General features: G+C 61.7%; 105 protein-coding genes (2 of these 105 only partly in view). 48 read left to right on the forward strand and 57 right to left on the reverse strand.

Features of this window, described 5'->3' with window-relative positions; all coding sequences use genetic code 11:
- Window positions 1-590, reverse strand: the 5' portion of a protein-coding gene (locus tag BMZ46_RS26065) for a ferredoxin--NADP reductase (RefSeq protein WP_039771754.1). It extends 187 nt beyond the left edge of the window; the window shows 590 of its 777 coding nt (coding positions 1-590); it begins with the start codon at window positions 588-590; its stop codon lies off the left edge, out of view.
- Between the two features lie 317 nt (window positions 591-907).
- Between BMZ46_RS26065 and BMZ46_RS26070 the strand changes: the two genes are divergently transcribed.
- Together BMZ46_RS26070 and BMZ46_RS26075 are read left to right on the forward strand one after the other, a co-directional pair.
- The gene (locus BMZ46_RS26070) at window positions 908-1,630 is read left to right on the forward strand and encodes a LuxR C-terminal-related transcriptional regulator (RefSeq protein WP_039771756.1); all 723 of its coding nucleotides are present in this window, start codon (window positions 908-910) and stop codon (window positions 1,628-1,630) included.
- A gap of 151 nt (window positions 1,631-1,781) precedes the next feature.
- Window positions 1,782-2,906, forward strand: coding sequence for a methyltransferase (locus BMZ46_RS26075; RefSeq protein WP_039771758.1), 1,125 nt, complete (start codon window positions 1,782-1,784; stop codon window positions 2,904-2,906).
- 68 nt (window positions 2,907-2,974) lie between these two features.
- On the opposite strand, the gene BMZ46_RS26080 is transcribed toward BMZ46_RS26075, so the two are convergent.
- From BMZ46_RS26080 to BMZ46_RS26090, 3 genes are read right to left on the reverse strand one after another with little or no spacing between them, the layout of a single operon-like run.
- Window positions 2,975-3,142 carry a DUF2474 domain-containing protein gene (locus tag BMZ46_RS26080; protein ID WP_007950992.1) on the reverse strand — a complete coding sequence of 56 codons (168 nt, stop codon included), beginning with the start codon at window positions 3,140-3,142 and terminating at the stop codon, window positions 2,975-2,977.
- A 56-nt stretch (window positions 3,143-3,198) separates the two neighbouring features.
- Window positions 3,199-4,206, reverse strand: a complete 1,008-nt coding sequence (gene cydB, locus BMZ46_RS26085) for a cytochrome d ubiquinol oxidase subunit II (protein ID WP_039771762.1) — start codon at window positions 4,204-4,206, stop codon at window positions 3,199-3,201.
- Between the two features lie 3 nt (window positions 4,207-4,209).
- Window positions 4,210-5,646: a cytochrome ubiquinol oxidase subunit I gene (locus tag BMZ46_RS26090; protein ID WP_039771763.1), complete on the reverse strand. Its 1,437-nt coding sequence runs from the start codon at window positions 5,644-5,646 to the stop codon at window positions 4,210-4,212.
- Between the two features lie 400 nt (window positions 5,647-6,046).
- Here BMZ46_RS26090 and BMZ46_RS26095 point away from each other — a divergent pair, with 400 nt between their 5' ends.
- Entirely contained in the window at window positions 6,047-7,285 is a 1,239-nt protein-coding gene (locus BMZ46_RS26095; protein ID WP_039771764.1) for an MFS transporter, read from the forward strand.
- 5 nt (window positions 7,286-7,290) lie between these two features.
- On the opposite strand, the gene BMZ46_RS26100 is transcribed toward BMZ46_RS26095, so the two are convergent.
- Entirely contained in the window at window positions 7,291-7,842 is a 552-nt protein-coding gene (locus tag BMZ46_RS26100; RefSeq protein WP_039771994.1) for a DJ-1 family glyoxalase III, read from the reverse strand.
- Window positions 7,843-7,909: 67 nt separating this feature from the next.
- Window positions 7,910-8,359, reverse strand: a complete 450-nt coding sequence (locus BMZ46_RS26105; RefSeq protein WP_039771765.1) for a DUF4879 domain-containing protein — start codon at window positions 8,357-8,359, stop codon at window positions 7,910-7,912.
- A 220-nt stretch (window positions 8,360-8,579) separates the two neighbouring features.
- On the opposite strand from BMZ46_RS26105, the gene BMZ46_RS26110 reads away from it, so the two are divergent.
- Both BMZ46_RS26110 and trmA read left to right on the forward strand, forming a co-directional pair.
- Complete coding sequence (locus BMZ46_RS26110) at window positions 8,580-9,875, forward strand: NCS2 family permease (RefSeq protein WP_074691509.1); 1,296 nt, start codon at window positions 8,580-8,582, stop codon at window positions 9,873-9,875.
- Complete coding sequence (gene trmA, locus BMZ46_RS26115; protein WP_074691511.1) at window positions 9,872-10,951, forward strand: tRNA (uridine(54)-C5)-methyltransferase TrmA; 1,080 nt, start codon at window positions 9,872-9,874, stop codon at window positions 10,949-10,951. The genes BMZ46_RS26110 and trmA overlap by 4 nt, the downstream gene beginning before the upstream one ends.
- Window positions 10,952-11,005: 54 nt before the next feature.
- Here trmA and BMZ46_RS26120 read toward each other — a convergent pair whose 3' ends face one another.
- Together BMZ46_RS26120 and BMZ46_RS26125 are read right to left on the reverse strand one after the other, a co-directional pair.
- Window positions 11,006-11,452: a hypothetical protein gene (locus tag BMZ46_RS26120; RefSeq protein WP_039771767.1), complete on the reverse strand. Its 447-nt coding sequence runs from the start codon at window positions 11,450-11,452 to the stop codon at window positions 11,006-11,008.
- Window positions 11,449-11,877: a DUF4160 domain-containing protein gene (locus BMZ46_RS26125; RefSeq protein WP_074691513.1), complete on the reverse strand. Its 429-nt coding sequence runs from the start codon at window positions 11,875-11,877 to the stop codon at window positions 11,449-11,451. The genes BMZ46_RS26120 and BMZ46_RS26125 overlap by 4 nt, the downstream gene beginning before the upstream one ends.
- Before the next feature lie 204 nt (window positions 11,878-12,081).
- On the opposite strand from BMZ46_RS26125, the gene BMZ46_RS26130 reads away from it, so the two are divergent.
- From BMZ46_RS26130 to BMZ46_RS26140, 3 genes are all read left to right on the forward strand, one after another.
- A complete protein-coding gene (locus BMZ46_RS26130) occupies window positions 12,082-12,993 on the forward strand; it encodes a LysR family transcriptional regulator (protein ID WP_039771770.1) in 912 nt (303 codons plus the stop codon).
- Between the two features lie 140 nt (window positions 12,994-13,133).
- On the forward strand, window positions 13,134-13,583 hold the full coding sequence (aroQ, locus tag BMZ46_RS26135) for a type II 3-dehydroquinate dehydratase (protein ID WP_039771771.1): 450 nt from the start codon (window positions 13,134-13,136) through the stop codon (window positions 13,581-13,583).
- On the forward strand, window positions 13,580-14,434 hold the full coding sequence (locus tag BMZ46_RS26140) for a shikimate dehydrogenase (protein ID WP_074691515.1): 855 nt from the start codon (window positions 13,580-13,582) through the stop codon (window positions 14,432-14,434). The genes aroQ and BMZ46_RS26140 overlap by 4 nt, the downstream gene beginning before the upstream one ends.
- A gap of 33 nt (window positions 14,435-14,467) precedes the next feature.
- Here BMZ46_RS26140 and BMZ46_RS26145 read toward each other — a convergent pair whose 3' ends face one another.
- The gene (locus BMZ46_RS26145; protein ID WP_074691517.1) at window positions 14,468-15,145 is read right to left on the reverse strand and encodes a TetR/AcrR family transcriptional regulator; all 678 of its coding nucleotides are present in this window, start codon (window positions 15,143-15,145) and stop codon (window positions 14,468-14,470) included.
- Between the two features lie 102 nt (window positions 15,146-15,247).
- Window positions 15,248-17,149, reverse strand: a complete 1,902-nt coding sequence (gene quiC, locus BMZ46_RS26150; RefSeq protein ID WP_039771774.1) for a 3-dehydroshikimate dehydratase QuiC — start codon at window positions 17,147-17,149, stop codon at window positions 15,248-15,250.
- Window positions 17,150-17,422: 273 nt separating this feature from the next.
- On the opposite strand from quiC, the gene BMZ46_RS26155 reads away from it, so the two are divergent.
- On the forward strand, window positions 17,423-18,760 hold the full coding sequence (locus BMZ46_RS26155; RefSeq protein ID WP_064599596.1) for an MFS transporter: 1,338 nt from the start codon (window positions 17,423-17,425) through the stop codon (window positions 18,758-18,760).
- 59 nt (window positions 18,761-18,819) lie between these two features.
- Here the strand turns inward: BMZ46_RS26155 and BMZ46_RS26160 are convergent, their stop codons facing one another.
- The 4 genes from BMZ46_RS26160 to BMZ46_RS26175 all read right to left on the reverse strand — a co-directional run bounded on the left by BMZ46_RS26160 (window position 18,820) and on the right by BMZ46_RS26175 (window position 22,537).
- Window positions 18,820-19,698 carry a DMT family transporter gene (locus BMZ46_RS26160; protein WP_039771776.1) on the reverse strand — a complete coding sequence of 293 codons (879 nt, stop codon included), beginning with the start codon at window positions 19,696-19,698 and terminating at the stop codon, window positions 18,820-18,822.
- Window positions 19,699-19,764: 66 nt separating this feature from the next.
- A complete protein-coding gene (locus BMZ46_RS26165; protein ID WP_074691519.1) occupies window positions 19,765-20,580 on the reverse strand; it encodes a sugar phosphate isomerase/epimerase family protein in 816 nt (271 codons plus the stop codon).
- A gap of 2 nt (window positions 20,581-20,582) precedes the next feature.
- On the reverse strand, window positions 20,583-21,644 hold the full coding sequence (locus BMZ46_RS26170) for a Gfo/Idh/MocA family protein (protein WP_074691521.1): 1,062 nt from the start codon (window positions 21,642-21,644) through the stop codon (window positions 20,583-20,585).
- A gap of 116 nt (window positions 21,645-21,760) precedes the next feature.
- Entirely contained in the window at window positions 21,761-22,537 is a 777-nt protein-coding gene (locus BMZ46_RS26175) for an IclR family transcriptional regulator (RefSeq protein WP_039771781.1), read from the reverse strand.
- Window positions 22,538-22,714: 177 nt separating this feature from the next.
- On the opposite strand from BMZ46_RS26175, the gene BMZ46_RS26180 reads away from it, so the two are divergent.
- From BMZ46_RS26180 to BMZ46_RS26195, 4 genes are all read left to right on the forward strand, one after another.
- Window positions 22,715-24,451, forward strand: a complete 1,737-nt coding sequence (locus tag BMZ46_RS26180; protein WP_074691523.1) for an FAD-dependent oxidoreductase — start codon at window positions 22,715-22,717, stop codon at window positions 24,449-24,451.
- The gene (locus BMZ46_RS26185; protein WP_074691525.1) at window positions 24,435-25,268 is read left to right on the forward strand and encodes an aldo/keto reductase; all 834 of its coding nucleotides are present in this window, start codon (window positions 24,435-24,437) and stop codon (window positions 25,266-25,268) included. The genes BMZ46_RS26180 and BMZ46_RS26185 overlap by 17 nt, the downstream gene beginning before the upstream one ends.
- Before the next feature lie 190 nt (window positions 25,269-25,458).
- Window positions 25,459-26,346 carry a KPN_02809 family neutral zinc metallopeptidase gene (locus BMZ46_RS26190; protein ID WP_074691527.1) on the forward strand — a complete coding sequence of 296 codons (888 nt, stop codon included), beginning with the start codon at window positions 25,459-25,461 and terminating at the stop codon, window positions 26,344-26,346.
- Window positions 26,347-27,300 (forward strand): alpha/beta fold hydrolase, encoded by a 954-nt coding sequence (locus BMZ46_RS26195; RefSeq protein ID WP_074691529.1) that lies wholly within the window; start codon window positions 26,347-26,349, stop codon window positions 27,298-27,300.
- A 27-nt stretch (window positions 27,301-27,327) separates the two neighbouring features.
- On the opposite strand, the gene BMZ46_RS26200 is transcribed toward BMZ46_RS26195, so the two are convergent.
- From BMZ46_RS26200 to BMZ46_RS26210, 3 genes are all read right to left on the reverse strand, one after another.
- The gene (locus BMZ46_RS26200; RefSeq protein WP_074691531.1) at window positions 27,328-27,921 is read right to left on the reverse strand and encodes an HAD family hydrolase; all 594 of its coding nucleotides are present in this window, start codon (window positions 27,919-27,921) and stop codon (window positions 27,328-27,330) included.
- On the reverse strand, window positions 27,918-28,787 hold the full coding sequence (tesB, locus tag BMZ46_RS26205) for an acyl-CoA thioesterase II (protein ID WP_039771793.1): 870 nt from the start codon (window positions 28,785-28,787) through the stop codon (window positions 27,918-27,920). Before tesB ends, BMZ46_RS26200 begins: the two co-directional genes overlap by 4 nt.
- Before the next feature lie 106 nt (window positions 28,788-28,893).
- Window positions 28,894-29,463: a GNAT family N-acetyltransferase gene (locus BMZ46_RS26210; protein ID WP_074691533.1), complete on the reverse strand. Its 570-nt coding sequence runs from the start codon at window positions 29,461-29,463 to the stop codon at window positions 28,894-28,896.
- 82 nt (window positions 29,464-29,545) lie between these two features.
- On the opposite strand from BMZ46_RS26210, the gene BMZ46_RS26215 reads away from it, so the two are divergent.
- The gene (locus BMZ46_RS26215) at window positions 29,546-30,466 is read left to right on the forward strand and encodes a histone deacetylase family protein (protein ID WP_074691535.1); all 921 of its coding nucleotides are present in this window, start codon (window positions 29,546-29,548) and stop codon (window positions 30,464-30,466) included.
- Window positions 30,467-30,641: 175 nt separating this feature from the next.
- Window positions 30,642-31,901, forward strand: coding sequence for a TIGR03862 family flavoprotein (locus BMZ46_RS26220; RefSeq protein WP_074691537.1), 1,260 nt, complete (start codon window positions 30,642-30,644; stop codon window positions 31,899-31,901).
- Between the two features lie 51 nt (window positions 31,902-31,952).
- Here BMZ46_RS26220 and BMZ46_RS26225 read toward each other — a convergent pair whose 3' ends face one another.
- Both BMZ46_RS26225 and yedA read right to left on the reverse strand, forming a co-directional pair.
- The gene (locus tag BMZ46_RS26225; RefSeq protein ID WP_007958742.1) at window positions 31,953-33,293 is read right to left on the reverse strand and encodes an RNA helicase RhlE1; all 1,341 of its coding nucleotides are present in this window, start codon (window positions 33,291-33,293) and stop codon (window positions 31,953-31,955) included.
- A 53-nt stretch (window positions 33,294-33,346) separates the two neighbouring features.
- A complete protein-coding gene (yedA, locus tag BMZ46_RS26230) occupies window positions 33,347-34,285 on the reverse strand; it encodes a drug/metabolite exporter YedA (RefSeq protein WP_074691539.1) in 939 nt (312 codons plus the stop codon).
- Between the two features lie 163 nt (window positions 34,286-34,448).
- Between yedA and BMZ46_RS26235 the strand changes: the two genes are divergently transcribed.
- Window positions 34,449-34,901: an Lrp/AsnC family transcriptional regulator gene (locus BMZ46_RS26235; protein WP_039771800.1), complete on the forward strand. Its 453-nt coding sequence runs from the start codon at window positions 34,449-34,451 to the stop codon at window positions 34,899-34,901.
- Between the two features lie 97 nt (window positions 34,902-34,998).
- Here the strand turns inward: BMZ46_RS26235 and BMZ46_RS26240 are convergent, their stop codons facing one another.
- The 3 genes from BMZ46_RS26240 to BMZ46_RS26250 form a co-directional block, all read right to left on the reverse strand.
- The gene (locus BMZ46_RS26240; RefSeq protein ID WP_074691541.1) at window positions 34,999-35,604 is read right to left on the reverse strand and encodes a 3'-5' exonuclease; all 606 of its coding nucleotides are present in this window, start codon (window positions 35,602-35,604) and stop codon (window positions 34,999-35,001) included.
- 17 nt (window positions 35,605-35,621) lie between these two features.
- Window positions 35,622-36,101: an NYN domain-containing protein gene (locus tag BMZ46_RS26245; RefSeq protein WP_007958730.1), complete on the reverse strand. Its 480-nt coding sequence runs from the start codon at window positions 36,099-36,101 to the stop codon at window positions 35,622-35,624.
- Window positions 36,102-36,238: 137 nt separating this feature from the next.
- Window positions 36,239-36,997, reverse strand: coding sequence for a DUF2076 domain-containing protein (locus BMZ46_RS26250; RefSeq protein ID WP_074691543.1), 759 nt, complete (start codon window positions 36,995-36,997; stop codon window positions 36,239-36,241).
- 178 nt (window positions 36,998-37,175) lie between these two features.
- Here BMZ46_RS26250 and BMZ46_RS26255 point away from each other — a divergent pair, with 178 nt between their 5' ends.
- Together BMZ46_RS26255 and BMZ46_RS26260 are read left to right on the forward strand one after the other, a co-directional pair.
- Window positions 37,176-37,850, forward strand: a complete 675-nt coding sequence (locus BMZ46_RS26255; protein WP_074691686.1) for a YciC family protein — start codon at window positions 37,176-37,178, stop codon at window positions 37,848-37,850.
- 74 nt (window positions 37,851-37,924) lie between these two features.
- Window positions 37,925-39,001 carry an endonuclease/exonuclease/phosphatase family protein gene (locus tag BMZ46_RS26260; protein ID WP_074691544.1) on the forward strand — a complete coding sequence of 359 codons (1,077 nt, stop codon included), beginning with the start codon at window positions 37,925-37,927 and terminating at the stop codon, window positions 38,999-39,001.
- Window positions 39,002-39,003: 2 nt separating this feature from the next.
- On the opposite strand, the gene BMZ46_RS26265 is transcribed toward BMZ46_RS26260, so the two are convergent.
- The 5 genes from BMZ46_RS26265 to BMZ46_RS26285 form a co-directional block, all read right to left on the reverse strand.
- On the reverse strand, window positions 39,004-39,840 hold the full coding sequence (locus BMZ46_RS26265) for an ABC transporter ATP-binding protein (RefSeq protein WP_074691545.1): 837 nt from the start codon (window positions 39,838-39,840) through the stop codon (window positions 39,004-39,006).
- Window positions 39,828-40,631, reverse strand: coding sequence for an ABC transporter permease (locus BMZ46_RS26270; RefSeq protein WP_007958721.1), 804 nt, complete (start codon window positions 40,629-40,631; stop codon window positions 39,828-39,830). The genes BMZ46_RS26265 and BMZ46_RS26270 overlap by 13 nt, the downstream gene beginning before the upstream one ends.
- Before the next feature lie 10 nt (window positions 40,632-40,641).
- Entirely contained in the window at window positions 40,642-41,619 is a 978-nt protein-coding gene (locus BMZ46_RS26275) for an ABC transporter substrate-binding protein (protein WP_074691547.1), read from the reverse strand.
- Between the two features lie 416 nt (window positions 41,620-42,035).
- A complete protein-coding gene (locus BMZ46_RS26280; protein ID WP_074691549.1) occupies window positions 42,036-43,406 on the reverse strand; it encodes an aspartate aminotransferase family protein in 1,371 nt (456 codons plus the stop codon).
- Window positions 43,407-43,438: 32 nt separating this feature from the next.
- Window positions 43,439-44,932: an aldehyde dehydrogenase gene (locus tag BMZ46_RS26285; protein WP_074691551.1), complete on the reverse strand. Its 1,494-nt coding sequence runs from the start codon at window positions 44,930-44,932 to the stop codon at window positions 43,439-43,441.
- A 239-nt stretch (window positions 44,933-45,171) separates the two neighbouring features.
- On the opposite strand from BMZ46_RS26285, the gene BMZ46_RS26290 reads away from it, so the two are divergent.
- Entirely contained in the window at window positions 45,172-46,086 is a 915-nt protein-coding gene (locus BMZ46_RS26290; RefSeq protein WP_007958716.1) for a LysR family transcriptional regulator, read from the forward strand.
- 90 nt (window positions 46,087-46,176) lie between these two features.
- On the opposite strand, the gene BMZ46_RS26295 is transcribed toward BMZ46_RS26290, so the two are convergent.
- Window positions 46,177-47,325: an ATP-binding protein gene (locus BMZ46_RS26295; protein WP_074691554.1), complete on the reverse strand. Its 1,149-nt coding sequence runs from the start codon at window positions 47,323-47,325 to the stop codon at window positions 46,177-46,179.
- Between the two features lie 92 nt (window positions 47,326-47,417).
- Window positions 47,418-49,937 (reverse strand): ATP-dependent helicase HrpB, encoded by a 2,520-nt coding sequence (gene hrpB, locus BMZ46_RS26300; RefSeq protein WP_074691555.1) that lies wholly within the window; start codon window positions 49,935-49,937, stop codon window positions 47,418-47,420.
- Between the two features lie 108 nt (window positions 49,938-50,045).
- On the opposite strand from hrpB, the gene BMZ46_RS26305 reads away from it, so the two are divergent.
- Together BMZ46_RS26305 and BMZ46_RS26310 are read left to right on the forward strand one after the other, a co-directional pair.
- Window positions 50,046-50,465 (forward strand): hypothetical protein, encoded by a 420-nt coding sequence (locus BMZ46_RS26305; protein ID WP_039771823.1) that lies wholly within the window; start codon window positions 50,046-50,048, stop codon window positions 50,463-50,465.
- Window positions 50,466-50,480: 15 nt separating this feature from the next.
- A complete protein-coding gene (locus tag BMZ46_RS26310; RefSeq protein ID WP_074691557.1) occupies window positions 50,481-51,377 on the forward strand; it encodes a cation diffusion facilitator family transporter in 897 nt (298 codons plus the stop codon).
- Here the strand turns inward: BMZ46_RS26310 and BMZ46_RS26315 are convergent.
- Window positions 51,371-52,420 carry a DUF6515 family protein gene (locus BMZ46_RS26315; protein WP_074691559.1) on the reverse strand — a complete coding sequence of 350 codons (1,050 nt, stop codon included), beginning with the start codon at window positions 52,418-52,420 and terminating at the stop codon, window positions 51,371-51,373. The two genes, BMZ46_RS26310 and BMZ46_RS26315, sit on opposite strands and share 7 nt — an antisense overlap.
- A 455-nt stretch (window positions 52,421-52,875) precedes the next feature.
- Here BMZ46_RS26315 and BMZ46_RS26320 point away from each other — a divergent pair, with 455 nt between their 5' ends.
- Both BMZ46_RS26320 and BMZ46_RS26325 read left to right on the forward strand, forming a co-directional pair.
- On the forward strand, window positions 52,876-53,355 hold the full coding sequence (locus tag BMZ46_RS26320; protein ID WP_074691561.1) for an Lrp/AsnC family transcriptional regulator: 480 nt from the start codon (window positions 52,876-52,878) through the stop codon (window positions 53,353-53,355).
- A 106-nt stretch (window positions 53,356-53,461) separates the two neighbouring features.
- On the forward strand, window positions 53,462-53,671 hold the full coding sequence (locus BMZ46_RS26325; protein ID WP_003228500.1) for a DUF2788 domain-containing protein: 210 nt from the start codon (window positions 53,462-53,464) through the stop codon (window positions 53,669-53,671).
- Here BMZ46_RS26325 and BMZ46_RS26330 read toward each other — a convergent pair.
- From BMZ46_RS26330 to BMZ46_RS26345, 4 genes are all read right to left on the reverse strand, one after another.
- On the reverse strand, window positions 53,666-54,301 hold the full coding sequence (locus BMZ46_RS26330; RefSeq protein WP_039771829.1) for a pseudouridine synthase: 636 nt from the start codon (window positions 54,299-54,301) through the stop codon (window positions 53,666-53,668). The two genes, BMZ46_RS26325 and BMZ46_RS26330, sit on opposite strands and share 6 nt — an antisense overlap.
- A gap of 72 nt (window positions 54,302-54,373) precedes the next feature.
- Entirely contained in the window at window positions 54,374-55,873 is a 1,500-nt protein-coding gene (gene amn / locus BMZ46_RS26335; RefSeq protein WP_011336076.1) for an AMP nucleosidase, read from the reverse strand.
- A 59-nt stretch (window positions 55,874-55,932) separates the two neighbouring features.
- Complete coding sequence (locus tag BMZ46_RS26340) at window positions 55,933-57,582, reverse strand: acyl-CoA dehydrogenase family protein (RefSeq protein ID WP_039771830.1); 1,650 nt, start codon at window positions 57,580-57,582, stop codon at window positions 55,933-55,935.
- 95 nt (window positions 57,583-57,677) lie between these two features.
- Window positions 57,678-60,026, reverse strand: coding sequence for a hybrid sensor histidine kinase/response regulator (locus BMZ46_RS26345; protein ID WP_074691563.1), 2,349 nt, complete (start codon window positions 60,024-60,026; stop codon window positions 57,678-57,680).
- 304 nt (window positions 60,027-60,330) lie between these two features.
- Here BMZ46_RS26345 and BMZ46_RS26350 point away from each other — a divergent pair, with 304 nt between their 5' ends.
- The 4 genes from BMZ46_RS26350 to BMZ46_RS26365 all read left to right on the forward strand — a co-directional run bounded on the left by BMZ46_RS26350 (window position 60,331) and on the right by BMZ46_RS26365 (window position 63,851).
- The gene (locus BMZ46_RS26350; protein WP_074691689.1) at window positions 60,331-61,128 is read left to right on the forward strand and encodes a hydroxymethylpyrimidine/phosphomethylpyrimidine kinase; all 798 of its coding nucleotides are present in this window, start codon (window positions 60,331-60,333) and stop codon (window positions 61,126-61,128) included.
- 24 nt (window positions 61,129-61,152) lie between these two features.
- The gene (gene thiE / locus BMZ46_RS26355; RefSeq protein WP_074691565.1) at window positions 61,153-61,776 is read left to right on the forward strand and encodes a thiamine phosphate synthase; all 624 of its coding nucleotides are present in this window, start codon (window positions 61,153-61,155) and stop codon (window positions 61,774-61,776) included.
- 10 nt (window positions 61,777-61,786) lie between these two features.
- Entirely contained in the window at window positions 61,787-63,070 is a 1,284-nt protein-coding gene (gene hemL / locus BMZ46_RS26360; protein WP_007958695.1) for a glutamate-1-semialdehyde 2,1-aminomutase, read from the forward strand.
- 226 nt (window positions 63,071-63,296) lie between these two features.
- Window positions 63,297-63,851 (forward strand): tetratricopeptide repeat protein, encoded by a 555-nt coding sequence (locus tag BMZ46_RS26365; RefSeq protein ID WP_039771834.1) that lies wholly within the window; start codon window positions 63,297-63,299, stop codon window positions 63,849-63,851.
- Between the two features lie 98 nt (window positions 63,852-63,949).
- Here BMZ46_RS26365 and BMZ46_RS26370 read toward each other — a convergent pair whose 3' ends face one another.
- Window positions 63,950-64,279, reverse strand: coding sequence for a DUF1820 family protein (locus BMZ46_RS26370; RefSeq protein WP_007958692.1), 330 nt, complete (start codon window positions 64,277-64,279; stop codon window positions 63,950-63,952).
- A gap of 132 nt (window positions 64,280-64,411) precedes the next feature.
- Between BMZ46_RS26370 and miaB the strand changes: the two genes are divergently transcribed.
- From miaB to lnt, 5 genes are all read left to right on the forward strand, one after another.
- Window positions 64,412-65,740: a tRNA (N6-isopentenyl adenosine(37)-C2)-methylthiotransferase MiaB gene (gene miaB, locus BMZ46_RS26375; protein WP_074691567.1), complete on the forward strand. Its 1,329-nt coding sequence runs from the start codon at window positions 64,412-64,414 to the stop codon at window positions 65,738-65,740.
- A 123-nt stretch (window positions 65,741-65,863) separates the two neighbouring features.
- Window positions 65,864-66,868, forward strand: a complete 1,005-nt coding sequence (locus BMZ46_RS26380) for a PhoH family protein (protein WP_011336084.1) — start codon at window positions 65,864-65,866, stop codon at window positions 66,866-66,868.
- Window positions 66,861-67,355: an rRNA maturation RNase YbeY gene (ybeY, locus tag BMZ46_RS26385; RefSeq protein WP_074691569.1), complete on the forward strand. Its 495-nt coding sequence runs from the start codon at window positions 66,861-66,863 to the stop codon at window positions 67,353-67,355. Before BMZ46_RS26380 ends, ybeY begins: the two co-directional genes overlap by 8 nt.
- A 5-nt stretch (window positions 67,356-67,360) precedes the next feature.
- Window positions 67,361-68,200 (forward strand): HlyC/CorC family transporter, encoded by an 840-nt coding sequence (locus BMZ46_RS26390; protein ID WP_007909641.1) that lies wholly within the window; start codon window positions 67,361-67,363, stop codon window positions 68,198-68,200.
- Between the two features lie 14 nt (window positions 68,201-68,214).
- Entirely contained in the window at window positions 68,215-69,738 is a 1,524-nt protein-coding gene (lnt, locus tag BMZ46_RS26395; RefSeq protein ID WP_074691571.1) for an apolipoprotein N-acyltransferase, read from the forward strand.
- A 35-nt stretch (window positions 69,739-69,773) separates the two neighbouring features.
- Here lnt and BMZ46_RS26400 read toward each other — a convergent pair whose 3' ends face one another.
- On the reverse strand, window positions 69,774-70,553 hold the full coding sequence (locus BMZ46_RS26400) for a YdcF family protein (protein WP_074691573.1): 780 nt from the start codon (window positions 70,551-70,553) through the stop codon (window positions 69,774-69,776).
- 105 nt (window positions 70,554-70,658) lie between these two features.
- Complete coding sequence (locus tag BMZ46_RS26405) at window positions 70,659-70,982, reverse strand: hypothetical protein (RefSeq protein ID WP_039771843.1); 324 nt, start codon at window positions 70,980-70,982, stop codon at window positions 70,659-70,661.
- A gap of 254 nt (window positions 70,983-71,236) precedes the next feature.
- Here BMZ46_RS26405 and leuS point away from each other — a divergent pair, with 254 nt between their 5' ends.
- The 5 genes from leuS to BMZ46_RS26430 all read left to right on the forward strand — a co-directional run bounded on the left by leuS (window position 71,237) and on the right by BMZ46_RS26430 (window position 77,304).
- Window positions 71,237-73,843, forward strand: coding sequence for a leucine--tRNA ligase (gene leuS / locus BMZ46_RS26410; protein WP_039771845.1), 2,607 nt, complete (start codon window positions 71,237-71,239; stop codon window positions 73,841-73,843).
- A gap of 87 nt (window positions 73,844-73,930) precedes the next feature.
- Entirely contained in the window at window positions 73,931-74,536 is a 606-nt protein-coding gene (gene lptE / locus BMZ46_RS26415; RefSeq protein WP_074691575.1) for an LPS-assembly lipoprotein LptE, read from the forward strand.
- Window positions 74,537-74,575: 39 nt separating this feature from the next.
- Window positions 74,576-75,613, forward strand: a complete 1,038-nt coding sequence (holA, locus tag BMZ46_RS26420) for a DNA polymerase III subunit delta (protein WP_039771848.1) — start codon at window positions 74,576-74,578, stop codon at window positions 75,611-75,613.
- 142 nt (window positions 75,614-75,755) lie between these two features.
- Entirely contained in the window at window positions 75,756-75,920 is a 165-nt protein-coding gene (gene arfA, locus BMZ46_RS26425; RefSeq protein WP_007958672.1) for an alternative ribosome rescue factor ArfA, read from the forward strand.
- Window positions 75,921-75,981: 61 nt separating this feature from the next.
- Window positions 75,982-77,304 (forward strand): lytic murein transglycosylase, encoded by a 1,323-nt coding sequence (locus BMZ46_RS26430; RefSeq protein WP_074691577.1) that lies wholly within the window; start codon window positions 75,982-75,984, stop codon window positions 77,302-77,304.
- Window positions 77,305-77,355: 51 nt separating this feature from the next.
- Here BMZ46_RS26430 and BMZ46_RS26435 read toward each other — a convergent pair whose 3' ends face one another.
- The 13 genes from BMZ46_RS26435 to BMZ46_RS26495 form a co-directional block, all read right to left on the reverse strand.
- A complete protein-coding gene (locus tag BMZ46_RS26435) occupies window positions 77,356-78,303 on the reverse strand; it encodes a S66 peptidase family protein (RefSeq protein ID WP_074691579.1) in 948 nt (315 codons plus the stop codon).
- 174 nt (window positions 78,304-78,477) lie between these two features.
- Window positions 78,478-79,476: a lipoyl synthase gene (gene lipA, locus BMZ46_RS26440; protein ID WP_162130488.1), complete on the reverse strand. Its 999-nt coding sequence runs from the start codon at window positions 79,474-79,476 to the stop codon at window positions 78,478-78,480.
- Window positions 79,477-79,501: 25 nt separating this feature from the next.
- Window positions 79,502-80,149, reverse strand: a complete 648-nt coding sequence (lipB, locus tag BMZ46_RS26445) for a lipoyl(octanoyl) transferase LipB (RefSeq protein ID WP_039771855.1) — start codon at window positions 80,147-80,149, stop codon at window positions 79,502-79,504.
- A complete protein-coding gene (locus tag BMZ46_RS26450; protein ID WP_011336094.1) occupies window positions 80,149-80,424 on the reverse strand; it encodes a DUF493 domain-containing protein in 276 nt (91 codons plus the stop codon). Before BMZ46_RS26450 ends, lipB begins: the two co-directional genes overlap by 1 nt.
- Window positions 80,425-80,508: 84 nt before the next feature.
- Window positions 80,509-81,666 carry a D-alanyl-D-alanine carboxypeptidase family protein gene (locus tag BMZ46_RS26455; RefSeq protein WP_074691581.1) on the reverse strand — a complete coding sequence of 386 codons (1,158 nt, stop codon included), beginning with the start codon at window positions 81,664-81,666 and terminating at the stop codon, window positions 80,509-80,511.
- Window positions 81,667-81,991: 325 nt separating this feature from the next.
- Window positions 81,992-82,999, reverse strand: a complete 1,008-nt coding sequence (locus BMZ46_RS26460) for a septal ring lytic transglycosylase RlpA family protein (RefSeq protein WP_011336096.1) — start codon at window positions 82,997-82,999, stop codon at window positions 81,992-81,994.
- Window positions 82,999-84,009, reverse strand: a complete 1,011-nt coding sequence (gene mltB, locus BMZ46_RS26465) for a lytic murein transglycosylase B (protein ID WP_007958658.1) — start codon at window positions 84,007-84,009, stop codon at window positions 82,999-83,001. Before mltB ends, BMZ46_RS26460 begins: the two co-directional genes overlap by 1 nt.
- A gap of 17 nt (window positions 84,010-84,026) precedes the next feature.
- Window positions 84,027-85,130, reverse strand: coding sequence for a rod shape-determining protein RodA (gene rodA, locus BMZ46_RS26470; RefSeq protein ID WP_050761190.1), 1,104 nt, complete (start codon window positions 85,128-85,130; stop codon window positions 84,027-84,029).
- A gap of 31 nt (window positions 85,131-85,161) precedes the next feature.
- Window positions 85,162-87,057, reverse strand: coding sequence for a penicillin-binding protein 2 (mrdA, locus tag BMZ46_RS26475; protein ID WP_074691583.1), 1,896 nt, complete (start codon window positions 87,055-87,057; stop codon window positions 85,162-85,164).
- Between the two features lie 9 nt (window positions 87,058-87,066).
- Entirely contained in the window at window positions 87,067-87,534 is a 468-nt protein-coding gene (gene rlmH, locus BMZ46_RS26480; RefSeq protein WP_009051038.1) for a 23S rRNA (pseudouridine(1915)-N(3))-methyltransferase RlmH, read from the reverse strand.
- A 9-nt stretch (window positions 87,535-87,543) separates the two neighbouring features.
- Window positions 87,544-88,038 (reverse strand): ribosome silencing factor, encoded by a 495-nt coding sequence (gene rsfS / locus BMZ46_RS26485; RefSeq protein WP_064382180.1) that lies wholly within the window; start codon window positions 88,036-88,038, stop codon window positions 87,544-87,546.
- Between the two features lie 72 nt (window positions 88,039-88,110).
- Window positions 88,111-88,833 carry a nicotinate-nucleotide adenylyltransferase gene (gene nadD / locus BMZ46_RS26490; RefSeq protein WP_039771865.1) on the reverse strand — a complete coding sequence of 241 codons (723 nt, stop codon included), beginning with the start codon at window positions 88,831-88,833 and terminating at the stop codon, window positions 88,111-88,113.
- Window positions 88,802-90,073, reverse strand: a complete 1,272-nt coding sequence (locus BMZ46_RS26495) for a glutamate-5-semialdehyde dehydrogenase (RefSeq protein WP_074691585.1) — start codon at window positions 90,071-90,073, stop codon at window positions 88,802-88,804. The genes nadD and BMZ46_RS26495 overlap by 32 nt, the downstream gene beginning before the upstream one ends.
- Window positions 90,074-90,250: 177 nt before the next feature.
- On the opposite strand from BMZ46_RS26495, the gene BMZ46_RS26500 reads away from it, so the two are divergent.
- From BMZ46_RS26500 to BMZ46_RS29435, 4 genes are all read left to right on the forward strand, one after another.
- Entirely contained in the window at window positions 90,251-90,946 is a 696-nt protein-coding gene (locus tag BMZ46_RS26500; protein ID WP_074691587.1) for a DNA-3-methyladenine glycosylase, read from the forward strand.
- A gap of 54 nt (window positions 90,947-91,000) precedes the next feature.
- The gene (locus BMZ46_RS26505; protein ID WP_074691589.1) at window positions 91,001-92,317 is read left to right on the forward strand and encodes a bifunctional DedA family/phosphatase PAP2 family protein; all 1,317 of its coding nucleotides are present in this window, start codon (window positions 91,001-91,003) and stop codon (window positions 92,315-92,317) included.
- A gap of 248 nt (window positions 92,318-92,565) precedes the next feature.
- Window positions 92,566-96,039, forward strand: coding sequence for a calcium-binding protein (locus BMZ46_RS26510; protein WP_134333478.1), 3,474 nt, complete (start codon window positions 92,566-92,568; stop codon window positions 96,037-96,039).
- A 291-nt stretch (window positions 96,040-96,330) separates the two neighbouring features.
- Window positions 96,331-98,094 (forward strand): hypothetical protein, encoded by a 1,764-nt coding sequence (locus tag BMZ46_RS29435; protein WP_175493526.1) that lies wholly within the window; start codon window positions 96,331-96,333, stop codon window positions 98,092-98,094.
- A 19-nt stretch (window positions 98,095-98,113) separates the two neighbouring features.
- Here BMZ46_RS29435 and BMZ46_RS26520 read toward each other — a convergent pair whose 3' ends face one another.
- The 3 genes from BMZ46_RS26520 to BMZ46_RS26530 are packed head-to-tail and all read right to left on the reverse strand — an operon-like array spanning window position 98,114 to window position 99,793.
- A complete protein-coding gene (locus BMZ46_RS26520; RefSeq protein ID WP_074691591.1) occupies window positions 98,114-98,704 on the reverse strand; it encodes an LON peptidase substrate-binding domain-containing protein in 591 nt (196 codons plus the stop codon).
- A 10-nt stretch (window positions 98,705-98,714) separates the two neighbouring features.
- Entirely contained in the window at window positions 98,715-99,431 is a 717-nt protein-coding gene (locus BMZ46_RS26525) for an LrgB family protein (RefSeq protein WP_007958637.1), read from the reverse strand.
- Window positions 99,431-99,793: a CidA/LrgA family protein gene (locus BMZ46_RS26530; protein ID WP_039771873.1), complete on the reverse strand. Its 363-nt coding sequence runs from the start codon at window positions 99,791-99,793 to the stop codon at window positions 99,431-99,433. The genes BMZ46_RS26525 and BMZ46_RS26530 overlap by 1 nt, the downstream gene beginning before the upstream one ends.
- Before the next feature lie 193 nt (window positions 99,794-99,986).
- Here BMZ46_RS26530 and BMZ46_RS26535 point away from each other — a divergent pair, with 193 nt between their 5' ends.
- The 3 genes from BMZ46_RS26535 to BMZ46_RS26545 all read left to right on the forward strand — a co-directional run bounded on the left by BMZ46_RS26535 (window position 99,987) and on the right by BMZ46_RS26545 (window position 102,949).
- Complete coding sequence (locus tag BMZ46_RS26535; RefSeq protein WP_007909575.1) at window positions 99,987-100,442, forward strand: MaoC family dehydratase; 456 nt, start codon at window positions 99,987-99,989, stop codon at window positions 100,440-100,442.
- A 110-nt stretch (window positions 100,443-100,552) separates the two neighbouring features.
- Entirely contained in the window at window positions 100,553-102,280 is a 1,728-nt protein-coding gene (locus BMZ46_RS26540) for a C13 family peptidase (protein ID WP_074691593.1), read from the forward strand.
- A gap of 27 nt (window positions 102,281-102,307) precedes the next feature.
- Window positions 102,308-102,949 carry an oxidoreductase gene (locus BMZ46_RS26545; RefSeq protein ID WP_007958634.1) on the forward strand — a complete coding sequence of 214 codons (642 nt, stop codon included), beginning with the start codon at window positions 102,308-102,310 and terminating at the stop codon, window positions 102,947-102,949.
- A gap of 34 nt (window positions 102,950-102,983) precedes the next feature.
- Here BMZ46_RS26545 and BMZ46_RS26550 read toward each other — a convergent pair whose 3' ends face one another.
- From BMZ46_RS26550 to BMZ46_RS26565, 4 genes are all read right to left on the reverse strand, one after another.
- Window positions 102,984-103,268 (reverse strand): YceK/YidQ family lipoprotein, encoded by a 285-nt coding sequence (locus BMZ46_RS26550; protein ID WP_074691595.1) that lies wholly within the window; start codon window positions 103,266-103,268, stop codon window positions 102,984-102,986.
- The gene (ubiX, locus tag BMZ46_RS26555; protein ID WP_039771880.1) at window positions 103,261-103,908 is read right to left on the reverse strand and encodes a flavin prenyltransferase UbiX; all 648 of its coding nucleotides are present in this window, start codon (window positions 103,906-103,908) and stop codon (window positions 103,261-103,263) included. The genes BMZ46_RS26550 and ubiX overlap by 8 nt, the downstream gene beginning before the upstream one ends.
- A complete protein-coding gene (gene mpl, locus BMZ46_RS26560; protein ID WP_007958628.1) occupies window positions 103,905-105,254 on the reverse strand; it encodes a UDP-N-acetylmuramate:L-alanyl-gamma-D-glutamyl-meso-diaminopimelate ligase in 1,350 nt (449 codons plus the stop codon). The genes ubiX and mpl overlap by 4 nt, the downstream gene beginning before the upstream one ends.
- Before the next feature lie 194 nt (window positions 105,255-105,448).
- Complete coding sequence (locus BMZ46_RS26565) at window positions 105,449-107,365, reverse strand: sigma-54-dependent Fis family transcriptional regulator (protein WP_074691597.1); 1,917 nt, start codon at window positions 107,363-107,365, stop codon at window positions 105,449-105,451.
- 301 nt (window positions 107,366-107,666) lie between these two features.
- Here BMZ46_RS26565 and BMZ46_RS26570 point away from each other — a divergent pair, with 301 nt between their 5' ends.
- The 4 genes from BMZ46_RS26570 to eutC all read left to right on the forward strand — a co-directional run.
- Window positions 107,667-109,187: an acetaldehyde dehydrogenase ExaC gene (locus BMZ46_RS26570; protein WP_039771883.1), complete on the forward strand. Its 1,521-nt coding sequence runs from the start codon at window positions 107,667-107,669 to the stop codon at window positions 109,185-109,187.
- Window positions 109,188-109,465: 278 nt separating this feature from the next.
- Window positions 109,466-110,836, forward strand: a complete 1,371-nt coding sequence (eat, locus tag BMZ46_RS26575; protein ID WP_039771884.1) for an ethanolamine permease — start codon at window positions 109,466-109,468, stop codon at window positions 110,834-110,836.
- 81 nt (window positions 110,837-110,917) lie between these two features.
- Window positions 110,918-112,312 carry an ethanolamine ammonia-lyase subunit EutB gene (locus BMZ46_RS26580; protein ID WP_039771886.1) on the forward strand — a complete coding sequence of 465 codons (1,395 nt, stop codon included), beginning with the start codon at window positions 110,918-110,920 and terminating at the stop codon, window positions 112,310-112,312.
- Window positions 112,309-112,977, forward strand: the 5' portion of a protein-coding gene (eutC, locus tag BMZ46_RS26585; protein ID WP_371855620.1) for an ethanolamine ammonia-lyase subunit EutC. It continues 165 nt past the right edge of the window; the window shows 669 of its 834 coding nt (coding positions 1-669); its start codon is at window positions 112,309-112,311; the stop codon falls past the right edge of the window. The genes BMZ46_RS26580 and eutC overlap by 4 nt, the downstream gene beginning before the upstream one ends.

Genomic DNA, 112,977 nt, shown 5'->3' on the forward strand with positions numbered 1-112,977 from the left:
GTGATGCGACCGTTGAGGGCGCCGGCATACGGCTCACGCGTGACCACCGGAATAAACTGGAACTTGTGGGCGTATTCCGCGAGGTAGTCGCGCTGTGTCAGTTCCGCGATCAGTTGTTGATAAGCCAGTTCCCGGGCCTCTCGCACGCTGTAGACCAATATGATTCGCTCAAATTTCTCCCAGACTTCGAAGTCCTGCAGGATCGACAGAAACGGCGCCACGCCCGTGCCTGTGGATAACAGCCAGAGATCGCGGCCATCAATGAATCGGTCCAGCGTCAGATAGCCAAAGGCCTGGCGCTCTATCAGCAAGGTATCCCCCGCCTTCAGCCGGCTCAGTTCGCTGGTGAACTCGCCGCCCGGCACCACGATGGAAAAAAACTCGAGAAATTCGTCGAACGGCGAAGATACCATCGAATACGCACGCCACACCGTACTGCCGTCCTCACGCGTAACGCCAAGCCGTGCGAATTGCCCGGCGCGGAAGCGGAAACCGGCATCCCGGGTGGTACGCAGGGTGAACAGTCCAGGGGTCAGCGGTTGCACATCGAGCAATATCTGGCGGCTGAATTTTTCACTGCTGGCAGTCATTGGGTTACTCCATCAACAATGACTCAAGTGTTACCCATTAATCTTCAGTGGAACACCGACAATTTGTAATGACATTTCAAAGTGCCATCATCTAAAAGCCAGCAGCGGACATCGATTATAGAGGCCGAAGCGATGCAACCCTTTAAATGATTCCCTGCATATAAAAACTCATTATTCATATTCCAGTTTCTGCCACCGTCCAAGAACAAAAAAATCCAACAGCTTTGTAGGAACCCTCCTACACTTCCACCCGTGCTGGTTCCTTGGATCCAATTTGCCCCCCCCCGCGGAAATGAAACACTGGAGAACAACCTAAAATGGAAAGGTGGAAGGAGTATCAAATAGAACAGCTTACGCGCGCGAAGAATATTGAAAACGCATTCCCGATCTTGAAAAACTTTGCCAACAACATCGGTTTCCAATTCTGCGGTATTACCGTCTCGCGGCCTGACTCCCAGTCATTCAAACCGTTTTATATCAATAACTTCACAGAGGCGTGGAACGACGAATACGAAAAACATTGCTGTGAAAACGACCCGATTACAGCTTTTTGCCATCATTCAATGTTGCCGTTTCTCTGGAACAGGAAAGCATTTTCCGAGGCACCGACAATGTGGAGTGCGCTTCAGAATCACGGGATGGAACATGGCTGGTCACAGTCGTATCTCGACGAAGAGAACGACCTGTGCTGCACCATCAGTCTGGCACGACCCCATTGCGAAATCTCTGCATTGGAGCTCTACGAACAATACGGTGTGATGCACTTCATCACGCAGCACTTGAGTGGAATGATCGTCCACGCCCTCCCGCCGGCACAGGCCAAATCACCGCCCGTACGACTGTCTACCCGGGAGCTCGAAATCGTAAGGCTGTGCGCCTTGGGCAAGACAGCCTGGGAAATCGGCCAGATTCTGAATGTGGCCGAACGAACCGTGAACTATCACATCAAAAACCTGATCGTTAAGTTCAACGCCTGCAACAAGGTGTCAGCCGTCATCGCCGCCACCAGGGCCGGGTTTATTCCCACTCACCCGTACTGAAATCAGGCGAGTATTGCCAACAAAAAAAACGTACCATTTGCAACCTTCCTGAGTGATGACGCGATCCTTCTCGCCGCTGTTCACTCGGACGGTTCCGCCGCACTCCCCCTGGGCCGCGGGACACCCGTCGATTTCCCAGAGTTCCCGCACCATGCCTTTGCTCGATACGCCCTTCGCCCAGCTCGATCTGATCCGCCAGCCCGAACAGCAGAACGAACCGCTGCAAGCCTTCGATGCGGCCGACGAATACCTGCTCAATCATCTGGCCGAACAGAATCTGCCGGCGAATACCCGAGTATTGGTGCTAAACGACAGTTTCGGCGCATTGGCCATCAGCCTCTCGGGCAAGGTGCAGGTCAGCACCAGCGGTGATTCGTTCCTGGCGTTTCAGGGGCTGGAAAAGAACCTGCTGCGTAACGATCAGGCATTCGATGCGCTGCGCGGTATTCCCGCCAGCGAGCCCTTGGTCGGGCCGTTCGACCGGGTGCTGATCCGCATCCCGAAAACCCTGGCACTCCTGGAAGAGCAACTGATTCGCTTGCAGGGTCAATTGGCACCCGGCGCTCAGGTGGTAGCAGCGGCGATGGTCAAGCATTTGCCTCGCGCCGCCGGTGATCTGCTGGAACGCTACATCGGGCCGGTTCAGGCTTCGCTGGCGGTGAAGAAGGCCCGACTGCTGATCGCCACGCCCGAGGCCAAGGCACCGACCGTCTCGCCCTACCCGACCCGCTATCACCTCGACGAGCCGGCCATCGAACTGCTCAACCACGCCAACGTGTTCTGCCGTGAAGGGCTGGACATCGGCACCCGTGCCTTCCTTCCGCACCTGCCGAAAAACCTCGGCTCGGCACGAGTCGCCGACCTTGGCTGCGGTAACGGCGTACTGGCCATCGCCAGCGCCCTGCAAAATCCTGAAGCGCATTACACGCTGGTGGACGAATCGTTCATGGCCGTGCAATCGGCAGCCGAGAACTGGCGCGCGGCGTTCGGTGAACGTGACGTGATCGTACGCGCCGGTGACGGTCTGGCCGGCCAGGAGGCGCAATCGCTGGACGTAGTCCTGTGCAACCCGCCATTCCACCAGCAACAGGTGGTCGGCGATTTCCTTGCCTGGCGCATGTTCCAGCAGACCCGCGAAGCGCTGGTCGTTGGCGGTGCGCTGTACATCGTCGGCAACCGTCACCTGGGTTATCACAGCAAACTGGCGCGACTGTTTCGGGGTGTCGAGCAAGTCGCCGCGACTCCGAAATTCGTGATCCTCAAGGCGCGCAAATAATCCGGGCAAAAAAACCCTCCGGTCGGAGGGTCGAAAATCCGTGCCGCAAGGCAGCGGGATGGGAAGTCTCAGTGCGTGGTCAGGCCTGCTGCATTCATGAACATACGCATCAGGCTGGCGACGATGAACAGAGCACCGACGCTGCCGACCCAGATCATGGCCAACCAGCCGAGCCGCTGCCACAGCGGCTTTTTTTCGGCTTCTTCAATATCGTGCAGGGAATGTTTGCCGGTCATGCTTGCATCCTCCGGTGCGGGAAATGGCGCCGCGCTCGGCGCCATCGTGATCACCATTAGTGATAACCGTCTTCGTGGGTGACCTTGCCGCGGAACACGTAATAGCTCCAGAAGGTGTAACCCAGGATGAACGGGATGATGAACAGCGTGCCCACCAGCATGAAGCCCTGGCTTTGCGGCGGCGCGGCGGCGTCCCAGATCGAGATCGACGGCGGCACGATGTTCGGCCACAGGCTGATGCCCAGACCGCTGTAGCCGAGGAAGATCAGCACCAGGGTCAGCAGGAACGGCATGTAGTTGGCGTTTCGCGCCACCGCACGGATCAGTGCGTACAGCGTCACCAACACCAGAATCGGCACCGGCAGGAACCAGAACAGATTGGGCAGGCTGAACCAGCGCTCGGCGATTTCCGGGTGAGAGAGCGGCGTCCACAGGCTGACGATGCCGATCACCGCCAGCAACACGAAGGCCAGCGGGCGCGCCAGGTCATGCATCTGCTCCTGAAGCTTGCCTTCGGTCTTCATGATCAGCCAGGTGCAACCGAGCAGCGCATACGCCACAACAAGCGCGGCGCCGCAGAACAGCGTGAACGGCGTCAGCCAGTCCAGTGAACCGCCGGCATATTGCCGGTTGACCACCGGCAGACCATCGATGAACGCGCCAAGCGCCACGCCCTGAAAGAACGTCGCCGCCACCGAACCACCGATGAACGCCTTGTCCCACAGGTGACGCTTGTCGTCCTTGGCCTTGAAGCGGAACTCAAACGCCACGCCACGGAAGATCAGCCCGATCAGCATGAAGATCAGCGGCAGATACAGCGCCGACAGCACCACCGAATAGGCCAGCGGGAATGCGCCGAACAACGCAGCGCCCCCCAGTACCAGCCAGGTTTCATTGCCGTCCCACACCGGGGCGACGGTGTTCATCATCACGTCGCGGTCGGTCTTGCCGGGGATGAACGGGAAGAGAATCCCGATCCCCAGGTCGAAACCGTCCATCACCACGTACATCATGATCCCGAAGATGATGATCACGGCCCAGATCAGCGGAAGATCAATACCCATGACTCAAATCTCCTTGGTCAGGCTGCGGTCGTGTTCGGCGCCGTCGTCGTCGGCAGCGGACAACGGACGTGCCGGTGTGCGTTTCTGGCCAGGACCACCGTCGTTGGTTTCCTTGCCTTCGTCGGTCTTCGGCCCTTTGCGCACCAGGCGCATCATGTAGCCCAGCCCCGCACCGAACAGCGCGAAATACACCACCACGAACATGATCAGCGTGATGCTCATCTGCATGAAACTGTGGTTTGAAGACGCATCGGCCGTGCGCATCAGCCCGTAGACCACCCATGGCTGACGACCGATTTCAGTGGTGAACCAGCCCGCCAGGATCGCGATCAGGCCGGACGGCCCCATCCACAGCGCCAGGTACAGGAACGGCCGCGAGGTGTAGAGCGAGTCACGCTTGCGCAGCCACAAACTCCACAGACCGGTGAAGATCATCAGGAAGCCGAGACCGACCATGATCCGGAAAGACCAGAACACGATGGTCGAATTCGGCCGGTCTTCTGGCGGGAACTCCTTGAGCGCCGGGACTTGCTTGTCCAGCGAGTGGGTCAGGATCAGGCTGCCGAGGTATGGAATCTCGACAGCAAACTTGGTCTTTTCTTCCTTCATGTCCGGCCAGCCGAACAGGATCAGCGGTGTCGCTTCGTCGCCGACGTTTTCCCAGTGACCCTCGATCGCGGCGATCTTCGCCGGTTGGTGTTCAAGGGTATTGAGGCCATGGAAGTCGCCGATGACTGCCTGGATCGGCGCAACAATCAGCGCCATCCACATCGCCATCGACAGCATGGTGCGGATCGCCGGGTTGTCCTTGCCGCGCAGCAGGTGCCAGGCCGCCGACGAGCCGACGAAGAAGGCCGTTGCGACGAACGCTGCCGTCGCCATGTGCATCAGGCGATAGGGGAATGACGGGTTGAAGATGATTGCCAGCCAGTCGGTTGGAATGACCTGACCGTTGACGATCTCGAAGCCCTGCGGGGTCTGCATCCAACTGTTGGAGGCGAGAATCCAGAACGTGGAAATCAGTGTGCCGATGGCCACCATCACCGTGGAGAAAAAGTGCAGGCCGCGCCCGACCTTGTTCCAGCCGAACAGCATCACCCCCAGGAAACCGGCTTCGAGGAAGAACGCCGTGAGCACTTCATACGTCAGCAACGGGCCGGTGACTGAACCGGCGAAGTCCGAGAAGCGGCTCCAGTTGGTGCCGAACTGGTAGGCCATGACCAGCCCCGAGACCACGCCCATGCCGAAGTTGACGGCAAAGATCTTCGACCAGAAATGGTAGAGGTCACGGTAAGTGTCATTGCCGGTTTTCAGCCACAGGCCTTCCAGCACCGCGAGATAGCTCGCAAGACCGATGGTGATCGCCGGGAACAGGATGTGGAACGAGATGGTGAACGCGAACTGAATTCGGGCGAGATCCAGGGCCTCTAAACCGAACATAAGCTTTCCTCTATCAGATAACGGTTCCAGGACTGGCGGCCTTGAACCACTGCCCCCACGGGTATGGAGTGCGGCGAACTCGAATTCGTTCTTCTTTTTACAGGCATCGCGACGCAGGGAGTCTGCCGACGGGTCCGGGATCAGTTCCGCGATGGGTCTTGATCTGGATCAATCAACGTTGAAAGAGTAGTCCCATTTCCGACGGAGAACCGCGTGGTCTTTTGCCGCGTGACAAGTTGCCTCACAGACCTGGCAACGCTCTGAAATACGTCCGTGGCCGGAGCTCGCGCCACGACGGGGAAAAATCGATGTCTGGCTAACTAAATTTTCTGTCATAGCAACTTCCTGTTACAGACTGGTGATAATCTCGCGGTTCCCCTCGATCAAGACCGGCCCGCAAATGCCCAGCCAAGAGCCCTTGCTGTTACGTCACCACCGTCCCTTCGTTGCGTTCTGGTTGGCCCGGATCTTCACCGCCAGCGGTTTTCAGATGCTCACCGTGGCGATCGGCTGGAACCTCTATCAACTGACCGGCAATGTGCTCGACCTGGGTCTGGTCGGGTTGGTGGAATTCGCGCCACGTGTATTGTTCATGCTGCACACCGGGCACGTTGCCGATCGCTACGACCGGCGCAAGGTCGCGGCGATCTGCCAGTCGTTGCAGGCCCTGATTGCCCTGGCACTGGCCATCGGCAGCGCCACCGACCATGTCACCCGGGAAATGATCTTTATCCTGGCGTTCCTGCTGGGCGCCGCACGATCGTTCGAAATGCCGACCACCCAGGCGCTGCTGCCGAGCATCGTGCCCAGCACGCTGTTCCCACGGGCGGTTGCCGCTGCGCAATCGGCGCAGCAATCGGCCACCATCGTCGCCCCGGCGCTCGGCGGTCTGCTCTATGCCTTCGGTAGCGTGTGGGTCTATGGCCCGACGGTCATTCTGTATGTCATCGCCTGCACGCTGATGCTCAACCTGCCCGCGCGGCAAACACCGCTGAACAAAGGCAAGGCGACGCTGGATTCGTTGCTGGCCGGAATTCGCTTCATTCGCAGCCGTCCAGACATTCTCGGGGCGATTTCGCTGGATCTGTTCGCCGTGCTGCTCGGCGGCGCCACCGCGTTGCTGCCGGTGTTCGCCAGGGACATTCTGCTGACCGGGCCGTGGGGGCTCGGGTTGCTGCGCTCGGCGCCGGCGGTCGGGGCGTTGATGATGTCGCTGTTCCTGGCGCGGTTTGCCGTTGAGCGAAACGTCGGTCGGGTGATGTTCACTGCCGTCGGCGTGTTCGGTGTTGCCACTATCGCCTTCGGTCTGTCGACCTCGTTCTGGTTCTCCCTGGCGGTGCTGGTGGTGCTCGGCGCGGCGGACATGATCAGCATGGTGATCCGCGCCTCGTTCGTGCAACTGGAAACCCCGGACGAAATGCGCGGCCGGGTCAGCGCGGTGAACGGCCTGTTTATCGGTGCCTCCAACCAGCTGGGCGAATTCGAATCCGGCCTCACCGCCCACTGGTTCGGCACCGTGCCGGCGGTGGTGATGGGCGGGGTCGGCACGCTGGTGGTGACCGGAACCTGGATCAAACTGTTCCCGACCCTGGCCAACCGCGACCGGATGCATGTGCCGGTGGAAGAGGTGAAGGCCTGAACTTCTCAGGCCAGCAACTCCCCCGCCACCTTCGCTCTGACGGCCTTGCCCGCCAGTTGCTCGACCAGTGTCAGGGCAAATGCCAGCGCGGCGCCGGAGCCTTGGGCGGTGATGCAATTACCGTCGACCACTACGGGTTGATCGACAAAGGTGCAACCGGAAAGGTTATGACTGCTGACGGGCAGGCAGGTCATCCGGCGTTGACGTAATACACCGAAGCTTTGCAGGGCGACGGCCGGGGCTTCGGCGATGGCGGCGAACAGTCGTCCGGCACTGGCCTGATCCTTGAGCAGTTGTTGCAAGGGCTGGTGCGCGGCCAGGTGTTGTGCGCCGACCGCCCCGCCCGGCAAGACGATCAGGTCGAAGGTCTGGGCCAGCACATCAATGAGCATGCCGTCGGCGGTCAGTCGAGTGCCTCGGGCGCAGGTCAGCATGCGCCGGCCCTCGATGCTGGCCGCCACCACTTCGACGCCGGCGCGACGCAGCACGTCGATCAGGGTCACGCATTGCAGATCATCGATGCCCTCGGCGAGGGTAATCAGGGCTCTAAAGGTCATGGGCGCCATCCGCTGGGTGATCCTTAAAGCGTAGTCAGCTTTGCCCTGCCCTGTTCGGCGACAGCCGTTACTTGATGTAAAGCTGGGTGGACAGCGTATTGCGCGGGGCGTTGATCGACGTGTTGCTGAAGGTAAAGGTGCCTTCCTGTCGGGTCGCCAGATCGAAGGTGTACAGCGAACCGACGGTTTTCGCGCCTGGCGTGCATTCGGTCAGGTTGCCGTTATCGAAAGCACAGACCGGGCTTCGGGTGCCGTTCACTTCAAAGCCGTCCAGCGCTGCCTGAGGCTGGCTCTGGCCGTAACCGATTTCCAGCACATAGACCTTGATGCCCGGCGCGCTGTGATCGCAACGGGTTTGCACCTGGCCATCGGTAATGTCTTCGAGCCCGCAGGACGACGACTGAACCTTGATGACTTTCACCTCGCTCAATGGCGGTGCCGACGCCGCAAGTGCCGTCGGTACACCGGCCAGCAGCAAGGCCATCAGTCCAGCGGTCTTCATCCAACCCTTGTTCATGCGATCCATCCCCGAAAAAACAGCGCGCAGTATGGCGTACTTGGCCGTGGTGCAAAACTTCGCCGACGATCGACACCAACATCCGCCATCTTCCTCACGCTGCTGGTATGATGCGCGGCTTTTTCCGGCCCACCACAATTTTCCAGGCGCTTGCGACGGTCTGTGCTTTGCTGTTGAGGTCGATACATTCACGGCGCCACGCGCGCCACGGGGAGCAGACATGCTGGAAAGGCTGTTTCAACTCAAGGCACACAACACCAACGTGCGAACCGAGATTCTGGCGGGCGTCACGACCTTCCTGGCCATGGCCTACATTCTGTTCGTCAACCCGAGCATCCTCGGCGAGACCGGCATGGACAAAGGTGCGGTGTTCGTCGCCACGTGCCTGGCAGCCGCCATCGGCTCCACGGTCATGGGCCTGATCGCCAACTACCCGATCGCCCTCGCGCCGGGCATGGGGCTGAACGCCTTTTTTACCTACACCGTCGTGCTGCACATGGGCCACACCTGGCAAGTGGCGCTGGGCGCGGTGTTCATCTCGGCGGTGTGCTTCTTCCTGCTGTCGATCTTCCGCATCCGTGAATGGATCATCAACAGCATCCCGCTGCCACTGCGCTCGGCGATTGCCGCCGGTATCGGCCTGTTCCTGGCGCTGATCGCCCTGCACAACGCCGGCATCGTGGTCAGTAACCAGGCGACCATGGTCGGCCTCGGCGACCTGAAACAACCGGCTCCGATCCTCGCCACCCTCGGTTTCGCGCTGATCGTCGCCCTTGAGGCCCTGAAAGTACGCGGCGCGGTGCTGATTGGCATTCTCGCGGTGACCATCGTTTCCATCGTGATGGGCTTCACCCCGTTCGGCGGCGTGACCTCGATGCCACCTTCGCTGGCCCCGACCTTCCTGCAACTGGACATCAAGGGCGCACTGGACATCGGTCTGGTCAGCGTGATCTTCGCCTTCCTGTTCGTCGACCTGTTCGACAACTCCGGCACCCTGATCGGCGTCGCCAAGCGCGCCGGCCTGATGGGCAAGGACGGCCACATGCCGAAAATGGGCCGTGCACTGATCGCTGACAGCACCGCGGCCATGGCCGGTTCGCTGCTGGGCACCTCGACCACCACCAGCTACATCGAATCTGCCGCAGGCGTGAGCGCCGGCGGCCGCACCGGCCTGACCGCCATCGTCGTCGCGATCCTGTTCCTGCTGGCGTTGTTCTTCTCGCCACTGGCCTCCAGCGTACCGGCCTTCGCCACCGCACCAGCGCTGCTGTTCGTCGCCGTGCTGATGACTTCCGGTCTGGCGGAAATAGACTGGGACGACATCACCGTCGCCGCGCCGGTCGTAGTTACCGCCCTGGCGATGCCTTTCACCTATTCCATCGCCAACGGCATCGCCTTCGGCTTCATCGCCTGGACTGCGATCAAACTGCTGTCCGGCCGCGCCCGCGAGCTGAATCCGGCGCTGGTGATCCTGTCGATTCTGTTCGTGATCAAGCTGGGTTGGTTCAACGCATGACTTTTGATTCCCAGGCCTACGCCGCACAACTCGAAGACAAGGTCACGCGCTTGCGTGACCTGCTGGCCCCGTTCGATGCACCGGAGCCAACGGTGTTCGACTCGCCGTTGCAGAACTTCCGCCTGCGCGCCGAATTCCGCCTGTGGCGCGAGGCCGGTGAGCGGCATTACGCGATGTTTTCCCAGGACGACAAACGCACGCCGATCCTGATCGAAGAGTTCCCGATCGCCAGCCTGCGCATCAACCAGTTGATGCCGCAATTGAAAGCGGCCTGGCAGGCCAGCGCGGCGCTGAGCCACAAGCTGTTTCAGGTGGAGTTTCTGACCACCCTGGCCGGCGACGCGATGATCACCCTGTGCTATCACCGCCCGCTGGACGAGCACTGGCATACAGCGGCCACCAAACTGGCGGCTGATCTGGGCGTCAGCATCATCGGCCGTTCCAAGGGCAAGCGCGAAGTACTCGGCCTCGATTACGTGGTCGAGAAACTCGACGTCGGTGGTCGCACGTTCAGCTACCGCCAGCCGGAAGGCGCGTTCACCCAGCCTAACGGCACCGTGAACCAGAAGATGCTCAACTGGGCATACGAAGCACTGGGTGATCGCAGCGACGATCTGCTGGAGCTGTATTGCGGCAACGGCAACTTCACCCTGCCGCTGGCGACCCGCGTGCGCAAAGTGCTGGCCACCGAAATCAGCAAGACTTCGGTCAACGCCGCACTGAGCAACCTGGCCGAAAATGCTGTGGATAACGTCACGCTGGTGCGCCTGTCCGCCGAAGAGCTGACTGAAGCACTGAACGAAGTTCGCCCGTTCCGTCGCCTGCACGGTATCGACCTGAAAAGCTACGAGTTCGGCAGCGTGTTCGTCGACCCGCCACGGGCCGGCATGGACCCGGACACCTGCGAACTGACCCGGCGCTTCGACAACATCCTGTACATCTCCTGCAACCCGGAAACGCTGGCAGCCAACATCGCCCAACTGCACGACACGCACCGCATCACCCGCTGCGCGCTGTTCGACCAGTTCCCGTGGACTCACCACATGGAATCCGGCGTGCTATTGACCCGGCGTTGATCGCACTGCCAGATACAAGAAAGCCGTCCTGAGCGACGGCTTTTTTGTGCCTGTTCATGGCACGGGATCGATCTTGCGCGGGCGCCCGCCCTTCCTGCCGTTGGCCCGGGCAGCTTCGGCTTTCGCGGTGCTGCTCTGGCGGCCATTGCGAGAGGCGATCACCGAGGCAGCCATGGCCATCAAAGGTTGACTGGCCGAGATCATGCCGGCGATGGAAACCTGCAGATCCTTGCCGTCGTGGCAGAGCGCTGTGCCGGCAAAGCCAACGTTCAATCCAGTGAAGTCTTCCGGTTCGAAATCATCGAATTCGCGGTAGAGATTCACTGGGAGCAGCACGCCGCTGTCGTCCTCGAAGTGAATCACCAGGCAGGGTTTCTGAAAGGCCACCGACACGGCTTGAAGGCTGCTGCGTCGGCGCAGCCCTCCCCGCTCAACAGCTTCATCGAGACGCTTTTCTGTTACCGGTCGATCAGCATGCAAACCGGCTTTTACTGTTTTCATAGTTCGATCTCCACACCTTCCCGAGCACCAACCAGGGCCAGCAGGGTTTTGTTTTCTTCTGGTTCGTAATACGCCGATCCGATTCTGAAGGTTGCTCCGGTGACTGCGCGCATGACGGCCACTTCGTTCGAGTCCCCGTCCCACCATTGATTATCGAGACACGCCGTCTGCAAACGAGTCCACCAGATTCGACGGGCCCGCCGCAGATGAACAGTTTCACGCAGCGATTGACGCAGCCCCTCAAGCACTGCAATCGGTGGCCGACGCGACAGGGGCACCACATCCCATAACTCCACGCCGTTGTGCCAGAAGCTGAATTTGAAACGGGCACTCCATGCACCTGAATCAACGTGCGCATGGGGCGGACAATGTTCGTCTCGCAGCATGATCACCACCGACAATCCCTTGTAACTGCACACTTTCATGCTAACCCATCCGTTAGGTTAAAGAATTTCGAAAACTGCCATTCCTTGACAATTCCGACCATCGGCATTGCTGCCTCAAATGGTCATTACGTTTTCGAGCCTAGTGCGGGATTCAGGAAAGCCCCGCGCAAAATGGTAAGCAGTTCTTTCGCAGCGGCCACGCATTTGCTACATACGAAGACTCCTTCCCCGGCGTAATCAATCATGCAGAGACACTTCGACGATCTTCAGCTGGGCAGCATCGAGCTGTTTTGCCTGGCCGCCGAGTGCGGCAGTTTCACCGGCGCGGCGCAGGCGGCTTCGGTGACGCCGGCAGCGGTGAGCCGCTCGGTATCCCGCATGGAGGAACGGCTGGGCGTACGGTTGTTTGCGCGCACTACCCGCAGCGTGAAACTGACCGACAGCGGCCGTCGCTACTACGAAGAATGCAGCCAGGCGCTGGCGCAACTGGTCGAGGCGCAACGGGAAGTCATGGGCCAGCAGCAGGAACCGTCCGGCACCCTGCGTATCAGTATTCCTACAACCTACGCCCATCACCGGATCCTGCCGCTGTTGCCCGCGTTTCGTGCGCGCTTCCCGCAGGTGAAGGTCGACATGCACATCAGCAACCGCAACATCGACTTCGTCGGCGAGGGTTACGACATGGCGATCCGCGTGCGGGCAATCCCCGACTCCGGCCTGATCGCCCGCCATCTGGAGGACGCAGCGCTGGTGATGGTCGCCAGCCCCGACTACCTCAAACGCGCCGGCACGCCGCAGACCCTCGAAGACCTCGAACAACACGAGTGTATTCAGTACGAATTGCCCAGCAGCGGGCGGCGGATCACTTGGCTGTTCTATGAGGAAGACGCGCCACGGGAAATCCTCGCCGAGGGCAACTTCTGCTGCTCCGATGACGTGCTCGGTGGCGTGACCCTGGCCAAACATGGCGCCGGGTTGTTCCAGACCTATCGCTTCATTGTCGAAAAGGAACTGGCCGACGGCTCGTTGGTGGAAGTGCTCCAGCCCTACAGCGGACGCTCGCGACCGTTCACCTTGTTGTACCCGCAGAATCGCCACATGCCGCTGCGCGTCAGGGCTTTCATCGATTTTCTGGTCGAGCAGTTGCCGCAGTGATTTCACCTGTGTGCGATCACCGCACACAAAACCGGGCTGCCGATGCAGAGCAATTGATTAAAGTAACCATCTAGTACAATTTAACTCCACAGGTCGAAACCCTCGGCCCAAGCCAAAAACAATAAGTGGAGTTTGCCCCCATGCCCCCTATCGTTCTGGTGCTCAACGGCCCGAACCTGAACCTGCTCGGCACCCGTGAACCGGCGACCTACGGTCACGAAACCCTGGCCGACATCTCTGCCCTGTGCGGGCGCGCCGCCGAAGAATTCGGCCTGGCCGTGGAGTTTCGCCAGACTAACCACGAGGGCGAATTGCTCGACTGGATTCACGGCGCCCGTCAGCGCTGCGCCGGCATCGTGATCAATCCGGCCGCCTGGACTCACACGTCGGTCGCGATCCGCGACGCTCTGGTCGCCAGCGAATTGCCGGTGATCGAAGTACACCTGTCCAACGTCCACGCCCGCGAGCCGTTCCGTCATCACTCGTTCGTCTCGGCCATCGCCACCGCCGTGATGTGCGGCTTCGGCAGCCACGGCTATCGCCTGGCCCTGGAACATTTCAGCCAGCGGCTGAAGGGGCGAACCGCATGAACCGCAACAACGTGATACTCGCCGGGCTGATCGGCGCCGGCATTCAGGCTTCCCGCACTCCGGCGCTGCATGAACACGAAGGCGACGAACAGGGCCTGCGCTACTTGTACCGGCTGATCGACCTCGATCAACTGCAACTGGACAGCAGCGCCCTGCCCGATCTGTTGCAGGCCGCCGAACGCATGAATTACACCGGCCTGAACATCACCTTCCCGTGCAAGCAGGCAATCATCCCGCTGCTCGATGAATTGTCCCCGGAAGCCCGAGGCATCGGCGCCGTGAACACGGTAGTACTGAAAGACGGTAAACGCGTCGGCCACAACACCGATTGCCTGGGTTTTGCCGAAGGTTTTCGTCGCGGCCTGCCAGACGTCGCCCGCGAACGTGTGGTCCAGATGGGCGCTGGTGGCGCCGGTGCGGCAGTCGCCCACGCCTTGTTGAGCGAAGGCGTACGGCAACTGAGCATTTTTGATGTGGACGTGGAGCGCGCCGAAAGCCTGGCCAACAACCTCAATCAGCATTTCGGTGCCGGTCGGGCCGTGGCCGGACATGATCTGGGGAGCACGCTGAGTCAGGCCGATGGTCTGGTAAACACTACGCCGATGGGTATGGCCAAATTGCCCGGCATGCCCGTGCCGGCGGCGCTGCTGCGGCCCGAGTTGTGGGTGGCGGAGATTGTGTATTTCCCGCTGGAAACCGAACTCCTGCGCAACGCCCGCGCCCTGGGTTGCCGAACCCTGGATGGCGGCAACATGGCGGTGTTTCAGGCAGTGAAGGCGTTTGAGCTGTTCAGCGGCAAGGTGCCGGATGCGCAGCGAATGCTCGCGCATTTTCAAAGCATGAACGGATAAAACCGTGAGGGGGCCTGGCCCCCTCGACTTCGGTCACGCCTGCAAGTAGCGCAGCACCGACTCGCAAATCATCTCGCGATGACGTTGCTTGATGCTTTCGTCCGGCAGGTCGATCTGGAAGATCTCTCCGAAGGTATGGCGGTTCGATACACGGTAGAAGCAGAACGAACTGATCAACAGATGCACGTCCAGCGCGTCGAGCCCGGCGCGGAACACCCCTTCTTCAGCACCCCGACGCAGAATCTCGCCCAGGGAATCGAGGATGGTGTTGTTCATCGCCTTGATCGCGTCGGAACGCTTCACATACTCGGCGTTGTGGATGTTTTCGATGCTGACGATCCGCACGAAATCGACGTTGCGATCGTGGTGATCGAAAGTGAATTCCACCAGACGCCGGATCGCTTCCACTGGCGGCAATTCAGCCAGGTGCAGGCGGTTCTCGGTGTTGCGGATATCGCCGTAGAGCTTCTCCAGCACCTCGACGTACAACTGCTCCTTGCTGCCGAAGTAGTAATAGATCATGCGCTTGGAGGTGTGGATGCGCTCGGCGATCGCATCGACGCGGGCGCCGGACAGCCCCTGCTGGACGAACTCGACGATCGCCTCCTGCAGGATATTCTCGCGGGTCTTTTCCGGGTTGTTCTTGCGACTTTTGCGCGGCTCTACCGCGGGTAGAACGGGAGCTGCGGGAAGTTCTGAAGTCATTGTCATTGCGGGCTCACGGCCATCACTGCACAGGCTGGCGATTATGGGCCGCGCGATCCAGTGAAGGAAGCCGCGCGACCGGTGTTTAATCCCGCGTTTACGAATTTCCTACAACTTGGCCTGGCGAACGGCGCCACTGCGTGATTTGGCCATCGCCGCCAGCCGCACCGCGACGTTGGCCGCGCCATAACCGGCGTAACCGTTCTTGCGCTGGATGATCTCGAAGAAGAAGCGCCCCTCGAATGGCTCGGTATAGACGTGAAACAACTCGCCGCCCTGCGCATCGCGGTCGTACAGCACGTTGTAGTACGCCAGTTCGCTGAGGAATTCGTCATCGAAATCGAAACGCGCCGCCAGGTCGTCGTAATAGTTCAGCGGGATGTCCAGCAGCGGCACGCCCGCCTCTTTCGCCCGGCTGACTTCGGCGAAGATATCGTCGCAATCGAAGGCGATGTGATGCACCCCGGAACCGCGATAACTCGACAGCGCGTGTGAGATCGCGGTGTTGCGGTTCTCGGAAATGTTCAGCGGCAGACGGATCGAGCTGTCGCGACTGCGCAGGGCGCGGCTCTTCACCAGCCCGTACGGATCCGGCAGCACCACTTCGTCATCAGCCTCGAAATCCAGCAGGCTCTTGTAGAACAACACCCAACTGTCGAGGCTGTCCGCCGGCAACGCCATAGCCATGTGATCGATGCGCTTGAGACCACCGCCCGCCACTGCATTTGGCAGCAGATTGAAGTCGGTGCCGTAGACATCCGCCTCCTGATCCACCAGATAAATCAGGCTGCCGTCCGGCGCACGCACCGCCGCCAGTTCCAGTTCATTGGGGCCGACCAGTCCGCGATACGGCTGACCTTTATAGGCGACGGCGCGGGCCAGCGCACTGGCGCTGTCCTTGACCCGCACGGCGGTGGCGCACAGCGACGGGCCGTGGGCCTCGAAAAAACTGTGGCCGAACGAATAGGGTTCAGAGTTGAGGATCAGGTTGATATCACCCTGACGCAACAGGCTGACACTCTTGGAGCGATGCTGTCCGGCCTTGACGAAACCCAGCCGCTCCAGCCAGTTCGACAGCTTGGCGCCGAGGCTTTCATCCACAGCGAACTCAAGAAACTCGATGCCGTTGTATTCGCTGGCCTTCGGCGTTTCGAAGAGGATGTCGCGGTTATCCACAGGACGGATTTCCTGCTCCAGACGCTGGCGGGTTTTCTCCTCCAGATACAGCAGCGAACGCAGACCGTCGGCGGCATTGGCCCGAGGCGGCGCGGCGCGGAAGCCGTCGTTGAAGATTTCCAGCGACAGCGGCCCGGTGTAGCCGCTCTGGATGATCGGCGCGAGGAAGCCCGGCAGATCGAATTCGCCCTGCCCCGGGAAGCAGCGGAAATGCCGGCTCCACTCCAGCACGTCCATCGCCAGGATCGGCGCGTCGGCCATCTGCACGAAGAAAATCTTGTCGCCGGGAATCTCGGCAATCGCCCGTGGATCGCCCTTGAGCGACAAGGTGTGGAAGCTGTCGAGCAACACGCCGAGGGCCGGGTGATCGGCCTGACGCACGATGTCCCAGACCTGTTGATAAGTGTTCACATGACGGCCCCAGGCCAGCGCCTCATAACCGATGCGCAGGCCACGGGCACCAGCGCGCTCGGCCAGCAGGCGCAGGTCGTCGATGAGGATCTGTTGATCGCCGAGGCTGTCGGGGGAGGCGTTGCTGCAGACCAGCACCAGGTCGGTGCCCAGTTCCTGCATCAGGTCGAACTTGCGCTCGGCCCGCTCCAGATTGCGCTCCAAGCGATCGCGGCGGCAGCCTTCGAAATCGCGGAACGGCTGGAACAGGGTGATGGCAATCCCGAGGTCGGCGCACATCTGCCGGATTTCCCGGGGGCTGCCGTCGTAATACAGAAGATCGTTCTCGAAAATCTCCACCCCGTCGAACCCGGCGGCGGCAATGGCTTCGAGTTTTTCCGGCAGGGTTCCGCTCAAGGAGACGGTGGCAATGGATCGCTGCATGTTTCAACTCCCGGTGGAGACGTCGGCTACGGAAATTGCGCCGCTTTTATAGGGTGAGCGAATTATTGGTCCCGGTTTTTCATTGAGCAATTTAAACTGTACTACCCGGTTAGTTTTGCGTGCGATTATCGAACAGAATGCCGGTTTGGCGAATTGACGATTTTTCGTCCACTGCCCAACATCCGTCTCACCTTGAGTCCGGAACTGAACCACCGGTCGCAGCGTGCACAAGAAAAGCACACCAAATAACAAATCCAAAAACGGGTGGAACACATGATTCCTTCACAGACTTCCCGCATGGCTCCGGCCATGAGCACTGCCACGGGTGGCATCGGCGACAAGATCCGCGGCGCCATGGCCGTCGGCAAGACCCGTTGGGGCATGCTGGCGCTGGTGTTTTTCGCCACCACCCTCAATTACATCGACCGCGCCGCCCTCGGCGTCATGCAGCCGATCCTCGCCAAGGAAATGAGCTGGACGGCGATGGACTACGCCAACATCAACTTCTGGTTTCAGGTCGGCTACGCGATCGGTTTCGTGCTGCAAGGACGGCTGATCGATCGGGTCGGCGTCAAGCGCGTGTTCTTCTGCGCGGTCCTGCTCTGGAGCCTGGCCACCGGCGCCCACGGTCTGGCGACCTCGGCGGTGGGCTTCATGGTCTGCCGATTCATCCTCGGTCTGACTGAAGCGGCCAACTACCCGGCCTGCGTGAAGACCACGCGCCTGTGGTTCCCGGCCGGCGAGCGCGCCGTGGCCACCGGCATCTTCAACGCCGGCACCAACGTCGGCGCGATGTTCACCCCGATGCTGCTGCCGCTGATCCTTCACGTGTGGGGCTGGCAGGCTGCGTTCCTGTGCATGTCGGCACTGGGCGGGATCTGGCTGCTGTTCTGGGGCCTGAAGTATTTCAACCCGGAAGATCACCCAAACGTTAAGCAGTCGGAGCTGGAATACATCCAGAAAGAAGTCGAACCGGAACAGGCCCGCGTGCCGTTCTCGAAAATCCTGCGGATGCGCGGCACCTGGGCCTTCGCCCTCGCCTACTCGCTGACCGCGCCGGTGTTCTGGTTCTACCTGTACTGGCTGCCGCCGTTTCTCAATCAGCAATACAACCTGGGCATCAACGTCACCCAGATGGGCATTCCGCTGATCATCATCTACGTCACCGCTGACTTCGGCAGCGTGGGCGGCGGGATTCTGTCTTCGTTCCTGATCGGTCGCGGCATGAACTCGATCAAGGCACGGCTGCTGTCGATGTTCCTGTTCGCCTGCTGCATCATCGGCGTGGTCATGGCCGCCGGCTCCGCCAACCTGTGGATCGCGGTTGCCGCCATCTCTCTGGCCATCGGCGCGCATCAGGCCTGGACAGCGAACATCTGGAGCCTGGTGATGGACTACACGCCCAAGCACATGATGAGCACGGTGTTCGGTTTCGGCGGCATGTGCGCGGCGATCGGCGGGATGTTCATGACCCAGATCGTCGGCCACATCCTGACCGTCACCAACAACAACTACACCGTGCTGTTCACCCTGATCCCGGCGATGTACTTCATCGCGCTGACCTGGATGTACTTCATGGCACCGCGCAAGATTCCTACCGTCACTGAGTAACCTTTCAATACTGAATAACCTTCCTGCACCGACCGGCCTGATTTCAGGCCGGTTTGCTTTCAGCGCCGGCTCTGCTGCCACGCTGCCGCCAGCCCGCTGCAACAGATCACTGCAATCCCGATCACCGTCATCAGGGTCGGTGTGTGAGCAAACAGCAACCAGCCCAACAACCCCGCGAACACGATCTGGCAATAGCCGAACGGCGCCAGCAGTGCTGGTGCGGCATGGCGGAAAGCCTGGGTCAGAAACAGGTGCGCGGTCATTCCGCAACTGCCCAGCGCCAGCATCAACAACGCATGCCCCAGGCTCGGCACCTGCCAGAAGAACGGCACCAGCGCACTCATCACCAGCGTGTTGCACAGCCCGGCGAAAAAGTTGCTGGTGGTCGGGCTGTCGACTTCCGCGAGCTTGCGGGTGAGCAGCTGATAGAAGCAGAAAAACAGCGCCGAACAGAATGGCAGGAGAATCGCCGGGGTGAACAGGTCACCGCCCGGATGGACGATGATCAGCACCCCGATGAACCCGCACACCACCGCGATCCACTGACCGCGCGTCACCCGCTCCTTGAGCAGCGGCACCGACAGCGCCGTCACCAGCACCGGCGCAAGAAAGTTGACCGCCGTGGCCTCGGCCAGCGGGATGTACAGCAACGCCGTGGTGAAAAACAGGCTGGTCCCCAACAGGCACAACGCCCGCGCCAACTGCCACAACGGGCGTTTGGTGCGCAGCACCCGCAGCCCGGACTGCGGCAGGAAAATCCCGGCCATCAGCAGCGTGTGCACCAGATACCGCGCCCACACCACCATGACGATCGGATAAAAACCCGAGAGGTATTTCGACAGCGCGTCGTGACTGGAGAAAAGGAAGGTTGCCACGACAATCAGCAAGATCCCCTTGAAGGGTTGGTTGACGCCGGAAAGCGGAGTGCTGACGGTCATGGGCTCTCTCTGAATGAAAAATAAACGGTGACGAGGTCGCGTGCGCCCTCGCCCCTTGAAGCAGACTTAAAGCCGGGCCAACAATTCCCGTGTCCGGTCGATCGCCATTTGCGCCCGCTGCAAGCCACTCACGCCCTGCTCCAGCAATTTGACCGTGGGAATTTCCAGACTCAGGGGAAGGTTAGCCGGAAGACTGTGCAACAAGCCGATCAGGTCACAATCGCCCTCGCCGGGAAACCGTCGCTCATTGCGGGCCTGACGCAAGATCTCGGCCATGTCCGTCGGCCTCGGCCCGGCAACATCGCACAACTGTGCGTAGCGCAGCCGCGAGGCCGGCACGCCGGCCAGCTCCTCCAGCCGCGACCCGGAACGGTCGAAGTGAAACGCATCGACGAGCACCGCACCGTTTTCGCGCCCGGCCTTGGCGACGATGCGCAACGCCTGCTCAAGATTGCGTGCATCGGTCCAGGGCATGAACTCCAGATGCGGATGCAAACCGTAGGGCGCCGCCAGATCGCACAGTGCCGCGAAATTATCGGTGAGCCGCTGTTCGTCGGGATCGTTACCGGCGACCAGCAATTCACTGGCACCGAACTCCGCGCCAACGCTGAGCAGTGGCTCGAAATCCGCCACCACTGTCTGCGGCTTCAATCGCAGGATTTCCACGTCGAGCACGCCGATTCCGGTGTCACGCAAACGCGCCAGTGTCTGACGCCGCAAATCGCCATCGGCTACCAGCGGAAAGTGATATTCCTCGGGCGTCGCCGGCTCCAGACGCAGGCCGACATGGCTGTAACCGGCACGGGCCGCGACCTCGACCATCTCGGGTGGCGACAACTCCAGCACGGTCAGGCTGGCCAGGGACAGAATTCGTTCGTTCATGTTCAGGCCTCGATCTGCGCGGGTTCGGTGGCGCGACCGCTGGCCGCCGCTTCACGGATGGCCTCGACCAGCGCCAGCGTGCGGGCGGCGTCGGCGGCACTCACCAATGGTTCGACTTCCCGCTGTACCACGCGGACGAAATGCTGCAACTGCAACCGCAGGGCTTCGTCAGGCGTGAACGGTTCATCGACCGCCAGCAACGGCTCATGCCAACCGGCGTCCATCTGATCGGCGCGGTAATGCCAGCGCTTGAGTTGCGGAATACTCAAGGCCCCGGCTGTTCCCGCCAGCAAGTAACAAGGTTGATCGGCCTGACGTGGATAGACCGGGTTCTCACCAGAGTTCAACTCCCAGCTCCATGGAGCCGCCACCGCATCGGAACCGGTCAGCGTGCCCAGCGCTCCACCGGCAAATTGCAGCAGGATCGCCGCGCTGTCTTCATTGGCGAAACCGCGCACCGAATGGTCGGTGATCGCCTGCACCGAACGCACTTCACCACACAGGTGACGCAGCAGATCGAGGTCGTGAATCAGATTGGTCAACAGCATTCCGGCACCTGCCTCGCGCCGCCACACCGTTTCGAAATACTGGTCGGGCTTGCGCAGCTGGAACAACGCAGTCACCAGCGTCAGCCGTCCCAACGCCCCACCCTTGACCAGCTCATGGGCTCGCACGACCAACGGATTGTGCCGCCGATGATGGCCGACCAGCACCGGCACACCGCTGCGCTTCACCGCTACCGCCAGTTCCCGCGCCTCATCCAGATGCACGCCCACCGGTTTTTCCAGCAACACCGGAACGCCAGCGGCCAGGCAATCCAGCGCGGTGCTGACGTGCTGATCATTCGGATTGGCGACGATCACTGCATCAGGCCGATTCTGCTCCAGCATCTGACGGTGATCGGCGAAATGCGCCACACCCCACTCCGCCGCCAGGGCCCGTGCCTGAGGGCCGGGATCGGCCACGGCGCATACCGTGGCCTCAGTGAGATTCTTCAGGTGCCGGTAATGTTGCTGGCCCATGTTGCCGGCGCCGATCAGGGCGATTCGAAGGGGCGGGTTCAAGGTGCGATCCTCTTGTGATTGTTGTAGGAAAACTCACTCCATCAACAATTTAGAACCCGGTTCCAGATTCTCACACCCACTCGGTTGAAAAGTGGGCGAACAGCGCACAGCTTTGCTTAAACGAACAACTCCGAGGCCAGGCTGGCCGCCGACAGCTCCTCGGTAAACGTCAGCAGTAACGGCGCCAGTTCATGCAAGCGCGCCGCCGACATCCGTGCGCTTGGCCCAGCAATGCTGAGCACGCCAATCACCCGACCATCGGCGGGATGTTTCACCACGGCAGCAATCGCCGAAGTGCCGACCGCCGAGCTTTCTTCCACACAGGCATAGCCCTGTTCCCGGGCCACGCGCAGGCGTTCGAGCAGTTCAATATTGGAGCGCGGCGCATTGGGCCCGATATCCGCCGGCACCTCCGCGCCCTGGCGCTCGACCAGCGACAACGCCTCGGCGTCGCTCATGCACGCCAGCCACGCATGGCCCGACGCGGTGTAGAACAGCGGCGCGTCGCGGCCCATGTCCGGGTCGTAACGCAGACCGCTACGAGCGCCCTGGGCCTTGGCGATCCAGGTCTGGCGCTCGCCGTCGATCACCCCGAGGCGTACCAACTCACCGGTTTCCTGGGCCAGGCGATCAAGCACCGGCTGCACGATGTCGGCACCGCTGCTCGACAGGTATTGAAAGCCCATCGCCACCAGTTTGGTCGACAGGTGATAACGCAACGTCTCCGGGTTCTGCCGCACATAACCCAAGCGGATCAGCTCGGCGAGCAGGCGATGCGTCGCGCTCTTCGGAATGTCCAGTTGCTCGGCCAGGGTCTGCATCGGCAGCCCGCGCGGATCACTGGTGAGGCTTTCCAGCACGCTGAAAACCCGTTCGATTTGACTGCCGGCCATGGTGCGCTCTCGGTGAAATTTCGCCGATTCTAGAAGACATCCCGAGGAATGCGAAATCTGGAACCTGGCGTCCGATAACCGCCCACTTTGCGCGTCAGTCGGTTGATCTGCTTCGCCAGCACTGGTTATTTTCTGGAACCTGATTCTAAAAATAATTGATTGCTGGAGCGTTTCCTGATGCCTGCCCTTCCCGATATCCACTGCGACGTTCTGGTGGTCGGCTCCGGCGCCGCCGGTTTGTCGGCCGCCGTCACCGCCGCCTGGCATGGCTTGAAGGTCATCGTGGTGGAAAAGGATCCGGTGTTCGGCGGCGCCACCGCGTGGTCCGGCGGCTGGGCGTGGGTGCCGTGCAATCCGCTGGCCCGGCGCGCCGGGATCGTGGAAGACGTGGAATTGCCGCGCACCTATCTGCGCCACGAACTCGGCGAGCACTACGACCCGGCCATGATCGACGCCTTCCTTGAAGCCGGCCCGCGCATGGTGGCGTTCTTCGAACAACACACCGCCCTGCAATTCGCCGACGGCAACGCCATCGCCGACATCCACGGCGAAACACCGGGCGCCGGCACCGGCGGACGCTCGGTGATTGCCGCTCCCTACGACGGACGAAAGGTCGGGCGCCTGCTCAAGCGTCTTCGCACAACGATGCGGGAAACATCGTTCATGGGCATGCCGATCATGGCCGGCGCGGACCTGTCGGCGTTTCTCAATCTGACTCGCTCGTTGTCGGCGGCCTGGCACGTGACCCGGCGTTTCACTCGCCACCTGCTGGACCTGGTGCTGCACGGCCGAGCGATGCAACTGGTCAACGGCGTGGCGCTGGTGGCGCGGCTGGCGAAATCCGCCGAAGACCTCGGCGTGCTGCTGTGGGAATCGGCGCCAGTGACGGAACTGCTGCGCGACGAATCACGCATCACCGGCGCTCGCGTGAACACCACAAAAGGCCCGATCACTGTCCATGCCCGCAAAGCCGTGGTGCTCGCCGCTGGCGGGTTTGCCAACGACATCGAGCGACGCAAGGCCTTGTTCCCTCGCACGCCCAGCGGTCATGAACATTGGGCACTGCCTCCGCTGGCAGTCAATGGCGACGGTCTGCGACTGGGCGAAACCGCTGGGGGCCGGGTCAACACCGATGTGGCCTCGCCCGTGGCGTGGGCGCCGGTCTCGCAGGTGCCACATTCCGACGGCAGCATCGGCCATTTCCCACACATCATCGAGCGCGGCAAACCGGGCGTCATCGGCGTGCTGCGCAACGGCCAGCGCTTCGTCAACGAAGCCAACGGCTATTACGACTATGTCAGCGCCATGGTCGCCGCGGCCCCTGAAGGCGAAGAAGTCGCGTCCTGGCTGATCTGCACCCGCGCGTTCCAGCGGCGTTACGGGCTAGGCATGTCTCGGCCGTTTCCGGTGCCGGTGTCAGGTTTTATCCGCAGCGGCTATCTGAAAACCGGCGATACCCTTGAGGAATTGGCCACTGCATGCGGCATCGATCCGAACGGATTACGCGCCACTCTCCATGAATACAACGACCATGCCCGGCACGGCGAAGACCCGCTGTTCGGTCGCGGCTCGACCCCGTACAACCGCAAACAGGGCGATCCCGCGCAACAGCCCAACCCGTGCGTGGCGCCCATCGAACAAGGCCCGTTCTACGCGGTGAAGGTGCAGCCGGGCTGCTTCGGCACCTTCGCCGGGCTCAAGGTCAACCCGCATGCGCAAGTGCTCGACGCCGAAGACAGGCCCATCGCCGGGCTCTACGCCGCCGGTGGCGACATGGCCAGCATCATGGGCGGGCATTATCCGGCGGGCGGGATCAACCTCGGCCCGGCCCTGACTTTCGGTTACATCGCAGCCCGGCACATGGCGGGCGTCACGGCTTTCGAACAGGAGATCGACCATGCAGCACATCGTTAACAGACAAGGACTGAACCTGCCAAAACTCGGCCTCGGCACCTGGCCGATGCTCGGCGACGAATGCACCCGCGCCGTGGAGCAAGCCCTGGAACTCGGTTACCGCCACATCGACACGGCAGCGGCCTACAACAACGAAGACGCAGTCGGACAGGCGCTGGCAAATACGCCGACACCCCGCGAGCAGATTCACGTCACCACCAAGGTCTGGTGGGACCAGTTGCAACCGAACGCCATGCGTCAATCGCTGGATCGCAGCCTCAAGGCCTTGCGCAGCGAGTACGTCGACCTGTTCATGATCCATTGGCCGAGCACTGACTGGGACCTGCCGCGCACCCTTGAAACCCTCGCATCCTTCAAGGAACAGGGGCTGGCTCGCAACATCGGCGTGGCGAATTTTCCGCTGCCGCTGCTGCGCAAAGTCGTCGAGGAATACGGTATTCCTCTGTCAGCCATTCAGGTCGAGTACCACGTCCTGCTCGGACAAAACGCCCTGCTCGACTACGCCCGTCAACACGATCTGGCGCTGACAGCCTACACGCCGCTGGCACGCAACAAGGTCTCGGAGATTCCTCAGATTCAGCAGATCGCCGAAAAGCACGGCGTGCTGCCCACTCAAGTGGCGCTGAAGTGGCTGCTGGATCAGGACAACGTCGCGGCGATTCCCAAGGCCAGCAGCAAGACCAATCAACTGGCCAACCTGGCCTCGCTGAATGTCAAACTGGATGACGACGACCGGGCGCTGATCGCCGCGCTGCCCAAGCGCGAACGTCAGGTCAGCCCGGACTTCGCGCCGGTGTGGGATGCCTTCGACCGCTGATACCTGACCCGGCGAAAGAAATCCTTCGGCGGATTGAATTCCCGGCGCTCGCGCTCGTCAATAACAGGCCCGACCTCGTCACCCCGAGGCCGGGCCTTTGTGCGTGTGTGCGAATAGACGGACGACCGGACTGGCGCCACACTCACACACCAGCAACACTCATCACCACCTACAGATAGAGGATTCCCACATGCTATGGAAAAAAGGCCGACGCAGTGACAACGTCGTCGATGCCCGTGGCGATGATATGGGCGGTGGTGGCGGCATGCGCTTCGGCGGTGGCAAGGGGCTGAGCCTCGGGGCGATCCTGCTGATCGTCGGCATCGGCTGGATCACCGGACAGGACCCGCTGCAGATCCTGGGCCAGCTCACCGGGCAGATGACCGAACAATCGGCCCCCACTTCGCAAACCCGTCAGGCACCGCCGGCCAACGATGAACAGGCCGAATTCGTGCGTTCGATCCTCGGTGACACCGAAGACACCTGGGGCGCGATCTTCCAGCAGGCCGGCCGGCAATATAAGGACCCGACCCTGGTGCTGTTCAGCAACCGGGTCAACTCCGCCTGCGGTCTGGCGACCTCGGCCACCGGCCCGTTCTATTGCCCGGCAGACCAGAAGGTCTATCTGGACATGGCGTTCTTCCAGGAAATGGCCCAGCGTTTCAAGGCCGCCGGCGACTTCGCCCAGGCCTACGTGATCGCTCACGAAGTCGGACACCATGTACAGACGCTTCTCGGCGTCTCGGCGAAAATTCAGACAGCCCGTCAGCAAGGCCGGCAGATGGAAGGCGACGGCGGTCTGCTGGTGCGTCAGGAACTGCAAGCCGACTGCCTGGCCGGCGTCTGGGCCTACAACGCCCAGAAGCGCCTGAACTGGCTGGAACCGGGCGACATCGAAGAAGCCTTGAACGCGGCGAACGCCATCGGTGATGATCGCCTGCAACAACAGGGTCAGGGCCGTGTGGTGCCGGACTCGTTTACCCACGGTACGTCGGCGCAAAGGGTGCGCTGGTTCAAAACCGGATTCGTCCAGGGCCAGGTCGGCCAGTGCGATACCTTTGCGGCGAAAAACCTGTAAATGCATAAATGGCTGTTGGCTTTACTGTTCATCGGCGGCACCGCCCAAGCGGCCGGCGTCGACGCAATCAGTCCCGGGCGCCTGCAATTGCAGGCCGGCGAAATGGCGGTGGGCATCGGCCCGGCGCCGGCGAAAATCGAGCGCGTGCTGATCGTCATTCATGGCCGTCTGCGCAACGCCGAGACCTATCGAAAAAGCGGCGAAGTCGCGGCGGAACTGGCCGGGCAAACCGCCAACACCCTGGTGATCGCCCCGCAGTTTCTCAACGAAAGCGATGTGGCGCTCTACTCGTTACCCGCCAGCGTGCTGCGCTGGCAAGGCAACGACTGGATGGGCGGCGGGTTGTCCACAGGGCCGAACCCGCTGAGTTCCTACGCCGCACTGGACGAAATCGTCGGGCGGCTGAGCGATCGCAAGCAGTTTCCAGACGTGAAGCAGATCGTGATCTTCGGCCACTCCGGCGGCGCGCAGGTGGTGCAGCGTTACGCGCTGCTGGCCCAGGAACAACCGGCGCTCAAGACCGAAGGCATTCGCTTGCGTTATGTGGTGGCCAACCCGTCGTCGTACGCCTATTTCAATGAGCAACGCCCGGTGGCCTTCGATCATGCCAAGTGTCCGGGTTTCAACCGCTGGAAGTACGGTCTGGTGGACCCGCCGATCTACGCGGGTGGGCAAACGCCCGCGCAGCTCGAAGGCCGTTACGTCAAACGCGAGGTGATTTATCTGCTGGGCCAGCAGGACACCGACCCGCAACACCCGGCGCTGGACAAGAGCTGCGCCGCCAAAGCCCAGGGGGCTTATCGACTGGAACGCGGGAAGCTTTTTTTCGGGTACTTGCTGCGTCGTCACCCTGAAGGGATCAATCAGCGCCTGATCGAAGTGCCCGGGGTCGGTCATAACGGCGACGGCATGCTGACCTCGCCGGAAGGCCAGAAAGCACTGTTCGAGCAATAAAAAACGGGGGTCCAAGCCCCCGTTTTTTTAGGCGAACAGCATTCGCCGCAACTCCACACAATCCTTCGCATGCCAGTCGGTCAGCTCCGGCCACGGATTATCCGGCAGGTTCACCAGCACCGTGTGCGTGCCCGCCGCCCGGCCGCAATCAAGATCAAACCGGTAATCACCGACCATCACCATCTCGCTCGCCGGCACTTGCCAGGCCTCGGCCAGTTTCAGCAAACCGCCCGGATGCGGTTTTGGCTGTGCTTCATCGCGGCCCAGCACATCCTCCACCGCGAAGCAGTCAGCCAGGCCGATGGCCTCCAGCGTCACGTGGGCCAGCTCCCGCGCATTGCGGGTCAGGATGCCGAGGCGATAGCCCCGGGCGTGCAGGTCGCGCACCAGCTCCACCGCGCCGACTGCCGGGGTCGAGCCGAGCGCCAGATCTCGCTCATGCTCCAGCAGCCACGCATGTTTCGCCGCCGCTTCCTCGGCGGGCAATGCCGCGAGGTGGGTGAGGATGTCGTCCTCCGGTGGGATCGACAGCGCCACGCGAATCGCCGCGAAGTCATGCACGGCGACGGTCAGGGTGCCGTCCATGTCGAACACCCAGTGCCGCACTTCCGCCAGACTCATGCCCAGTCCTTGCGATGACGGATCAGGCCTTCCTGGGTCACCGACGCCACCAGTTGACCGGCGCGGTTGAACACGCTGCCACGGGAGAATCCGCGAGAGTTGCCGGCCCACGGACTGTCCATGGCGTAAAGCAACCAGTCATCGGCGCGCAAGTCATTGTGGAACCACAGCGCGTGGTCGAGGCTGGCGACCTGCATGTCTTTCTGCCAGACCGATTTGCCGTGCGGCAGCATCGAGGTAGTCAGCAGACCGAAGTCCGAGGCGTAGGCCAGCAGGTATTTGTGCAGTGCCGGGATATCGGCCAACGCACCGTCGGCGCGGAACCACACGTACTTGATCGGGTCCGCCGGTTGCGGGTTGTACGGGTCTTTTTCAGTGACCGGGCGCACTTCGATCGGCTTCGGGCACAGCAGCTTTTCGCGCATGTGTTCCGGGATCAGGTGCGCGCGTTGCTGGGTCAGTTCCAGCTCCGACGGCAGGTTTTCCGGGCCGACAACCTGCGGCATCTGGCTCTGGTGTTCGAAGCCTTCTTCGTCGTACTGAAACGACGCGCTGCAAGTGAAAATCGGGTGGCCCTTCTGGATCGCGGTCACGCGGCGGGTGCTGAAACTGCCGCCGTCGCGCACGCGGTCAACCGAGTAGACCACCGGCAACTTGGCATCGCCCGGACGCAGGAAATAACCGTGCATCGAATGCACATGGCGCGCTTCTTCAACGGTCTGACTGGCCGCCGACAGCGACTGGCCGAGCACCTGGCCGCCGAACAACTGGCGAAAGCCCAGATCCTGACTGCGACCACGGAACAGGTTTTCCTCGATCGGTTCGAGGGTCAGCAGATCCACCAGATCTTCCAACACTTGGCTCATTCAGACTCTCCTCACACAACGCTATGCCGCGCAGTCCTGGCTGCGACGGCCAATTCAGATTCTGGCGCGAGCCACTGATCGCGCCATTGTAAACGTCCGTGTCGGCTTAGCCATGCAGGGTCTGCAGCCATTGCTCCCGGGTGATGCGGTACAACACATGTCGACGCAACGGATGGTCGACCGCCAGTTTCGGGTGATCAAAATCGTCGGCTGGATCGTGATGCATGCCGATCGCCTGCATCACTTTTTCCGACGGCAGATTGCTCTGCGCGGTGAAGGACACGATCTCCTTCAGGGACAAACGGTCAAAGCCGCAGCGCAGTGCAGTCCACGCCGCTTCGCTGGCATAACCCAGGCCCCAATGTTCCTTGGCCAGCCGCCAGCCGATTTCCACCGCCGGGGTGAACGGCGCATCGAAGCCGACTACGCCGAGCCCGGTAAAACCGATGAACTCGCCACTGTCCTTGCGCTCCAGCGCCCACAGGCCGTAACCGTGCTCGGCAAAATGCCCGCGCACCCGACCGATCAGCGCGGCGCTTTCCAGCCGGCTCAAGGGCGCGGGGAAGTAGCGCATCACCTGCGGATCGGCGCACATCGCCGCGAACGCCGGCAAATCCTCGTCCTGCCATTGGCGCATCAGCAGCCTTGCGCTTTGCAGCTCCAGTATCGGTTCCATCCCGCCCCTCCGCTTGATGCCGTCAGTCTACATCGCTGTTAGGCTTTGCACTCTTTCCTGCAGCCTTTATGAATAGTCCACCATGCCGTTGCCGCTGATCTACCACGAAGACTACAGCCCGGAATTTCCGGCGGATCACCGCTTCCCCATGGACAAGTTCCGCCTGCTGCGCGATCACCTGGTGGACAGCGGCCTGACCCGCGACGAAGACCTGCTGCGCCCCGAGCTGTGCCCTGCCGACATTCTCGCCCTGGCCCATGACCGCGGTTATATCGAACGCTACATGAGCGGCGAGTTGTCCCGCGAAGACCAGCGGCGCCTCGGTCTGCCGTGGAACGAAGCGCTGGCGCGACGCACCGTGCGGGCGGTCGGCGGTTCGATTCTGGCAGCGGAAAAAGCGCTGGAACATGGCCTGGCCTGTCACCTGGCCGGCGGCACCCATCACGCCCACTACGACTACCCCGCCGGCTTCTGCATCTTCAATGACCTGGCGATCATCAGCCACTACCTGCTGCAAAGCGGCCGAGTGAACCGGGTGCTGATCTTCGACTGCGACGTGCATCAGGGCGACGGCACTGCGCGGATTCTGCACAACACCCCGGAAGCGATCACCGTTTCCCTGCACTGCGAAAAGAACTTTCCTGCACGCAAGGCCGAAAGCGACTGGGACATTCCGCTGCCCAACGGCATGGGCGACGCCGACTACTTGAAGGTTGTCGATGACGCGCTCAACTATCTGCTGCCGCTGTATCAGCCGGATCTGGTGCTGTACGACGCCGGCGTCGACGTGCACAAGGACGACGCCCTCGGTTATCTGCAACTGACCGACGAAGGCCTCGCCGCCCGCGACGAAAGCGTGATGCGCCACTGCCTGGGCCGCGACATCCCGGTGGTCGGGGTGATCGGCGGCGGTTACAGCAAGGATCGCCACGCCCTCGCCCGCCGCCACGGCATCCTGCATCACAGTGCGCAGCGCGTCTGGCAGTCATCGGGTTGTCATTGAGTTGTGCTGCGTTACCCACAATGGCTGTGGAACGGCCTGTGGATAACCTGAGCGAAAGGGACTACAGCTCATGCTGAACATGGCCTGCAGCGCGCTGGTTGTTTTTTGATCAGGTCTGACGATGGCCGCTGCTGCTAGAATGCGCGGCTTATTCCGCCACGCTATTGCCGCTGCCATGACCCAGACTTCCGCCGCCCTTCCCGCTCACGTCGCCATCATCGGCGGTGGCCCCGCCGGCCTGATGGCCGCCGAAGTGCTGAGCCAGGCCGGAGTCCGGGTCGATCTGTACGACGGAATGCCCTCGGTAGGCCGCAAGTTCCTGCTGGCCGGGGTCGGCGGCATGAACATCACCCATTCCGAAGCCTGGCCGGCCTTCCTCTCGCGCTACGCCGAACGCGCCCCGAACATCGCCCCGCTGCTGCGCGCGTTCGACGCCGACGCACTGTGCCGCTGGATTCACGAGTTGGGCATCGAAACCTTTATCGGCAGCTCCGGCCGGGTGTTCCCCACCGACATGAAAGCCGCGCCATTGCTGCGCGCCTGGCTCAAGCGCCTGCGCGACAGCGGCGTGGTTATCCACACCCGCCACCGCTGGCTCGGCTGGGACGAAAACGGCGCGCTGCGCATCGACAGCCCCGATGGCGAGAAAACCCTTTCCCCCGACGCCACCCTGCTCGCCCTCGGCGGCGGCAGTTGGTCGCGACTGGGCTCCGACGGCGCGTGGATGCTGCCGCTGGAACAACGCGGTGTAGGACTGGCGCCGTTGCAGCCGAGCAATTGCGGCTTCGAGGTGCAGGCCTGGAGCGAATTGATGGTCAGCAAATTCGCCGGCGCGCCGCTGAAAAATATCGCCATTGGTTTGAATGACGACGTTCCGCGTTTGGGTGAATGCGTGATTACCGCAACCGGCATCGAGGGCAGTTTGATCTACGCGCTGTCGGCGCCGATTCGTGAGGCGATCAATGTGCACGGTGCGGCGACCATTCACATCGACCTGCTGCCCGGCCGTCCTGTGGATAAATTGCAGGCGGCACTGAGCAAACCACGGGGTTCGCGCTCGATGGCCAAGCATCTGCACAGTCAGGTCGGGATTGATGGGTTGAAAGCGGCGCTATTGCGAGAGCTCACTGATGCGACGACGTTTGCTGATCCGGCACTGTTGGCTGGAGCGATCAAGGCCTTGCCGCTGACGCTGGTGAAAACCCGACCACTGGATGAAGCGATCAGCAGTGCCGGTGGCGTGACGTTTGAGGCGATGGATGAGCGGATGATGCTCAAGGCGTTGCCGGGGGTGTTTTGTGCGGGGGAGATGCTGGATTGGGAAGCGCCGACTGGGGGTTATCTACTGACGGCGTGTTTTGCCAGCGGCCGGGCGGCCGGAGCTGGAATGCTGAAGTGGCTCAACAACAGCGGCAAGCTACAAGCCAAAAGCTAACGACAAACCGCCCTTAACTCGTAGCTTGCAGCTTGAAACTCGCCGCTGCCCTTATGGCTTACGCTTACGCGGCCCGGTATTGAACACCGGCACCTTACGCACAGGCTTGATCGAAGGCTCCGGCGCCTGAGTCTCGCCGCTGTCCACCCACTTGCCCAGATTGCGCTTGCCACCGCCACCACCGGAAGCCTTGGGCTTTTTCGGTTTCTTCGGCTTCTTGATCACCTGCCCGCTGGCATCGGTGTCCGGCACACGGTGCTCGGGCACGAAATCCGGCTCAACCTCGCGCTTCAACGTGCTGCGGGTCAGCATTTCAATCGCCGACAACATGTTCACTTCATCAGCGCACACCAGCGAAATCGCCTCACCGGTCGAACCCGCGCGGCCAGTCCGGCCGATGCGGTGAATGTAATCCTCGGCAACGATCGGCAGATCGAAGTTGACCACCAGCGGCAGGTCTTCGATATCCAGACCACGGGCCGCCACGTCGGTGGCCACCAGAATCTGCACTTCGCTCAGCTTGAAACGGTCCAGCGCCCGCTGCCGGGTCGCTTGCGGCTTGTCGCCGTGGATGCCGTCGGCGTTCACGCCCAGGCCCTGGAGCTTCTCGACCAGCGCGTCCACACCATTACGGGTCTTGGCGAACACCAGCACCTGCTTCCACTTGTTCTTGCGCATCAGGTGCACGAATAGTTCCGGCTTGCGCTTCTTGTCCACCGTCACCACCCACTGCTTGACGGTGTTGGCGGCGACGTTGCGCGGGCTGACTTCGATGCTCTGCGGATCGTTGAGCATCTGCCCGGCCAGCAGGCGGATGTCATCGGAGAAGGTCGCGGAGAACAGCAGCGTCTGCCGCTTCTTCGGCAGCGCGCGATAAATGTTCGCCAGCTCTTCGGAAAAGCCCAGGTCGAGCATGCGGTCGGCTTCGTCCAGCACCAGAGTTTGCAGCTGGTTGAACTTCAGCGCGTTCTGGCGGAACAGGTCGAGCAGACGGCCCGGGGTCGCGACCAGCAGATCGACGCCGCCGCGCAGCTTCATCATCTGCGGGTTGATGCTGACGCCGCCGTACACCGCGTAAGTGCGCAATGGCAGGTTTTCGGCGTACTGGCGCACGGCCTCGTGGACTTGCTCGGCCAGCTCGCGGGTCGGCACCAGAATCAGCGCACGCACCGAGTTGGCGGTGACTTTCGGCCCTTCCATCGCCAGCAGTTGCAGCAGCGGCAAAGCGAAACCGGCGGTCTTGCCGGTGCCGGTCTGGGCCGCAGCCATCAGGTCGCGACCGGCCAGCACGGCCGGAATGGCTTGCGCCTGCACCGGCGTCGGGGTCTGGTAGCCGAGCTTCTCAAGGGAGCGCAGCAAGGGTTCGATCAGGCCAAGGGTGGCGAAAGTCATGGGAGTACCGTAGGAAAAATCAGAGCAAAGTGTGCGATGGCGCGCAGTTTACCCTAATTCGCACGCTGCTCCGTCGCTATGGCAGCCGGCTCGCTGACCACCGGCAGCTGCCGTGGACGGCGCCACTGTGGCAGACCGATCAGCACCACAGCGCCGATGATCACCAGCATCGCCAGCGCCTCTTCGATCCCGATGGTCTCGCCGACAAACACGATCCCCAACAACACCGCCACCGCCGGGTTCACATAGGCATAACTGGTGGCAGCCGCCGGGCGAACGTTTTTCAACAGATACATGTAAGCGTTGAAGGCGATGATCGAGCCGAAGAAGATCAGGTACGCCAGCGCCAGCCAGCCTTCCAGCGGCGGCATGGCCTGCAGGTGTTCACCGCTGGCCGCGCTGCCGATCAGCAACACCGCCCCACCGACCAGCATTTCCACGGCACTGGCCATTGCGCCCTGAGGCAGCGGCAAGTGTTTGCTCCACACCGAACCGAACGCCCAGCTCGCTGCCGCGAAAATCAGCAACGCCGCGCCCAGTGGACTCGATTGCAGGTTGGAGCCCATGTTGAGCATCGCGATACCGATAATCCCCATCACCACCCCGGCCCACTCCAGGCGAGTGTTGCGCGCGCCCCAGAAATAACCGCAGAGCAAGGTAAACAGCGGCACCGTCGCTACCGCCAGCGCGGCAACACCCGACGCCACGCCGCTGTGCTCGGCCAAAGTCACCGCGCCGTTGCCGAAGCTGAGCAACAGAATCCCGATGATCCCCGCCGCCTTCCACTGCGCCCAGGTCGGCGCCGGTGCCCCGCGCCAGCGCAGGAACGCGTACATCAGCGTGCCGGCAATCACGAAGCGCACGCCACCGAGCATCAGCGGCGGCCAGTACTCGACGCCGATGCGGATCACCAGATAGGTCGATCCCCAAATCACGTACAACGCAAAAAACGCAGCGATCAAGGGCAAGGAAAAACGGCGCAAGGCAGACATGGGCAGCTCGAAAGTCAGACTCAGGGGATTGATTATTCTAGAAAGGCCAACCGCTAAAAATAAGTTACAAAACCTGTTTATAGCGCCGGTACACTTTTGAAAACACGGAGATCGACGGTCAAAACCGCGATTTCGAAAGTCTGGCATTTTCAGGAGTCCGACCTTGGACAAATACGACCGCATGCTGCTCAGCGCCCTGCTCGAAAACGGTCGCGCGTCCTACGCCGACCTCGCCCGCAAAGTGAACCTCTCCGCCCCCGCCGTCGCCGAACGCGTGGCCAAACTCGAGGCCAGCGGCGTCATCACCGGCTACTCGGCCAAAGTCGACATGGCCAAACTCGGCCTGCCGATCCAGTGCGTCATCGAACTGCGCCTGAACCAGCACGGCAACCCGAAGGTGTACGACGAACTGATCAGAATTCCGCAACTCACCGAATGCCACCGCGTCACCGGCGACCCGTGCGTGATCATGCAGGCAGCCGTGGGCTCGATGACCGAGCTGGAAGAGCTGATCAACCGGGTGGCGAAATTCGGGTTCAGCAAGACGTCGATCGTGTTATCGAGTGCGATAGAGAAGCGGGTGCCGTTGGGGCATATCGAAGGCAACGGCAAGTAACCTTCCCGTCCCGCTCGAGAGCTGGGACGCGGAGCGTCCCGGGCTGCATTCCCACGCGGAGCGTGGGAACGATCAAACGATCAACCGGGGCCGGAATTCAGCGATAACGCTCTAAGTGCTCGCCGACTTTAGCGGCCGGGACTTTCTGCAACTTGCACAGCAGGTCGTGCGATAGCTCGCGCACGCCGTGCTTGTCCCGCAACTCATCCGCCAGATGCGCCAGCAAATTCGCCGCCATCTCCGCATCCGCCATCGCCCGGTGCGCCTGGCCGGTATGCGGCAACTGGGCGAAGGTGGTGAGCGTACCGAGCTTGTGGTTCGGCGCCGCCGGCATCAGGCGGCGGGCCAGCAGCAGCGAGCAGGCAAAGTTCTGCAAACGGGTGCGTTTGATCCGGCCCAGTTCGAAGTCCCAGAACTTCTGGTCGAAGGCTGCGTTGTGTGCCAGCAGGGGCGTGCAGCCGACGAATTCGTTGACTTCGTTCATCACCTGTTCGGCCGAAGGCGCAGTGCGCAGCATGGCGTTGCTGATGCCGGTGAGTTGTTCGATGAAGGCCGGGACGCGGACGCCGGCGTTCATCAGGCTCTGGTAACGCTCGACGATGCGGCCGTTTTCCAGCATGACCACGGCGATTTCCGTGGCCCGGCAGCTGCTGCTCGGCGAGATGCCGGTGGTTTCAAAGTCGATGACTGCAATGCGTTCCAAACCGGGTTCAACTCCGTTCAATTCTTGAGCAACAGTGCGCCTTCGATCGGCACATAACGGCTGGCGGCACGGATCAGCGAGTTGGCGGTCAGGCCGGGAACACCGTAGGCCACCGCTTGCACGCCGTGCTTGTTGATGATGCGTTCGAGCAGCATGTCGAAGTCGCCATCACCGGAGGCCAGGACGATTTCGTCGACGTGGTCGGCGGCGTCCATGATGTCGAGGGTGATGCCCACGTCCCAGTCGCCCTTGGCCGAGCCGTCGCTGCGCTGGATGTAGGGTTTGAGTTTGACGGTGAAACCGAGGTTGCGCAGGATCTGCTGGAACTGCTGCTGTTTGCTGTCGCCCCGGTCGATCGCATAGGCGTAGGCCTCGACGATCTGCCCGTGCTGGCTGACATCCGCCCACAGCGCCGCGTAGTTGAAGTGGCAACCATAGGCCTGACGCACGGTGTAGTAGAGGTTCTGCACATCGGCGAACACTGCGATTTTTTTCACCGGAGTTCCTGTGAGCGCTGACGCGCATGAGCCGGATCAGGCACCTGGCCCGAAAAAGGCGCTCAGTATGCCAGCCCGAAGGAAGGTTCCGCGAATAATCGGCCCGGGGCGATCAGGCGCCCCGGACGAATGGCGAATCAGACGAAGGAATCGTCGTCATCGAAGAACGATGAGTTGTTGTCGCTGTAGTCGGTGTCGGCAAAGCCGCCCTGGTCATTACCGTAGGAGTCGTTGTTGGCCATGCGCTGGTCATCGCCCCAGCCGTTGTTGCTCTGGTCGTTGACCTGAGCCGGCTCTTCCTTGATGACTTCGACGATTTCTTCCGGCTGCTGGTTGTGATGGAACAGGCTGCTGATGCCTTGTGCCAGCATCACGCCACCGGCCACACCGGCCGCCGTTTTCAGGGCGCCGCCGAGGAAGCTGCTGCCGGCTGCCGGGGCCGCTTGTTGCTGGCCATAACCCGGAGGTGGCGCGCCGAAGTTCTGTTGTGGCGCGGGCGCACCGAAGCTCTGCTGCGGTGCCGGCTCACGCCAGCCGCCAGTGGAGGCCGGGGCGCTCTGGGTCGGCGCCGGGCGCGAGCTGCTGCCACCGAAGATGCTCGACAGGAAGCCACCACCGCTGGAGGCCGGCGGCGCGCTCTGCGCCTTGGCCGATTGCAGTTCGGCCTGCAATTGCTTGACCTGTTGAGTCAGTTGTTTGTTCTGTTCGTCGAGGCTCTTGAGGGCAGCCTCCTGCACCAGAATCGCCTGGGTCATGAAATAACCTGCGGCCGGCTGGCGCGTCAGGTGTTCCTTGATCCGCGCCTCGGCCTGGGCGTCGCGCGGGGCTGCCTCCGTTTCGGCCTGTTGCAGCCGGGAAAACAGTCCATCGATCAGGGTTTGTTCTTCGCTGTTCATGGCGACCTCGTAGATTGCCGGGGATAACGTTGCCCTCGTCCACGTCGGAGGAGGTGCACCACTGTAATGGAGGCAGTGACAGAATGTTTCAATGACCTTTACCGAACGTTTACGTTTGCGCAGCGAAACGGATCATCGGTTAAAGTGGGCCACTGTTTTTGACCTGCGATACCGACTGATGAATGCCTTCGATGTGCTGCGCGACTCCCTGTATTTTTTCAAACGCAATCTGGGCCGGATCGTCCAGTTGTGCCTGCCGCTGGTGATTGTCGAAGCCGTGCTGCAACAGGTGGTCGACCATGCCAGCGACCCGGACGGTTACTCGGCCATCAGCGTGATCGTCGGCCTGCTGGTGTATCCGTTGTACACCGCCGCGCTGATTCTGTTTCTCGATGCCCGCACCCGCGGCGAATCCCCGCAAACCCGCGATCTGCTGGCGATGGCCGCTCGTCTTTGGCCGCGCTTTGCCCTGCTGACTGCGCTGAACACGCTGTTGATCCTGCTCGGGCTGTCGCTGTATTTCCTGCCAGGCCTGTGGCTGATGGTCACTCTGGCCTTCGGCGAATACCTGCTGGTGCTGCGCGGTTACGGCCCGTTGCAGGCGATGAAGGAAAGCCTGCGCCTGAGCCGCGGGCATTTTCTGCGGATTCTGGTGTGCATCCTGTGTGTAATGGGGCCGCTGTGGCTGCTCAAGGGCCTGACCCTGCAGGTCTATCCCGATCCGCAGAATCCGTTGATTGCGGTGCTGATCGACAGCGGTCACAGCTTCCTGCAACTGTTCACCAGCGTGGTGCTGTTCCGCCTGTTCATGCTGATCAGCGAATTGCCCGACAAACGTGACAGATTAGTCTGACTGCACCGAGCTTGGGCTGATCGATGGGTCTCGGGTATGCTCGGGACCACTTCCGTATCGCTATAAGCCGAGCCATGACCCGTCTACTGCGCTACATCCTGTTGCCCGTACTGCTCGCCCTCGCCCTGATCGGCACGCTGATCTACAGCCTGACCTGGCGCCCCGACGCCCGGGAAACCCTGTCGGTCAGCTGCTCCGGGCAACCGCCAACGCTGGTGCCCGGCCAGGCCCTGAAGGTCATGACCTGGAACGTGCAATACCTGGCCGGCAAGCGCTACGTGTTCTGGAATGACCTGGCGCAAGGCGACGACGAAGCCCCAACCCCGGAAGACATGGCGTTCAGCCTCGATGAAGTGGCGCGGGTGATCCGCGACGAACAGCCCGACGTGGTGCTGTTGCAGGAACTGGATGACGGCGCCAAGGCCAGCGACTATCAGAATCAACTCAAGCTGTTGCAGGAGCGCCTGACCGACCTCTATCCGTGCAGCGCCCACGCCTTTGACTGGAAGGCCGACTTCGTCCCGGAACCGCACATCTTCGGCAGCGTCGGCCGGCAACTCGCCACCCTCAGCCGCTACCGCATCGAACACGCCGAGCGCCTGCAATTGCCGGTGCAGCCGGCGAACCTCATCAGCCGTCAGTTCCAGCCGAAAGATGCGCTGCTCGCCACCACTTTGCCGCTCAGCGATGGCGGGCAACTGGTGGTGTTCAACACCCATCTGGATCGCGCCACCCAACCGGACGACACCTTGCAGGCGCAGGTGACAGCGGTGGCCAAGGTCCTCGACAAACACGAAAGCCACGGCACGCCGTGGCTGATCGGCGGCGACTTCAATCTGCTGCCGCTCGGCCAGTACCGGCGCCTGCCCACCGAGCAGCGCACGCCTTACTCCGCCGACAGTGCGCTGCATGTGCTGTGGGACAAGTACCCGATGATCCCGACCAACAACGAAGCCAGCGGCATCGACCGCGCCAAATGGCTGACCCATTACCCCAACGACCCCGGCCTCAACGGCCCGGACCGCACGGTCGATTACCTGTTCTACAGCCCGAAGATCAAACGGGTCGAAGCCACGGTGCGCCAGGACGATACGTTGCGCATCTCCGATCATTTGCCGGTCATTGCGCGGTTCCTCCTGCCACCCAACTGACCTCAATGAGTCTCTTCGAGATCATCGTGCAACAGCCCGAAGATCTGCCGTTTCATGTCGATGAACGAGCGCTCCATCACCATATCCAGCGTGCGTGGACGCTCGATCGGCACATCGAGAATCTGCTTGATTCGCCCCGGCCTGGCGCCCATCACGTACACCCGGTCGCCAAGCAGGATCGCCTCGTCGATGTCGTGGGTGACGAACAGCACGGTTTTCTTGCTGTTGCCCCACACCCGTAATAACAGCTGCTGCATTTGCAGGCGGGTCTGGCTGTCGAGGGCGCCGAAGGGTTCGTCCATCAGCAGGATCTGCGGGTCGTTGGCCAATGCCCGGGCAATCGCCACCCGTTGCATCATGCCGCCGGATAACTGTTTGGCGTAGTTGTCGGCGAACCCGGACAAGCCGACTTCGTGCACATAGTGATCGACAATTTCCTTGCGCCGCGCCGCCGGCATGCCCCGGCGCTTGAGGCCGAACTCGACGTTCTGCCGCACGGTCAGCCACGGGAACAGCGTGTAGCTCTGGAACACCATCCCGCGATCCGCGCCGGGGCCCTGCACTTGCTGGCCGCCGACGTAGATTTCGCCAGAGGTCGGCTCGGCCAGGCCGGCAGTGAGGTACAACAGGCTCGACTTGCCGCAACCCGACGGCCCGACCAGTACCGCGAACTGCTGATCCGGCACTTCGAACGACACTTCTTCCAGCGCAGTGAATGTACCGCCGCCGGGTTTGCTGTAGCGCAGGCTGACCTTGTCCACCTGCAACCTTGGCGCGGCGTGTGCCGGTGCGGCGACCGGCTCGATGAAACGACGGTTGGCAGCGGTTACTGAGCCCATGCGGCAATCCTCAAACGCAAGAAGCGGAACAGTTGATCGGTGACCAGGCCGAGCAGGCCGATGATCGCGATGGCGAGAAAAATCACATCGACCTGAAAGCCGCGCATGGCCTTGAGGCTCAAGTAACCAAGGCCGCTCGATGCGGCGACCAGTTCGGCGACCACCAGATAGGTCCAGGCCCAGCCCATGGTCACCCGCAAGGTGTCGAGCACGCCGGGCAACGACGCCGGGGCGATCACATGCAGCACCGCGTCACGCCGGTTGGAGCCGAGGGTGTAGGAGGCGTTGATCAAGTCCTTGGAGATGCCTTTGGACACGTCGGCGATCATCACCAGTTGCTGGAAGAACACGCCGAAAATGATCACCGAAACCCGCTGCTCCAGACCGATACCAATCCAGAGGATGAACAGCGGCACGAACGAGGTCACCGGCAGGTAGCGGATGAAATTCACCAACGGTTCGAGGAACGCCTGGACGATGCGAAAGCTGCCCATCAGCAAGCCCAGCGGCACCGCCACCAGCGACGAAACAATGAAACCGACCATCACCACTTCGACACTGGCCCACACATGCTGGCCGAGGGTGCCGTCGCGGCTCAGGCGCACGGCGGCTTCGACCACTGCGCCGGGCGTCGGCAGGAACATCCCCGGCACGATGCCGCCATAAGACAACCCGGCCCACAGGCCGACCAGCAACACCCAGGCCAGACCGCTGGCGCTCCACACCACCGGCACCGGCAACCCGGTCTTCGGCGTGATGCAACGGCTCAGCCATGAATTGCGCTTGAACATGAGCAGTCTCCTAGAGCGGGCTGACGAAACGGTTATCCACCAGATCGTCATTGCTGACGTTGTAGGGCTTGCCCTGCAATTCACTGGCGGTTTCGTTGGCCAGTTTGATCAGCGGTGCGCTGTCACCCGGCTTGCCCGGCGAGCCAAGGAGTTTTTCGCTCATGGCCTGATCGTAGAAGCGCACGCCTTGCGCAGCGGCGGCCAGTTCCTTCGGATCAGACAGGTAACCACCGACGCCCTTGGCCATGATTTCGTAGGCTTGCTGTGGATGGTCCTTGGTGAACTGCACCGCTTTATAGAGGCCGGCGACCAGCGCCTTGACATCTTCCGGCTGCTTCTCGATCACCGTGCAGTTGAGCGCCACCACATCGACGATCACGCCCGGCGTACTGCTGCTGTCGATCAGCACCTTGCCCTGCTGCTTGTCGCGCACCATCGACAGGTGCGGCTCCCACGTTACGGCGGCCGGCACGCGACCGGCGATGAACGCGGTGGCGGCATCGTCGGCGGTCATGTTCTGCACGGTGATGTCGCTCATGCTCATGCCGTTCTTTTTCAACAGGTACGAGAGCCAGAACTGCGAGGTCGACCCTTCGTTGACGGCCACGGCCTGGCCCTTGAGTTCTTGCAGGCTCTTCACGTTTTTACCGACCAGCACACCGTCGCCGCCATGGCTGTCATCCAGCGCGGCCACGGCCTTGAAGCAGAACTGCGGGCGGTACTTCAGCACTTCATCGATGGTCGAGGCCGAGCCGGACAATTGCCCGGACGCCTGGGCGGCCATGTACATCGACGCTTCTTCGACCACCGGCAATTCGACGGTCAGGCCGTTTTCCTTGAAGTAGCCCAGATCCTGAGCCAGATACAGGGTGCCGTAACCGACCCACGTGGTGTGGCCGATCGACAAGGTGCCAGCCTGAGCGGCGGTGACGCAAAGGGCGGAAATCGCCAGAGGACCTGCAAGACGGGTAAACAAGGACTTGTTCATGGAGCACTCCCAACGCTGTTGATTTAGTTGTCATGGGCAGTACGGCCAGCCGTGGTGTCGCGATTGCACGCTGCGGTCTCTGCTGGACTCTGGCGGGCAATGCCTTGGCTGGCGAAATCGATGTTGACCCAGGCTTGGCGTCAGGAAAACGAGGAAATAGTTAGACGCGAACGATGAAAAAACTGGGTAGTGCGCACCGCGAAAGGGCGCGTCGGGCGGGGGTGCCCGAGGTGGGTGCAGATTGGGAAAAAGTCTGGCGGAGATCGTTCCCACGCTCTGCGTGGGAATGCAGCCCGGGACGCGCTGCGTCCCATTCGAGAGCTGGAACGCGGAGCGTCCCTTGAGGCATTCCCACGCAGACGGTTCGACGCCTCGACGTGGGAACGATCAGGACACGGAACGAGCGATCGGGGGAGTTAGAGCCGGCCGTATTCCTGCGCCGTACGATCCAGCGCTTTCAACGTCTTGCCCACCAGCTCGTCAATCTCTTCACGACTGGCAATCAACGCCGGCGCCATGATCATCCGCCCCAGTGTCGAGCGAATGATCACCCCCTCTTCAAAACCGATCGTGCGGCAGCGCCAGGCGATGTCGTTCTCATTGGCAAAGCGCTTGCGCGTGGCCTTGTCTTCGGCCAGTTGCAACGCCGCAACCATGCCCGTGCCCTGGATATCGCCCACCAACGGGTGATTGCCGAACACCTCGCGCAGGCACTGTTGCAGGTACGGCCCGATGTCATCCTTGACCCGCGTCACCACGCCTTCATCGCGCAATGCCTTGAGGTTGGCAATCGCCACAGCCGCCGCCACCGGGTGCCCGGAATAGGTCAGACCATGGGCGAACACACCGCCCTGCTCCACCAGCACGTCGGCCATTTTCTTCGACAGGATCAGGCCACCCATCGGGATGTAACCGGAGGTCAGGCCCTTGGCGATGGACAGGGTGTCCGGCTCGAAACCGAAGTATTCGTGGGCGAACCATTCGCCGGTGCGACCAAAGCCGCCGATCACTTCATCGGCACACAACAGCACGTCGTACTTGCGGCAGATGCGCTGGATTTCCGGCCAGTAGCTTTCCGGCGGGAAGATCATCCCGCCCGCGCCCTGGAACGGTTCGGCGATGAATCCGGCGACCTTGTCGGCGCCCAGTTCGAGGATCTTCGCTTCCAGTTGCTGCGCAGCCCGCAGACCGAACTCAGCCGGCGTCAGGTTGCCTTCGTGAGCGAAGAAGTACGGCTCGTCGATGTGCGCGATGTCGGGAATCATCCCACCCATTTCGTGCATGAATTTCATGCCACCGAGGGCCGTCGCGGCCAGGGTCGAACCGTGATAGCCGTTCCAGCGGCCGATCATGATTTTCTTCTCGGACTTGCCCAGCACCTGCCAGTAACGGCGGACGGTACGGATCAGCACCTCGTTGGCCTCGGAACCGGAGTTGGTGTAGATCGCGTGGCTGTAGTGCCCCGGCAGCAGGCTGAACAGCAGCTCGGAGAGCTCGATCACCTGCGGGTGGGTGGTGTGGAAAAACATGTTGTAGTACGGCAACTGCTCCAGTTGCCGACTCGCCGCGGCGTTCAGATCCTTGCGCCCGTAACCGAGGTTGGTGCACCACAGCCCGGACATGCCGTCGAGGTAGCGCCGACCGTCGTTGTCCCACAGATGCAGACGCTCACCGCGCACCATCACCCGTGGGCCTTCGTCGTTGAGGGCCTTCTGGTCGACGAACGCATGAATGTGGTGCGCTGCATCGGCGGCCTGGTAGTCGCGGGTTTCACGTGAGGTGGTCATCGCCGGATCTCCTTTCTTGTTGTGAGCGGCTGTCATGAGCGCAGTTGAAACCAGGTGGTTTTCAACTGGGTGTATTTGTCGAACGAGTGCAGCGACAGATCGCGGCCGAAACCGGATTGTCTGCCGCCGCCGAACGGCACGGTCACGTCCAGCGCATCGACGCTGTTGACCGACACCGTACCGGCTCGCAATTGCCGCGCCACCCGGTGCGCGCGGTGCAGATCATCGGTCCACAGCGACGCCGCCAGACCGTAGACGCTGTCGTTGGCCAATCGCAAGGCGTGGGCCTCGTCATCGAACGGCATCACCGCCAGCACCGGGCCGAACACTTCTTCACGAAACAGGGTCATGTGCGGCTGCACGTCGGTGAAAATCGTCGGCTGAACGAAGTTGTCCGAGCCGTTGAAACTCAATTGACGGCCGCCACAGACGCGGGTCGCGCCTTCGCGTTCGGCCTGATGGATGAAGCGCAGAACGCTTTCGGTCTGACGGGTGTCGACAATCGCCCCGGCCGCACTCGCCGGGTCCAGCGGATCGCCCGGCTGCCAGCGTTCGGCCTCGGCCTTCAGTCGTTCGACGAACTCATCATGAATCGAGCGCTCCACCAGCAACCGCGAGTTGGCCGAGCAGACTTCGCCCTGATTGAAGAAAATCCCGAACGCGGCTTTCTGCGCCGCCAGATCCAGATCCTTGCAGTCGGCGAACACCAGATTGGCGCTCTTGCCGCCGCACTCCAGCCACACCTGCTTGAGGTTCGACTGCGCGGAGTACTGCATGAAATATTTGCCGACCTGGGTCGAGCCGGTGAACACCAGACAATCGACATCCGGGTGCAAGCCCAAGGCTTTGCCGGCCTGTTCGCCGAGCCCCGGCAGCACGTTCAGCACACCGGCCGGCAACCCGGCTTCCAGCGCCAGCTCGGCCAGACGCAACGCGGAGAACGGTGATTGCTCGGCGGGTTTGAGAATCACCGAATTGCCCGCCGCCAGCGCCGGGGCGAGTTTCCACGCGGCCATGTCCAGCGGGAAGTTCCACGGCACCACAGCCGCGACCACGCCCAGCGCTTCGCGGGTGATGGTCGCCAGCACGTTCGAGGCGCTCGGCGCGACCTGATCGTAGAGCTTGTCGAGGCTTTCGGCGTACCAGCGGAACACCCCGGCGGCGCCCGGCACGTCGATGTTGTAAGCGTCCATCACCGGTTTGCCCATGTTCAGCGAATCGAGCAGCGCCAGTTCTTCGCGATTGGCCAGAATCAGATCCGCCAGCCGCAGCAGCACTTGCTTGCGCTCGGTCGGTGAACGCCCGGCCCAGGTGCCGGCCTCGAACACCTGTCGCGCATTCTGCACCGCCGCGTCAACATCCTCTTCACCACACGCGGCGACGTTTGCCAGCAGCTGGCCGGTGGCCGGGTTGATCGCGGCAAAGGTCTGCCCCGACTGCGCCGCACGCAGTTTGCCGTCGATCACGGCCTGGTACGGATAGCTCAATTCAGCGGCCTTGCGCTGCCAGTCTGCAAGCTCGAACACGGTGGTTGCTCCTTGGACTTTTATTCTTTTGAGAACAGTGCGGGGTCGATAGTCGCTCAGGCCCGTGCGCGCTAAAACCAGTAAAAATGTCTTCGCAGACAATAAAAAAGGTAACCAGCCGATGGCCCCTTCGCGCGCGTATGGGGCTATTGTTCAGGGACAAAAAAACCGCCGACAGAACGGAGGCCGGCGGCTTACAAATTGCTTGGATGTGAAATCCGTTCGCTTTGAGGTTCACCGTGGCCGCTTACAACCTGCGTCAGTTGAAATACTTCATCACCACCGTCGAATGCGGCAGCGTCGCCGAAGCGTCGCGCAAGCTGTACATCGCGCAACCGGCGATTTCCACAGCGATCAAGGGGCTGGAAGACAGCTTCGGCGTGCAACTGCTGATCCGCCATCACGCCCAGGGCGTGTCCCTGACGCCGAGCGGTGCGCGGTTCTTCCGCAAGGCTCAGGAACTGCTGCGCATGGCCAAGGAGTTCGAACAGAACGCCCTCGCCGACAACGACGTGGTGGCCGGGCAGATCGATATCGGCTGTTTTGAAACGGTGGCACCGCTGTACCTGCCGCAACTGATTGCCGGCTTCTCGGCGCTGTATCCGGGGGTGAAGATCCGCATCCGCGACGGCGAACAACAGGAACTGGTGCAAGGCCTGACCTCGGGCACCTTCGATCTTGCAATCCTGTACAAGCACGACCTCGACGCCACCATCGAAACCGAACCGCTGATGCCGGCCCAACGACCTTACGCCCTGCTCCCGGCCGATCACCGCTTCGCCCAGCTCAAGCAGGTTTCGCTGCGCGACTTGTGCCTGGAACCGATGATCCTGCTCGACGTACAACCGAGCCGCACCTACTTCGTCAGCCTGTTCGAAGAACTCGGCCTGTCGCCACGCATCGAGTTCAGTTCGCCATCAATCGAAATGGTGCGCGGCATGGTCGGCCAAGGTTTCGGCTTCTCGATCCTGGTCACCCGCCCGCATTCGGAATGCACCTACGACGGCAAGAAAGTCGTGTGCGTGGACATCGTCGAAGACGTCACCGGGTCAGGCCTGGTGGCGGCGTGGCTCAAACGCGGACAACTGACCAAACCGGCGCAGCTGTTTGCCGATTATTGTCGGGAGCAGCTGACGGCGAAGGCCAGCCGATGAAAATCAAAAGATCGCAGGCTGCGATCTTTTGATACCAGCTTTATAAAACTCAGGCTGTCGCCGGAAAGCCGATGCCAACCCCCAAAAAACCTATTGATCGTTTTCCGTACCGAGTTGAGGGTCAATTTCAACGAAGTTCCGACGCAAGTAACCTTCCATGGCAATGTCTTCAATCGCCCACTCACCATGCCCGAGGTTGCCGACCAGGTCGCGGCGTTGCAGGCGCTTCAAGGCAGTCTGAACCGTCGCCGCGCTGGGCACGTGGCCACCGGGCATCTCGCTGCCAATCCACTCGCGTCCTTCGGTAGAAAAAATGGGAAGCCCCCTCACCAGCCCGATAAGTACGGTGAAATCCAGAGGTGCCATCTCCAGGATCAGGTTTTCGAAGTTGCCTTCGTCGGTCATAGTGCTCCAGGCTCGATGATCTGCATCTCGCACACTGAGCCCCTCAGTAAGGCACAGCAGGAATACGTCGCGAATGTACTTGGGCATGTATCCCCGGGCAGCGAAACGCTCGAAAGCGGCGTTTACCTCCCACTCCCTTCCGGTGATTTCCTGGAACCGCTGGCCCAGATGCTGGACAAATTCCAGGCCAAGATTAGGAAACTGGATCTCGTGGCTGAACTGATAGAACGGTGCTTTGGTACGACGAAACATTCGATGCAGGCCATCCTGGGAGGACCCTGTAAACACTGCAAAGACTTCACCGTGCGCCTGCTGCAATAGCGAACGGAGCGTAGCAGTCAAGTCTTCGAATTCTTTCCGGCTCGCCAGATGCTGAACCTCATCGATGATCAGCAGCGCCTTGCCGTTACCGAGTATCCGGAAGCGCTCGAAGAGCTCGATCAGGTTCAGTCCGCCCTCCTTCGCCAGCTCGGCCTTCACTGTTACGCCGTCGGTACTGGCGCCGGCCTCCACCGACTGGACCAGAGACCCCGGTCGCATGAGCTTCAGCCAGTTGCGTCGCAAGAACCCTGTACCGTGGATGGCCTCATACAACGCACCCGCGATCACCCGCTCAGGATGCGCCTTGTCAAACCACAGGTCTGCTGTTGCAACAATAAAGCCGTGTGCCTTGGCAATCGGTATCAGATCGTTGATCAGAAAGGTGGTTTTGCCCTTGCGCCGAGGCGCGAATATCGTCGCGGCGTTCTGCAGGCGTGACTCGAAAGTGACCAGGATTCCTTCAGCCAGGTTGGTGCGAGGGAAGAGCAGCGAGTCCTTGGTTTCCGGAGTCATTATGAGCCTTTATGTCAAAATACATAATTTATGAATAAAGAAATAATTACGCATAATTGAGGAAGATGGAAGGCCTACCTGAATGCCGTCTGTTACGTACCCCGTGGTTTTGCCCGAGCAGTGGCTTCAGCCACCAATGGATCATCCGGCCAATAGTGCTTCGGATACCGCCCCTTCAGATCCTTCTTCACTTCGGCATAGGTGCTGCGCCAGAAGTTGGCCAGATCCTGCGTCACCTGCACCGGGCGCCGTGCGGGCGACAGCAGGTGCAGTTTGACCACTTGCCGGCCGCCGGCGATGCGTGGTGTGTCGGCGAGGCCGAACAGCTCCTGTAAGCGCACCGCGAGAATCGGCGGTTGCTCGCTGTAGTCGAGTCGAATCGACGAGCCCGACGGCACGCTCAGGTGATGCGGCGCCTGCTCGTCGAGCTGTTGCGGCAGCGGCCACGGCAGCAGATTGCGCACGATGCTCGACAGGTCGAGGTTGGCGAAATGGCTGAGGCGCGAGACCTTGCCCAGATAAGGCATCAGCCAGTCTTCGAGGGTTTTCAGCAGTGTGGCGTCGCTGACATCCGGCCATTGGCTGTCGCCCTTGGCGTCCAGGTCGAGCTGGCGCAGCAACGCGACTCGCGCCTGCCACTGGCGCAGTTCCGGAGTCCACGGCAGCAGCTCGAGACCTTTGCGCCGCACCAGATTGACCAGCGCCTGACTGCGGGCGTTTTCGTCGAGGCCGGTCAGTGGTTCGCGGCTGAGGATCAGTTCGCCCACCTTGCGCTGACGCTCGGCGCGCAATACGCCTTCGCGTTCGTCCCAGTCCAGTTGATCGACGTTGTGCACTTGTTCGGCGAGCACCGAATCGAACAGCGCCGGATCGAAATCCGCCGCCAGATAAATCCGCTCTTCACGCTGGCCTTGGCGGCTGCCGAGGTCGGCGATCACGATCCACGGTTCCTTCATCAGGCTGTCGGCTTCGGCGAACAGCGCCGCGCGGCCGTTGGCCAGACGATATTCGGCGCCACCGGCCCGTCGCTGCTGGGCGACGCGATCCGGGTAGGCCAGCGCCAGCAAGGCGCCGAGCCAGCGTGGGTGATCCGGATCGGCGACCGGCTCGCTCGGTTGCCCACGCAGGTAGCCGCGATATTGCCGCGCCAGTTGCCGGGCACGCTGCACGCCGCCCTGGGCACCGCGCGCCGCGCGCTCTTCGCCGGACAGCAGCACCAGACGACTGTGCAGATCCGCCCCGGCGCCGCGCAAAATGTCCCGCTCGCCGAGCAACGCGGCGACGTCGCATGCCATGTTCGCCAGACCCAGTGCCTGACCGCGCAAAAGCAAATGAGCGATGCGCGGATGGGCCGGCAATTCGGCCATGGCCTGACCGTGGCGGTTGAGGCTTTCACCGTCCAGTGCACCGAGGCGCTGCAACAGGTCTTGAGCCTGTGCAAAAGCGGCGGCCGGCGGCACGTCCAGCCAGATCAGATCACTCGGCGCCACGCCCCAGCGACCGAGTTGCAAAGCCAGGCCAGCCAGATCCGCCGAAAGGATTTCCGCACTGCCATAAGCCGCGAGTTGTTCGTGCTGATCCTGCGACCACAGGCGATAACACACGCCCGGCTCCAGACGCCCGGCCCGGCCGGCACGCTGGGTGGCACTGGCTTTAGAAATGCGTTGAGTGTCGAGGCGAGTCATGCCGCTGCCCGGATCGAAACGCGGCACCCGCGCCAGCCCGGCGTCGATCACAACGCGCACGCCGTTGATGGTCAGGCTGGTCTCGGCGATGTTGGTGGCCAGCACCACTTTGCGCTGACCCGCCGGGGCCGGGTCGATGGCGGCACGTTGCGCATTCAGGTCGAGTTCGCCGTGCAGCGGGCAGAGCAAGACGTCGCTGCGCTCACCGATGGCGTCCGCCAGTTGCTGATGAACCCGCCGGATTTCCGCCTGCCCCGGCAGAAACACCAACAGGCTGCCGGTTTCATCGTGCAGCGCTTCGAGCACCGTTTGCGTGACGCGTTGATCAATGTACTCGCCGGGCTGGAACGGCCGGCCCCAGCGCATCGTTACCGGGAACATCCGGCCTTCGCTGCGCAGGATTGGCGCGTCGTCGAGCAACCCGGCCAGACGCTCGCCTTCGAGGGTGGCGGACATCAGCAGAATCTTCAGCGGTTGTTCAGCTCGAAACAGCTCGCGACCGTTCAGACTGAGGGCCAGCGCCAGATCGGCGTCGAGGCTGCGTTCGTGAAATTCGTCGAAGATCAGCAGGCCCACGCCTTCCAGCGCCGGGTCGTCCTGCAAGCGCCGGGTGAGGATGCCTTCGGTGACCACTTCGATGCGGGTGTTAGGGCCAACCTTGCTGTCGAGGCGGATGCGATAACCGACGGTTTCACCGACCTTCTCGCCCAGCTCGCTGGCCAGCCGTTCCGCCGCTGCGCGCGCGGCCAGCCGACGCGGTTCGAGCATGAGAATGGTCTGCCCGTTCAGCCACGCTTCATTGAGCAGGGCCAAGGGCACGCGGGTGGTTTTACCGGCGCCGGGCGGTGCTTCGAGCACGGCTTCGTGACGTGTCGCGAGGGCTTCACGCAGGGCGGGTAAAACGTCATCGATCGGCAACGAATTCATACTGGCTCCAAAACAGAGGGCCGAGTATAACGGCGAACTGCCAGGCGTTCGTCAGGGTCTTAACTTCACACGATGACGCTTCGTTAACAGATGACTCAGGAGATTCCCATGCGCTTACCTTTTCGCCTGATCGGCGGTGTACTGGTTGCCACCCTGCTCACTCAGATCACCGCGTGCGGTTCGATTTTCTACCCAGACCGGCGCGGCCAGATCGACGGCAAGATCGACCCGGCGATTGCCGTGCTCGATGCCGTGGGCCTGCTGTTCTATATCCTTCCCGGCGTGATCGCGTTTGCCGTGGACTTCGCCACCGGCGCGATCTACTTCGAACCGGGCCACACGGCGCAGGTCGATCCGGCCAAGCTCAAGCAAGCCATCGGCCCGGACGGTCAGGTCGATAACTTGAAGTTGCAGGCTATTCTCGAAACGGAGCTGGGCCGCAATCTGCCGCTGGACGACCCGCGCCTGATCCAGCACAAGGGCAGCACCCAGCAACTGGCGATGTTCGGCCTGCAACCTGCCGCATAAGGAATTGACGCCCCCATGACCACAAGCACCGAACACGCCCGCCTGCTGCGGCTGGCGACCCGCGCCTCGGTGGCGGTGGCCTGTACGCTGATTATCGCCAAAGCCATCGCCTGGTGGCTGAGCGGTTCGGTGAGCATGCTCGCCGGCCTCACCGACTCGGCCCTCGATGGCGTCACTTCGTTGCTCAATCTGCTGGCGGTGCATTACGCGCTGCGTCCGGCGGACGACGATCACCGTTATGGCCACGGCAAGGCCGAGTCGCTGGCGGGCATGGCGCAGGCGCTGTTCATTGGCGGCAGTGCGGTGCTGATCGCGTTTCAGGCTTATGAGCGCCTGAAACATCCCGAGCCACTCGGCGCGCCGTGGCTGAGCATTGGTGTGATCGTATTTTCCCTGCTGCTGACTGTCGCACTGTTGATGCTGCAGCATCGGGTCATCAAGCAGACCGGCTCCAACGCCGTGCGGGCGGACTCGCTGCATTACCGTTCGGACCTGTTGCTTAACGGCAGCATTCTGATTGCGCTGGTGTTGGCCGGTTTGGGTTTCGATCAGCTGGACGCGTGGTTCGGTCTGGGGATCGCTGCCTACATCTTATGGAGCGCAATCCAGATCGCCCGGGAAAGTTTTTCGGTGCTGATGGATGAAGAGCTGCCGGCGGATGTCAGTCAGCACATGCTCGAACTGGCGTGCGGTGTACCTGGGGTATTGGGCGCGCATGATTTGCGCACGCGGATTTCCGGCAATCACTGGTTCGTGCAATTGCACCTGGAATTGCCGGGGGAGCTGACGCTGTCAGTTGCTCACGGCATCAGCGATCAGGCGGCGGATGCCATTCACAAAGCCTACCCACGGGCAGAAGTGCTGGTGCACGCCGACCCGCAGGAAGTGGTCAAAGCCGCTCGGGCTCAGTAGTTGACCTGATAACCGCGACTGCTCAGGCAATTGCCCTGGGCCTGGCGGTAGGCCTGCACCACTTCGGGTGCCGGTTGGTAAGTCGCGGTGCGCGGATTGAAGCCGCTCTGCTGCACCGCGTACTGATAACACTCGTACCCGTCGCGTTGAACCTGCTCCGGTGACTGACCGTTGGCCGGATACGCCTCCACGTCATAACCATTGCCGGTCGGCTGCGGTGGCTGCTGCACCGGCGGTTCGACCACCACGTAATCCTGCGTCGCTTCCTGATAGGCGTAGTACGAGCCGGCGGCAAGGAACAGCAGCGAGCCGCCGATCCACACTTCCCGAGCGTAATCCGGCAGGTACTGGATGCGAATCCCGCGCGGCGGCTGAACCACGATGTAGCGCGGGCCTTGCGGGCGATACCAGTAGCCGCCGGAGTAGAAATAGTCCTGGCCGCGATACGGCACGCGGTAATCCCGATCCGGGAAACGGTCGATCACATGACCCGGCCGGTATTGCGGACCGGGGCCCCAGCCGTTGCCATGCCCATCGGGTCGACCCGGCCAGCGGTTGTCGTTGGGGCGGTTGCCGGTCTGCCAGTTCTGGTGATAACCGTTCTGCGGGCGCTCGTCGCGGTAGTAACCCTGACGCGGTTCCTGGGTCTGGCGCACGGTGTCGGGGCGCGGCTGGATCGGCAGATCATTGGCCGGCAGTTGCGGCGGCGGTGGCGGCTGGCGCACCGGGTTGGGGTTGTACGCCGGACGTGGCTGGTTCTGGTTCTGCCACTGGCCATTGTTCGGTTGGCCGCGGTTCTGCTGGCCGTTGTGCTCGAACTGGCGGCTATTGTCGCCACGAATGATGTCGTTGTTCTGCCGCTGCGGACTGTTCTGGCCGCGCTGCTGATCACCGCCGCCATGCCCCTGATTGTTGCCCTGATGCTCCGGCCCGCGTCCGCCGCCGTCGGGGCCGCGATTCTGCGGCTCATCCGCCAGCGCTTGCGCACCGACACTCACACACAGCAAACCAACACTGGCCAGACGCCAGATGCGCGACTTCATGGAATTCCTCACTGCGGACTTGAGCCTGAAATTAAGAGGGCGTGTAGCTAAGACCGGAGATGGACACACCGGGTTCTGCTACAGGTTATCAGTCACGTCATTTATTTATTGAGCGAGATGGGCCAAATCGCGGGCAAGAAAAAAGGGAGACCCGTCGGCCTCCCTTCTAGAGAACTTCGTCCTGGCTCGACGCTTTTGACGTCGGCTCACCTCACGCCGTCTTCTGGACAGTGTGCAGCTCGGGGGCCGGCACAACCCCGGTGGGGGTGGCGGCCGCGGCGGGCCGGATTGGGCGGGCCGCAGTGGACTGTGTTACCGAGCAGTGATTCTGGTGATAAGAATAGGCTCGGAGCCGCGACAGATGATTGCGAAGATTGCTCAAATAAACATCACTTGCGCAATTTTTAACCCTGGATAGATAATCCGCCGCAATAGTTAAGACAAAGGACCGTTTGATGAGCAAACTCGACCGTTACGACCTGAGTATTTTGGCGGAATTGCAGCGCGACGCCCGCATCTCCAACCAGGAACTGGCCGAGCGCATCGGTCTGTCGCCCTCCCCGTGCTCGCGCCGGGTCAAGCAACTGGAGGATGACGGCTACATTTGCCGTCAAGTCGCCCTGCTTGATCGCAAGATGCTCGGCCTGAGCCTGACCGCCTACGTGCTGATCGGCATGGACCGCCACACGCCGGAGCGTTTCGAGAACTTTGAAGCCGCAATCCGCACTTTGCCGCAAGTGCTGGAATGCAGCCTGGTGACTGGCGTGGATGCCGACTATCAGCTGAAAGTGGTGGTGCCGGACATGGATCACTACCAAAAGCTGCTGCTGGGGCATCTGACCCGGATCGAAGGTGTAACCAGCGTGCGCTCGAGTTTTGTGCTGAATCAGGTGCTCAACAGCACCGAACTGCCGCTGACTCATCTGCGCAGCTGAAATCGACGAATGACTGCGGCACACCGACGCAGGTCAATGCTGCGTCGTTCACCGCTGGCGTATACTCCCGGCCGCCCTTTCAGCCGCGCAGCGCCGGAGATGCCCGATGGATCCAGCAGTATTTGAAGAGTGGATGATGACTGGCCTTGTCAGCATCCTGATCATTTTCATGGGTTTCATCGTCTGGGATCTGGCGAAGAAGTCCAAGGCCGGGCGCTTCGGCTCGTTCATTCTGTTCTTCGTGCTGGGCCTGGGCGTGGCCGCGTTCATCATCAAGAGCGTGGTGATCGGCCTGATCGAATCCGGCGCCTTATAAACGCGCCGGCACTTCTTTCCACTGGCCCTGATCGAGCCCTTCGATCGTCCAGTCACCAATCCTGACCCGCACCAGCCGCAACGTCGGCAGCCCCACCGCCGCTGTCATCCGCCGCACCTGGCGGTTGCGCCCTTCGCGAATCACCAGCTCCAGCCAGGTTGTCGGAATCGTTGCGCGAAAGCGTACCGGCGGATTGCGCGGCCACAGCTCGGGCTCATCCAGTTGCCGCGCTTGCGCGGGCAAGGTCATGCCGTCATTCAGCTCGACGCCGTCACGCAGACGCTGCAACTGCTCGGCTGTCGGCACGCCTTCGACCTGCACCCAATAGGTTTTCGCCAGCTTGTGCTTGGGGTCGGCGATCCGCGCCTGCAACTGGCCATCGTTGGTCAGCAGCAGCAAACCTTCGCTGTCACGATCCAGCCGCCCGGCCGGATAGATGCCCGGAATGTCGATGTAATCCTTGAGCGTCGCCCGCCCTTCACCGTCGCTGAATTGCGTCAGCACATCGAACGGTTTGTTGAACAGGATCAGCTTCGGCTCGGCCGGTGGTGCCTTGGCGACACGGCGCGGGGCTGAAGAGGATGGCTTCACGCCGGGGCGGCGAGAAGGTGGACGTTGGGGACGGGACATGGGCAAAACAACATCTGGCGATCTGGGCTGACAATGCTAGTGCCCCGACCGCCAAATGACCACGACAAACCTTTAGCGGAACGGCGGCTCGTCGAAGCTGCGCAGTTTGCGCGAGTGCAGCGAATTGAGTTCGGTGCGCAGCAGATCCACCGCTTCGATGCCGATCTTCAAGTGCTGACTGACCGCACGTTCGTAAAACGCGTTGGCCGAACCCGGCAGCTTGATTTCACTGTGCAGCGGTTTGTCCGAAACGCACAGCAACGTGCCGTACGGCACTCGCAGGCGATAACCCTGGGCGGCGATGGTGCCGCTTTCCATGTCCACCGCCACGGCGCGGGACAGGTTGATCAGCGGTCGCTCCTGGGCCCAACGCAGTTCCCAGTTACGGTCGTCGTAGGTCAGCACGGTGCCGGTGCGCAGGCGCTTCTTCAGCTCTTCGCCCTTCTCGCCGGTGATATTGGCTGCCGCTTGTTGCAGCGCCAGTTGCACTTCGGCCAGCGCCGGAATCGGAATATTCGGTGGCACCACCCGGTCGAGAATCCCGTCGCGACGCATATAAGCGTGAGCCAGCACGTAGTCGCCGATGGTCTGCGACTGACGCAGGCCGCCGCAGTGACCGATCATCAGCCAGCAATGCGGACGCAACACGGCCAGGTGGTCAGTGATGTTCTTGGCGTTGGACGGGCCGACGCCGATGTTCACCAGGGTCACGCCGTGGCCATCGCTGGCGATCAGGTGATAGGCCGGCATCTGGTAGCGGTGCCAGACCACGCCGGCGGCAATCGCCGAGGCTTCGCCGTGATCCATGCCTTTTTCGATGATCACGTTGCCCGGCAGCACCATGCGCACGAAGCGCGGGTCGCGGCGCAGTTGCTCCAGACCATGGACGATGAACTGGTCGACATAACGGTGGTAGTTGGTCAGCAGAATCCACGGCTGCACATGGCGCCAGTCGCTGCCGGTGTAATGCACCAGACGACGCAGCGAGAAGTCGACGCGGGCCGCATCGAACAGCGCCAATGGCAGTGGATCGGTGTTTTCCCAGTCGTAGAGGCCGTCGGCGATGCCATCGGTGGCGGCGGACAGGTCAGTACTCGGGAACACTCGCGCCAGCACGGCGGCAGTGACACCGGAGCCGGCCAGTTCATCGCCCTGCTCGACCACGTACGGGTACGGAATGTTCTGCCCGCTGACTCCGACTTCGACAGTCACGGTGAAGTCGTGCATCAGCGGCGTGAGCTGCTCGAGCAGGTATTTGCGAAACGCCTTCGGATGGGTAACGGTCACGCTGTAGGTGCCCGGCAACTGCACCTTGGCGTAGGCGCGGGTGGTCTGCGGGACTTCACCCTGGCAGTGGTAGGTCAGACGCAGTTCGGGATAACGGAACAGGGCACGTTGCTCGGCGTCGGGCTCGACGCGATCCTTGAGATAACGCTTGAGCGCCGAGTTCAGCGCCGTGGTGGCCCGCTCATGCAGCTCGGCGAGACGATCCACGGCCTGTTCGGCGGTTTGAACGACAATAAACGCTTCGGTCACGATCAGCTTCCTGTGTTCTGACTTGCAGAGCTTCATCTTGCCTGCATCGTGGCGTCACGGAAACAGTGGCGTTGTGGCTTTGTCGCGATCCCCCTTCAGAAACCTTGCGGTGTCGAGCGAGCGACGATTGCCTCGACATCCAGCCCACGCGGTAACGCGCCGTAGGCCCGACCGCCACCGCTCAGGCGACTGGCGATAAAAGCATCGCTGACCGCCGCATTCCCGGCCTCCAGCAGCAGCTTGGCTTGCAGTCCCAAAGCGATGTCTTCGGTCAATTGCCGAGCGCGGTACTGAATGTCGCTTGTGTCCTTGAACTGCGCCTGCAATTGCTGGATGTGCGTGGCCAGTCGCTTGTCGCCATGGCCGTCGCCCAACTCGCTGAACAACACGTCAAGCACACCCGGCTCTTTCGACAAGGCGCGCAACACATCGAGGCATTGCACGTTGCCAGAGCCTTCCCACGTCGAGTTCACCGGCGCTTCGCGGTACAGCCGCGGCAGGATGCTGTCTTCGACATACCCGGCGCCGCCCATACACTCGGCGGCTTCGTTGATCATCCCCGGCGCACGTTTGCAGATCCAGTATTTGCCCACCGCTGTCACCAGCCGGGCGAACTGCGCTTCATGGCGGTCGTCCAGATGATCCAGCGCCTTGCCCATGCGCAGGCTCAGAGCCAGCGCGGCTTCGCTTTCCAGCGCCAGATCGGCCAGCACGTTCTGCATCAGCGGTTGTTCGTTGAGCAGTTTGCCGCCGACCTTGCGATGGGCGCAGTGATGGCTGGCCTGGGTCAGCGCCTGACGCATCAGCGAACTGGAGCCGACCATGCAGTCGAAACGGGTCATGGCCACCATCTCGATGATGGTCGGCACCCCGCGTCCTTCCTCGCCGACCATCCACGCCAGCGCACCACGGAACTCAACTTCGCTGGAGGCGTTGGACTGGTTGCCGAGCTTGTTCTTCAGACGCTGGATATAGAACTGATTGCGCGTGTCGTCCGGGCGATGGCGCGGCAGCAGGAAACAGCTCAGACCCTTGTCGGTCTGCGCCAGCGTCAGAAACGCATCACACATCGGCGCCGAACAGAACCACTTGTGCCCCACCAGTTCATAAGCCTGGCCCGGGCCACTGGCGCCGACCGGATAAGCCTTGGTGGTGTTGGCGCGCACGTCGGTGCCGCCCTGTTTCTCGGTCATCGCCATGCCGATGGTCACGCCAGCCTTGTGGGCCATGCCCACATTGCGCGGGTCGTATTCGGTGGCGAGGATTTTCGGCAGCCATTGCTCAGCCAGATTCGGCTGCAAACGCATCGCCGGCACACTGGCGAAAGTCATGGTCAGCGGGCAACCGCTGCCGGCCTCGGCCTGGCTGTGCAAATAGGTCATGGAGGCGCGGGCAACATGGGCGCCGTCCTGTGGATGAGCCCAGGGCAACGACGTCAAGCCATGTTCGATGGCCGTGCGCATCAGCTCGTGATACGCCGGATGAAACTCCACCAGGTCGATGCGATGACCGTAGCGGTCATGGCTGGCGAACACCGGTTTGTTCTGGTTGGCGAGGAACCCGGCCTCCATCAACGGGCCGCCGGCCAAGGCGCCGTAAGCGTCGATCCGCGACTCGGCCCAGCCGGCGCCGAACCGCCGCGACCACTCCTGCAACGGCAGGTCGATGCGGTAGAGGTTGGTGCCGTCCAGCGACGGTGGCTGGTTGGTGACTTCGTGGGTTTCGGCGAACTGATGCAGGTTCATGACGGGGCTCCTTGATCGGCCAGAGCTTCAGTTAAGCACCGCCCCGGAACCGATCAAAGTGTCATATCGGCCTAAATACCGGCGCTTTCACCCTGTCAGCAACTCAACACCCGCCGCTGCATCGCCACCTGCAGATCCTCGAATTTCACCGGTTTGCTCAGGTAGTCGATCGAGCCGCCCGACGCGCAATGCTCGCGATCCGCCCCCAGCGCGATCATGAACACCGGCAAATGGGCGCATCCCGGCAGGTCACGGATCTGGCAACACAGCGATGCCCCGTCGAGCGGCGGTAACTGGCAGTCGATCAGCACCGCATCGAAGCGCTCGCGCTGCAAACAGTCGAGCGCCGTCGCGCCGTGGTCGGCAGTGCGCACCCGAAATCCGAGCTTGAGCAACATGCCGCGCATCACCAGTTGGTTGACGCTGTTGTCGTCCACCAGCAGCACGGTGCAATCCTGCGGCGCGCGCACAGTGTCACGGCTGAACGCGGGCACGGCTTCCACTTCCGGCAACTCAAACTCGACATCCAGTTGAAAACGGCTGCCGCGCCCCGGCTCGGAGCGGTGTGTGAGCTTGCCACCGAGCAATTCCACCAATTGACGGCAGATCGCCAGACCGACGCCCAGCCCGCCGTATTCGCGGGTCATCGAACCGTCGAGCTGGAAGAACCGCTGATACATCGTCGCCTCGCCCAGATCGGTAAAACCGATGCCGGTGTCGATCACCGCAAAGGACAACGCCAGGCGATTGTCCGTCGATGGCTTGCCGGTGACCCGCAACGCCAGACCGCCGACCCGGGTGAATTTGATCGCGTTATCCAGCAGGCACTCCAGGCATTGCGCGAGTTTGGCGCTGTCGCCATGCAGGCGATCCGGCAGGGTCGGCAGCACGTCGACCTTGAAGTCCAGCGACTTGCTCGAAGCGTTGCTATCGAACTGCATCCGCAACGCCTCGACCACCCCGCGCAGGCTGAAACTGCCAGGCGTGGCCTTGAGCTTGCCGGCCTGCAATTCGGTCAGGGTCAGGATGCCGTTGACCATGCGCATCATGTCCCGCGCCGAACCGGCGGCGGTCTGCTGGTATTGCTCCAGTTCCGGATCGAGTTCGACGGTCTGCATCAGCTCCAGCGAACCGATCACCCCGTTCATCGGCGTGCGCAGTTCGTGGGTCAGAGTCGCGAGGAATTCATCCTTGAGCTTGTTGCTGTGGGCCAGTTGCTGGTTCAGCACTTCAAGTTTCTGGCCGGCGTCGAACAGGGTCTGCGCCTGTTGTTCGCGCATGGCGTTGATGCGGTCGGCCAGCGCCAGCGACAGCAGCGCCACTTCGATGGCTGAACCGATCTGGCTGGCGTACATGGTCAGGAACACATTTGGCAGCAGGCCCAGCACCATCATAGTGTTGACGATGCCGCCGATCAGGAATGCCGACCAGGCAATGATGAAATAACGCGCCACCCGCAGGCCACGCCACCAGGCCAGGATCCCGGCGGCGAAGATCACCACGGTGAAGGTCAGGGCCAGGGTCGTCGCCAGACGCAGGGCCAGGCCATAACTGGTCATCAACGACAGACCGATCACCACGGCGCCAAAAACAATCAGGGCGATCAACAGACGATCGAGCCAGCGGCTGTGGTTCTTCGTCTGCAGGAAACTGCGGGCGAACTGGCTGCCGAACAACCCCGCACATCCGATGAAGAACGGCGTGGCGGCGTTGGCCCACCATGGATTGTCCGGCCAGAAATACTCGACCGCCGCGCCGTTGACCGACAGCTGATAGAGGCCGAACGAGGCGATATAGAAGATGTAATAGAGGTAACTGGTGTCGCGCACGCTGAGGTAGATGAACAGGTTGTAAACCAGCATCCCCAGCAGCACGCCATAAATGATCCCCAGCACGTACAGGCGCACCGGCTGGTCTTCAAGGTACGCGGTGCTCGACCACAACGTCACCGGCGCCTGGATCGAACCTTCGCTGGACAACCGCAGATAAACGGTTCGTTGCTGATCCGGCTTGAACGCCAGGTCGAACAGGTAATTGTTCTGACGGATCTCGCGACTGGCGAACGGCAAGGCGTCCCCGGTCTGCCGCACCAGACGGTAGTCACCGGCCGCATCGGGCAGATACAGATCGAGATGATCGAGCGGCGGATACGCCAGTTCCAGCAGCCAGCTGCGTTGCGCCGACGGGTTGGTCGGGCGGTAATGCAGGTCGATCTTCAGCCAGAACGCCGAGCGCGAATAACCGGCATTGAGCGTGGCTTTGTCATGGGGTTTGAAGTTTCCGGCGGCGACTTGCGCGCGGACGTCGGCAATGCTCGCCTGACCGCTCGGGTCTTCGAACACTTGCAGGGATCGACCCAGCGGGAGGCTCTGGGTGAACTCGTCGAACTCGACGGCGCTTGCCAGGAGGGGCAAGCAGAACAGCAACATCAACAAATAGCGCATTGAAGCCCCAGCGTGGCTTGGCCGGTTGTGTCAGGAAGCCCCCCATTCCCTTTGAGATGACGTAAAACCGGTATTACCTGTTATTGGTTTGGATCCACTCTAGCATAGCCGTTGATGGCCATTGAGCACCATGGAAATTTTTCCTACAAAGGCTCTAGAACGGGCGTTCCAGAGCAAAACACCGGACTAGAGCTGTTGGCTCGGTCAGATTGTGACAAGCGCTGTGGATCTCGCTACCCGTGTTATCGGCCGCGCACTGCGCCACAACACCCGGAAAACAGGTTTGGTGGTAAGCTCGCGCACCATGAATATCTACAGCTCACGCCCCGTTGTCCTCTGTCTCTCCGGCCACGACCCCAGTGGTGGCGCCGGCCTGCAGGCAGATATCGAAGCCCTGCTCGCTCAGGGTTGCCATGCGGCTCCGGCCGTCACCGCCCTGACCGTGCAAGACACCGTCAACGTCACTGACTTTCGCGTCCTCGACCGTGAGTGGGTACTGGCCCAGGCCAATGCCGTGCTCAACGACTCCGAAGTCGCGGCGGTGAAACTGGGCATGCTCGGTTCCCTGGAAATGGTCGACACCGTCGTCGAACTGCTCGAGGCGCATCCGCACTTGCCAGTGGTCTGCGACCCGGTGCTGCGTGCCGGCGGCGGCGGACGCCTGGGCAAGGACGAAGTCGGCTACGCCATGCGCGAACGCCTGCTGCCGCTGTCGATCATCGCCACCCCCAACCTTCCCGAAGCCCGGATCCTTGCCGAACTGCCGGAAGGCACCGCGGACGAGTGCGCTGAAAAACTCCTGCCGTTCATCAAGAACCTGCTGATCACCGGCGGTCACGGCGACGAAACCGAAATCCACAACCGCCTGTACAGCCGCGACGGCCTGCGCGAAACCTTCAAGTGCCAGCGCCTGCCCGGCAGCTATCACGGTTCCGGCTGCACCCTGGCCAGCACCCTCGCCGGCCGCCTGGCACTGGGCGAAAACCTCGCCAGCGCGGTGCGTACTGCGCTGGATTACACCTGGCGCACCCTGCGCGATGCCGAACAGCTGGGCAAAGGCCAGTTCGTGCCGCGTCGTCTGCCGCTGGATTTCTGTTCCTGATGTTTCGAGCCTGAGGTCTGCGCGATGAAACTACGTGGCCTGTATGCCATCACCGACAGCCAGTTGCTGGCCGGCAAGTTTCTGTCCTACGTGGAGGCGGCGCTGGAAGGCGGCGTCACCCTGCTGCAATACCGCGACAAGACCAGCGACGAGGCCCGCCGTCTGCGTGAGGCCGAAGCCCTGCGCGATCTGTGCGAGCGCTACAAGACGCAACTGATCATCAACGATGATGCCGAACTGGCCGCGCGCCTGAACGTCGGCGTGCACCTTGGCCAGACCGACGGCCCGCTGTCGCCGACCCGCGCCCTGCTCGGTTCCAAGGCGATCATCGGTTCGACCTGCCACGCGCAGCTTGAACTGGCCGAACAGGCCGCCAAGGAAGGTGCGAGTTACGTCGCCTTCGGTCGCTTCTTCAATTCCAGTACCAAACCCGGTGCACCGAGTTGCAGCCTCGATCTGCTCGACGAGGCCAAACGCACCCTGCACCTGCCGATCTGCGCGATCGGCGGCATCACCCTCGACAACGCTGCGCCACTGGTGGCCCACGGTGTCGATCTGCTGGCCGTGGTCCATGGCCTGTTCGGCGCCGACAGCAGCGCCGAAGTGACCCGCCGCGCCCGCGCCTTCAATGAATTACTAAAAGTCTGAGAGCCCGATCATGTCTCGTTCCGAAACCCTGTTTGCCAACGCCCAGAAACACATTCCCGGTGGCGTGAACTCGCCGGTTCGCGCGTTCAAGAGCGTTGGCGGCACGCCGCTGTTCTTCAAGCACGCCGAAGGCGCCTACGTCACTGACGAAGACGACAAGCGTTATGTGGATTACGTCGGCTCCTGGGGTCCGATGATCCTCGGCCACAGCCACCCGGACGTGCTGGATGCGGTGCGCAACCAGTTGCAACACGGCCTGTCCTACGGCGCGCCGACCGCGATGGAAACCGAGATGGCCGATCTGGTCTGCTCGCTGGTGCCATCGATGGAGATGGTGCGCATGGTCAGCTCCGGCACCGAAGCGACCATGAGTGCGATCCGTCTGGCCCGTGGTTTCACCGGCCGTGACAGCATCATCAAGTTCGAAGGCTGCTACCACGGCCACTCCGACAGTCTGCTGGTCAAGGCCGGTTCCGGCGCACTGACCCAGGGCGTACCGAGTTCGGCCGGTGTGCCGGCAGCGTTCGCCAAACACACCCTGACCCTGCCGTTCAACGACATCGACGCGGTTGAAAAAATGCTCGCCGAAGTCGGTCAGGACGTGGCGTGCATCATCGTCGAGCCAGTGGCCGGCAACATGAACTGCGTACCGCCGGCGCCGGGTTTCCTCGAAGGCCTGCGCAGCCTGTGCGACAAGCACGGCGTGGTGCTGATTTTCGACGAAGTGATGACCGGTTTCCGCGTCGCCCTCGGCGGTGCCCAGGCCTACTACGGCGTAACCCCGGACCTGACCACCTTCGGCAAAATCATTGGTGGCGGCATGCCGGTCGGCTGTTTCGGCGGCAAGCGCTCGATCATGGAGCGCATCGCGCCGCTGGGCCCGGTCTATCAGGCAGGCACCCTGTCGGGCAACCCGCTGGCGATGGCCGCCGGCCTGACCACCCTGCGCCTGATCAGCCGTCCGGGCTTCCACGCCGAGCTGACCGACTACACCACGCGCCTGCTCGACGGCCTGCAACAGCGCGCCGATGCCGCCGGCATTCCGTTCGTGACCACCCAGGCGGGCGGCATGTTCGGTCTGTACTTCAGCGGTGCCGACGACATTGTTACGTTTGAAGACGTGATGGCCAGCGATGCAGCGCTGTTCGGCCGCTTCTTCCACCTGATGCTGGAAGGTGGCGTGTACCTGGCGCCGAGCGCCTTCGAGGCCGGTTTCACCTCGATCGCCCATGGCGAAGCCGAGCTGAAACTGACCCTCGACGCCGCCGAGCGCGCCTTCGCCAGGTTGAAGTAAAACGCCCCGCCGCTGACGTTGGCCATTGCCAGCGTCAGCGTTCTCCTACATCCGCACGCCTTTTCCGACACGCCTGCCAAAAATCTCTCATAAAGTGGGCGATATATTTCCCGCGCAGCAGAAAATCGAGTAAAGACTTTGTAAGGATGGCCCTGCTTATTTCATAATGCGCGCTTATTGGATCCCTCGACGGGTCCGCGCGCCCTTCAGAGGTAAGTCGATTCCCATGAACCGCACCGGCCGCACCCTTGCCTTGGGCTGCCTGTTGCTCCTTCAGCCGCTGCTCGCACATGCACAAGCAGGCGGCAACTCGTTGTTGATCCCGGCGATGGGTCGCTGCACCCTCAATACTCAGCCGCAAGATGTCACGCAGGCCCTCGCCGCCTGCCAAAAGGCAGCGGATGAGGGGGATGCGCAAGCGCAATACGAGTTGGGTGAGTTCTACTACGACGGCAAGAATGCGCCGCGCGACCTCAATCAAGCCCTGAGCTATTTCGAAAAGGCCTCGCTGCAAGGCCACGCCCAGGCGCAATTCAAGCTCGGCACCATGTTCTTCCACGGTGAAGGCGTGCAGGCCAACAACATTCAGGCCTACATCGTGCTGAAGATGGCGGCGGTCAACGGTGCTGAAGAGGCATTGGACACGGCTGACGAAGTGGCCGAAAAAATGCCCCGCGAAGATCTCGAAACCGCGACCCAGGTGCTCGGGCAAATTTTCCGTAAATACCTGATGGAACTGCAGAGCGCCGACGGGCGTACACCGTTTTCGCCCCTGCCCTGACTAACGATAGTTCTCGCGCTTTGCGTCACCGACGCGGAGCGTCGAAGGCGGCATTCCCACGCAGAGCATGGGAACGATCACTTCCATAAAGTCCGGTTTTACTTCTCGGGCATCGGCACCGGAAACGGCATCACGTTGCCAACGCCGCCACGGGCTTCGCTGATCTTCGGCGTCCCCAGTCGCTCGACCTCGTCGATGCGCACGATCGAGTGCATCGGCACAAAGCTGCGCACCACGCCTTCGAACTGCGCCTTGAGCTTTTCTTCGCTCGGGTCGACGACCACTTGCGTGCGCTCGCCAAAGACGAACTCTTCCACTTCCAGAAAGCCCCACAGATCACTTTGATAGATCTGCTTGGCGTACATTTCGAACACCTGGCCCTGGTTGAGGAAAATCACCTTGTAGATTGGAGCTTCGCGTTTGGTCATGGCGGGCAGACAGCATCGGGGTAAAAATGAGGGCGCGAACTATAGCATAGCCACCGGACGCACAGCGGTAGGAACCTGGGGACATGTTCCCTATAATGCGCGGTTCTTTGAACCACGTGACGACCCTATTCCATGGCCAAGAAGCTTTACATCGAAACCCACGGTTGCCAGATGAACGAGTACGACAGCTCGCGCATGGTCGATCTGCTGGGCGAACACCAGGCCCTGGAAGTCACGGCGCGCGCCGAAGATGCCGACGTGATTCTGCTCAACACCTGCTCGATCCGCGAACGCGCCCAGGACCGGGTGTATTCCCAGCTCGGCCGCTGGCGCGAACTGAAACTGGCCAACCCGGACATGGTGATCGCCGTTGGCGGTTGCGTGGCTAGCCAGGAAGGCGCGGCGATCCGTGATCGCGCCCCGTACGTCGACGTGGTGTTCGGACCGCAGACCCTGCACCGTCTGCCGGAAATGATCGACGCCGCGCGCATCAGCAAGCTGCCGCAAGTCGACGTCTCGTTCCCGGAAATCGAAAAATTCGACCATCTGCCCGAGCCGCGCATCGACGGCCCGAGCGCCTATGTGTCAGTGATGGAAGGCTGCAGCAAGTACTGCACCTTCTGCGTGGTGCCTTACACCCGCGGCGAAGAAGTCAGCCGGCCGTTCGACGACGTGATCGCCGAGATCATCCACCTGGCCGAACACGGCGTGCGTGAAGTGACCCTGCTGGGGCAGAACGTCAACGGCTATCGCGGCCTGACCCACGATGGTCGCCTGGCGGACCTGGCGGAACTGATCCGCGTCGTCGCGGCAGTCGACGGCATCGACCGCATCCGCTACACCACCTCGCACCCGCTGGAGTTCTCCGACAGCCTGATCCAGGCCCACGCCGAAGTGCCGGAACTGGTCAAGCACCTGCACTTGCCGGTGCAGTCGGGTTCGGACCGGATCCTGGCCGCGATGAAACGCAACCACACGGCGCTGGAATACAAATCCAAGCTGCGCAAATTGCGCGCCGCCGTACCGGGCATCTGCATCAGTTCGGACTTCATCGTCGGCTTCCCGGGGGAAACCGAGAAAGATTTCGAACAGACCATGAAGCTGATTGCCGACGTCGGTTTCGACTTTTCCTACTCGTTCGTCTATAGCCAGCGCCCGGGCACTCCAGCCGCCGATCTGGCCGACGACACCCCGGAAGAACTGAAGAAAGAACGCCTGAACGCATTGCAGCATCGTTTGAACCAGCAAGGGTTCGAGATCAGCCGACAAATGGTCGGTTCGGTCCAGCGGATTCTGGTGACCGATTATTCGAAGAAAGACCCGGGCGAGCTGCAAGGGCGCACCGAGAATAACCGTATCGTCAACTTCCGCTGCGACAATCCCACACTGATCGGCCAGTTCGCCGACGTGCACATCGACGCGGCGCAACCGCACTCGCTGCGCGGCTCGCTGATCCAGTAACACCGCAAGGAGACCCCGCCAGACGGCTGAATCGATGCAAGGCTTTTTAAGAGCTTTCGCACCCACGCCGCTGGCGTTATCCTTGATTTCATCCTAATTGCCCCAGGGCGGCTAAATACGACCTTGAACGCACCCATCGAACCACATCGTTTTATCCTCGAGCCCTTTGAGGCTCGCCGCTTCGCCAATCTGTGCGGGCAGTTCGACGAGCACCTGCGGCTGATCGAACAGCGCCTGGCCATCGAGATCCGCAACCGCGGCAATCAGTTCGAGCTGATCGGCGAACCCAAGCACACCACTTCCGCGGAAAACCTGATTCGCCGCCTGTACCGGGAAACCAAGGGTTCAGAGCTGTCGCCGGATACGGTGCACCTGTTCCTCCAGGAATCGGCCGTCGAGCAGTTGGACAACCACGCCCCCGCCGAAGCCTCCGTCGCCCTGCGCACCAAGAAGGGCATGATTCGCCCACGCGGCCTGAATCAGCTGCGCTATGTGAAAGAAATCCTTGGCAACGACATCAACTTCGGCATCGGCCCGGCCGGTACCGGCAAGACCTATCTGGCCGTGGCCTGCGCCGTCGATGCCCTGGAGCGCGAGCAGATCCGGCGCATCCTGCTGGTGCGTCCGGCGGTCGAAGCGGGTGAAAAACTCGGCTTCCTGCCCGGCGACCTGTCGCAGAAGATCGACCCTTACCTGCGCCCGCTCTACGACGCGCTCTATGAAATGCTCGGCTTCGAATACGTGGCCAAGCTGATCGAGCGTCAGGTGATCGAAGTCGCGCCGCTGGCCTACATGCGCGGTCGCACGCTGAACAACAGCTTCATCATTCTCGACGAGAGCCAGAACACCACCGTCGAGCAGATGAAGATGTTCCTGACCCGGATCGGTTTCGGCTCTACGGCCGTGATTACCGGCGACATCACCCAGGTCGACCTGCCGCGCGGCACCAAGTCAGGACTTCATCACGTCATCGAAGTCCTGAAGGATGTGCCGGGTATCAGCTTCACGCACTTCCAGCCCAAAGACGTGGTGCGCCATCCATTGGTGCAACGCATCGTCGAAGCCTACGAGCGCTTCGAGACGCGCTTGGCCGACGAAGCGCCAAAGGACACTCGCCACGATGCTTGAGCTTGACCTGCAAATCGCGACCGAAGCGTCTGCGCCGTCCGAAGCCGAGTTCCGCCAATGGTGCGAACTGGCCCTGCGCCAGCGCACAGCCGACTCGGAAATGACCATTCGTCTGGTCGACGAGGAAGAAGGCCGCGAACTGAATCACACCTGGCGGCACAAGGATTACGCGACCAACGTCCTGTCCTTTCCCGCCGAAGTGCCTGACGAGTTTCTCGACATTCCATTGCTGGGCGATCTGGTGATCTGCGTGGCCGTGGTCGAGCGCGAAGCCGCCGATCAGGGCAAGGAACTAAAGGCCCACTGGGCACATCTGGTCATTCACGGCTGCTTGCATCTGCTGGGTTACGACCATATAGATGACGAGGAAGCCGAGGAAATGGAAGCACTGGAACGCGAGTTGCTTGCCGAACTGGGTTATCCCGATCCGTACGCGGACGACGAAACCGAAACATCCCCTACTGTTACGACAAAGGATTCAGAGTAATCGCTATGAGCGAAGATCGATCGAGCAACGGGCAAAAGTCATGGCTGGGTAAACTGACCCAGGCTTTTGCCCACGAGCCGAAGAACCGCCAGGAGCTGCTTGAGCTTCTGCGCGATGCACATCAGAACAAACTGCTGGACAGCGAAGCGCTGGCCATCGTCGAAGGCGCCATCCAGGTGGCTGACCTGCAGGTTCGCGACATCATGGTGCCGCGCTCGCAGATGATCAGCATCAAGGCGACCCAGACACCCCGCGAATTCCTCCCCGCCGTGGTCGACTCGGCCCACTCGCGCTACCCGGTCATCGGCGAAAGCCATGACGACGTGATGGGCGTGCTGCTGGCCAAGGATCTGCTGCCGCTGATCCTCAAGGAGAACGGCGACAGCTTCAACATCAAGGACCTGCTGCGCCCGGCCACCTTCGTGCCGGAGTCCAAGCGCCTGAACGTGTTGCTGCGTGAGTTCCGCGCCAACCACAACCACATGGCCATCGTCATCGACGAATACGGCGGTGTGGCCGGTCTGGTGACCATCGAAGACGTGCTCGAGCAAATCGTCGGCGACATCGAAGACGAGCACGACGTCGAAGAAGACAGCTACATCAAGCCGCTGCCCAGCGGTGATTTCCTGATCAAGGCCCTGACGCCGATCGAGAACTTCAACGAGTTCTTCGACAGCGAATTCTCCGACGATGAGTTCGACACCGTCGGCGGGCTGGTGATGAGCGCGTTCGGGCACTTGCCAAAACGCAACGAAATCACTGAAATCGGCGCCTATCGTTTCCGCATCCTGAACGCCGACAGCCGTCGGATTCATTTGCTGCGACTGACGCCCATTGCTCGTTAATTCTAAGGACTGAAATGCGCTGGACAACCCGCCCCGGCTGGCCCGGTAACCTGCTGGCCGTGGCGGCCGGTGCAATCACCACCTTCGCTCTCGCACCGTTCGATCTCTGGCCGCTGGCGTTGCTGGCGGTCGGCCTGTTTTACGCGGGCCTGCGCGAGCTGAGCCCGCGTCAGGCACTGGGTCGTGGCTGGTGCTTCGGTTTCGGCCTGTTTGGCGCCGGCACCAGCTGGATCTATTACAGCATCCACCATTTCGGCGGCGCTTCGGTGCTGCTGGCCGGTTTCCTGATGCTGATCTTCACGGCGGCCATTGCCTGGTTCTTCGCTCTGCCTGCGTGGCTGTGGGCGCGCTGGTTGCGGCGTAATGAAGCGCCAGTGGCCGACGCCCTTGCATTTGCGGCGCTATGGGTAGGCCAGGAAGCTTTCCGCGGCTGGTTCCTCACCGGTTTTCCGTGGCTGTATTCCGGTTACAGCCAGCTCGATGGCCCGTTGGCCGGACTCGCGCCGGTGGGCGGCATGTGGCTGGTGTCGTTCGTCCTCGCACTGACCGCTGCACTGATCTACAACGCACCGCGCCTGCTGCAAACCCGCCGCAAAGCCTTCATCGCTGCCGGCCTGGTATTGCTGATCGGGCCGTGGGCGGCGGGCATTGCGCTCAAGGGCCATACCTGGACCAGCCCGGCCGGCGCGCCGCTGACCGTTGCCGCCATCCAGGGCAACGTCGCGCAAAGCATGAAATGGGACCCGGCCGAGCTCAACGCGCAACTGGCGCTGTACCGCGATCTGAGTTTCCGCTCCAAACCGGTGGATCTTTTGATCTGGCCGGAAACCGCCGTGCCGGTGCTCAAGGAGTCAGCCGAGGGCTACCTGACCATGATGGGCAACTTCGCCGCCGAGCGTAAATCGGCGCTGATCACCGGCGTGCCGATCCGCGAAATGGTCCGTCACGAAAAACGCTTCTTCAACGGCATCACCGTAGTCGGCGAAGGCGATGGCACTTATCTGAAGCAGAAACTGGTGCCGTTCGGCGAATACGTACCGTTGCAGGACATCCTGCGCGGGCTGATCGCGTTCTTCGACCTGCCGATGTCCGACTTCGCCCGCGGCCCTGCCGATCAGGCGCTGTTGCAAGCGAAGGGCTACCAGATCGCGCCGTTCATCTGCTACGAAGTGGTGTATCCGGAATTCGCCGCAGGCCTGGCGGCACGCAGCGATCTGCTGCTGACGATCAGCAACGACACCTGGTTCGGTACGTCGATCGGCCCGCTGCAACACCTGCAAATGGCGCAGATGCGCGCGCTTGAAGCCGGACGCTGGATGATTCGCGCGACCAACAACGGCGTGACCGGGTTGATCAATCCGTTCGGCCAGATCACCGAACGAATTCCGCAGTTCGAACAGGGCGTGCTCTACGGCGAAGTGGTGCCGATGCACAACCTGACGCCGTATCTGCAATGGCGCTCGTGGCCGCTGATCATCCTGTGCGTGGTGCTGTTCGGCTGGGCGCTGATGACCAACCGGATGTCCAAGACGCTCTGAAAACCTGTTCACTCCCGCGTCTTGCGCGGGAGTGATCATTCGGCGCGGTCATCCCTTCGATAGAACAGCGAATAGCCGATTTGCCCCACCGCCTCGTTCATCAATTGCCCGCTCTGCCAGATCGACTTGAATTCCGGCAGCCAGCCGCCGAACGGTCGTGCATTGTCCGTGCCGAGGAAACCGACCGGCGCCGGCACCACTTCAAATCCAGCCTGTTGATAACTCCACACCGCTCGCGGCATGTGCCAGGCCTGGGTCACCAGCACGATGCGTTTGACGCCTTCCGGCAACAGCACTTTGGCGCTGAATTCGGCGTTTTCCCACGTGGTTCGGCTTTCCCCTTCCTGCCAGCGCACGGTCACGCCGAAGTCATCGCGTAGCGAATCCGCCATCAGCTTCGCCTCGGTCGGCGGCGTACCGTAATGCAGGCCACCACTGGTCAGAATCGGTAACCCCGACGCCTTGGCCAGTCGCGCCGCGTAACGTTGGCGCTCCAGTCCAACACCGGTCGGCTGATCTTCGCCCCAGGCCAGATCGCCGCGCTCGCGTCCTGAGCCCAGCACCACAATCGCATCGGCGCGCTGCGCCAGGCTTGCCCATGCTTCCCGGGCCAGCGGCGGCTCACGTTCCAGAGCTTTGGCGCCCCACTGCACGACCACCGGCAGACTCATCAGCAAGAAGCCGCCAAAACCCAGGGCAAAGCACAGCCCGGCCAGCCGTGGCCGCGAGCGACGCAGCCACCAGGCCGCCAGCAACAGCAGCAAAAGAAGGCCTGGCGGCAATAGAAGTTGTTTAATGAAATAACGAAAAGGCATCGAGCATCTCCAGAGATGCCCGAAGCCTAAGTGGGTTGATACAGCGCGACAACCAGTAGGGTCGGATCCCGTTGAAAAAGATCCGCTTTTTGACCTGCCATGCGTTTACTTGGCCTGCAGAGTCCGCACTTTGACGGCGTCTCTGCCGGGTGCCTTGTCCTTGAGCCAGATGACCTTGGCCGAATGGGCAGCATCGAGCTGTTTCACTGCTTGTGACAGGTATCCGTGGGTTTCACGCTCACTGCGATCCAGATAGGCCTTGACCAGTTTGAACTCGGCGGGACTCAAGCCACGCAATTCCAGCTCCAGGGGGCGCTCGTCGCGCAGCCTTCCAGCGGTTTTTGCCGCGTCCAGGGCCATCCCAAGACGATCGATCAACCGCTCGTACAACTCGGGTTTGGTAACGTTTTTTTGCTGTGACTCCACCATCCCTCACCTCATTGAAGATAAGACTCACTCCCCAGTTAGAGCTTAGCTTCGCTGCACAAACCGGCTGCGTGCCGCGACCAACGGCCCTCGCCGCAATTTCGGCCGGTCAAACGGCTGCAATCAGGGTTTCCCTAGGCCAAGCGCGGTCATGTATGCTACGGCGCTTCCTGTAACTCCACTTCCAGCTCGTCCGACATGCCCGGGACGTCGCATTGAAGAGGATTAGGCCACCCCTATCCAGTACAAAAGTAGCCATGCACGAACAATATCAGCCCCGTGAAATCGAAGCCGCCGCCCAATCGTTCTGGGACGAGCAAAAGTCCTTTGAAGTCAGTGAACAGCCAGGCAAGGAAACCTACTACTGCCTGTCGATGTTCCCTTACCCCAGCGGCAAGCTACACATGGGGCACGTGCGCAACTACACCATCGGCGACGTGATCTCCCGCTACCAGCGCATGCTCGGCAAGAACGTTCTGCAACCGATGGGTTGGGACGCCTTCGGCATGCCGGCGGAAAACGCCGCGATGAAGAACAACGTGGCCCCGGCCAAGTGGACCTACGAAAACATCGCCTACATGAAATCCCAGCTGCGCAGCCTGGGCCTGGCGGTGGACTGGTCGCGCGAAGTCACCACCTGCAAACCGGATTACTACCGCTGGGAACAATGGCTGTTCACTCGCCTGTTCGAAAAAGGCGTGATCTATCGCAAGAACGGCACCGTGAACTGGGACCCGATCGACCAGACCGTTCTGGCCAACGAACAGGTGATCGACGGTCGCGGCTGGCGTTCCGGCGCGCTGATCGAAAAGCGCGAAATTCCGATGTACTACTTCAAGATCACCGCCTACGCGGATGAGCTGCTGGAGAGCCTCGACGAACTGACCGGCTGGCCCGAGCAGGTCAAGACCATGCAGCGCAACTGGATCGGCAAGTCGCGCGGGATGGAAGTGCAGTTCCCGTACAACGTTGACTCGATCGGCGAAACCGGCACCCTGAAAGTCTTCACCACCCGTCCGGACACCTTGATGGGCGCGACTTATGTCGCCGTGGCTGCCGAGCACCACCTGGCCGCTCTCGCCGCGAAGAACAACCCTGAGCTGCAAGCGTTCATCGCCGAATGCAAGGGCGGCAGCGTCGCCGAAGCCGACGTCGCCACTCAAGAGAAGAAAGGCCTGCCGACCGGGCTGTTCGTCGAGCACCCGCTGACCGGCGAAAAACTGCCGGTGTGGGTCGCCAACTATGTACTGATGCACTACGGCGACGGCGCGGTCATGGCTGTGCCGGCGCACGACGAGCGCGACTTCGAGTTCGCCCACAAGTACAACCTGCCGGTCAAATCGGTGGTTCGCACCAGCTCCGGTGAAACCAACCCGGCGCCATGGCAAGACGCCTACGGCGAGCACGGCACGCTGATCAACTCCGGCGAGTTCGACGGCCTGGACTTCGCTGGCGCGTTCGACGCCATGGAAGTCGCCCTGATCAAGAAAGAGTTGGGCGCCTCGCGCACCCAGTTCCGCCTGCGCGACTGGGGCATCAGCCGCCAGCGCTACTGGGGCTGCCCGATCCCGATCATCCACTGCGATGCCTGCGGTGACGTGCCGGTGCCGGAAGATCAATTGCCTGTCGTCCTGCCGGAAGACGTGGTGCCGGACGGCGCCGGTTCGCCGCTGGCGCGCATGCCCGAGTTCTACGAGTGCAGCTGCCCGAAATGCGGCCAGCCTGCCAAGCGTGAAACCGACACCATGGACACCTTTGTCGAGTCGTCCTGGTACTACGCCCGTTATGCCTCGCCGCACTTCGAAGGCGGTCTGGTGGAAAAATCCGCGGCCGACCACTGGCTGCCGGTGGATCAGTACATCGGCGGCATTGAACACGCCATTCTTCACCTGCTCTACGCGCGTTTCTTCCACAAGCTGATGCGCGACGAAGGCCTCGTGAGCTCCAACGAGCCGTTCAAGAACCTGCTGACTCAAGGCATGGTGATTGCCGAGACTTACTATCGCCGCGAAGCCAACGGCGCCTACACCTGGTTCAACCCGGCGGACGTCGATCTCGAACGCGACGGCAAGGGCAACGTCACCAGCGCCAGACTGAAAACCGACGGTCTGCCGGTGGAAATCGGCGGCACCGAGAAAATGGCCAAGTCGAAGAACAACGGCGTCGACCCTCAATCGATGATCGACCAGTTCGGCGCGGACACCTGCCGCCTGTTCATGATGTTCGCCTCGCCGCCCGACATGAGCGCCGCGTGGTCCGACTCCGGCGTTGAAGGTTCGCACCGCTTCCTCAAGCGCGTCTGGCGTCTGGCTCAGGCCCACGTCACTCAGGGCCTGCCGGGCAAACTGGACATCGCCGGCCTGAACGACGAGCAGAAAGCCGTTCGTCGCGCGATTCACCAGGCCATCAAGCAGGCCAGCCACGATGTTGGCCAGAACCACAAATTCAACACCGCCATCGCCCAGGTGATGACGCTGATGAACGTGCTGGAAAAAGCAGCACAATCCACCGAACAGGATCGCGCGCTGGTTCAGGAAGGTCTGGAAGCCGTTACGCTGTTGCTGGCTCCGATCACCCCGCACATTTGCCACGAACTGTGGAATCAACTGGGCCACGCCGATCCTGTGATCGATGCCGGCTGGCCAGTGGTGGATGAAAGCGCACTCGTTCAGGACAGCCTGACCCTGGTGATCCAGGTCAACGGCAAGCTGCGTGGCCAGATCGAAATGCCGGCCGCCGCCACCCGTGAAGAAGTCGAAGCGGCAGCCCGTGCCAACGAGAACGTACTGCGTTTCGTTGACGGCCTGACGATTCGCAAAGTGATCGTAGTGCCCGGGAAACTGGTCAATATCGTCGCCAGCTAATTGGATCGGGCGTCAGGTGTGCCTGACGCCCAGTAAAACCTTTCGGGCCACAGAGTCGGCCCACATGGTTTCAAGGGGAGCAACACAATGATCAAACGCAATCTGCTGATGATGGGCCTCGCCGTCCTGTTGAGCGCCTGCGGTTTCCAGCTGCGTGGTACCGGCACCAACGAACTGTCGATCAAGGAGCTCGATCTGAGCGCCCGCAACGCCTACGGCGAAACCGTGACGCAACTGCGTCAGGTGCTGGAGGCCAGCGGCGTCAAGGTCGTTTCCGGTGCGCCGTACAAGCTTTACCTGTCCGATGAGCAGGAAAGCCAGCGCATCCTCAGCTACGCGGGCGCCGGTCGTACTGGCGAATATCAGGTGAGCACCGTGCTGACCTACGATATCCGCGGCGAAAAGGACCTGTTGCTCAAAAGCGACAAGCTTGAAGTGCAGAAAGTGTTCATCCACGACGGCAACAACCTGGTGGGTTCCGACCAGGAAGCCAACGATGCACGCCGTGAAACCCGCCGCGAGCTGGTACAGCGCATGATGCTGCGTCTGCAACAGCTGACGCCGGCACAGCTGGACGCTCTGCAGCAAACCGCCAATGCCCGTGCCAAGGCAGAGGCCGACGCCCTCGAAGCGGCACAGAAGGCTGAAGCGGAAACCCCGCGTCAGTCGCCGCTCGAACTGCCGCAGCAGTAAGACGTTCGGGGCGCTCAGGCGCCCCGTTCGCCCTCTCTTATGAAGCTCGCTCCCGCCCAACTCGGCAAACACCTGCAAGGCGCTCTTGCGCCGGTCTACATCATCAGCGGCGATGACCCACTGCTGTGTCAGGAAGCCGCCGACGCCATTCGCTCCGCTGCCCGCCAGCAAGGATTCGATGAACGCCAGGTCTTTGCCGCCGACGCCAATTTCGATTGGGGGACGTTGCTGCAGGCCGGCGCCAGCATGTCGCTGTTCGCTGAAAAACGCCTGCTGGAACTGCGCCTGCCTTCGGGCAAGCCCGGTGACAAGGGCGCCGCCGCACTGATCGAATATTGCTCGCGCCCGGCTGAAGACACGGTACTGCTGATCAGCCTGCCTAAGCTCGACGGCAGCGCGCAGAAGACCAAGTGGGGCAAGGCGCTGGTCGAGGGTCAGCAGACCCAGTTCGTACAGATCTGGCCGGTGGACGCCAACCAGCTGCCGAGCTGGATTCGTCAGCGCCTGTCCCAGGCCGGCTTGTCGGCCAGTCAGGACGCAGTCGAACTGATTGCCGCGCGGGTCGAAGGCAACCTGCTCGCCGCTGCGCAAGAGATCGAAAAGCTCAAGCTGATGGCCGAGGGCGGGCAGATCACCATCGAAACCGTACAGGCGGCCGTGGCCGACAGTGCGCGCTTCGACGTGTTCGGCCTGACCGATGCAGTGCTCAACGGCGAACCGGCCCACGCCCTGCGCATGCTCGAAGGGCTGCGCGGTGAAGGGGTCGAGCCGCCGGTGATCCTCTGGGCCCTGGCTCGGGAGTTACGGCTGCTGGCCAACATCTCGTTGCAATACAGCCAGGGCACACCGCTGGACAAATGCTTCAGTCAGGCCAAGCCGCCGGTCTGGGACAAGCGCAAACCGCTGATGAGCAAGGCCTTGCAACGCTACTCGGCGCAACGCTGGGCGCAGTTGCTGCTCGAAGCCCAGCGCATCGATGCACAGATCAAGGGCCAGGCGGCGGGCTCGCCGTGGATGAGCCTGAGCCGGTTGGCGCTGCTGATGGCTGGTCAGCGCCTGACGTTGCCTGCCGAATGAAATCCGGGATCGCGCGCTGTGATCCCGTTTTTTTTACCGAGTCCATTTCCTACAGAACATCCCACCGTCGGTCCTATAGACAGACGCTCTGGATCGGCAGATTATCTGCCGCGCAAAACCTCACTCAATCGAGAGAATCATCATGAGTAAAAAGCCATCGAAACATGGCCACAACAAGGCCAAATCCATCGTCGCCCAACCCCTGTTCCGCAGCCGCCAGGAACGACCAACCAAGGGTAAAGGCAGCTACCGCCGCGAAGCCTTCCAGTCTGACAGCTGGGAGGCTTCTTACTTTCTGGCCGCTTAAAGCGCAGCACCCCTTCCTCATGTTAAGGTCTGCACCTGATTCGTATTCCCTGGACCCGTGCATGCCCCTCAGTCTTTCCCGTCGTTGGCCCTTTCGCCAACTGATCGCTGCCTCCAGCTTCGTATTGCTCGTCGCTTGCGCGGAAAAACCCACCGCCGCTGACGCTCAACCGCTTCAGACCGTCCCCGTTGCCACAGCCCCAGCGGTCATCCCGCCGGTAGTGCCGTCCGGTGACGATCTCGACCTGCAACCGACCCAGACCTTTGCCGAATGGCAGGCTGGTTTCCGCAAGGACGCTCTGGCCGCCGGCATTCGTGCCGACCTGTTCGACCGCGCATTCGCCAATGTCAGCTTCGATGCCAGCGTAATTCGCGCCGACCGCAGCCAGCCGGAATTCGCCCGGCCGGTCTGGGAATACCTGGATGGCGCACTGTCGCCGTTGCGCGTGCGCAAAGGCCAGGCACTGATCAGCCAGTACGCCGACATTCTGCAAAGCATCGAGCACCGTTATGGCGTCGATCGCCAGGCGCTGGTGTCGGTGTGGGGGATGGAAAGCAACTTCGGCCAGTTCCAGGGCAGCAAGTCGGTGATCAACTCGCTGGCGACCCTGGCCTATGAAGGTCGCCGTCCGGGCTTTGCCCATGCGCAGCTGATTGCGGCGCTGCAGATCCTGCAACAGGGCGACATCACGCCGGAGAAAATGCTCGGCTCCTGGGCCGGCGCAATGGGCCAGACCCAGTTCATCCCGACCACCTACAACACCCACGCCGTGGACTTCGACGGTGACGGTCGCCGCGACATCTGGGGCAGCCCGGCTGACGCATTGGCCTCCACCGCGCATTACCTGCAAAGCTCCGGCTGGCAGCGTGGCCAGCCGTGGGGCTTCGAAGTGCAACTGCCGAGCAGTTTCAACTACACCCTGGCCGATGGCGCGATTCGCAAGAGCGTCGCTGAATGGCGGCAACTGGGCGTGATCCTGCCGAACGGCGGCCAGGTGCCGGCCGGCTCCGAGCAACTGTCCGCCGCCCTGCTGCTGCCGGCTGGCTACCGTGGCCCGGCGTTCCTGATCCTCGATAACTTCCGGGCGATCCTCAAGTACAACAACTCGTCGTCCTACGCACTGGCCGTCAGCCTGTTGTCCGAGCGCTTCAACGGCGCCGGCCTCATCAATGGCACCTGGCCAAAAGACGACCTGCCGTTGAGCCGCACCGAGCGGATCGAACTGCAAAACCTGTTGACCGCGCGCAACTACGACGCAGGCACCGCCGACGGGATCATCGGTGCCAATACGCGCAAGGCGATTCGCGCTGCGCAGCAGTCATTTGGCTGGCCGGCGGATGGTTATCCGACGCACAAGCTGCTGGAAAGCCTGCGCAACCAGTAAAAACAAAAAGACCGCCGCCTCTTCAGGCGGCGGTCTTTTTTTGCGGCTCGATCAGCGAATCACCACATCCTGTTCCAGCATCAACTCCTTCTTCCCTGCGTCCAGTCGAACCAGCGCCCCCAACGGCAGCGTCAGGTTCGGATTACAGTGCCCGCTACGCCATCCTGACAGCACCGGAATCCGCAGCGGTTCGAAGGTCTGCTTGAGCAGGCGATTCAGCGCATCGACATCCACCCCCGCAATATCCCCGACCAACACGCCGCGCAATCTGGCCAACTTGCCCGCCAGACGCATCTGGGTCAGCAAGCGGTCGATCCGGTACAGCGGCTCGTTGATGTCCTCGATGAGCAGAATCACCCCTTCGACATCGATTTCGTAAGGCGTGCCAAGAGTCGAGGCGATCATTGCCAGATTACCGCCCTGCAAACGCCCGTGGGCAATGCCGGGCTCCACGGTGGTCAACGGATAAGCCGCTGGATGACTCAGTACACTGCCGGCCTTCAACTGACCGCGCAGCATGGCGAAGAACGAGGTCACCGTCGGCGGTTCCTTGTCCCCCAGCAGATCGGCATTCAACAACGGCCCATGAAAGGTCACGAACCCGGCGTAGCGACTGATGGCCAGGTGCAGTGCGGTGATGTCGCTGTAACCGACGAAGGGCTTGGCATGACGGCTCAGCAGGTCGTAATCGATCCGATCCAGCAACCTTGGCGTGCCGTAACCACCGCGCAGGCAAATGATCGCATCGACCTCTTCGTCAGCGAACGCCGCGTGCAGATCGTTGAGCCGCACCTCGTCGCTGCCGGCCAGATAACCGTCCTTTTCATAGACGCCCGGGAACACCCGTAAGCCGTAACCCCGGGCGCGCATCCACTGAACGGCCTTTTCGGTATCCAGCGTGCCGGGGCCGGCGGGCGCAATGACGCCGATCAGCCCTTCCGACGGCAGTGCGGGCACAGACTTGTGCGGAAAAAGGGTGTGGGTCGGTCGAACGGTCATCCATGGATCTCCCTGTGTGAAGTCATGCTCACACAGTAGTCAGGAACGGCGACAAACAGAAGAGGCTCGGCTGCGCCGCAGATTGCAGGAAAAGTCAGTAACGCGTGTAGGCCGGGCAAAAAAATGCCCGCCGGGCGATAAACCCCGGCGGGCATTCTTTCATTCAGCGCTTAATCAGGAACCGAGCAGCTCGGCCTTGACCAGTTTCGCTTGCTCGTCAGCGTGGTACGAAGAACGCACCAACGGGCCGGACGCGACGTTCTTGAAGCCCATCTTGTAACCTTCCTCGGCGAACCAGGCGAAGGTGTCCGGGTGCACGAAACGCTGCACCGGCAAGTGGCTGCGGGACGGTTGCAGATACTGGCCCAGGGTCAGCATGTCGATGTCGTGTTCGCGCATGCGCTTCATGACTTCGATGACTTCGTCGTCGGTCTCGCCCAAGCCGAGCATCAGGCCGGATTTGGTCGGGATGTGCGGCATCATCTGCTTGAAGCGTTGCAGCAGGGTCAGCGACCACTGGTAGTCCGAACCCGGACGCGCAGCCTTGTACAGGCGCGGTACGGTTTCCAGGTTGTGGTTGAACACATCCGGCGGCTCGGCGGCGGTGATTTCCAGGGCGATGTCCATGCGGCCACGGTAGTCCGGAACCAGGGTCTCAAGCTGTACGTTCGGTGACAGTTTGCGGATTTCGCGGATGCAGTCGGCAAAGTGCTGGGCACCGCCGTCACGCAGGTCGTCGCGGTCAACCGAGGTGATCACCACGTACTTGAGTTTCAGGTCGGCGATGGCGATGGCCAGGCTTTCCGGCTCGTTGACGTCCAGTGGCTTCGGACGGCCGTGGCCAACGTCACAGAACGGGCAGCGACGGGTGCAGATGTCACCCATGATCATGAAGGTCGCGGTGCCGCCGGAGAAGCACTCGCCCAGGTTCGGGCAGGATGCTTCTTCGCAGACGCTGTGCAGCTTGTGTTTGCGCAGCAGGCTCTTGATGCGGTCGACTTCCGGCGAAACCGGGATGCGCACGCGGATCCAGTCGGGTTTCTTCGGCAGTTCGGTGGTCGGAATGATCTTCACCGGGATGCGTGCAACCTTCTCGGCGCCGCGCAGCTTGACGCCGGCTTCAACCTTGGGACGCGGGGCCGGGCGCTCGGTCACGTCGAGCGTCGGGATCATGGTTTGCACTGCATCAGTAGTCATATCAGTCGATTCCGCCCGTCAGGGTCGTCTGCTCAGCATAGTCGAGGTGTTTGACGAGCTGCGCGCGCAGCCGGGCACTTACCTCGGCAAATTCAATCGATCCTGCGTGCTCGCTCAGCTGGGTCATCGCCAGCCCGGCATAGCCGCAGGGATTAATCCGTCGAAACGGTTCCAGGTTCATGTCCACGTTCAGGGCCAGGCCATGAAAGGAACAACCGTGGCGAATCCGCAAACCCAGAGAAGCGATCTTCGCTCCGTCGACGTAGACGCCGGGAGCATCCGGCTTGGCCACGGCGGTCACGCCGTAGCTGGCCAGCAGTTCGATCAGGCAGCGCTCCATGCGGCTGACCAGATCGCGCACGCCGAAACCGAGTCGGCGCACATCCAGCAGCAGATAGGCTACCAGTTGGCCTGGTCCATGGTAGGTCACCTGACCGCCGCGGTCGACCTGCACCACCGGAATGTCTCCCGGCAGCAACAGGTGCTCGGCCTTGCCGGCCTGACCCTGGGTGAACACCGGCGGGTGTTCCACCAGCCAGATTTCGTCCGGGGCCGTGGTGCCACGCTCGTTGGTAAAACGCTGCATGGCCTGCCAGACCGGCTCGTAAGCCATCTGGCCAAGCTCGCGAAAGCCCAGCGTGCCGGGCATCACAGCACCATGTGCACGAAACCGGTAGCCCGCAGTTCGCTGTTGATGTTGTACAGCTGATCCTGATCGGTCGCGACGATGTGCAACTGGATGGTGGTGTACTTGCCGTTGCTGCTTTGACGCTCGTCGACACGCTCATCGTTGATCCTGGCGTGTTTCTTGACGATGTCGATGATCTTGTCTTTGTTGCCGACGCCCGTATCGCTGATCACCTTAACCGGATAATCAACCTGGGGAAATTCGATCTTTGGCGCCTTTACTTCGGTATCGGTCATGGCGTAACGGCCTCGTAAGCGTAAGCCCGGTAACGAACAAGGCCCCGCTCCGGATCGGAACGGGGCCATGCAGGTCAACTCAAATCAGTTGAACAAGCCGTAGAAGAATAGACGGATGCTATCCCACATGCGGCGGAAGATACCACCCTCCTCGACAGCGTCCAGGGCGATCAGGTCGGCGCTGTGCACCACCTTGTCGTCCAGTTTCACTTCGACTTTACCGATCACGTCGCCCTTGGCGATTGGCGCGGTCAGTTGCGGGTTCATGGTCATGCTGGCAGCGAGCTTCTTCAGCTGGCCTTTCGGCAGGGTCATGGTCAGGTCCTGAGCCAGACCGGCCTTGACCTGGTTGGTAGTGCCTTTCCACACCGGGGCCTGAGCCAGTTCGGTGCCCTTCTGGTAGAAGGTCTGGGTTTCGAAGAAGCGGAAACCGTAGGTCAGCAGCTTCTGGGTCTCGGCGGCACGAGCCACTTCACTGTTGGTGCCGAACACCACGGCGATCAGGCGCATGCCGTCACGTACGGCCGAGGACACCATGCAGTAGCCGGCTTCGTCGGTGTGACCGGTTTTCAGACCGTCGACGGTCTTGTCGCGCCACAGCAGCAGGTTGCGGTTAGGCTGTTTGATGCCGTTCCAGAAGAATTCTTTCTGCGAGTAGATCGCGTAGTGAGCCGGGTCTTCGTGGATGATCGCGCGCGCCAGGATCGCCATGTCGTGAGCCGACGAGTAGTGCTCGGGGTTCGGCAGACCGGTCGGGTTCATGAAGTGGGTATTGGTCATGCCCAGATCGGCGACGGTCTTGTTCATCAGGTCGGCGAAGGCGTCTTCGCTGCCGGCGATGTGTTCAGCCACCGCGACGCTGGCGTCGTTGCCGGACTGGATGATGATGCCGTGCAGCAGGTCGCTGACAGTGACCTGCGAGCCGACCTTGATGAACATCCGCGAACCGCCGGTGCGCCAGGCGTTTTCGCTGACGGTCACCGGGTCGTTTTCACCGATCTGGCCGCGACGGATTTCCAGCGTGGCGATGTACGCGGTCATCAGTTTGGTCAGGCTGGCCGGCGGCAGACGCTGGTCACCGTTGTTCTCCACCAGCACGTTGCCGCTGTTGGCATCCATGAGCACGTAGGATTTGGCGGCCAGTTGTGGTGGCGACGGCATCATCTCGGCCGCGAAGGCGGCTGGCGAGAGGAGCAGCGGGACTAGCAGACACAGGCGTTTGGCAAAGGTGGTGATGTTCATCCGTCTCTCGAAATCGCTAATGGAAACTGTCCTAGCGGACAAAATTTAATCAGATGTCTTTCAGGCTTTGCCCGAAACCTGCCTGCGCGACGATCATGCTGCGTTAAAAACAGATTCGGAATGCTCATGTAGGTCCCCTACACTCCGCTTCCTCACCTGTTTTTGCCTTGCCTGATCGCCGCTCGGCGAGCTTTCGAGCAAACCCTACGAGCATCGCGTGTTCAGTTGCTCACTCCAGTCACCCTTGCCGGGCTTTTGTTCTTCGACGAGCCAACAACCTGGTTCACCCCCCAATCGCTGGTGAACCGTCAATCAAGTCCTACGTTTACTCGGTGACCACACTTGGCGAACCGAGGTTGGCCAGGCGCACGCTGTTCTGTACCTGGGCAATTTCACCCGGCGAACCGATCGGTCCCAGGCGAACCCGGTGCAGGGTCTGCTGATTGCGCACGATCGAGCTGATGAACACCGGAGCGCTCACCATCCCGCTGAGCTTCGACCTCAGGAGTTCTGCAGCGTCCGGGTTGGCGAACGCGCCCACCTGCAGATACTGGCCAGACGCTGGTGCAGAAGCGTTTTTTTTTGCATCGAGCTGGACTGGCACGACGGCCGCGGCGTGCTGCTGCGGCGGCGGAGTCCATTGCTCGACGGTGCCGGCCGAGGCCGTGATCACCGGGGCGCTATTCTGCGCGACTTGCGGCTCGTTGAGCATCAAAGGCGCCGGACGGCCCTTGGCGGCCCACCATTGCTGCGGGTCGATGCCTTCGACCTTGACCCGCGCGGTGCCGATTTCGGCATAACCGAGTTTCTTGGCGGCGGCGTAGGACAGGTCAATGATCCGGTCCGAGTAGAACGGCCCGCGGTCATTGACCCGCAGGATCACGCTCTTGTTGTTGTCCAGGTTGGTCACCCGAACGTAACTCGGCAGCGGTAATGTCTTGTGGGCGGCACTCATGCCGTACAGGTCGTAGACCTCGCCGTTGGCGGTGTTCTGACCGTGGAACTTGGTGCCGTACCAGGACGCAGTGCCGGAGGCCACGTAAGTCTTGGATTCCTGCAACGGGAAGTAGGTCTTGCCCAGCACGGTGTACGGGTTGGCCTTGTACGGGCCGGTGTGCAGGGTCGGCGTGGCGTCCGGGATACGCGACACATCGACATCCCACCACGGCGCGCCATCCTTGTGGGCCCGGTTGATGTCCAGGCCCGGCTGCGAACGTACGGCGGTGGTCGGCTTCTGGCTCGGCGAACGGCTGGTCGAGCAACTGGCGACCAGCACCGCCAACGCAGCGAAAGCCACCAGCTTCAGGGGTTTATTGATAGGCAATGCCCGCATTACTTGACGCCCCGTGCTTGTACCAGCTGTTCAGACAGTTGATGTACGGCCATGGCGTACATCACGCTGCGGTTATAACGCGTGATTGCGTAGAAATTCTTCAAGCCCATCCAGTATTCCGGGCCGTTGTCGCCTTCCAGGCGGAATGCGGTGACCGGCATGTCATCGCGCAGCGCATCATGACTCGACCAGCCCAGCGCTCGCAACTCCCCGACGGTTTTCGTCGGTTCGATGCCAGTGGTCAGGCCTTCATCCACCTGCTCGCCACGGACATCCGCGCGGCTGACTACCGGTTCACCGGCGACCCAGCCGTGACGCTTGAAATAGCTGGCGACGCTGCCGATCGCATCATCCGGGTTGTTCCAGATATTGATGTGGCCGTCGCCGTCGAAATCCACCGCGTAGGCGCGAAAGCTGCTCGGCATGAACTGCGGCAAACCCATCGCCCCGGCATAGGAACCCTTGAGGGTCAGCGGGTCGACCTGCTCTTCCCGGGCCAGCAGCAGGAACTCACGCAGCTCCTTGCGGAAAAATTCGGCACGGGGAGGATAGTCGAAACCCAGCGTGGACAAAGCATCGATCACCCGGTAATTGCCGGTATTACGTCCGAAAAAGGTCTCAACGCCGATGATCGACACGATCACTTGGGCTGGAACACCGTATTCCTGCTCGGCGCGGGCCAGGGTGGCCTCGTGCTGGCGCCAGAAGTCCACACCGCGGGCGATGCGCGCGTCGGTGATGAACATCGGCCGGTATTCTTTCCACTGCTTGACCCGTTCGGCGGGTTTGGAAATGGCGTCGAGAATCGCCTGCTTGCGCTGGGCTTCGCGGAACACGGCCATCAGCTGTTCGCCGGCAAAACCGTAGTCGCGGGTCATTTCACCGACGAATTCGGCCACCTGGGGCGAGCCTTCGTAATCGCCGGCCAACGCTTCCTGCGCGCTGCCAAGGATGCCTACCAGGCCGAGCCACGGTGCGTATCGTGTCGCCCAGTCACGCATTACTTGCATTGAACTCTTCACCTTATTCAAACCTGTGCGATCCACTTGCGATGGGTATGGATCGACATCAAAACCCCAAACGCTGACAGCAGCGTCACCAGCGAAGTTCCGCCGTAGCTAATGAACGGCAACGGCACCCCCACCACCGGCAACAGGCCACTGACCATACCGATGTTGACGAAAACGTAAACAAAAAACGTCATGGTCAGAGCGCCGGCCAGCAATTTGCCGAACAGCGTCTGCGCCTGGGCGGTAATCACCAGGCCGCGACCGATCAGCAACAGATAGATCAGCAACAGCGCGCAAATGCCCACCAGGCCGAATTCTTCGCCGAGTACCGCGATGATGAAGTCGGTGTGGCTTTCCGGCAGGAAGTCCAGGTGCGACTGGGTGCCCAGCAGCCAGCCCTTGCCGAACACGCCGCCGGAACCGATGGCGGCTTTCGACTGAATGATGTTCCAGCCGGTACCCAGCGGATCGCTTTCCGGGTCGAGGAACGTCAGGATCCGCTGCTTCTGGTAGTCGTGCATGATGAAGAACCACATCGCAACCGACACCGGAATCGCCGCCGCCAGTACGCTGAGAATCCAGCGCCAGCGCAGCCCGCCCATGAACAAGACGAAGGCGCCACCGGCCAGAATCAGCAGCGAAGTGCCCAGATCCGGCTGACGCACGATCAGGGCGAACGGCACGCCGATCAGCAGCAGACTGATGCCGACGTGCTTGAGCTGCGGCGGCAGCGTGCGCTTGGACAGGTACCAGGCGATGGTCGCCGGCATCAGGATCTTCATGAATTCCGAGGGCTGGAAGCGGATCACCCCGGGGATGTTGATCCAGCGGGTCGCGCCCATGGCGTTGTGGCCCATGATGTCCACCACCATCAGCAGTACCACCCCGATCACGTAGCCGAGCGGCACCCAGCGCGCCATGAACCTTGGCTCGAACTGGGCGATGACGATCATCGACACCAGGCCGATACCGAACGACGTGGCCTGTTTGGCCAACAGGTCCCAGCTCTTGCCGCTGGCCGAATACAGTACGAACAGGCTGCCGGCGGCCAGGATCAACAACAGCACCAGCAACGGGCCGTCGATATGCAAACGTTGCAGCAGCGTCGCCCGGCGACGCATCACATCCTCGCTGGAGAGCATGCGATCGAAATTATTCATCACGGGCCGTAGCCTCCGCACTGATAGGGCTGGCGTATTCGGCCTTCAACCGTCCGTCCTGATCCAGCAGCCAGGCATCCATGACCTGGCGCACCACCGGTGCCGCGACGCCGGAACCGGACTCACCGTTCTCGACCATCACTGACACCACGATTTTCGGGTCATCCGCCGGCGCGAAACCCACGAACAGGGCATGGTCACGGTGGCGCTCCTGAACCTTGGAGCGGTCGTACTTCTCGCCTTGCTTGATCGCCACGACCTGTGCCGTACCCGACTTGCCGGCGATCCGGTATTGCGCGCCGATCGAGGCCTTGCGCGCGGTGCCACGGGCACCGTGCATCACCTGCTGCATGCCGTGGTTGACCTTGTTCCAGTCCGACGGATCGCGAAGGATGATGTCCGGCATCGGATTTTCATCCTTGGGCTTCTCGCCTTCGATGGTCCTGGCGAGGTGCGGGCGGTTCCACACACCCTTGTTGGCCACCAGCGCCGTGGCCTGGGCCAGTTGCAGCGGGGTCGATTGCATGTAGCCCTGGCCGATCCCGAGAATCAGGGTTTCGCCGGGGAACCACGCCTGACGCCGGGTCGCGCGTTTCCACTCGCGGGACGGCATCAGGCCGGGGGACTCTTCGAACATGTCCAGCGAGACCTTCTGGCCGATGCCGAACTTGTTCATATAGGCCGACAACCGATCGATGCCCAGCTTGTGCGCCAGATCATAGAAGTAGGTGTCGTTGGACCGCATGATCGCCGTATCGAGGTCGACGAAGCCGTCCCCGGTGCGGTTCCAGTTGCGGTACTTGTGATCGTAGTTGGGCAGCATGTAGTAACCGGGGTCGAACACCCGGCTCGACGCCGTCACCACGCCCGCATCGAGACCGGCAATCGCCACCGCCGGCTTGATCGTCGAGCCCGGCGGGTACAGACCGCGCAATACACGGTTGAACAGCGGCCGGTCGATCGAATCGCGCAGCTCGGCGTAAGCCTTGAAGCTGATGCCGGTGACGAACAGGTTCGGGTCGAAGCTCGGCTGGCTGACCATCGCCAGCACTTCGCCGGTTTTCGGATCGAGCGCCACCACCGCACCACGCCGACCGCCCAGCGCAGCCTCGGCAGCTTCCTGCAATTTGATGTCGAGGCTCAGGACAATGTCCTTGCCCGGCACCGGATCGGTCCGTTTGAGCACGCGCAGGACGCGGCCACGGGCGTTGGTCTCGACCTCTTCGTAACCCACCTGGCCGTGCAGCTCGGCTTCGTAAAAGCGCTCGATGCCGGTCTTGCCGATGTGGTGGGTGCCGCTGTAGTTGACCGGATCGAGGGTCTTCAGCTCTTTCTCGTTGATCCGCCCCATGTAACCCACCGAGTGCGCGAAATGCGCGCCCTGCGGGTAGTGACGCACCAACTGCGCGACCACCTCGACGCCCGGCAGACGGAACTGGTTCACCGCGATCCGGGCGATCTGCTCTTCGGTCAGTTCGAACAGGATCGGCACCGGCTCGAACGGCCGGCGGCCCTGGCGCATGCGTTTCTCGAAGATCACCCGGTCTTCAGGCGTCAGCTGCAAGACCTCGACGATCACGTCGAGCACCTGCTGCCAGTCGCCGGAGCGCTCGCGGGTCATGCTCAGGCTGAAGCTCGGACGGTTGTCCGCCACCACCACGCCGTTGCGGTCGAAAATCAGGCCACGGGTCGGCGGGATCGGCTGAACGTGAACCCGGTTGTTTTCCGACAGGGTCGAGTGATATTCGTACTGAATCACCTGCAGGTAATACAGGCGCGCAATCAGCACGCAGATCAGCGCCACCACCGCAATTGCGCCGAACACGACGCGACCACGCACCAGACGGGCGTCTTTTTCGTGGTCCTTGATGCGGATCGGCTGAGACATGAGGGCGGATTACTTGTGGTAAGGGTGGCCGGACAGCACGGTCCAGGCACGATACAACTGCTCGCCGATGAGGATGCGCACCAGCGGGTGCGGCAGCGTCAGCGGCGACAACGACCAGCGCTGATCCGCGCGGGCACAGACTTCCGGTGCCAACCCTTCCGGGCCACCGACCATGAAATTGACCGTGCGCGAGTCCAGGCGCCAGCGATCGAGTTCGACCGCCAGTTGCTCGGTGCTCCACGGCTTGCCATGAACCTCGAGGGTGACGATCCGCTCGTTCTGCCCGACCTTGGCCAGCATGGCTTCGCCTTCCTGACGGATGAAGCGGGCCACGTCGGCGTTCTTGCCACGGGTATTGAGCGGAATTTCCACCAGTTCCAGCGCCAGCTCGGATGGAAGACGCTTGGCATACTCATGCCAGCCTTCTTCCACCCACTTGGGCATGCGTGAACCGACGGCGATCAGTCGCAGTCGCACAGCAATCCCTTACAGCTGGTCTTTGTTGAGCTTGGTGAAATGCTCGTGGGTGTTTTCCGGGCTGTGGTGCTTGGCGTCCGCCGCACGGCTCTGCTCGGCACCGGCCCACAGGCGTTCCAGGTCGTAGAACTGACGTGCCGAGGCAGTCATCATGTGCACGATCACCAGGTCCAGGTCCAGCAGCACCCAGTCGCTGTCGCCCTTGCCTTCTTCGCCCAGCGGCCTGGCGCCCTGCTTTTTCACTTCTTCGCGAACCTTGTCCAGCATCGCGTTGATCTGGCGGTTGGAGGTACCGGTGGCGATGATCATGTAGTCGGTGATGCTCTGCTTGTCGCGCACATCAATGATCTGGATGTCCTGGGCCTTGACGTCTTCCAGGGCTGCAACGGCCACCTTGACCAGCTCGTCGCCCTTCAGCGGTTCGTTGGTGTTGACCGGTTCTGGCAGCGGGGCGCTCTTGAATGTGCCTTTGCGCTTTACTTTGGTTTGGTCTTTGTCAGTCATATAAAACTCGTTTTGCTCATATTTTCGGCGGCTTGGCGACACGTGGATTCGTATCAGTGAAGCACGCCTTGTTCAGTTCGACGCACGGTACAGACCGTGCGCATCGATGTAGGCCAGGACCGCGTCGGGCACCAGGAAACGTACCGACTTACCGCTGGCCAGCAGTTGACGGATCTGGGTGGCGGAAACCGCGAGCGGTGTCTGCCAGACGAATGCAATCTGTCCGCTCGGCCCCTTCAGGGCCAGCGGGTCGCTCACCGAACGCGCTGCCAGCAGGTTGCGCAAGGCATCCGGCGGTTCGCTGTCGGCGTCCGGGCGCTGTAGCACCAGGATGTGGCAATGCTGGAGCAACTCTTCCCAGCGGTGCCAAGTGGGCAGGCCGCAAAACGCGTCCCAGCCCAGAAGCAGAAAAACCTGGGTCTCGGCGGCCATTTCGGCACGCAGCGACTCCAGGGTATCGATGGTCCAGGACGGTTTGTCCCGCTGCAATTCGCGGGCGTCCACCACCAGCGGCGGCACACCGGCCACCGCACATTCAACCATTGCCAGCCGGTCCTGCGCCGACACCTGCGGCGTATCGCGGTGCGGTGGCCGCGCGCTGGGCATCATGCGCAGCTCATCGAGCCCCAGCGCTTCGGCGACTTCCAGCGCGCCACGCAAATGGCCGACGTGCACCGGGTCGAACGTCCCGCCCAGGACGCCAATGCGCCGGGGACGGGACCTCTTGCCGGGTTTCGGCGCTTTCAGGTCGAGGTCGGACAAGTCAGACCGTCGCCTGGCCGCGCAACTGGCCATCACCGACCACGATGTACTTCTCGCAGGTCAGTCCTTCCAGGCCCACCGGGCCACGGGCGTGCAGCTTATCAGTAGAAATGCCGATCTCGGCACCCAATCCGTATTCGAATCCGTCGGCGAAGCAGGTCGGGGTGTTGATCATCACCGACGCCGAGTCGACCTGAGCCACGAACTGGCGGGTGTCGGCGAGGTTTTCGCTGACGATCGAGTCGGTGTGGTGGGAGCCGAAATGGTTGATGTGTTCGATGGCCTGATCCAGGCCATCCACCACGCGGATCGACAGGATCGGCGCCAGGTACTCGGTGCTCCAGTCTTCTTCGGTCGCCGCTACGGCTTCGATGATCGCCCGGGTGCGTTCGCAACCACGCAGTTCGACGCCTTTTTCGCGGAACTGGGCAGCCATCGACGGCAGGAAATCCTTCGCAACACGTTGATCGACCAGCAAGGTCTCCATCGCACCGCAGATGCCATAGCGATAGGTCTTGGCATTGAAGGCGATGCGCTGGGCTTTCGCCAGGTCGGCATGTTCGCTGACATAGACGTGGCAGATGCCGTCCAGATGCTTGATGACCGGCACCCGGGCGTCACGGCTGATGCGCTCGATCAGGCCACGGCCACCGCGCGGTACGATCACGTCGACGTATTCGGGCATGGTGATCAGCGCGCCAACGGCGGCGCGGTCGGTGGTTTCCACCACTTGCACCACGGCAGCCGGCAGTTCGGCTTCGGCCAGGCCACGCTGGATGCAGGCGGCAATCGCGCGGTTGGAATGAATCGCTTCGGAACCACCGCGCAGGATGGTCGCGTTGCCGGACTTCAGGCACAGGCTCGCGGCATCAATGGTCACGTTGGGACGGGATTCGTAGATGATCCCGATCACGCCCAGCGGGACACGCATCTTGCCGACCTGAATGCCCGACGGACGGAAGCTCATGTCACGGATCGCACCGACCGGATCCGGCAGTGCTGCGACCTGACGCAGACCGACGATCATGCCGTCGATGCGTGCCGGGGTCAGCTCCAGACGTTCCAGCAATGCCGGTTCCAGACCGTTGGCGCGACCGGCGGCCAGATCCTGTTCATTGGCTGCCGCAAGCTCGGCGCGGGCGGCATCCAGGGCATTGGCGGCAGCCAGCAGGGCGCGGTTTTTCTGCGCGGTGCTGGCACGGCCGATGACGCGGGAAGCTTCGCGGGCGGCGCGACCCAATCGGGTCATGTAGTCAAGAACGGACTCAGTCATGGTCTGCTGGGGTCTTGGCAAAGAGGAAAGCGGCAGATTATAGCTGTCGCGTCCCGGGACTAACAGCGGTGACGGGCGGATGGTCGAAATGGACGGCGATTTGCCGACGTTCAGCCGGGATTAAGCCTTGAATTGTTATCATCACGACCTCCTCCGCCTGGATAAACACTGTTTGCCATGTCCAACCTGACCGTTCGCGCCACCTCCGCGCGCCAGCCTGTCGGCCTTGCGGACGCCTTTTTTGACCGTGACGCCCAGACGCTGGCCAAGGATCTGCTCGGCAAAGTCATTCGCCATCGGGTCGGTGACTTGTGGCTCAGTGCCCGAATCATCGAAACCGAGGCCTATTACCGCGAGGAAAAAGGCAGCCACGCGTCCCTCGGCTACACAGAAAAGCGTAAGGCTTTGTTTCTGGACGGCGGCCACATCTATATGTACTACGCCCGTGGCGGCGATTCGCTGAACTTCAGCGCGCAGGGTCCGGGCAATGCAGTGCTGATCAAATCGGCCTATCCGTGGGTCGACGAGATCAGCGGCCCGGCCAGCCTGGCGCAGATGCTGCTGAACAACCCCGATGCTCAGGGCCGCCCGCGCCCGTCACAGAAACTCTGTGCCGGGCAGACGCTGCTGTGCAAGGCGCTGGGACTGAAAGTGCCGGTGTGGGATGCCAAGCGCTTCGACCACGAAATTCTGCTGGTGGAAGACACCGGCCCTGCGCCGACCCACATAATTCAGACCACCCGCCTGGGCATTCCCCATGGCCGCGACGAACACCTGATGTATCGCTTCGTCGATGCCGCCTATGCCCAGTGGTGCACGCGGAACCCGCTGCGCCGGGGCCAGGTCGAAGGTCGCGATTATTTTCTGCTGTGAACGCACACCCTGCGGCTCGCCGATCAGGGACATCAATGAAATGGAGTGGTTTGTATGGGCCCATGGCTCGATAGCGTGACCGGGTGGCTGGCCGCCAATCCGCAGTGGCTGGCCGCTGCAGTGTTTGTCGTGGCCTGCGTGGAATGCCTGGCGATTGCCGGGTTGATCGTGCCCGGCACGGTATTGCTGTTTGCCGTGGCGGTGCTGGCCGGCAGCGGCGCCCTGTCGTTGAGCGAAACCCTGTTGCTGGGTTTCCTCGGCGGGATTCTCGGTGATGTGATTTCGTATTTCCTCGGCCGCCACTTCCACCAGAACATCCGGCGCTTGCCGGGATTGCGCCATCACCCGGAGTGGATGGCCGGCGCGGAAACCTACTTCCAACGCTACGGCATCGCCAGCCTGCTGGTCGGCCGCTTCATCGGCCCGTTGCGACCGATGCTGCCGATGGTCGCGGGTATGTGCGACATGCCCTTCCCGCGCTTCGCCGCCGTGAGTCTGCTGGCGGCGGCCGGCTGGAGCCTCGCCTATCTGCTGCCGGGCTGGGCCACCGGGGCGGCGATTCGCCTGCCCTTGCCGGAAGGCTTCTGGCTGCAGGCCGGGATTGTCGCCGGCAGTATTGCGGTGATGGTCGGTCTGAGCGCCAACAGCAGCCTGCGCCGTCATCGTCGGGCGACGATCTGGATCAGCAGCATGAGCCTGTTGATCCTGATCGGTCTGTTCATCGGTTTTCCGTACCTGACCGCCCTCGATCAGGGCGTCATGACCCTGGTGCAGGAGCACCGCAGGCCGGCGCTGGATGAAGTGGCAGTGGTTTTCACCCTGATCGGTGAGTTCCGCAACATGCTGTTGTTCAGCGCCCTGCTGACAGCGCTACTGTTGCTGTGTCGTCAGTGGCGACACGCGATCTTCGTCGGCGGCACCCTGCTCGTCACGGCATTGGCCAACACCGGGACCAAACTGTTTTTCGCCCGGGTACGCCCGGAAGTGCTGACTGACCCACTCACCAGTTACAGCATGCCCAGCGGCCATGCATCCGGATCGTTCGCGCTGTTCCTGACCCTGGCCGTACTCGCCGGACGCGGGCAACCGCCACGGCTGCGACTGACCTGGCTGCTGGTCGGCTGCATTCCTGCACTGGCAATTGCCCTGTCACGGGTATATCTGGGCGCGCACTGGCCAACGGATGTCCTGGCCGGCGCCATGCTCGCCGCCTGTGTCTGCGCAGCGGGCCTGTGGCTCAGTCAACGTCATGCACCTCTTGGTGCAATGCCGCAGAAAGTCTGGTGGCTGGTATTGCCAGCTCTGGTCGCTCTATTTGGCTTCTTCGTATTGCGACACCTGCCACACACCCTGCTTCGATACGCCTATTGAGCCGCATCCGCCGCTTGCGGATTCCCCTTCGGGGCGAATCCGCAAGCGGCGATCAGTCCTGTTTCTGAACTGAAACGCTGCTGTTTCGACAAATACGTCACCGCCAAGCTTGCTCCAAGTAAAAAAGACAACATTCGTCATCGCGATAAACCGACAACCATAAATATAATTGGCAAAACATTAAGCCTGGCCAAAAATTTATTGCATGACAGATTGAATACTCATTACCTCATGGAAGAGTATTGATCTTGTCTATCCCGTTCGAAAAAACTTCGGAAACTTATCCTACAGCCGCAATTGTTATTTCCGACCTAAGTAATTCATCAACTAACAATGAGACCGACACTCCCTCTCCGATCGATCGCACACCCAGCCTGCATGAAACAGACAGCCTGTTCGGCCCCCTGCGTATCGGTGAGATGACCGTTACCCGCGAGGAACTGAGAGCCTTGGGCGGACGGCTTAACGGGCAGGTCATCACAGCCGCCAACTCCTATTTCCCCGAGCCCGATCAAACATTCATCGACGCACTGGAGTTCGATCCGGCCGAAGTTGAGCAGCGCATCAAATCAGTCAATACGCAAGAAGGCCAGAAAGTTGCGCCACTGCTGTATGAGATTGTCACGCAACGCTCACCCGATGCCCCAGCGCTGATGCGCGAGATGGCCGCCGGCGATTCCGCGCCAGCGATGAACAAGATCAACAGTCTGCTGAAAGCTACACAACGTCTGGACATTCGCAGAGACCCGCTGCCGGATCATTTGCCCAGCTGGGTAGACAAGGCCAAGAGTCGCAGCATGACCAGCATGGGGGTGGGGTTGCAGGCCTACGGACTGTACAGCGCGTATACCGGCGCCATCGACGCTCTCAAGAAAGGCCAAATGGGGGAAGTGCTGATCAATGTCGGCGGCGGCATTGCGGAGATAACCTCGCTGGGATTCGAGTACGCCTTGAGCAGGACAGGCGAGCACATGATCCGGCAGGGATCGATGGCCATCGAACACTTCGGCAAGACCGGCATGGGCAAATGGCTGTGCCGGGGGGCAGGCCTGATCGCCAGTGCGCTGACACTGCCCTTTGACATCTACACCGCGATCAAATCCTTCAACGATGCCGCCAAGGCCCAGGGAAAAGAGGCGCAGGATCTCTACGTGACCGGGGGATTGAGTGTATTCAGCGCCGCGCTCTCCCTCGCGTTGGGTTGCGCGGCACTGGCAGGTTTCCAGGCAGCCGGCCCGGTGGGTATCGCAGCGGCGGCCATCATGATTGTCGGTGCCAGAATCTACGGCGCCGTCCGGGCTGTCGACGACATCGACGATTACATCGAACTGTCCGTGAACGAACGCTGGCGTGCCGGCTGGTTCGCCTTCACCGGGCAGGACCAGGACAAGGCGCTGATGGAGCGATATCTGATCTCGAAAACCACCAGCGACTATGCCAAGGCCTTGAAAACCCAAAGCCTGCGCTGGCTGGACAATGAACTCAAGGACAGTGTCGACGCGATCGTCAATGGCCGATTCGATGTCAGGCTTCAGCCCACTCGTCTCTCACGGTATCAATGGGATGAGGCCAAGGGCGAATTACCCTATGTCACTGAAAACCTGCCAGTCATCGTCGAAACCGATGACCATTACGATGCACGAGCCGGTCTGCCTGACTCGGATGCCATCGTGACCAGCCTGAAGACTGACACTGCCAAAGGGGTGTTCTGGAATCTGGGTGGAGGCAATGACACGGTACAAGGCGTGCGCGACAAACCGAACTTTTTCAGTTACGGCGCCGGCGACAAATCCCTCACCGGCGGCGACAAGGACGATTCGTTTCTCTTTCAGTCCGCCGGCGATGCACTCTCTCGCGCAGAGGTCCGCGCGAATCATCTGCAAGGGGGAGACGGTACCGACCTGCTTTGGCTTCAAGGCACTCACAGGCATCTGGATCACATCCCGAATCCACCGCTTTACCTCGGTTACGACATCGACATGAAAACCGGAAGGCTCGGGTTGCGTTCAGCAAACCCCGCAATCGAACCGGTATTGCATTCCACGTTCAGTTCCATCGAGAAAGTCGAAACCCTGGCCGGTGCCCGCAACCGGGTCAACGGATCGGATCAGGCCGACGTCATTACCGCCAACGGGCAGGATCAGGTCAATGCCGGTGCAGGGGATGACCACATTTCAGTTCGAGGCCACTTCGTCAGCGTTGACGGCGGTAGCGGTAACGATATCTACCAACTCGACCCTCTGAGTCGCCAGATCCTCGTCACTGAGGATGGTCTGGAGCCGAGCAGGGTCTATCTGGGTGTCACCCTCGAGGCCGTTCAAAGCTGGACCATTCGGACTCATGCCCTGGTCGTCGAATCATTGCGCGACGACCATCCCCGATCTCCGCTGCGCGCCCTCGTGCTCGAAGCGGTTTACCGGACCGTCGATGGCAAGCGCGTATTGAACAACGACAAATGGATATTCATCACGCAGGACGGTTACCACCTGCAACCTCAATGGCCCGCCGAGATTGCGGATCAGAGCGACCGCCCCCTGCGTGTCAACGTCCTCACTGCCGGCCTGGCCAAGCCCTCCCCGGTGCAGCTCAACAGCCCGGTCAACATACCGCCGACCAAAGCGCACTCGTTCTACTTCGTCTCCAGACGCAACTACCACACCGTCCTGAAGGCAGCACCGCAGAGCAATGGCGGGCGCAGTACGCTTTATATCGACTTCGACAGCAAGGACATTGCCGATGTCGAGGCCGTCTATACCGTTACAGTCCGACAGACAAACGCATTTACCGTGCTCGACTACGACGATGTCCACTTCAGGATTGCTTTCGGTGCGGGTGCAGGGCTGCTCTCGGTGCACGGTGCCGTCATCGAAGATACGGGAAAAAAAAGTGACAGCGGCGCGGGGATCCTGACCGCGGGCTGGAAGATGAATCACGCCTTCACCCTGGTCATGCGTGACGGTGTTTCCTATGCCCTCGACTATCCGGCCAATGTCTGCCTGGACGACGCCAGGAACCCGGGCTATCGATCGGTGGCAAGCCGTGCCTCACTGCGAGAGCGTGCCGGTACCTACCTGTTCGTCAAACCCTCTGTCGAAAAGCGAACCCTGAGGAATACCCCGCAACGCATCGATTTCAAAGCCATCGATCACAACACGAGCTACTGGCTGGAAGGACGATCCTCGACCTATGCGCTCTACCCGTCCAGCAACCTGTCCATTCGCCTGTCCACCGCCGAAGCGGACGCGAACCTGCGGGGCTCATCGACCTGGCACATTCATGCGCACCAGATGAAGGAAAAAATCAACGACAGCCATCTTTCCATCAAGGATGACCTGCTGAAGATCGGCAGCCTTCATGTTCATCTGCCCGACACCAACGACGTTTCGCTGCCCCTGGAAACCATCGACGTGATCGTTACATCGGGAGATCGGTACCGGGTCAATGCACTGTTCGAGGTGATTGGTCTGCATAGCGTCAACGCCTCGTCCTGCGGATCGACCCAGGCAATCGTCGTCCTGGTGAACGACCATAAACGCCGACAGATGCTGGAAAGCGATAACGTTCTCATCGAAAACATTCATCTGTCCGACGCACCTCATGCAGATATTTTCTACAACGCGGCAACAGGCAAGTGGACAGCCAACGGCGCCCCCACGCGTCTGGTCGATCCCGAACACCTGATCATCGAAAACAGGGTTGCCGCCATAACGGCCGCGAACTGAGTCGCGGCCCGCTAACCACATCAATCGTCAAGGAATGACACGATGCGCCCCAAAACACCCCCGCCATCAAACTCTTCGAGAGTGAGTTCGCAAACGCCAACGGACACGTTCGTCAATCGACCGCGTCCGGAGGTGGAAATACCGGTACGGCATCGACCACACCCGGATATTCCCACCCCACCTGTCGTCACACCCGGGCAGGGTTCCGGCAGTCACTCGGCCGCCAGCGGCACCCCGCCCAGGGTCGAGATATCCGACCTGCCGGATGCCCGGCCCGTAACAAGCGGCGGGTTGACCGGTTACCTGTTGAACCAGGCGCTGTTGCGCAACATGCAGCCAGCGGACGCCGATGGTTTTCGCTTTGTCGTCGGACGCCGTTTCGTCGATATACAGGACCTCGGCACCGTGCATGTGGAGTTCGACGCAGTCCACGCCGCCTATCGGGTAACCGATCTGTACAGGAAACTGGCACCCGGCCCGCTGATCCGCAGAGATCCGGGCGAAACAACATGGCACCTTGCCGATCAACCGCCGAAAGCACCATTGGCCAAACGTCCTGCCTCTGATCAGGGCGACACACAAATCAAGCATACGACCACTTCACAACCGCAACATTTCCGGCCTTTGTCACGTATGCACCTGGCCCCCATGCCTCACTGGGTACAGGTTGATACCCAAGGTTATTACCGACGGCAGGAATTTTTTTCCAGCTTACCGAACGCCGATTATTTTTACGGATTCAAGGGTCCTGACAACTATTGGGTTCAGGTTGACGAACCGCCGGCCGGTTTCAATGGTTCGCCCACCCACCTGACAGCCTGGAAGGACCATCAGATATGGGAGGCATACGGCATTCACGGCCAGGACATCACGCGTTTGCGGGAAGAAGGCCAGACCGGTGGCAGTCGGCCGCACTGGGTCAAACCGATGGTGACCGGCAATGCCAGACAGGATCTGATCATGGATGGTTTGCGCTGGTTGCATCCTCAGAAGACGCTTGATGAAGTGACTGAACATCTGCGCAGCTACAATCTTTCGCCCGTGCAGCATGTGCAGCTGCGCAAGGATCTGCTCGACAACCCGCAGCAAATGCCGCAGTGGGCGGAGCAGCACCGATTGCGCTCGCTCGACGAAAACGACCCGGGGCGCTTCGATCAACTGCGTCGGGAAATCGAGCCGCTGATCATCCCGACAAGAAACGGCAAGCTCTGGCGCGGCGATCTGCTGGACTTCGACCAAAGCCTGAGCCGGCCGTTTCTCGACGGGTTTCTAGCCAGTCTGGGTTACCTGCGCAACAACAGCGGTTGCCTGTATCGCCTTGATATTCCCGGTTTGTTCCGGGCAGATGAGCGAACGCCGTTCGAGTTTTATAACGACGGCAGAATGCTGCCGCGCTGGAAACATCCGCAGGGAGCGACCACCCAAAAGCCGATCAGCGCAACGGTCAGTCTGAAGTTGCTCCACGAGTATGGCGGCAATGGCAGAAATCCGCCGGATCCGGAATACCTGCTCTACAACAACCAGAAGAACAAATACCCCGGCAAAAAAACCGGTAAGCCTGACCCTGATTCCGGCGAATCCGATAACGAGTGGTCTGATGCCTCTGACGTGGAACTCGATTCCGAGCGCAACTACGAAACGACTCGACATAACCAGAGTTTCATCTTCGCCTACATCATCGACACGCGAAAAATGGAAGTCGTGCTCAGGGAAGAAAACCAGCTACTCAATCTATCCGCTGAGAAGAATGGCGCGTGGTTTCCTCAGGATGAGTTTGAAGCGCTTATCTCCGCCTCGAAAAAGGGCATCGAGTCCAGCCGACTCTGGCTGCTCGACTCAACCCATACACGGGCGGCGAAAGTCGACGATGTGGCTGAGGCAGGAATAGACCCCTGGTTCACCTCTTCGAGTATTGAAGAGCGTACCCATCGCGGCGCCTACAACCAGCATGAATATGACGCGCTGATCGACAAGGTCGCCAAGGCCGGCAAGCCGATACTGACACTGGACCCGGGCAAGGAGTGGTTCGCCGGCGACATCGTCTGGCCCGAGTAACGGAACCGCTCAGCCGGCCTTACGCAAACAGTTCCCCCTGCAACTCATCGAGCAACGCCTGGATCGCATCCAGTCGCTGCTGCGGATCGTCGAGTTGCAGCAGGTCGATCTTGTCCTCTTCGGCAAAGGGCAACAGGTAGGCCAACTGGTTGGCCAGCGATTGCTGGCCAACCGCTTCAGTGCCCATGTTCAGCGCTTCGACCATCGGGTGCTCGGCCAGGGCCTTGAGCAGCGCCACCAGATCGGCGTCTTCATCCTGCAGCGGTTGTTCGGGTTCTTCGTCCAGCCACTCGACCTCGGCCATGATCAATTGATCGCGCTGCACGTCGGTGCTCTGCACGATGAAGCGCCGCCCGCCCTGCACACGAATCCCCAGCAGTCCGTTGTCCTGCTGCTGGAAATCGGTGATCCGCGCTTCGCAGCCGACCATGGCGAAACCTTCCGGCGCCACGCCGACCTCAGTGCCTTCAAGGATGCACACCACACCGAATCCGCCGCCCTGTTTCATGCAACGGCCGATCATGTCCAGGTAGCGCGCCTCGAAGATCTGCAAATCCAGATTGCAGCCGGGAAACAGCACCGTGTTCAGCGGAAAAAGCGGCAGACTCATAGACATTTCCTTACACCACCATCGACACCGCCAACGGCAGGAACACCGCCGTGGCCACGCCCATCAGACTCATCGCCAGCGCCGCGAAGGCGCCGCATTCATCGCTCTCCTGCAACGCCACCGACGTGCCGACCGCATGCGCCGTCATGCCAAGCGCCATGCCGCGCGCCTCGGGGCTGTGCACGCCAAGGCGGGTCAGCAGCGCCGGGCCGAAGATCGCACCGATCACCCCGGTGATCAACACGAACACCGCCGCCAGTGCCGCGACACCGCCGATCTGCTCGGCCACCAGCATGGCAATCGGCGAGGTCACCGACTTGGGCGCCATGGTCATCAGAATCATGTGATCGGCGCCGAACCACCAGCCCAGCGCCACGCCCATGCCCGTGGCGACCACGCCGCCTATCACCAGCGTAGTAAAAATCGGCCAGAACAATTGGCGGATGCGCCGCAGATTCAAATACAGCGGCACGGCCAGCGCCACGGTTGCCGGCCCCAGCAGAATGCTGAGGATTTCCGTACTTTTGCGGTACTCGGCGTAGGTCAGGCCGCAGCCGACCAGCACGCCGATCACCAGCAACATCGAGACGAGTACCGGTTGCAGAAAGATCCAGCGGGTTTTCTCGAATGCCGCCAGCACCAGTTGATAGGCACCGAGGGTGATGCCGATGCCAAACAGGGGATGGTGAATCACCGAAGCCCAGGCACCTTGCCAGTCGAACAGCATCAGGATTCCTCCGAATGCGGCGCGTGACGCTTGACCAGCCGTTGCATCAGCACGCCGGCGAAGGCCATCGACAGAATCAGCGACACCACCAACGCCCCGACGATGGCCCAGAAATCGGCGGCAATCGCCGTGGCGTAGACCATCACACCCACCGCCGGCGGCACCAGCAACAACGGCAAATAACGCAACAGGCTGCCGGCGGCGAGATTCAGCGGCTCGCCGACTTCACCGCGCACGATCAGGAATGCCAGCAACAGCAAAAGGCCGATGATCGGCCCCGGCAGCACCGGCAACAGCAAATGATTGAGGGCCGTGCCGAGCAATTGAAACAGCACCAGCATGGTCAGGCCACGTAGCAACATCCGACATCTCCATCTTACTTTTCACCCCGCAGGTCGCCCGCATTATAAGCACGCCTGCGCTATGAACCGGCATTCGCCAAAAGCATGGTCGGTTGACCTGAGCAAATCGCCATGATGATCTACAGTGGTTCGCAGGGCGGTCAAATCCCCCACCTGAAAAACTATAAAACCGATGAACCCAAGGAGAGTCTCAATGCCCTATGTTCCAGTTGCAGAGCTCAAAGATTATGTCGGCAAGGAACTCGGACGTTCCGAATGGCTCACCATCGATCAGGAGCGCATCAACCTGTTCGCCGAAGCCACCGGGGATTATCAGTTCATCCACGTCGATCCGGTCAAAGCCGCGCAAACGCCATTTGGCAGCACCATCGCACACGGTTTCCTGTCGTTGTCGCTGATCCCCAAACTGATGGAAGACATCCTGATCCTGCCGCAAGGCGTGAAGATGGTGGTCAACTACGGCCTGGACAGCGTGCGTTTCATCCAGCCGGTCAAGGTCAATTCCAAGGTCCGGCTCAAGGTCGACCTCGGTGAAGTGACCGAGAAAAAACCTGGCCAGTGGCTGCTCAAGGCCACCGCCACCCTGGAGATCGAAGGCTCGGACAAACCGGCCTACATCGCCGAACCGCTGTCGCTCTGCTTCGTTTAAGCGCCTGGATGCGAAGCGGCTCACGCTGTTTCGCATCCGCTCCTCCCTGCCGGCTGTATAAGGTCACATAGCTGCGGCATACTCGGTCGCCTAATTGCCCGGATCCCGCTATGCGCTCATTCGCCCCTCTTGCTCCCCTTGCCTTGACCCTTTTGCTGGCCGCGTGTGGCGACGGCGAATCGCTGTTGCCGCCGGATGCGCGCCTGCCCGACGGCGGCCGCTATCGTGGTGAACTGGTCGATGGCTTGCTGCAAGGCCAGGGCCGGGTCGACTACCCCAACGGCAGCTGGTACGCCGGGGCGTTCGACAAGGGGCAATGGCATGGCCAGGGCGAATGGCACGGCAGCAATGGCGAGGTCTATCGCGGCAACTTCCAGCAAGGGCTGTTCGACGGCCAGGGCACGCTGACCACCACGGCCGGCAGCTACACCGGCGGCTTCAAGCTGGGCCGACGTGACGGCGAAGGCACCCTTAAAGAAAACGCGATGACCTATCGCGGCGAATTCAAGGCCGACCAGTATTCCGGGCTCGGTCGCCTCGAGCTGGATGACGGCAGTTCCTATCAGGGCCAGTTCGCCCACGGCAAACCCAACGGCGAAGGCCAGCGCGGCGATGCCAGCGGCAATCAGTTCACCGGCCACTTCGTCAACGGCCAGCTCGAAGGCAACGGCACGTTCAACAGTGCCGACGGCGACATCTACGTCGGCGGTTTCAAGAACAATCAACTGCACGGCAAGGGCCGCTATGAAAACGCCGACGGCGATGTCTGGCTCGGGCAGTTCAAGGAAGGCGCGCTGACCGGCAAGGGCGAACTGATTGGCGCCGACGGCAGCCACTACATCGGTTACTTCAATGATTGGCGCTTCAGCGGTCAGGGTCGCCTGAACCTGTCCGATGGCAGTTTCTACGTCGGCGGGTTCGACAGCGACAGCTATTCCGGGCGCGGCACCCTGGTGCTCACCGATGGCAGCGTGCTCAGCGGCACCTGGATCAACGGCCAGCGAGTGCGCGATGCCGACGGCAAATTGCTGCCGGACACCCTCGAACTCGGCCTGCTGGCCCAGGGTCGCCTGCTCGATGAAGCACTGGCCAATGTGCCGGCCTCGACCCCGGCAGTGGAGCTGTACACCCTGACCCTCGGCGGCGACGGCAAACAGAGCGTGTTCCTGCGCGAATCCGATTACGTCGCGAACATGCTCACCAGCCGTTTCGGTGCCTTTGGCCAGATTCGCCTGGTCAACCACCGCGACCACCTCGGCGACCGGCCGATGGCCACCCGCGAAAATCTGCGGCGCGCCGCTCAAACCCTGGCCGAACGCAGCGGCCCGGAAGATCTGGTCTTCATTTACCTGACCAGCCACGGCACCGCCGAGCACGAACTGGTACTCGACCAGCCGCGCATGGAACTGGCCGACCTGCCCGCCGACGAACTCGCCGCCGTGCTGGCGCCGCTGAAGAACCGCGACAAGATCATTGTCATCTCCTCGTGCTATTCCGGTGGCTTCATTCCGGCGTTGAAGGATGAACGCACGCTGATCATGACCGCCTCGCGCGCCGATCGCGTTTCGTTCGGTTGCTCCGAGGAGGCCAACTTCACCTACTTCGGCGACGCCCTGTTTGCCCAGGCGCTGAACCAGACCGACGACCTGGAACAAGCCTTCAAACTGGCCAAGGCCACCGTCGCCGAACGGGAACTGGCGGACAGCTTCGAAGCCTCTGAACCGCAGATCTGGGCGCCGAAAACCGTACTGGCGCACTGGCAACTGCTGCGTAAACAGCAAGCGAGAAAAGCATTGCAAAGTGCTGCATTGAACGACGGAGCGACAAACAGCAACTAAGCTGAACAGTATCAAGGGAGAGACACTATGTACTTGACGCCTCAGCATGTCTTGCTTGCCGGAGCCACCGGTCTGACCGGTGAACATCTGCTCGACCGCCTGCTCAACGAGCCAACTATCAGCCGTGTCCTTGCCCCCTCACGCCGGCCGCTGGCCGAACATCCGCATCTGGAAAACCCGGTCGGCGACCCACAGACCTTCCTGCCGCAGTTGGCGGGTCGCGTCGACATCGCCTATTGCTGCCTCGGCACCACCATCAAGCAGGCCGGCTCCGAAGAAGCGTTCCGCGCCGTGGATCTGGACATGGTCGTAGCTTTCGCCAAGCGCGCACGGGAAATGGGCGCACGGCACCTGATCGTGATCAGTGCCCTGGGGGCCGACCGCCGGTCCTCGGTGTTCTACAACCGTGTCAAAGGCGAGATGGAGTACGCATTGCGTGCGCAGGACTGGCCGCAGCTGACCATTTGCCGGCCATCGCTGTTGCTCGGCGAACGCAGCGAGCCGCGCCTGGGCGAGCAGCTTGCCGCACCGTTCTCGAAACTGATTCCCGGCAAATACCGCGGCATCGAAGCCTGCCAACTGGCCCGGGCCATGTGGCGGCTGGCGCTGGAGGAGCAGGATGGTGTGCGGATCGTCGAATCGGACGAGTTGAGAAAACTCGGCAAGTAAAAACAAAAGATCGCAGCCATTGGCTGCGATCTTTTTAGAGTCCGCCAGTCGCCTGGAACCCCACGCCGATCACCGTCAGCAACGACAACGGCAACAGCAGCGTGTCGAGCAGTGCGCTGGCCGGCAGATCCACACCGGGGTAACTCGGCGCCTCGGCGCCGAATCGATCCATCGCGCAACATCCGCCATTCATCGCATACAGATCCAGCCGGGTGCCGGAATACACCACCGGCGCGCCGGGCTTGGCGGCATCCAGCGTGCGCGCCGTGGCGCAGCCAGTAAGTTGCAACACCAGCAGGATCGCCAGCAGCTTATTCATCGCTGCTCAGGTGGTGCTCGCCCCAACGCGGCAGCATGTCCTGGGGGATGCCCAGCAGATTGAGAATCCGTGCCACCACGAAATCGATCAGGTCATCGATGGTCTGCGGCTGGTGATAGAAACCCGGCGAGGCCGGCAGGATGGTCACGCCCATGTTCGACAGCTTGAGCATGTGTTCCAGGTGAATGCTCGAATACGGCGCTTCGCGCGGTACCAGAATCAACTGGCGACGTTCCTTCAACGTCACGTCCGCCGCCCGTTCGATCAGGTTGTTGCAGGCGCCGGTGGCGATGGCCGACAAAGTCCCCGTCGAACACGGCACCACCACCATCGCGGCCGGAGCGCCGGAGCCCGAGGCCACCGGCGACATCCAGTCTTCCTTGCCGTACACGCGGATCTGCCCGGCGGCCGCGCCGGTGTATTCGGTGAGGAACGCCTGCATCATTTGCGGCTTGGCCGGCAGCGACACGTCCGTCTCGGTGGCCATTACCAGTTGCGCGGCCTTGGAGATCAGGAAATGCACCTCACGATCCTCGCGCACCAGGCAATCCAGCAGGCGCAAGCCGTACTGGGCGCCGGACGCGCCGGTCATCGCCAGCGTGATGCGTTCCGGGCCATTGCTCTCGAAACGAGTGTTCATTTCAGCGCCTCGGCGAGTTTGCCGTGCAGGCCGCCGAAGCCGCCGTTGCTCATGATCACTACGTGGGTGCCGGGCTGGGCCTGACTCTTCACGCGTTCGATGATGCCTTCCAGCGAATCGCTGACGATCGACGGCACGGTGCACAACGCGGCGGTGCCTGCCAGATCCCAGCCGAGGTTGGCCGGGGCGTACCAGATCACCTGATCGGCATCGACCACGCTGTCCGGCAGACCATCACGGTGCGCGCCAAGCTTCATCGAATTGGAGCGCGGCTCGATGATCGCGATCAACGGCGCATCACCGATGCGTTTGCGCAGGCCATCAAGGGTGGTGGCAATCGCGGTCGGGTGGTGGGCGAAGTCATCGTAGATAGTGATGCCGCGCACTTCCGCGACTTTCTCCATACGGCGCTTGACGCTCTTGAACGCGCTCAACCCGGCAATGCCCATCGACGGAACAACACCGACGTGGCGCGCGGCTGCCAACGTCGCCAGGGCGTTGGCAACGTTGTGCTGACCGGTCAATTCCCACTCGACCACGCCTTGAGACACGCCTTCGAACATCACTTCGAACGCCGAGCCGTCGTCTTTCAGCAACTTGACCTGCCACTGACCGCCGGCACCGGTGGTTTGCACCGGGGTCCAGCAGCCCATCTCGATCACGCGCTGCAAGGCGGGCTCAGTGGTCGGGTGTATCACCAGGCCTTCGCTCGGGATGGTCCGCACCAAGTGGTGGAATTGCCGTTCGATAGCCGGCAGATCGGGGAAGATGTCAGCGTGGTCGAACTCAAGGTTGTTGAGAATCGCGGTACGCGGACGGTAGTGGACGAACTTCGAACGCTTGTCGAAGAACGCGCTGTCGTACTCGTCGGCTTCGATCACGAAGAACGGCGTGCCGCCCAGACGCGCCGACACCGAGAAATTCTGCGGCACGCCGCCGATCAGGAAACCCGGGCTCATGCCGGCATGCTCCAGCACCCAGGCGAGCATGCTGCTGGTGGTGGTCTTGCCGTGCGTACCGGCGACCGCCAGCACCCAGCGACCTTGCAGCACATGGTCGGCCAGCCACTGCGGGCCGGAAACGTATGGCAGGCCTTTGTTCAGCACATATTCCACTGCCGGATTGCCGCGGGACATGGCGTTGCCGATCACCACCAGATCCGGTGCCGGATCAAGCTGCGCCGGGTCGTAACCCTGGGTCAGCTGAATGCCCTGGGCTTCGAGCTGGGTGCTCATCGGCGGATAGACGTTGGCATCGGAGCCGGTCACGTGATGGCCCAGCTCTTTGGCCAGAACCGCCATCGAGCCCATGAAAGTCCCGCAGATACCCAGAATATGAATGTGCATAGTCGACCTCGTAAAACATGGCCGCAGGTTAGCGCAGGGAGGTGAAAACCGCACTCTTTAGCTGATCACCCGCCCCTGATCGTTCCCACGCTCCACGTGGGAATGCAGCGCAGGACGCTCTGCGTCCAAAAGCGGACGCGGAGCGTCCGGGGAGGCGTTCCCACGCAGAGCGTGGGAACGATCGGCAGGAGTATTCAGGCGGTTCGGGCGATCCCGTGCTTGCGCAGCTTTCTATAAAGCGTATTGCGGCTCACGCCGAGCTGCTGCGCCGTGTGGGTCATATGCCAGCGCGTGTGTTCCAGCGCATTGAGCAACGCCAGCCGCTCGGCATCTTCCAATGGATGTTCGGACGACGATTCATCGACTTTGACCAACAGCGGCTGCACCTGCCGAAACATCGCCGGCAAATCCTCCAATCCGATCCGCCCTTCATCGCACAACGCCGCCAGCGTGCGCAGCACATTCCGCATCTGCCGCACATTGCCCGGCCAGTTGAAACCCAGCAACGCCTGGCGCGCCGGTTCTTCGATCAGGATCTTTTCCCCGCCCGCCTCTTCAGCCAGCAGAAAATCCAGCAGCTGCGATTTGTCACTGCGCTCGCGCAACGGCGGCAACGCGACTTCCAGTCCGTTGAGCCGGTAATACAGGTCTTCACGGAAACTGCCATCGCCGACCCGCTCCAGCAGATTGCGGTGAGTGGCGCTGATGATCCGCACGTTGACCGCTTCCGGCTCGCCGCCAATGGGCACCACTTGCCGGTCCTCCAGCACCCGCAGCAGACGGGTCTGCAAGGCCAGCGGCATGTCGCCGATTTCATCGAGGAACAGCGTGCCGCCATCGGCCTGCTGCAACTTGCCGCGCATGCCGTCCTTGCGCGCGCCGGTGAAACTGCCACCGCGATAGCCGAACAGCTCGCTCTCGATCAGGCTTTCGGGAATCGCCGCGCAGTTGAGGGCCACGAAGGCTTCGCCGGCGCGTTGACTGGCGTTATGCACAGCCTTGGCGAATGCTTCCTTGCCGGAGCCCGTTTCGCCGTTGATCAGCAGCGGCACGTCGCGCTCGAACACCCGCAGCGACTTGCGAAAATCCGCCTGCAACGCCGCATCACCGAGACAAATGCCTGCAAGACGCGGCGCTTCGACCGGCGCGGGAACCGGCGCTACCGGCAGCGGCCGGCGAGTTTCGCCACGCAGCACCGCAAACAGATGCCGCCCGTCGCGAGTACGCAGCGGCCAGCTCGCGCTGGCATTGGCACTGGCACGCCCGAGCAACTCATCCAGGGAACAATCGAAAAACGCCTCCACCGGTTTGCCCAGCAAACCACCGCGAATATGGCCGAGCAGGTTCAAGGCACTCTGATTGACCGCACTGATCCGCCCTTCCCCGTCAAACGCCAGCAACCCTTCGCTGAACAGCCCGACGGACTCCGCCTGAAGATGGAATCGCAACAGCCATTGGTTATCGAAACAGCGCAGGAAATAGCAGCTCTCGATCATCTTCGCCGACAGATTGACCAGCGTCATGGTGTGGAACTGGCTCTGGCGCGAGACGTCATGCCGCGCCGAGGAAACGTCGAGCACCGCCAGCAGTTCGCCGTGCGGGTCGAACACCGGGCTCGCCGAGCAGGTCAGGCCGGTGTGACGGCCGCGAAAGTGTTCATCCTGATGAATCGTCAGGGCCTGACGCTCGACAAGGCAGGTACCGATACCGTTGGTGCCCTCGCACGCCTCGCTCCAGTCGGAACCCAGCCACAGGCCGGCGCGTTCGAAGATCTTGCGTTCGGTGGGGGCGGTGACGCAGTTGAGGATCACCCCGCGCGCGTCAGTCAGCAGCACCGCGTGGCCGGCGCCGGAGAGTTGTTGATGCAGGCTGCTCATTTCATTGCCGGCAATCTGCAACACCTGTTGCAGCCGTTCGCGGCTTTCGAGGATTCGACCGTGTTCGAGCACGGTCGGCGCCATGCTCAGGGCCGGGTCGAGGTGATAGTCCTCAAGACAACGCAGCCACGAACGGGCAATCGACGGGTCGGCACCGGGGCCATGCAGGTGCGGCTTGCCCTGGGTGACGGTGAGAACCTGTCGGGCATGGCGACTCAAATGGTTGTCGTGCATTTCTTATTATTCTCCCCGAGGCTCATCGGCCCATGCGTGAAGTGGTGCCCAGCATCCTCCAGCCAACCGGTCTTTGCAATGCTGGCAAGACCGCCCGGTCACGGGTTGTGCCACAAGCGGTACAAACTGTCACCCGAGCTGTACCGATAGCGTCACAGGCGCTTGCCACTTGTCTGACACAAATTACGCAAGGCCTTGATTTGCCTGACCTGCACGGCAGTGGCCCGACCTTTGCTCTACGCTTATAGCAAGCGCTCATGCGCGTTTCTCTAATAAGTACAAAGCCAAGGAGAACATCATCATGCGTTACGCTCACCCCGGTACTGAAGGCGCCAAAGTCTCGTTCAAGAGCAAGTACGGTAACTACATCGGCGGCGAGTTCGTCGCGCCTGTCAAAGGTCAGTACTTCACCAATACCTCGCCAGTGAATGGCCAGCCAATTGCCGAATTCCCGCGTTCCACCGCCGAAGACATCGACAAGGCCCTGGACGCCGCCCACGCCGCTGCCGATGCCTGGGGTTCCACTTCCGCCCAGGCCCGCTCGCTGATCCTGCTGAAAATCGCCGACCGCATCGAACAGAACCTCGAAACCCTGGCGATCACCGAAACCTGGGACAACGGCAAAGCCATCCGCGAAACCCTCAACGCCGACATCCCACTGGCAGCCGATCACTTCCGCTATTTCGCCGGGTGCCTGCGCGCCCAGGAAGGCAGCGCCGCCGAGATCGATGGCAACACTGTGGCCTATCACATCCATGAACCGCTGGGCGTGGTCGGCCAGATCATCCCGTGGAACTTCCCGATCCTGATGGCCGCGTGGAAACTCGCCCCGGCCCTGGCCGCCGGCAACTGCGTGGTGCTCAAGCCTGCCGAGCAGACTCCGCTGGGCATCAGCGTGCTGCTGGAACTGATCGGCGATCTGCTGCCGCCGGGCGTGCTCAACGTGGTGCAAGGGTTCGGCAAAGAAGCCGGCGAAGCCCTGGCCACCAGCAAGCGCATCGCCAAGATCGCCTTCACCGGCTCGACCCCGGTCGGCTCGCACATCATGAAGTGCGCCGCCGAAAACATCATTCCATCCACCGTGGAACTGGGCGGCAAGTCGCCGAACATCTTCTTCGAAGACATCATGCAGGCCGAGCCAAGCTTCATTGAAAAAGCCGCCGAAGGCCTGGTGCTGGCGTTCTTCAACCAGGGCGAAGTCTGCACCTGCCCTTCCCGCGCACTGGTTCAGGAGTCGATCTATCCGCAGTTCATGGAAGCGGTGATGAAGAAAGTCAGCCAGATCAAACGTGGCGACCCGCTCGACACCGACACCATGGTCGGCGCCCAGGCGTCCGAGCAGCAATTCGACAAGATCCTGTCGTACCTGGAAATCGCCAAGGGCGAAGGTGCCGAACTGCTGACCGGAGGCAAGGTGGAAAAACTCGAGGGCAGCCTGGCGACCGGGTATTACATCCAGCCGACCCTGCTCAAGGGTACCAACAAGATGCGTGTGTTCCAGGAAGAAATCTTCGGCCCGGTGGTGAGCATCACCACCTTCAAGGACGAAGCCGAAGCCCTGGCGATTGCCAACGACACCGAGTTCGGCCTCGGCGCCGGCCTCTGGACCCGCGACATCAACCGCGCCTATCGCATGGGTCGCGCCATCAAGGCGGGTCGCGTGTGGACCAACTGCTACCACCTGTACCCGGCGCACGCCGCGTTCGGCGGGTACAAGAAATCCGGTGTCGGCCGTGAAACCCATAAGATGATGCTCGACCACTACCAGCAGACCAAAAACCTGCTGGTGAGCTACGACATCAATCCGCTGGGCTTCTTCTAAAACACCGGCTAGGCAGGTGTTTTTGCCTAGCCTTTCTACCGCTATCGCGAGCAGGCTCGCTCCCACACTTACACCGCGTTCCCCCTGTGGGAGCGAGCCTGCTCGCGATTGGCGTCCTTGATGACTACATACGTAGCCTGGCCGCTCTGGCACGGGCCTTGCGTACCCGTCATTCAGGATTTGCGTGAACACTGCCGCTGCGTGAACAGCATCCACCCAATCAACCGCTGCACCCGAAAGTCCAACAGATCGAACAATAAAAAAGACAGAGAGGACTTATGACTTCCACCACACAGCTCAAACCCACACTCGGCACCCTGCACCTCTGGGGCATTGCCGTCGGCCTGGTGATTTCCGGCGAATACTTCGGCTGGAGTTACGGCTGGGGCACGGCGGGAACCCTGGGTTTCCTGGTCACGGCCCTGATGGTCGCGACCATGTACACCTGCTTCATCTTCAGTTTCACCGAACTGACCACCGCGATTCCTCACGCGGGCGGGCCGTTTGCCTACAGCCGTCGGGCGTTCGGCGAAAAAGGCGGATTGATCGCCGGCATCGCCACTCTGATCGAATTCGTGTTCGCCCCGCCGGCCATCGCCATGGCCATCGGCGCCTATCTGAATGTGCAATATCCGGGGCTCGATCCCAAACTTGCGGCGGTCGGCGCGTATTTCGTGTTCATGACCCTGAACATCCTTGGCGTCAGCATCGCCGCGACCTTCGAGCTGGTGGTGACCGTGCTCGCCGTCGCCGAATTGCTGGTGTTCATGGGCGTGGTCGCACCGGGCTTCAGCTTCAGCAACTTTGTGCTGAACGGCTGGTCAGGCGCCAATGAGTTCACGATGGGCGCGATTCCTGGCATTTTCGCCGCGATTCCCTTCGCGATCTGGTTTTTCCTCGCCATCGAAGGCGCGGCCATGGCGGCCGAGGAAGCCAAGGACCCGAAACGCACGATTCCACGGGCCTACGTCAGCGGCATCCTGACCCTGGTGTTCCTGGCCATTGGCGTGATGGTGATGGCTGGCGGCGTCGGCGACTGGCGTCAACTGTCGAACATCAACGATCCGCTGCCGCAGGCAATGAAAGCGGTAGTCGGCAACAATTCGACCTGGATGCACATGCTGGTGTGGATCGGCCTGTTCGGGCTGGTGGCGAGTTTCCACGGGATCATCCTCGGCTACTCGCGGCAGTTCTTCGCCCTGGCCCGCGCCGGTTACCTGCCCAAAGGTCTGGCCAAACTCTCGCGTTTCCAGACCCCGCACCGGGCGATCCTGGCGGGCGGCGTGGTCGGCATCGCGGCAATCTACAGCGACGGTCTGGTCAATCTGCAAGGCATGACCCTGACGGCGGCGATGATCACCATGTCGGTGTTCGGCGCCATCGTGATGTACATCATCAGCATGCTCAGCCTGTTCAAACTGCGCAAAACCGAGCCGAACCTGGAGCGCACCTTCCGCGCGCCGGGCTATCCGGTGGTGCCGGCCATCGCGCTGTTTCTGGCGCTGGTGTGCCTGGTGGCGATGGCCTGGTTCAACACGCTGATCGGTTGTGTGTTCCTCGGTTTCATGGCCGCTGGCTACCTGTACTTCCAGCTGACCGCCAAGCAACGCTCCGAAGCACCGGCAGACGCTATGCTCGAAGGTATCTAAAAAACTATCTGAGTTGCACCGGCACCGGGCCTTGGGCTCGGTGCCTGCACTAAAAGCATTCATTCAGGAGGAACGCGCCCAATGGCCGCATTTGCCCATACCGTCGGCGCCCAGACCTATCGCTTCGACAGCCTCAAGGACGTGATGGCCAAGGCCAGCCCCGCGCGCTCCGGGGATTTCCTGGCCGGCGTCGCCGCGCTCAACGATGGCGAGCGGGTAGCCGCGCAAATGGCACTGGCCGACATCCCGCTCACGCATTTCCTGCAGGAAGCGCTGATTCCCTACGAAGCCGATGAAGTCACCCGACTGATCATCGACAGCCATGACAAACAGGCCTTCGCAGTCGTCAGCCATCTCACGGTTGGCGGCTTTCGCGACTGGCTGTTGAGCGAAGCGGCCGACGAATCCAGCCTGCGCGCCCTCGCCCCCGGCCTGACACCGGAAATGGTCGCTGCCGTGTCGAAGATCATGCGCGTGCAGGATCTGGTGCTGGTGGCGCAGAAGATCCGCGTCGTCACCAAATTTCGCGGCACTTTGGGCCTGCGGGGACGGTTATCCACAAGGCTGCAACCCAATCATCCGACCGACGAGCCGTCCGGCATCGCCGCGAGCATTCTCGACGGTCTGTTGTACGGCAACGGCGACGCGATGATCGGCATCAACCCGGCCACCGACAGCATCGCCTCGATCTGCGCGATGCTGGAAATGCTCGACGCGATCATCCAGCGCTACGACATTCCGACCCAGGCCTGCGTGCTGACCCACGTCACCACCTCTATAGAAGCGATCAACCGTGGCGTGCCGCTGGATCTGGTGTTCCAGTCGATTGCCGGCACCGAAGCGGCCAACGCCAGTTTCGGCATCAACCTGAACATTTTGCAGGAAGGTTATGAAGCGGGCCTGAGCCTCAATCGCGGCACGCTCGGGCAGAACCTGATGTATTTCGAAACCGGTCAGGGCAGTGCGCTGTCAGCCAACGCCCACCACGGCGTCGATCAACAGACCTGCGAGACCCGGGCCTACGCCGTGGCGCGCCATTTCAAGCCGTTTCTGGTGAACACCGTCGTAGGATTCATCGGCCCGGAATACCTCTACAACGGCAAACAGATCATCCGCGCCGGCCTCGAAGACCACTTCTGCGGCAAGTTGCTCGGCGTGCCGATGGGCTGCGACATCTGCTACACCAACCACGCCGAAGCCGACCAGGATGACATGGACACCCTGCTGACCCTGCTCGGCGTGGCCGGGATCAACTTCATCATGGGCATCCCCGGTTCCGACGACATCATGCTCAACTACCAGACCACCTCGTTTCACGACGCGCTCTACGCGCGCCAGACCCTGGGCCTGAAACCGGCGCCGGAGTTCGAGCAGTGGCTGGCGAACATGGGCATCTTCACCCAGGCGGACGGCAAGGTCCGCTTCGGCAACAACCTGCCGCCGGCCTTTCGCCAGGCCTTGGCGCAACTGGGATGAGTCAGATGGAAAAACCGCCCGTCGATCCGCAAAACCCGTGGCTGGAGCTGCGTCGCCTGACCCCGGCGCGCATTGCCCTCGGCCGCACCGGCACCAGCCTGCCGACCCGCGCACAGCTGGATTTCCAGTACGCCCACGCACAGGCACGGGACGCGGTGCATTTGCCGTTCGATCACGCCGGGCTCAGCGCCCAGCTGACTGAACGCCAACGTGAAAGTCTTGTGCTGCACAGCGCGGCGGTGGATCGCAACAGCTACCTGCAACGTCCGGATCTGGGGCGCAAGCTCAGCGATGAATCGGCGCAAACCCTGCGCGAATACGCCCAGGCGCATCCGGGCGGTGCGGATCTGGTGATTGTGGTGGCGGACGGTCTATCGGCGCTGGCGGTGCATCGGCATACCCTGCCGTTTCTCACCCGTCTGGAAGAGCAGATGAGCGCCGACGAATGGTCGACAGCGCCAGTAGTGCTGGTGGAACAGGGCCGAGTGGCGATTGGCGATGAAATCGGCCAGTTGCTGGGCGCGAAAATGGTCGTGATGCTGATCGGAGAGCGTCCGGGCCTCAGTTCGCCGGACAGCCTGGGTTTATATTTCACCTACAATCCAAAGGTCGGCCTCACGGATGCTTACCGCAACTGCATTTCCAATGTGCGGCTGGAAGGGCTC

It is taken from the genome of Pseudomonas sp. NFIX49 (genome assembly GCF_900115915.1).
GTDB lineage: Bacteria > Pseudomonadota > Gammaproteobacteria > Pseudomonadales > Pseudomonadaceae > Aquipseudomonas > Aquipseudomonas pharyngis.

What these genes read in the sequence shown, in the direction of transcription:
- BMZ46_RS26070 (WP_039771756.1), top strand. Translation starts at nt 908, where the DNA reads ATGGAAAGGTGGAAGGAGTATCAAATAGAACAGCTTACGCGCGCGAAG.
- BMZ46_RS26075 (WP_039771758.1), top strand. Translation starts at nt 1,782, where the DNA reads ATGCCTTTGCTCGATACGCCCTTCGCCCAGCTCGATCTGATCCGCCAG.
- BMZ46_RS26080 (WP_007950992.1), bottom strand. Translation starts at nt 3,142, where the DNA reads ATGACCGGCAAACATTCCCTGCACGATATTGAAGAAGCCGAAAAAAAG.
- cydB (WP_039771762.1), bottom strand. Translation starts at nt 4,206, where the DNA reads ATGGGTATTGATCTTCCGCTGATCTGGGCCGTGATCATCATCTTCGGG.
- BMZ46_RS26090 (WP_039771763.1), bottom strand. Translation starts at nt 5,646, where the DNA reads ATGTTCGGTTTAGAGGCCCTGGATCTCGCCCGAATTCAGTTCGCGTTC.
- BMZ46_RS26095 (WP_039771764.1), top strand. Translation starts at nt 6,047, where the DNA reads ATGCCCAGCCAAGAGCCCTTGCTGTTACGTCACCACCGTCCCTTCGTT.
- BMZ46_RS26100 (WP_039771994.1), bottom strand. Translation starts at nt 7,842, where the DNA reads ATGACCTTTAGAGCCCTGATTACCCTCGCCGAGGGCATCGATGATCTG.
- BMZ46_RS26105 (WP_039771765.1), bottom strand. Translation starts at nt 8,359, where the DNA reads ATGAACAAGGGTTGGATGAAGACCGCTGGACTGATGGCCTTGCTGCTG.
- BMZ46_RS26110 (WP_074691509.1), top strand. Translation starts at nt 8,580, where the DNA reads ATGCTGGAAAGGCTGTTTCAACTCAAGGCACACAACACCAACGTGCGA.
- trmA (WP_074691511.1), top strand. Translation starts at nt 9,872, where the DNA reads ATGACTTTTGATTCCCAGGCCTACGCCGCACAACTCGAAGACAAGGTC.
- BMZ46_RS26120 (WP_039771767.1), bottom strand. Translation starts at nt 11,452, where the DNA reads ATGAAAACAGTAAAAGCCGGTTTGCATGCTGATCGACCGGTAACAGAA.
- BMZ46_RS26125 (WP_074691513.1), bottom strand. Translation starts at nt 11,877, where the DNA reads ATGAAAGTGTGCAGTTACAAGGGATTGTCGGTGGTGATCATGCTGCGA.
- BMZ46_RS26130 (WP_039771770.1), top strand. Translation starts at nt 12,082, where the DNA reads ATGCAGAGACACTTCGACGATCTTCAGCTGGGCAGCATCGAGCTGTTT.
- aroQ (WP_039771771.1), top strand. Translation starts at nt 13,134, where the DNA reads ATGCCCCCTATCGTTCTGGTGCTCAACGGCCCGAACCTGAACCTGCTC.
- BMZ46_RS26140 (WP_074691515.1), top strand. Translation starts at nt 13,580, where the DNA reads ATGAACCGCAACAACGTGATACTCGCCGGGCTGATCGGCGCCGGCATT.
- BMZ46_RS26145 (WP_074691517.1), bottom strand. Translation starts at nt 15,145, where the DNA reads ATGACAATGACTTCAGAACTTCCCGCAGCTCCCGTTCTACCCGCGGTA.
- quiC (WP_039771774.1), bottom strand. Translation starts at nt 17,149, where the DNA reads ATGCAGCGATCCATTGCCACCGTCTCCTTGAGCGGAACCCTGCCGGAA.
- BMZ46_RS26155 (WP_064599596.1), top strand. Translation starts at nt 17,423, where the DNA reads ATGATTCCTTCACAGACTTCCCGCATGGCTCCGGCCATGAGCACTGCC.
- BMZ46_RS26160 (WP_039771776.1), bottom strand. Translation starts at nt 19,698, where the DNA reads ATGACCGTCAGCACTCCGCTTTCCGGCGTCAACCAACCCTTCAAGGGG.
- BMZ46_RS26165 (WP_074691519.1), bottom strand. Translation starts at nt 20,580, where the DNA reads ATGAACGAACGAATTCTGTCCCTGGCCAGCCTGACCGTGCTGGAGTTG.
- BMZ46_RS26175 (WP_039771781.1), bottom strand. Translation starts at nt 22,537, where the DNA reads ATGGCCGGCAGTCAAATCGAACGGGTTTTCAGCGTGCTGGAAAGCCTC.
- BMZ46_RS26180 (WP_074691523.1), top strand. Translation starts at nt 22,715, where the DNA reads ATGCCTGCCCTTCCCGATATCCACTGCGACGTTCTGGTGGTCGGCTCC.
- BMZ46_RS26185 (WP_074691525.1), top strand. Translation starts at nt 24,435, where the DNA reads ATGCAGCACATCGTTAACAGACAAGGACTGAACCTGCCAAAACTCGGC.
- BMZ46_RS26190 (WP_074691527.1), top strand. Translation starts at nt 25,459, where the DNA reads ATGCTATGGAAAAAAGGCCGACGCAGTGACAACGTCGTCGATGCCCGT.
- BMZ46_RS26195 (WP_074691529.1), top strand. Translation starts at nt 26,347, where the DNA reads ATGCATAAATGGCTGTTGGCTTTACTGTTCATCGGCGGCACCGCCCAA.
- BMZ46_RS26200 (WP_074691531.1), bottom strand. Translation starts at nt 27,921, where the DNA reads ATGAGTCTGGCGGAAGTGCGGCACTGGGTGTTCGACATGGACGGCACC.
- tesB (WP_039771793.1), bottom strand. Translation starts at nt 28,787, where the DNA reads ATGAGCCAAGTGTTGGAAGATCTGGTGGATCTGCTGACCCTCGAACCG.
- BMZ46_RS26210 (WP_074691533.1), bottom strand. Translation starts at nt 29,463, where the DNA reads ATGGAACCGATACTGGAGCTGCAAAGCGCAAGGCTGCTGATGCGCCAA.
- BMZ46_RS26215 (WP_074691535.1), top strand. Translation starts at nt 29,546, where the DNA reads ATGCCGTTGCCGCTGATCTACCACGAAGACTACAGCCCGGAATTTCCG.
- BMZ46_RS26220 (WP_074691537.1), top strand. Translation starts at nt 30,642, where the DNA reads ATGACCCAGACTTCCGCCGCCCTTCCCGCTCACGTCGCCATCATCGGC.
- BMZ46_RS26225 (WP_007958742.1), bottom strand. Translation starts at nt 33,293, where the DNA reads ATGACTTTCGCCACCCTTGGCCTGATCGAACCCTTGCTGCGCTCCCTT.
- yedA (WP_074691539.1), bottom strand. Translation starts at nt 34,285, where the DNA reads ATGTCTGCCTTGCGCCGTTTTTCCTTGCCCTTGATCGCTGCGTTTTTT.
- BMZ46_RS26250 (WP_074691543.1), bottom strand. Translation starts at nt 36,997, where the DNA reads ATGAACAGCGAAGAACAAACCCTGATCGATGGACTGTTTTCCCGGCTG.
- BMZ46_RS26255 (WP_074691686.1), top strand. Translation starts at nt 37,176, where the DNA reads ATGAATGCCTTCGATGTGCTGCGCGACTCCCTGTATTTTTTCAAACGC.
- BMZ46_RS26260 (WP_074691544.1), top strand. Translation starts at nt 37,925, where the DNA reads ATGACCCGTCTACTGCGCTACATCCTGTTGCCCGTACTGCTCGCCCTC.
- BMZ46_RS26265 (WP_074691545.1), bottom strand. Translation starts at nt 39,840, where the DNA reads ATGGGCTCAGTAACCGCTGCCAACCGTCGTTTCATCGAGCCGGTCGCC.
- BMZ46_RS26270 (WP_007958721.1), bottom strand. Translation starts at nt 40,631, where the DNA reads ATGTTCAAGCGCAATTCATGGCTGAGCCGTTGCATCACGCCGAAGACC.
- BMZ46_RS26275 (WP_074691547.1), bottom strand. Translation starts at nt 41,619, where the DNA reads ATGAACAAGTCCTTGTTTACCCGTCTTGCAGGTCCTCTGGCGATTTCC.
- BMZ46_RS26280 (WP_074691549.1), bottom strand. Translation starts at nt 43,406, where the DNA reads ATGACCACCTCACGTGAAACCCGCGACTACCAGGCCGCCGATGCAGCG.
- BMZ46_RS26295 (WP_074691554.1), bottom strand. Translation starts at nt 47,325, where the DNA reads ATGACTCCGGAAACCAAGGACTCGCTGCTCTTCCCTCGCACCAACCTG.
- hrpB (WP_074691555.1), bottom strand. Translation starts at nt 49,937, where the DNA reads ATGAATTCGTTGCCGATCGATGACGTTTTACCCGCCCTGCGTGAAGCC.
- BMZ46_RS26305 (WP_039771823.1), top strand. Translation starts at nt 50,046, where the DNA reads ATGCGCTTACCTTTTCGCCTGATCGGCGGTGTACTGGTTGCCACCCTG.
- BMZ46_RS26310 (WP_074691557.1), top strand. Translation starts at nt 50,481, where the DNA reads ATGACCACAAGCACCGAACACGCCCGCCTGCTGCGGCTGGCGACCCGC.
- BMZ46_RS26315 (WP_074691559.1), bottom strand. Translation starts at nt 52,420, where the DNA reads ATGAAGTCGCGCATCTGGCGTCTGGCCAGTGTTGGTTTGCTGTGTGTG.
- BMZ46_RS26320 (WP_074691561.1), top strand. Translation starts at nt 52,876, where the DNA reads ATGAGCAAACTCGACCGTTACGACCTGAGTATTTTGGCGGAATTGCAG.
- BMZ46_RS26325 (WP_003228500.1), top strand. Translation starts at nt 53,462, where the DNA reads ATGGATCCAGCAGTATTTGAAGAGTGGATGATGACTGGCCTTGTCAGC.
- BMZ46_RS26330 (WP_039771829.1), bottom strand. Translation starts at nt 54,301, where the DNA reads ATGTCCCGTCCCCAACGTCCACCTTCTCGCCGCCCCGGCGTGAAGCCA.
- amn (WP_011336076.1), bottom strand. Translation starts at nt 55,873, where the DNA reads ATGAAGCTCTGCAAGTCAGAACACAGGAAGCTGATCGTGACCGAAGCG.
- BMZ46_RS26340 (WP_039771830.1), bottom strand. Translation starts at nt 57,582, where the DNA reads ATGAACCTGCATCAGTTCGCCGAAACCCACGAAGTCACCAACCAGCCA.
- BMZ46_RS26345 (WP_074691563.1), bottom strand. Translation starts at nt 60,026, where the DNA reads ATGCGCTATTTGTTGATGTTGCTGTTCTGCTTGCCCCTCCTGGCAAGC.
- BMZ46_RS26350 (WP_074691689.1), top strand. Translation starts at nt 60,331, where the DNA reads ATGAATATCTACAGCTCACGCCCCGTTGTCCTCTGTCTCTCCGGCCAC.
- thiE (WP_074691565.1), top strand. Translation starts at nt 61,153, where the DNA reads ATGAAACTACGTGGCCTGTATGCCATCACCGACAGCCAGTTGCTGGCC.
- hemL (WP_007958695.1), top strand. Translation starts at nt 61,787, where the DNA reads ATGTCTCGTTCCGAAACCCTGTTTGCCAACGCCCAGAAACACATTCCC.
- BMZ46_RS26365 (WP_039771834.1), top strand. Translation starts at nt 63,297, where the DNA reads ATGAACCGCACCGGCCGCACCCTTGCCTTGGGCTGCCTGTTGCTCCTT.
- BMZ46_RS26370 (WP_007958692.1), bottom strand. Translation starts at nt 64,279, where the DNA reads ATGACCAAACGCGAAGCTCCAATCTACAAGGTGATTTTCCTCAACCAG.
- miaB (WP_074691567.1), top strand. Translation starts at nt 64,412, where the DNA reads ATGGCCAAGAAGCTTTACATCGAAACCCACGGTTGCCAGATGAACGAG.
- ybeY (WP_074691569.1), top strand. Translation starts at nt 66,861, where the DNA reads ATGCTTGAGCTTGACCTGCAAATCGCGACCGAAGCGTCTGCGCCGTCC.
- BMZ46_RS26390 (WP_007909641.1), top strand. Translation starts at nt 67,361, where the DNA reads ATGAGCGAAGATCGATCGAGCAACGGGCAAAAGTCATGGCTGGGTAAA.
- lnt (WP_074691571.1), top strand. Translation starts at nt 68,215, where the DNA reads ATGCGCTGGACAACCCGCCCCGGCTGGCCCGGTAACCTGCTGGCCGTG.
- BMZ46_RS26400 (WP_074691573.1), bottom strand. Translation starts at nt 70,553, where the DNA reads ATGCCTTTTCGTTATTTCATTAAACAACTTCTATTGCCGCCAGGCCTT.
- BMZ46_RS26405 (WP_039771843.1), bottom strand. Translation starts at nt 70,982, where the DNA reads ATGGTGGAGTCACAGCAAAAAAACGTTACCAAACCCGAGTTGTACGAG.
- leuS (WP_039771845.1), top strand. Translation starts at nt 71,237, where the DNA reads ATGCACGAACAATATCAGCCCCGTGAAATCGAAGCCGCCGCCCAATCG.
- lptE (WP_074691575.1), top strand. Translation starts at nt 73,931, where the DNA reads ATGATCAAACGCAATCTGCTGATGATGGGCCTCGCCGTCCTGTTGAGC.
- holA (WP_039771848.1), top strand. Translation starts at nt 74,576, where the DNA reads ATGAAGCTCGCTCCCGCCCAACTCGGCAAACACCTGCAAGGCGCTCTT.
- arfA (WP_007958672.1), top strand. Translation starts at nt 75,756, where the DNA reads ATGAGTAAAAAGCCATCGAAACATGGCCACAACAAGGCCAAATCCATC.
- BMZ46_RS26430 (WP_074691577.1), top strand. Translation starts at nt 75,982, where the DNA reads ATGCCCCTCAGTCTTTCCCGTCGTTGGCCCTTTCGCCAACTGATCGCT.
- BMZ46_RS26435 (WP_074691579.1), bottom strand. Translation starts at nt 78,303, where the DNA reads ATGACCGTTCGACCGACCCACACCCTTTTTCCGCACAAGTCTGTGCCC.
- lipA (WP_162130488.1), bottom strand. Translation starts at nt 79,476, where the DNA reads ATGATCCCGACGCTCGACGTGACCGAGCGCCCGGCCCCGCGTCCCAAG.
- lipB (WP_039771855.1), bottom strand. Translation starts at nt 80,149, where the DNA reads ATGCCCGGCACGCTGGGCTTTCGCGAGCTTGGCCAGATGGCTTACGAG.
- BMZ46_RS26450 (WP_011336094.1), bottom strand. Translation starts at nt 80,424, where the DNA reads ATGACCGATACCGAAGTAAAGGCGCCAAAGATCGAATTTCCCCAGGTT.
- BMZ46_RS26455 (WP_074691581.1), bottom strand. Translation starts at nt 81,666, where the DNA reads ATGAACATCACCACCTTTGCCAAACGCCTGTGTCTGCTAGTCCCGCTG.
- BMZ46_RS26460 (WP_011336096.1), bottom strand. Translation starts at nt 82,999, where the DNA reads ATGCGGGCATTGCCTATCAATAAACCCCTGAAGCTGGTGGCTTTCGCT.
- mltB (WP_007958658.1), bottom strand. Translation starts at nt 84,009, where the DNA reads ATGCAAGTAATGCGTGACTGGGCGACACGATACGCACCGTGGCTCGGC.
- rodA (WP_050761190.1), bottom strand. Translation starts at nt 85,130, where the DNA reads ATGCGTCGCCGGGCGACGCTGCTGCAACGTTTGCATATCGACGGCCCG.
- mrdA (WP_074691583.1), bottom strand. Translation starts at nt 87,057, where the DNA reads ATGTCTCAGCCGATCCGCATCAAGGACCACGAAAAAGACGCCCGTCTG.
- rsfS (WP_064382180.1), bottom strand. Translation starts at nt 88,038, where the DNA reads ATGACTGACAAAGACCAAACCAAAGTAAAGCGCAAAGGCACATTCAAG.
- nadD (WP_039771865.1), bottom strand. Translation starts at nt 88,833, where the DNA reads ATGGCCAGTTGCGCGGCCAGGCGACGGTCTGACTTGTCCGACCTCGAC.
- BMZ46_RS26495 (WP_074691585.1), bottom strand. Translation starts at nt 90,073, where the DNA reads ATGACTGAGTCCGTTCTTGACTACATGACCCGATTGGGTCGCGCCGCC.
- BMZ46_RS26500 (WP_074691587.1), top strand. Translation starts at nt 90,251, where the DNA reads ATGTCCAACCTGACCGTTCGCGCCACCTCCGCGCGCCAGCCTGTCGGC.
- BMZ46_RS26505 (WP_074691589.1), top strand. Translation starts at nt 91,001, where the DNA reads ATGGGCCCATGGCTCGATAGCGTGACCGGGTGGCTGGCCGCCAATCCG.
- BMZ46_RS26520 (WP_074691591.1), bottom strand. Translation starts at nt 98,704, where the DNA reads ATGAGTCTGCCGCTTTTTCCGCTGAACACGGTGCTGTTTCCCGGCTGC.
- BMZ46_RS26525 (WP_007958637.1), bottom strand. Translation starts at nt 99,431, where the DNA reads ATGCTGTTCGACTGGCAAGGTGCCTGGGCTTCGGTGATTCACCATCCC.
- BMZ46_RS26530 (WP_039771873.1), bottom strand. Translation starts at nt 99,793, where the DNA reads ATGTTGCTACGTGGCCTGACCATGCTGGTGCTGTTTCAATTGCTCGGC.
- BMZ46_RS26535 (WP_007909575.1), top strand. Translation starts at nt 99,987, where the DNA reads ATGCCCTATGTTCCAGTTGCAGAGCTCAAAGATTATGTCGGCAAGGAA.
- BMZ46_RS26540 (WP_074691593.1), top strand. Translation starts at nt 100,553, where the DNA reads ATGCGCTCATTCGCCCCTCTTGCTCCCCTTGCCTTGACCCTTTTGCTG.
- BMZ46_RS26545 (WP_007958634.1), top strand. Translation starts at nt 102,308, where the DNA reads ATGTACTTGACGCCTCAGCATGTCTTGCTTGCCGGAGCCACCGGTCTG.
- BMZ46_RS26550 (WP_074691595.1), bottom strand. Translation starts at nt 103,268, where the DNA reads ATGAATAAGCTGCTGGCGATCCTGCTGGTGTTGCAACTTACTGGCTGC.
- ubiX (WP_039771880.1), bottom strand. Translation starts at nt 103,908, where the DNA reads ATGAACACTCGTTTCGAGAGCAATGGCCCGGAACGCATCACGCTGGCG.
- mpl (WP_007958628.1), bottom strand. Translation starts at nt 105,254, where the DNA reads ATGCACATTCATATTCTGGGTATCTGCGGGACTTTCATGGGCTCGATG.
- BMZ46_RS26565 (WP_074691597.1), bottom strand. Translation starts at nt 107,365, where the DNA reads ATGCACGACAACCATTTGAGTCGCCATGCCCGACAGGTTCTCACCGTC.
- BMZ46_RS26570 (WP_039771883.1), top strand. Translation starts at nt 107,667, where the DNA reads ATGCGTTACGCTCACCCCGGTACTGAAGGCGCCAAAGTCTCGTTCAAG.
- eat (WP_039771884.1), top strand. Translation starts at nt 109,466, where the DNA reads ATGACTTCCACCACACAGCTCAAACCCACACTCGGCACCCTGCACCTC.
- BMZ46_RS26580 (WP_039771886.1), top strand. Translation starts at nt 110,918, where the DNA reads ATGGCCGCATTTGCCCATACCGTCGGCGCCCAGACCTATCGCTTCGAC.